This is a genomic window from Kitasatospora sp. NPDC059827 (assembly GCF_042731675.1).
In the GTDB taxonomy this organism is placed as follows: Bacteria; Actinomycetota; Actinomycetes; order Streptomycetales; family Streptomycetaceae; genus Kitasatospora.
The window spans coordinates 12,322-108,895 of sequence record NZ_JBHWIV010000024.1 but is presented as its reverse complement, the minus strand read 5'-3'; the positions used below and the strand labels follow the sequence as shown (position 1 = coordinate 108,895).

At 74.1% G+C, this 96,574-nt stretch carries 100 protein-coding genes, 3 pseudogenes and 1 riboswitch; of the genes and pseudogenes, 53 read left to right on the top strand and 50 right to left on the bottom strand.

What is annotated here, in order from left to right; translation table 11 throughout:
* Positions 1-79: 79 nt before the first annotated feature.
* The 4 genes and pseudogenes from ACFV8H_RS17775 to ACFV8H_RS17760 form a co-directional block, all read right to left on the bottom strand.
* A pseudogene (locus ACFV8H_RS17775) lies at positions 80-888 on the bottom strand (RNA-guided endonuclease InsQ/TnpB family protein); the annotation flags it as partial.
* Between the two features lie 344 nt (positions 889-1,232).
* Positions 1,233-1,691, bottom strand: a complete 459-nt coding sequence (locus ACFV8H_RS17770) for a MarR family winged helix-turn-helix transcriptional regulator (RefSeq protein WP_380400719.1) — start codon at positions 1,689-1,691, stop codon at positions 1,233-1,235.
* Positions 1,684-2,451, bottom strand: a complete 768-nt coding sequence (locus tag ACFV8H_RS17765) for an alpha/beta fold hydrolase (protein ID WP_380400717.1) — start codon at positions 2,449-2,451, stop codon at positions 1,684-1,686. Before ACFV8H_RS17765 ends, ACFV8H_RS17770 begins: the two co-directional genes overlap by 8 nt.
* 88 nt (positions 2,452-2,539) lie before the next feature.
* Positions 2,540-3,196 carry a TetR/AcrR family transcriptional regulator gene (locus ACFV8H_RS17760; RefSeq protein ID WP_380400715.1) on the bottom strand — a complete coding sequence of 219 codons (657 nt, stop codon included), beginning with the start codon at positions 3,194-3,196 and terminating at the stop codon, positions 2,540-2,542.
* 161 nt (positions 3,197-3,357) lie between these two features.
* Here ACFV8H_RS17760 and ACFV8H_RS17755 point away from each other — a divergent pair, with 161 nt between their 5' ends.
* The 4 genes from ACFV8H_RS17755 (at position 3,358) to ACFV8H_RS17740 (ending at position 7,334) form a co-directional block, all read left to right on the top strand.
* Positions 3,358-3,972, top strand: a complete 615-nt coding sequence (locus ACFV8H_RS17755) for an SRPBCC family protein (protein ID WP_380400714.1) — start codon at positions 3,358-3,360, stop codon at positions 3,970-3,972.
* Between the two features lie 139 nt (positions 3,973-4,111).
* Complete coding sequence (locus ACFV8H_RS17750; RefSeq protein WP_380400712.1) at positions 4,112-5,524, top strand: uracil-xanthine permease family protein; 1,413 nt, start codon at positions 4,112-4,114, stop codon at positions 5,522-5,524.
* A gap of 125 nt (positions 5,525-5,649) precedes the next feature.
* The gene (locus tag ACFV8H_RS17745; RefSeq protein ID WP_380400710.1) at positions 5,650-6,384 is read left to right on the top strand and encodes a heparin lyase I family protein; all 735 of its coding nucleotides are present in this window, start codon (positions 5,650-5,652) and stop codon (positions 6,382-6,384) included.
* Positions 6,385-6,557: 173 nt separating this feature from the next.
* Positions 6,558-7,334: a class I SAM-dependent methyltransferase gene (locus tag ACFV8H_RS17740; protein WP_380400708.1), complete on the top strand. Its 777-nt coding sequence runs from the start codon at positions 6,558-6,560 to the stop codon at positions 7,332-7,334.
* Positions 7,335-7,513: 179 nt separating this feature from the next.
* Here the strand turns inward: ACFV8H_RS17740 and ACFV8H_RS17735 are convergent, their stop codons facing one another.
* Positions 7,514-8,716: an MFS transporter gene (locus ACFV8H_RS17735; protein ID WP_380400706.1), complete on the bottom strand. Its 1,203-nt coding sequence runs from the start codon at positions 8,714-8,716 to the stop codon at positions 7,514-7,516.
* Positions 8,717-9,065: 349 nt separating this feature from the next.
* Here ACFV8H_RS17735 and ACFV8H_RS17730 point away from each other — a divergent pair, with 349 nt between their 5' ends.
* From ACFV8H_RS17730 to ACFV8H_RS17710, 5 genes are all read left to right on the top strand, one after another.
* A complete protein-coding gene (locus tag ACFV8H_RS17730) occupies positions 9,066-9,746 on the top strand; it encodes a hypothetical protein (RefSeq protein WP_380400705.1) in 681 nt (226 codons plus the stop codon).
* Between the two features lie 224 nt (positions 9,747-9,970).
* Entirely contained in the window at positions 9,971-11,593 is a 1,623-nt protein-coding gene (gene dacB, locus ACFV8H_RS17725) for a D-alanyl-D-alanine carboxypeptidase/D-alanyl-D-alanine-endopeptidase (protein ID WP_380400703.1), read from the top strand.
* A gap of 143 nt (positions 11,594-11,736) precedes the next feature.
* Positions 11,737-12,699, top strand: coding sequence for a quinone oxidoreductase family protein (locus ACFV8H_RS17720; protein WP_380400701.1), 963 nt, complete (start codon positions 11,737-11,739; stop codon positions 12,697-12,699).
* Positions 12,700-12,732: 33 nt separating this feature from the next.
* Complete coding sequence (locus tag ACFV8H_RS17715) at positions 12,733-13,332, top strand: TetR/AcrR family transcriptional regulator (RefSeq protein ID WP_380400730.1); 600 nt, start codon at positions 12,733-12,735, stop codon at positions 13,330-13,332.
* 335 nt (positions 13,333-13,667) lie between these two features.
* Positions 13,668-15,056 (top strand): MFS transporter, encoded by a 1,389-nt coding sequence (locus ACFV8H_RS17710; protein ID WP_380400699.1) that lies wholly within the window; start codon positions 13,668-13,670, stop codon positions 15,054-15,056.
* Positions 15,057-15,115: 59 nt separating this feature from the next.
* Here ACFV8H_RS17710 and ACFV8H_RS17705 read toward each other — a convergent pair whose 3' ends face one another.
* On the bottom strand, positions 15,116-16,060 hold the full coding sequence (locus tag ACFV8H_RS17705) for a hypothetical protein (protein WP_380400697.1): 945 nt from the start codon (positions 16,058-16,060) through the stop codon (positions 15,116-15,118).
* A 251-nt stretch (positions 16,061-16,311) separates the two neighbouring features.
* On the opposite strand from ACFV8H_RS17705, the gene ACFV8H_RS17700 reads away from it, so the two are divergent.
* The 3 genes from ACFV8H_RS17700 to ACFV8H_RS17690 all read left to right on the top strand — a co-directional run bounded on the left by ACFV8H_RS17700 (position 16,312) and on the right by ACFV8H_RS17690 (position 20,085).
* The gene (locus ACFV8H_RS17700) at positions 16,312-17,592 is read left to right on the top strand and encodes an RNA-guided endonuclease InsQ/TnpB family protein (protein ID WP_380400696.1); all 1,281 of its coding nucleotides are present in this window, start codon (positions 16,312-16,314) and stop codon (positions 17,590-17,592) included.
* A gap of 87 nt (positions 17,593-17,679) precedes the next feature.
* The gene (locus ACFV8H_RS17695) at positions 17,680-18,861 is read left to right on the top strand and encodes a tetratricopeptide repeat protein (RefSeq protein WP_380400694.1); all 1,182 of its coding nucleotides are present in this window, start codon (positions 17,680-17,682) and stop codon (positions 18,859-18,861) included.
* A gap of 120 nt (positions 18,862-18,981) precedes the next feature.
* On the top strand, positions 18,982-20,085 hold the full coding sequence (locus ACFV8H_RS17690) for an NADH:flavin oxidoreductase/NADH oxidase (RefSeq protein ID WP_380400692.1): 1,104 nt from the start codon (positions 18,982-18,984) through the stop codon (positions 20,083-20,085).
* A 100-nt stretch (positions 20,086-20,185) separates the two neighbouring features.
* Here the strand turns inward: ACFV8H_RS17690 and ACFV8H_RS17685 are convergent, their stop codons facing one another.
* Both ACFV8H_RS17685 and ACFV8H_RS17680 read right to left on the bottom strand, forming a co-directional pair.
* Positions 20,186-22,399: a DUF6571 family protein gene (locus ACFV8H_RS17685; RefSeq protein WP_380400690.1), complete on the bottom strand. Its 2,214-nt coding sequence runs from the start codon at positions 22,397-22,399 to the stop codon at positions 20,186-20,188.
* Between the two features lie 2 nt (positions 22,400-22,401).
* Positions 22,402-22,713, bottom strand: coding sequence for a hypothetical protein (locus ACFV8H_RS17680; protein WP_375897123.1), 312 nt, complete (start codon positions 22,711-22,713; stop codon positions 22,402-22,404).
* A gap of 333 nt (positions 22,714-23,046) precedes the next feature.
* Here ACFV8H_RS17680 and ACFV8H_RS17675 point away from each other — a divergent pair, with 333 nt between their 5' ends.
* Positions 23,047-24,282, top strand: coding sequence for a cytochrome P450 (locus ACFV8H_RS17675; protein WP_380400688.1), 1,236 nt, complete (start codon positions 23,047-23,049; stop codon positions 24,280-24,282).
* Positions 24,283-24,366: 84 nt separating this feature from the next.
* On the opposite strand, the gene ACFV8H_RS17670 is transcribed toward ACFV8H_RS17675, so the two are convergent.
* The 4 genes from ACFV8H_RS17670 to ACFV8H_RS17655 all read right to left on the bottom strand — a co-directional run bounded on the left by ACFV8H_RS17670 (position 24,367) and on the right by ACFV8H_RS17655 (position 28,368).
* The gene (locus tag ACFV8H_RS17670) at positions 24,367-25,470 is read right to left on the bottom strand and encodes a hypothetical protein (protein WP_380400687.1); all 1,104 of its coding nucleotides are present in this window, start codon (positions 25,468-25,470) and stop codon (positions 24,367-24,369) included.
* Complete coding sequence (locus ACFV8H_RS17665; protein ID WP_380400685.1) at positions 25,467-26,384, bottom strand: hypothetical protein; 918 nt, start codon at positions 26,382-26,384, stop codon at positions 25,467-25,469. The genes ACFV8H_RS17670 and ACFV8H_RS17665 overlap by 4 nt, the downstream gene beginning before the upstream one ends.
* Positions 26,381-27,385 (bottom strand): hypothetical protein, encoded by a 1,005-nt coding sequence (locus ACFV8H_RS17660; protein WP_380400683.1) that lies wholly within the window; start codon positions 27,383-27,385, stop codon positions 26,381-26,383. The genes ACFV8H_RS17665 and ACFV8H_RS17660 overlap by 4 nt, the downstream gene beginning before the upstream one ends.
* Positions 27,386-27,447: 62 nt before the next feature.
* A complete protein-coding gene (locus ACFV8H_RS17655; protein ID WP_380400681.1) occupies positions 27,448-28,368 on the bottom strand; it encodes a hypothetical protein in 921 nt (306 codons plus the stop codon).
* A gap of 362 nt (positions 28,369-28,730) precedes the next feature.
* Between ACFV8H_RS17655 and ACFV8H_RS17650 the strand changes: the two genes are divergently transcribed.
* From ACFV8H_RS17650 to ACFV8H_RS17635, 4 genes are all read left to right on the top strand, one after another.
* Positions 28,731-29,168: a carboxymuconolactone decarboxylase family protein gene (locus ACFV8H_RS17650; protein WP_380400679.1), complete on the top strand. Its 438-nt coding sequence runs from the start codon at positions 28,731-28,733 to the stop codon at positions 29,166-29,168.
* Positions 29,169-29,216: 48 nt separating this feature from the next.
* Positions 29,217-30,176: an ADP-ribosylglycohydrolase family protein gene (locus ACFV8H_RS17645; RefSeq protein ID WP_380400677.1), complete on the top strand. Its 960-nt coding sequence runs from the start codon at positions 29,217-29,219 to the stop codon at positions 30,174-30,176.
* 193 nt (positions 30,177-30,369) lie between these two features.
* Positions 30,370-30,987 (top strand): hypothetical protein, encoded by a 618-nt coding sequence (locus ACFV8H_RS17640; protein ID WP_380400675.1) that lies wholly within the window; start codon positions 30,370-30,372, stop codon positions 30,985-30,987.
* Between the two features lie 161 nt (positions 30,988-31,148).
* Complete coding sequence (locus ACFV8H_RS17635) at positions 31,149-33,899, top strand: M4 family metallopeptidase (protein WP_380400673.1); 2,751 nt, start codon at positions 31,149-31,151, stop codon at positions 33,897-33,899.
* A 25-nt stretch (positions 33,900-33,924) separates the two neighbouring features.
* Here the strand turns inward: ACFV8H_RS17635 and ACFV8H_RS17630 are convergent, their stop codons facing one another.
* The 3 genes from ACFV8H_RS17630 to ACFV8H_RS17620 all read right to left on the bottom strand — a co-directional run bounded on the left by ACFV8H_RS17630 (position 33,925) and on the right by ACFV8H_RS17620 (position 36,173).
* Complete coding sequence (locus ACFV8H_RS17630; protein ID WP_380400672.1) at positions 33,925-34,350, bottom strand: hypothetical protein; 426 nt, start codon at positions 34,348-34,350, stop codon at positions 33,925-33,927.
* Positions 34,347-34,868, bottom strand: coding sequence for a peptidylprolyl isomerase (locus ACFV8H_RS17625; RefSeq protein ID WP_380400670.1), 522 nt, complete (start codon positions 34,866-34,868; stop codon positions 34,347-34,349). Before ACFV8H_RS17625 ends, ACFV8H_RS17630 begins: the two co-directional genes overlap by 4 nt.
* A 90-nt stretch (positions 34,869-34,958) precedes the next feature.
* Positions 34,959-36,173 carry an RNA-guided endonuclease InsQ/TnpB family protein gene (locus ACFV8H_RS17620; protein ID WP_380400668.1) on the bottom strand — a complete coding sequence of 405 codons (1,215 nt, stop codon included), beginning with the start codon at positions 36,171-36,173 and terminating at the stop codon, positions 34,959-34,961.
* A gap of 192 nt (positions 36,174-36,365) precedes the next feature.
* Here ACFV8H_RS17620 and ACFV8H_RS17615 point away from each other — a divergent pair, with 192 nt between their 5' ends.
* Entirely contained in the window at positions 36,366-36,599 is a 234-nt protein-coding gene (locus tag ACFV8H_RS17615) for a hypothetical protein (protein WP_380400666.1), read from the top strand.
* 4 nt (positions 36,600-36,603) lie between these two features.
* Complete coding sequence (locus ACFV8H_RS17610; RefSeq protein WP_380400664.1) at positions 36,604-36,885, top strand: hypothetical protein; 282 nt, start codon at positions 36,604-36,606, stop codon at positions 36,883-36,885.
* Between the two features lie 71 nt (positions 36,886-36,956).
* Here ACFV8H_RS17610 and ACFV8H_RS17605 read toward each other — a convergent pair whose 3' ends face one another.
* Entirely contained in the window at positions 36,957-38,315 is a 1,359-nt protein-coding gene (locus ACFV8H_RS17605) for an ALF repeat-containing protein (protein ID WP_380400662.1), read from the bottom strand.
* Between the two features lie 149 nt (positions 38,316-38,464).
* On the opposite strand from ACFV8H_RS17605, the gene ACFV8H_RS17600 reads away from it, so the two are divergent.
* Together ACFV8H_RS17600 and ACFV8H_RS17595 are read left to right on the top strand one after the other, a co-directional pair.
* The gene (locus ACFV8H_RS17600; RefSeq protein WP_380400660.1) at positions 38,465-39,400 is read left to right on the top strand and encodes an NAD-dependent epimerase/dehydratase family protein; all 936 of its coding nucleotides are present in this window, start codon (positions 38,465-38,467) and stop codon (positions 39,398-39,400) included.
* 161 nt (positions 39,401-39,561) lie between these two features.
* Complete coding sequence (locus ACFV8H_RS17595; protein ID WP_380400659.1) at positions 39,562-40,380, top strand: hypothetical protein; 819 nt, start codon at positions 39,562-39,564, stop codon at positions 40,378-40,380.
* 58 nt (positions 40,381-40,438) lie between these two features.
* Here ACFV8H_RS17595 and ACFV8H_RS17590 read toward each other — a convergent pair whose 3' ends face one another.
* On the bottom strand, positions 40,439-40,768 hold the full coding sequence (locus ACFV8H_RS17590; RefSeq protein ID WP_380400657.1) for a DUF1330 domain-containing protein: 330 nt from the start codon (positions 40,766-40,768) through the stop codon (positions 40,439-40,441).
* A gap of 277 nt (positions 40,769-41,045) precedes the next feature.
* Between ACFV8H_RS17590 and ACFV8H_RS17585 the strand changes: the two genes are divergently transcribed.
* The 3 genes from ACFV8H_RS17585 to ACFV8H_RS17575 all read left to right on the top strand — a co-directional run bounded on the left by ACFV8H_RS17585 (position 41,046) and on the right by ACFV8H_RS17575 (position 44,004).
* Positions 41,046-41,996: a hypothetical protein gene (locus ACFV8H_RS17585; protein ID WP_380400655.1), complete on the top strand. Its 951-nt coding sequence runs from the start codon at positions 41,046-41,048 to the stop codon at positions 41,994-41,996.
* A 182-nt stretch (positions 41,997-42,178) separates the two neighbouring features.
* Positions 42,179-43,261, top strand: a complete 1,083-nt coding sequence (locus ACFV8H_RS17580; protein WP_380400654.1) for a LuxR C-terminal-related transcriptional regulator — start codon at positions 42,179-42,181, stop codon at positions 43,259-43,261.
* Positions 43,262-43,344: 83 nt separating this feature from the next.
* On the top strand, positions 43,345-44,004 hold the full coding sequence (locus tag ACFV8H_RS17575; protein ID WP_380400652.1) for a hypothetical protein: 660 nt from the start codon (positions 43,345-43,347) through the stop codon (positions 44,002-44,004).
* A gap of 39 nt (positions 44,005-44,043) precedes the next feature.
* Here ACFV8H_RS17575 and ACFV8H_RS17570 read toward each other — a convergent pair whose 3' ends face one another.
* The 5 genes from ACFV8H_RS17570 to ACFV8H_RS17550 all read right to left on the bottom strand — a co-directional run bounded on the left by ACFV8H_RS17570 (position 44,044) and on the right by ACFV8H_RS17550 (position 46,439).
* A complete protein-coding gene (locus ACFV8H_RS17570; RefSeq protein ID WP_380400650.1) occupies positions 44,044-44,595 on the bottom strand; it encodes an SMI1/KNR4 family protein in 552 nt (183 codons plus the stop codon).
* 17 nt (positions 44,596-44,612) lie between these two features.
* Entirely contained in the window at positions 44,613-45,413 is an 801-nt protein-coding gene (locus ACFV8H_RS17565; protein WP_380400648.1) for a DUF4253 domain-containing protein, read from the bottom strand.
* 47 nt (positions 45,414-45,460) lie between these two features.
* The gene (locus ACFV8H_RS17560) at positions 45,461-45,928 is read right to left on the bottom strand and encodes an NUDIX domain-containing protein (RefSeq protein WP_380400646.1); all 468 of its coding nucleotides are present in this window, start codon (positions 45,926-45,928) and stop codon (positions 45,461-45,463) included.
* 74 nt (positions 45,929-46,002) lie between these two features.
* Complete coding sequence (locus tag ACFV8H_RS17555) at positions 46,003-46,242, bottom strand: hypothetical protein (RefSeq protein WP_360232106.1); 240 nt, start codon at positions 46,240-46,242, stop codon at positions 46,003-46,005.
* The gene (locus ACFV8H_RS17550; RefSeq protein WP_380400644.1) at positions 46,239-46,439 is read right to left on the bottom strand and encodes a hypothetical protein; all 201 of its coding nucleotides are present in this window, start codon (positions 46,437-46,439) and stop codon (positions 46,239-46,241) included. Before ACFV8H_RS17550 ends, ACFV8H_RS17555 begins: the two co-directional genes overlap by 4 nt.
* A 153-nt stretch (positions 46,440-46,592) precedes the next feature.
* On the opposite strand from ACFV8H_RS17550, the gene ACFV8H_RS17545 reads away from it, so the two are divergent.
* The 8 genes and pseudogenes from ACFV8H_RS17545 (at position 46,593) to ACFV8H_RS17510 (ending at position 52,017) form a co-directional block, all read left to right on the top strand.
* On the top strand, positions 46,593-47,459 hold the full coding sequence (locus ACFV8H_RS17545; protein WP_380400642.1) for a Scr1 family TA system antitoxin-like transcriptional regulator: 867 nt from the start codon (positions 46,593-46,595) through the stop codon (positions 47,457-47,459).
* Positions 47,460-47,481: 22 nt separating this feature from the next.
* Entirely contained in the window at positions 47,482-47,622 is a 141-nt protein-coding gene (locus ACFV8H_RS17540) for a DUF397 domain-containing protein (RefSeq protein WP_380400640.1), read from the top strand.
* Between the two features lie 200 nt (positions 47,623-47,822).
* Complete coding sequence (locus tag ACFV8H_RS17535; protein ID WP_380400638.1) at positions 47,823-48,026, top strand: DUF397 domain-containing protein; 204 nt, start codon at positions 47,823-47,825, stop codon at positions 48,024-48,026.
* 42 nt (positions 48,027-48,068) lie between these two features.
* Positions 48,069-48,503 (top strand): annotated as a pseudogene (locus ACFV8H_RS17530) (XRE family transcriptional regulator); the annotation flags it as partial.
* A 114-nt stretch (positions 48,504-48,617) separates the two neighbouring features.
* Positions 48,618-48,956 (top strand): annotated as a pseudogene (locus tag ACFV8H_RS17525) (NUDIX hydrolase); the annotation flags it as partial.
* A gap of 74 nt (positions 48,957-49,030) precedes the next feature.
* A complete protein-coding gene (locus ACFV8H_RS17520; RefSeq protein WP_380400732.1) occupies positions 49,031-49,261 on the top strand; it encodes a hypothetical protein in 231 nt (76 codons plus the stop codon).
* Positions 49,262-49,502: 241 nt separating this feature from the next.
* Positions 49,503-50,987, top strand: a complete 1,485-nt coding sequence (locus ACFV8H_RS17515) for an NF041680 family putative transposase (RefSeq protein ID WP_380400636.1) — start codon at positions 49,503-49,505, stop codon at positions 50,985-50,987.
* A gap of 322 nt (positions 50,988-51,309) precedes the next feature.
* The gene (locus ACFV8H_RS17510) at positions 51,310-52,017 is read left to right on the top strand and encodes a hypothetical protein (protein ID WP_380400635.1); all 708 of its coding nucleotides are present in this window, start codon (positions 51,310-51,312) and stop codon (positions 52,015-52,017) included.
* An 89-nt stretch (positions 52,018-52,106) separates the two neighbouring features.
* Here ACFV8H_RS17510 and ACFV8H_RS17505 read toward each other — a convergent pair whose 3' ends face one another.
* The 10 genes from ACFV8H_RS17505 to ACFV8H_RS17460 form a co-directional block, all read right to left on the bottom strand.
* Positions 52,107-52,955 (bottom strand): IS5 family transposase, encoded by an 849-nt coding sequence (locus tag ACFV8H_RS17505; RefSeq protein ID WP_380400729.1) that lies wholly within the window; start codon positions 52,953-52,955, stop codon positions 52,107-52,109.
* A gap of 40 nt (positions 52,956-52,995) precedes the next feature.
* Positions 52,996-53,418, bottom strand: a complete 423-nt coding sequence (locus ACFV8H_RS17500) for a hypothetical protein (RefSeq protein WP_380400633.1) — start codon at positions 53,416-53,418, stop codon at positions 52,996-52,998.
* A gap of 2 nt (positions 53,419-53,420) precedes the next feature.
* On the bottom strand, positions 53,421-54,107 hold the full coding sequence (locus tag ACFV8H_RS17495) for a DUF6192 family protein (protein ID WP_380400631.1): 687 nt from the start codon (positions 54,105-54,107) through the stop codon (positions 53,421-53,423).
* Positions 54,104-54,337 carry a hypothetical protein gene (locus tag ACFV8H_RS17490; protein WP_380400629.1) on the bottom strand — a complete coding sequence of 78 codons (234 nt, stop codon included), beginning with the start codon at positions 54,335-54,337 and terminating at the stop codon, positions 54,104-54,106. Before ACFV8H_RS17490 ends, ACFV8H_RS17495 begins: the two co-directional genes overlap by 4 nt.
* A gap of 930 nt (positions 54,338-55,267) precedes the next feature.
* Positions 55,268-55,642 (bottom strand): hypothetical protein, encoded by a 375-nt coding sequence (locus tag ACFV8H_RS17485; protein WP_380400627.1) that lies wholly within the window; start codon positions 55,640-55,642, stop codon positions 55,268-55,270.
* A gap of 452 nt (positions 55,643-56,094) precedes the next feature.
* Entirely contained in the window at positions 56,095-56,958 is an 864-nt protein-coding gene (locus ACFV8H_RS17480) for an alpha/beta fold hydrolase (RefSeq protein ID WP_380400625.1), read from the bottom strand.
* Positions 56,959-57,122: 164 nt separating this feature from the next.
* A complete protein-coding gene (locus tag ACFV8H_RS17475; RefSeq protein WP_380400623.1) occupies positions 57,123-57,341 on the bottom strand; it encodes a hypothetical protein in 219 nt (72 codons plus the stop codon).
* Positions 57,342-57,439: 98 nt separating this feature from the next.
* Entirely contained in the window at positions 57,440-58,438 is a 999-nt protein-coding gene (locus ACFV8H_RS17470; RefSeq protein WP_380400621.1) for an aldo/keto reductase, read from the bottom strand.
* Between the two features lie 42 nt (positions 58,439-58,480).
* Positions 58,481-58,897 carry a hypothetical protein gene (locus ACFV8H_RS17465; RefSeq protein ID WP_380400619.1) on the bottom strand — a complete coding sequence of 139 codons (417 nt, stop codon included), beginning with the start codon at positions 58,895-58,897 and terminating at the stop codon, positions 58,481-58,483.
* A gap of 77 nt (positions 58,898-58,974) precedes the next feature.
* Positions 58,975-59,802, bottom strand: a complete 828-nt coding sequence (locus ACFV8H_RS17460; protein ID WP_380400617.1) for a hypothetical protein — start codon at positions 59,800-59,802, stop codon at positions 58,975-58,977.
* Positions 59,803-60,250: 448 nt separating this feature from the next.
* Here ACFV8H_RS17460 and ACFV8H_RS17455 point away from each other — a divergent pair, with 448 nt between their 5' ends.
* The 4 genes from ACFV8H_RS17455 to ACFV8H_RS17440 all read left to right on the top strand — a co-directional run bounded on the left by ACFV8H_RS17455 (position 60,251) and on the right by ACFV8H_RS17440 (position 63,270).
* Entirely contained in the window at positions 60,251-60,880 is a 630-nt protein-coding gene (locus ACFV8H_RS17455) for an XRE family transcriptional regulator (RefSeq protein WP_380400615.1), read from the top strand.
* A 196-nt stretch (positions 60,881-61,076) separates the two neighbouring features.
* Positions 61,077-61,670, top strand: a complete 594-nt coding sequence (locus ACFV8H_RS17450) for a ParH-like protein (protein ID WP_380400614.1) — start codon at positions 61,077-61,079, stop codon at positions 61,668-61,670.
* A complete protein-coding gene (locus tag ACFV8H_RS17445) occupies positions 61,667-63,010 on the top strand; it encodes an MAB_1171c family putative transporter (protein WP_380400612.1) in 1,344 nt (447 codons plus the stop codon). The genes ACFV8H_RS17450 and ACFV8H_RS17445 overlap by 4 nt, the downstream gene beginning before the upstream one ends.
* A 71-nt stretch (positions 63,011-63,081) precedes the next feature.
* The gene (locus ACFV8H_RS17440; protein ID WP_375896868.1) at positions 63,082-63,270 is read left to right on the top strand and encodes a hypothetical protein; all 189 of its coding nucleotides are present in this window, start codon (positions 63,082-63,084) and stop codon (positions 63,268-63,270) included.
* Between the two features lie 25 nt (positions 63,271-63,295).
* On the opposite strand, the gene ACFV8H_RS17435 is transcribed toward ACFV8H_RS17440, so the two are convergent.
* Both ACFV8H_RS17435 and ACFV8H_RS17430 read right to left on the bottom strand, forming a co-directional pair.
* Positions 63,296-63,754 (bottom strand): hypothetical protein, encoded by a 459-nt coding sequence (locus ACFV8H_RS17435; RefSeq protein ID WP_380400610.1) that lies wholly within the window; start codon positions 63,752-63,754, stop codon positions 63,296-63,298.
* A gap of 99 nt (positions 63,755-63,853) precedes the next feature.
* Entirely contained in the window at positions 63,854-64,690 is an 837-nt protein-coding gene (locus ACFV8H_RS17430; RefSeq protein WP_380400608.1) for a DUF4253 domain-containing protein, read from the bottom strand.
* A gap of 184 nt (positions 64,691-64,874) precedes the next feature.
* On the opposite strand from ACFV8H_RS17430, the gene ACFV8H_RS17425 reads away from it, so the two are divergent.
* Entirely contained in the window at positions 64,875-65,702 is an 828-nt protein-coding gene (locus ACFV8H_RS17425; RefSeq protein ID WP_380400606.1) for a hypothetical protein, read from the top strand.
* A gap of 39 nt (positions 65,703-65,741) precedes the next feature.
* Here ACFV8H_RS17425 and ACFV8H_RS17420 read toward each other — a convergent pair whose 3' ends face one another.
* The 3 genes from ACFV8H_RS17420 to ACFV8H_RS17410 are packed head-to-tail and all read right to left on the bottom strand — an operon-like array spanning position 65,742 to position 67,774.
* A complete protein-coding gene (locus ACFV8H_RS17420; RefSeq protein WP_375896856.1) occupies positions 65,742-66,053 on the bottom strand; it encodes a hypothetical protein in 312 nt (103 codons plus the stop codon).
* 30 nt (positions 66,054-66,083) lie between these two features.
* Positions 66,084-66,938 carry an ABC transporter permease gene (locus tag ACFV8H_RS17415; protein WP_380400604.1) on the bottom strand — a complete coding sequence of 285 codons (855 nt, stop codon included), beginning with the start codon at positions 66,936-66,938 and terminating at the stop codon, positions 66,084-66,086.
* A complete protein-coding gene (locus ACFV8H_RS17410; RefSeq protein ID WP_380400727.1) occupies positions 66,935-67,774 on the bottom strand; it encodes an ABC transporter ATP-binding protein in 840 nt (279 codons plus the stop codon). The genes ACFV8H_RS17415 and ACFV8H_RS17410 overlap by 4 nt, the downstream gene beginning before the upstream one ends.
* Positions 67,775-67,987: 213 nt before the next feature.
* Here ACFV8H_RS17410 and ACFV8H_RS17405 point away from each other — a divergent pair, with 213 nt between their 5' ends.
* From ACFV8H_RS17405 to ACFV8H_RS17390, 4 genes are all read left to right on the top strand, one after another.
* Positions 67,988-68,455, top strand: coding sequence for a hypothetical protein (locus ACFV8H_RS17405; RefSeq protein ID WP_380400602.1), 468 nt, complete (start codon positions 67,988-67,990; stop codon positions 68,453-68,455).
* Entirely contained in the window at positions 68,452-68,799 is a 348-nt protein-coding gene (locus ACFV8H_RS17400; protein ID WP_380400600.1) for a winged helix-turn-helix domain-containing protein, read from the top strand. The genes ACFV8H_RS17405 and ACFV8H_RS17400 overlap by 4 nt, the downstream gene beginning before the upstream one ends.
* Before the next feature lie 243 nt (positions 68,800-69,042).
* Entirely contained in the window at positions 69,043-69,462 is a 420-nt protein-coding gene (locus ACFV8H_RS17395; RefSeq protein WP_375896843.1) for a YciI family protein, read from the top strand.
* Positions 69,462-70,775, top strand: coding sequence for an RNA polymerase sigma factor (locus ACFV8H_RS17390; RefSeq protein ID WP_380400598.1), 1,314 nt, complete (start codon positions 69,462-69,464; stop codon positions 70,773-70,775). Before ACFV8H_RS17395 ends, ACFV8H_RS17390 begins: the two co-directional genes overlap by 1 nt.
* 310 nt (positions 70,776-71,085) lie before the next feature.
* Here the strand turns inward: ACFV8H_RS17390 and ACFV8H_RS17385 are convergent, their stop codons facing one another.
* Positions 71,086-71,613: a cupin domain-containing protein gene (locus tag ACFV8H_RS17385; RefSeq protein WP_380400596.1), complete on the bottom strand. Its 528-nt coding sequence runs from the start codon at positions 71,611-71,613 to the stop codon at positions 71,086-71,088.
* Positions 71,614-71,770: 157 nt separating this feature from the next.
* Between ACFV8H_RS17385 and ACFV8H_RS17380 the strand changes: the two genes are divergently transcribed.
* Positions 71,771-73,300 carry an alpha/beta fold hydrolase gene (locus ACFV8H_RS17380; protein ID WP_380400594.1) on the top strand — a complete coding sequence of 510 codons (1,530 nt, stop codon included), beginning with the start codon at positions 71,771-71,773 and terminating at the stop codon, positions 73,298-73,300.
* Positions 73,301-73,351: 51 nt separating this feature from the next.
* Here the strand turns inward: ACFV8H_RS17380 and ACFV8H_RS17375 are convergent, their stop codons facing one another.
* Entirely contained in the window at positions 73,352-73,912 is a 561-nt protein-coding gene (locus ACFV8H_RS17375) for a DinB family protein (protein WP_380400592.1), read from the bottom strand.
* Positions 73,913-73,990: 78 nt separating this feature from the next.
* A riboswitch (ZMP/ZTP riboswitch) is annotated at positions 73,991-74,075 on the top strand.
* A 47-nt stretch (positions 74,076-74,122) separates the two neighbouring features.
* On the opposite strand from ACFV8H_RS17375, the gene ACFV8H_RS17370 reads away from it, so the two are divergent.
* Positions 74,123-74,950: a bifunctional 5,10-methylenetetrahydrofolate dehydrogenase/5,10-methenyltetrahydrofolate cyclohydrolase gene (locus tag ACFV8H_RS17370; RefSeq protein WP_380400725.1), complete on the top strand. Its 828-nt coding sequence runs from the start codon at positions 74,123-74,125 to the stop codon at positions 74,948-74,950.
* Between the two features lie 67 nt (positions 74,951-75,017).
* On the opposite strand, the gene ACFV8H_RS17365 is transcribed toward ACFV8H_RS17370, so the two are convergent.
* Positions 75,018-75,926: a LysR family transcriptional regulator gene (locus ACFV8H_RS17365; RefSeq protein ID WP_380400590.1), complete on the bottom strand. Its 909-nt coding sequence runs from the start codon at positions 75,924-75,926 to the stop codon at positions 75,018-75,020.
* 65 nt (positions 75,927-75,991) lie between these two features.
* On the opposite strand from ACFV8H_RS17365, the gene ACFV8H_RS17360 reads away from it, so the two are divergent.
* The 4 genes from ACFV8H_RS17360 to ACFV8H_RS17345 all read left to right on the top strand — a co-directional run bounded on the left by ACFV8H_RS17360 (position 75,992) and on the right by ACFV8H_RS17345 (position 80,809).
* On the top strand, positions 75,992-76,777 hold the full coding sequence (locus ACFV8H_RS17360; RefSeq protein ID WP_380400588.1) for an NAD(P)-dependent oxidoreductase: 786 nt from the start codon (positions 75,992-75,994) through the stop codon (positions 76,775-76,777).
* 168 nt (positions 76,778-76,945) lie between these two features.
* Positions 76,946-78,205, top strand: a complete 1,260-nt coding sequence (locus tag ACFV8H_RS17355; RefSeq protein WP_380400586.1) for an MFS transporter — start codon at positions 76,946-76,948, stop codon at positions 78,203-78,205.
* A gap of 232 nt (positions 78,206-78,437) precedes the next feature.
* Positions 78,438-79,286, top strand: a complete 849-nt coding sequence (locus ACFV8H_RS17350; RefSeq protein ID WP_380400723.1) for a BPL-N domain-containing protein — start codon at positions 78,438-78,440, stop codon at positions 79,284-79,286.
* A 263-nt stretch (positions 79,287-79,549) separates the two neighbouring features.
* Positions 79,550-80,809 (top strand): FAD-dependent monooxygenase, encoded by a 1,260-nt coding sequence (locus ACFV8H_RS17345; protein ID WP_380400584.1) that lies wholly within the window; start codon positions 79,550-79,552, stop codon positions 80,807-80,809.
* On the opposite strand, the gene ACFV8H_RS17340 is transcribed toward ACFV8H_RS17345, so the two are convergent.
* From ACFV8H_RS17340 to ACFV8H_RS17330, 3 genes are read right to left on the bottom strand one after another with little or no spacing between them, the layout of a single operon-like run.
* Positions 80,740-82,029: an RNA-guided endonuclease InsQ/TnpB family protein gene (locus ACFV8H_RS17340; protein ID WP_380400582.1), complete on the bottom strand. Its 1,290-nt coding sequence runs from the start codon at positions 82,027-82,029 to the stop codon at positions 80,740-80,742. The two genes, ACFV8H_RS17345 and ACFV8H_RS17340, sit on opposite strands and share 70 nt — an antisense overlap.
* Positions 82,030-82,068: 39 nt before the next feature.
* Positions 82,069-82,485, bottom strand: a complete 417-nt coding sequence (locus tag ACFV8H_RS17335) for a VOC family protein (protein WP_375896776.1) — start codon at positions 82,483-82,485, stop codon at positions 82,069-82,071.
* Between the two features lie 50 nt (positions 82,486-82,535).
* Complete coding sequence (locus ACFV8H_RS17330; protein ID WP_380400721.1) at positions 82,536-82,886, bottom strand: helix-turn-helix transcriptional regulator; 351 nt, start codon at positions 82,884-82,886, stop codon at positions 82,536-82,538.
* A gap of 167 nt (positions 82,887-83,053) precedes the next feature.
* Here ACFV8H_RS17330 and ACFV8H_RS17325 point away from each other — a divergent pair, with 167 nt between their 5' ends.
* Together ACFV8H_RS17325 and ACFV8H_RS17320 are read left to right on the top strand one after the other, a co-directional pair.
* Positions 83,054-83,686: a carbonic anhydrase gene (locus ACFV8H_RS17325; protein ID WP_380400580.1), complete on the top strand. Its 633-nt coding sequence runs from the start codon at positions 83,054-83,056 to the stop codon at positions 83,684-83,686.
* A 145-nt stretch (positions 83,687-83,831) separates the two neighbouring features.
* The gene (locus ACFV8H_RS17320; protein WP_375896769.1) at positions 83,832-84,467 is read left to right on the top strand and encodes a flavin reductase family protein; all 636 of its coding nucleotides are present in this window, start codon (positions 83,832-83,834) and stop codon (positions 84,465-84,467) included.
* 42 nt (positions 84,468-84,509) lie between these two features.
* Here ACFV8H_RS17320 and ACFV8H_RS17315 read toward each other — a convergent pair whose 3' ends face one another.
* Positions 84,510-85,130: a hypothetical protein gene (locus ACFV8H_RS17315; protein ID WP_375896766.1), complete on the bottom strand. Its 621-nt coding sequence runs from the start codon at positions 85,128-85,130 to the stop codon at positions 84,510-84,512.
* A gap of 274 nt (positions 85,131-85,404) precedes the next feature.
* Positions 85,405-86,031 (bottom strand): TetR/AcrR family transcriptional regulator, encoded by a 627-nt coding sequence (locus ACFV8H_RS17310; RefSeq protein ID WP_380400578.1) that lies wholly within the window; start codon positions 86,029-86,031, stop codon positions 85,405-85,407.
* A gap of 164 nt (positions 86,032-86,195) precedes the next feature.
* On the opposite strand from ACFV8H_RS17310, the gene ACFV8H_RS17305 reads away from it, so the two are divergent.
* Positions 86,196-86,933, top strand: coding sequence for an SDR family oxidoreductase (locus tag ACFV8H_RS17305; RefSeq protein ID WP_380400576.1), 738 nt, complete (start codon positions 86,196-86,198; stop codon positions 86,931-86,933).
* Positions 86,934-87,110: 177 nt separating this feature from the next.
* Here the strand turns inward: ACFV8H_RS17305 and ACFV8H_RS17300 are convergent, their stop codons facing one another.
* On the bottom strand, positions 87,111-91,112 hold the full coding sequence (locus tag ACFV8H_RS17300; RefSeq protein ID WP_380400574.1) for a Pls/PosA family non-ribosomal peptide synthetase: 4,002 nt from the start codon (positions 91,110-91,112) through the stop codon (positions 87,111-87,113).
* Positions 91,113-91,544: 432 nt separating this feature from the next.
* Here ACFV8H_RS17300 and ACFV8H_RS17295 point away from each other — a divergent pair, with 432 nt between their 5' ends.
* Complete coding sequence (locus ACFV8H_RS17295; protein ID WP_380400572.1) at positions 91,545-92,195, top strand: histone deacetylase; 651 nt, start codon at positions 91,545-91,547, stop codon at positions 92,193-92,195.
* 19 nt (positions 92,196-92,214) lie between these two features.
* Here ACFV8H_RS17295 and ACFV8H_RS17290 read toward each other — a convergent pair whose 3' ends face one another.
* Together ACFV8H_RS17290 and ACFV8H_RS17285 are read right to left on the bottom strand one after the other, a co-directional pair.
* Positions 92,215-92,937, bottom strand: a complete 723-nt coding sequence (locus tag ACFV8H_RS17290) for a hypothetical protein (RefSeq protein ID WP_380400570.1) — start codon at positions 92,935-92,937, stop codon at positions 92,215-92,217.
* A 227-nt stretch (positions 92,938-93,164) separates the two neighbouring features.
* Entirely contained in the window at positions 93,165-93,617 is a 453-nt protein-coding gene (locus tag ACFV8H_RS17285) for a nuclear transport factor 2 family protein (RefSeq protein ID WP_380400568.1), read from the bottom strand.
* 95 nt (positions 93,618-93,712) lie between these two features.
* On the opposite strand from ACFV8H_RS17285, the gene ACFV8H_RS17280 reads away from it, so the two are divergent.
* Entirely contained in the window at positions 93,713-94,285 is a 573-nt protein-coding gene (locus ACFV8H_RS17280) for a PadR family transcriptional regulator (RefSeq protein WP_380400566.1), read from the top strand.
* A gap of 27 nt (positions 94,286-94,312) precedes the next feature.
* Here ACFV8H_RS17280 and ACFV8H_RS17275 read toward each other — a convergent pair whose 3' ends face one another.
* Together ACFV8H_RS17275 and ACFV8H_RS17270 are read right to left on the bottom strand one after the other, a co-directional pair.
* Positions 94,313-94,855 (bottom strand): GNAT family N-acetyltransferase, encoded by a 543-nt coding sequence (locus tag ACFV8H_RS17275; RefSeq protein WP_380400564.1) that lies wholly within the window; start codon positions 94,853-94,855, stop codon positions 94,313-94,315.
* 48 nt (positions 94,856-94,903) lie between these two features.
* The gene (locus tag ACFV8H_RS17270) at positions 94,904-95,269 is read right to left on the bottom strand and encodes a DoxX family protein (protein WP_380400562.1); all 366 of its coding nucleotides are present in this window, start codon (positions 95,267-95,269) and stop codon (positions 94,904-94,906) included.
* Positions 95,270-95,404: 135 nt separating this feature from the next.
* Here ACFV8H_RS17270 and sigJ point away from each other — a divergent pair, with 135 nt between their 5' ends.
* The gene (gene sigJ / locus ACFV8H_RS17265; protein WP_380400561.1) at positions 95,405-96,370 is read left to right on the top strand and encodes an RNA polymerase sigma factor SigJ; all 966 of its coding nucleotides are present in this window, start codon (positions 95,405-95,407) and stop codon (positions 96,368-96,370) included.
* Positions 96,371-96,574 lie beyond the last annotated feature (204 nt).

Below are 96,574 nucleotides of genomic sequence, written 5' to 3'. Positions count from 1 at the left end.
CGAGCGACGCGCCGATCTCCACCAGGGACTACTCGACCTCGCCTGCAGCATCATCTGCCTCCGGCGCCTTCGAAAGTCATTCTGAAACGATCAGTAAGGCGGTCTTGTGGGCGTGATCGAGACGCTGGCGACGAACCTTGCGGTGCAGGTCGGCTAGGCGCCGGACGGCCTTCTTGCGGCGGTTGCCACGCCGCTTGCATCGTGACAGGGCCTGCTGCGCGGCTTCGAGTTTCGCGGCTGCCTTGGCCCTGTGGCGGGAGTTGGGGACGAACTCACCGTTGGAGTCGGCGAGGAAGTTGGCTATGCCCATGTCGATGCCAACCACGGAGCCGGTCGCGGGCAGCGGCTCCGGTTCACCCTGTTCGGCAGTCAGCACCACGTACCAGCGCCTGCCCTCACGCTTGACCGAGAGGGTCTTGACATTCCCCGTCACCAGCCGGTGCCGATTGACTTTGACGTGTCCAACACCTTGGACCCGGACACGGGTGACCGGATCATGTGGTGTGGAATCCCAGCGGCAGCCGTCCCCGTCCCTGGGGAAGTCCACCGTGCGAACCAGTTCACCCCACGAAAGCGCGGATAGCCCGGCGTCTCACCGGACTTGACCCGGCGGAAAAATGCGGCAAACGCCTTGTCCAACCTGCGCAACGTGGCCTGCTGCGAGGAAAACGACCAGCGGCCCTGACGCTCCGGATCGAACGCCCGGATCTCCTTGAGCTGCGCCGACTGATCGCCGTACCGGATCGTGGTCTTCGACCCGTGCCCGAAGGCGTCACGCCGTTCCTGCAACGCGCCATTGTAAAGCGAACAGTGATCCCCCAACATCTGAGCAAGCGCTTGCTGCTGACCCATGGTCGGCCGCATGAGGAACTTATACGCACGGATCACCCGGCCAACCCCCTTTCGGTCAACGCGATCACCGTAATGCGCCCCACTGACACTGATAGTCGCAACTGGGTCTCCGGTGGTCGTGGCTCTGCCACTGACTGACGCTCTGCTGGGCTGTCCAACGCCAGGAATACGGTGCTTCGCGCATACCCATGCGAGATCAGGTGATGGACCGCTTCGGGGCCCGGACCCGGTTCCAGACGGGCATCCAGGCGGCACGGGCGAAGCTGCTGTGACGTCCCGTCGGCATCTCCTGCGAGCGGAGCGTGCTGTCGGTCGAGGCCGTGCTGTCGGTCGAGGCCGTGGTGCCGGTCGGCGTCGTGGCGCCGGTCGGGGTCGTGGTGTCAGTCGAGGCCGAGGCGCTTGTTGAGGGCCTCGCCCGAGGGCAGGGGGTCGATGAACCGGTGCAGGAAGGCGAGCATCGCGTCGGTGTCCAGGCCCTCGGCGGCGGCGTCCATCCCGGCGTAGAGGAACTCCTCGATCTCGGCGACGGCGGTGGCCAGGCGCACGCCCTCGGGGGTGAGGCTGAGCTGGAGGTAGCGGCGGTCCGCCTCGTCGGGGCGGCGCTCGACCAGCCCGGCCGCGACGACGCGCTCGACCAGGCGGCTGGGGTTGGTGCCGCTCTCGCACACCAGCAGCTGCCCGAGCCCGTTGAGGCTCAAGGTGCCGTGCTGCTGGAGCAGGCGCAGCACCTCGGCCTGCGACGGGGTGATGCCGTGGGGCTTGAGGGCCTGGATCAGCAGCCGGTTGCCCTCGCGCTGGGCCGCCAGGATCGCGAACCGCAGGTGTTCGGCGTTACGCACCGGCGTCCTTCCGGGTGGTGGGGTCGATGGTCGGCAGGGTGTCGAGGAAGTCGTCGACCGCAGCAGCGTAGGTGGCCGGGTGGGAGAAGCGGAACATGTGGCCGGTGCGCGGCAGCACGACCTCCCGGGCGTCGGGGATGCCCGCGAGCATGACCTTGGCGGCGTCCTCGCCGATCAGCACGTCGTGCGAGGGGCTCAGAAGCAGGGTCGGGACCTGGACCCGGCCGAGCGCGCCCACGTAGTCGGCGGTGAGGACGGCACGCAGTCGGGCGCCGAAGGAGCCGGCCGGGGTATTGACGAGGAACAGCTCACGGCTGCGCGCCTCGCTCCAGGGCACCTGCCCCTCGCCGTCGAACGGGGAGGCGAGGCGGTGGGCGTGGGCGCGCAGCGTCAGCTGCCGGTACAGCGGGCCGCGGGCCGAGCCGATCGCCCGCATCAGGGCCTTCCACGCCGTGGAGTCGACCGGGTTGGCCGCGAATCCGCCGGACAGGACCAGGGCGCGCAGGCCGCGCGGGCGGCGGGTCGCGAGCGCGAGGGCGATGTTCGCGCCGAAGGAGTCGCCGACCAGCACGTAGTCGTCCAGGTCCGCGACCGCGTTCTCGACGTGGTCGGCGTAGCGCTCGATGTCGTCGACGCCCTCGGGCAGGCGCAGCGTCCGCCGGGGCGCCTCACCGTAGGGGGCGAGCTGCTCGGCGCTCCACGGAGCACCGGAGAAGCAGGGGACGAAGACGAGGGTCGGGGTTTTCGCCGTAGTGCTCATACCGAAGACGGTACACGACATATGTCACGACACATGTGTCATGACATATGTGAGCTGGATCACATTCAAGGCCCGGTGGGGTGGGCGCTCAGGCGAGCAGGTCGTCGAGTTCGGCGGCGTAGAGCAGGGCGGGATCGAAGCCCATCCCGGCGAAGTGGCCGGCCAGCTCCAGGGACAGCACGCCGTGCAGGCGGGTCCACAGGCTCAGGAAGCGGTGCAGCGCCTCGGGCGGGGCGGGGTGGCCGAAGGCCCAGTCGCGGTGGTCGGCGAGGTGTCCGGCGAGCGCGGTGGGGGGCGACTCCCGCCCGGCGGGGGCGGCGACGCAGGCGTCCAGCAGGACCGTCATGATCTCGCCGGAGATCGCGGTGGTGTCCTCGGGGGCGTGGTAGCCGGGCACGGGGGTGCCGTAGATCAGGAAGTAGCGCTGGGGGTCCGCGAGGGCCCACAGCCGCAGGGCGTGGGCCAGCGCGCGCAGGTCGGCGCCGCCCTCGGCGCCCACCCGCAGGGTGTCGGCGAGGCTGCGGTAGGCGTCGCGGACGAGTTCGGTGATCAGCTCGTCGCGGCCGGCGAAGTAGCGGTAGAGCGCGGGCCCGCTCAGGCCCATCCGCTTGGCGATGGCGTTGAGGGAGAGCGCGGAGGCCCCGGCCGTGGCGATCTGCTCCCGGGCGTGCCGCTTGACCTCCTCGCGCACCTGGGCGCGGTAGCGCTCCCTGGGGGTCGCGGTGTCCGCCTCCGCCTCCGCCATGCTCCGCCGCCTTCCGTGCCGCGTGGGCTACATCCTCAAGTTTTGGTTAGAGGCTATCACTGGGCCTGTTGACCCCGGCCGGGCTCAGGAGTTACAACTTCTAACGAACGACAGAACACCTAACGGATCCACCAGACCTCCGTCGACCCAAGGGGACCGCCATGTCCGGCATCCGCACCGCCCTGTCCGCCGCCGCCCTGTCCGCTGCCGCCCTCGCCGTGCTCGGCACCGCCGTGCCCGCCCAGGCCGACGCCGCCCACTCCCCCGCCCCGCTCACCTGCCGCGGGCAGGGCGTCGACCCCGCCGCCCAGGTCCGCTACCGGACCGAGGCCGTGATCCACGCGCCGCTGTCCACCGTCTGGCGGCTGCAGACCGACGTCGCCCGCTGGCCGTCCTGGCAGCACGCCGTGTCGGGCGCCGAGCGCCTGGACCGCGGTCCGCTGCGGGCCGGCTCGGCGTTCCACTGGACCACCCCGCTGCCGCCCAACCCCGCCACCACCGCCCCCGCCCTGTCCATCACCTCCACCGTCCGGCAGTTGAAGCGCGGCGCCTGCATCCGCTGGACCGGCCCCGCCCTCGCCGAGGGCCTGCGCATCGACGGCGTGCACGTGTGGACCTTCACCCCGGTGCCCGGCGGCGTCCTGGTGCGCACCGAGGAGACCCACACCGGGCCGCAGGTCGACGCGGACGTCCCGGCCGCCACCGCGATCCTGCGCCAGGGCCTGGACGCCTGGCTGGGCGACCTGGCGAACGCCGCCGCCGAGGCCCGGGGCTGACGCCCCGTCGCACTCCCCCGGCCCCGGCCGCCCGCGCGAGTGCGCAGGTCAGGAGCGGGGCCGGGGGCGCGATTCGGGGCCGGGAGGCACCAGAATGGTGCGAACACCCCCCGGAAGTTGACAGAAAGTGAACCCCCACATGGATCTCGGCGTGCGCTGGAAGCTGCACGGTGACGGGCGAACGCCCGCACCGGGAGCGGTCGTCCGCCCCGACGAACGGCTCTCCTGGCCCCGCACGGCAGGGCTCGGCGCCCAGCACGTGGTCGCCATGTTCGGGGCGAGCTTCGTCGCCCCGGTGCTGATGGGGCTCGACCCCAACCTGGCGATCATGATGTCCGGCGTCTCGACCGTCATCTTCCTGCTGGCCACCCGCGGCCGGGTGCCCAGCTACCTCGGCTGCTCGCTGTCCTTCGTCGGGGTCGCCGCGGTGATCCGGGCGCAGGGCGGCACCAGCGCGACGGTGACCGGCGCGGTGCTCGTGGTGGGCGTGGTGCTGTTCCTGGTGGGCCTGGCGGTGCAGTACTTCGGGGCGCGGATCATCCACGCGACGATGCCGCCGATCGTCACCGGCGCCGTCGTCATGCTGATCGGCTTCAACCTCGCCCCGGTCACCGCCTCCACGTACTGGCCGCAGGACCAGTGGACGGCGCTGCTGGTGATGCTGTTCACCGGGCTCGCGGTGGTGTGCCTGCGCGGCTTCTGGTCGCGGGTGGCGATCTTCCTCGGGCTGGTCTTCGGGTACGGGATCTCCTGGGTCTTCGACCGGGTCTTCGGCAGGATCCACTCGGTGGGCCCGGGCGGGCAGCTGACCGACCACTGGCGCCTGGACCTCTCCGGCGTCGGCAAGGCGGACTGGATCGGCCTGCCCGCCTTCCACGGCCCCTCCTTCCAGTGGTCCGCCGTCCTGGTCGCGCTGCCCGTGGTGATCGCGCTGGTCGCCGAGAACGCCGGGCACGTCAAGGCGGTCGGAGAGATGACGGGCGAGAACCTGGACGACAAGCTGGGCACCGCGATCTCCGCGGACGGCATCGGCTCGGTGCTCTCCACCGCGCTCGGCGGCCCGCCCAACACCACCTACTCCGAGAACATCGGCGTCATGGCCGCCACCCGGGTCTACTCCACCGCCGCCTACTGGGCCGCGGCCGGCTTCGCCCTGCTGTTCGGCGTCTGCCCGAAGTTCGGCGCCGTCGTGGCGGCCATTCCGGGCGGGGTGCTCGGCGGCATCACCGTCATCCTGTACGGCATGATCGGGCTGCTCGGCGCCCAGATCTGGATCAAGTCCGGGGTCGACCTGCGCAACCCGCTGAACCTGGTGCCGGCCGCGGCGGGCATCATCATCGGCATCGGCAACGTGACCCTCAAGTTCAGCGACACGTTCAGCCTCAGCGGCATCGCCCTGGGGACGCTCGTCGTCATCACCGGCTACCACGCGCTGCGGGCGCTGGCCCCCGCTCACCTCAAGACCCAGGAGCCGCTGCTGGACGAGGGCACCTCCTCGTACGACGCGCCGTCCGGGGGCTCCGGGGGCGAGGGGCAGCGGCCCACGCCGTAGGCAGAATTGGCCGGGACATGACCGGACGGTACTTCCGCCGGTCGTTCCGCCTGGTCAGCGGGGCCGTCGGGTGGTCGAATCGCACCGAGCGATCCGACCACCCGATTCCCCCCATTGGGAGTGGCATGTCCGTTCTGCCCCACCACCGCAGGCTCACCGTCGGGGCCCTGGCCCTCGCCGTGTTCGCGATCTCCTGCGGCTCGGCCGCCGCCGGCACCGCCGCCGCCCCGGCGGGCAAGGTCCTGTGGACCCCGAGCACCAAGACCGGCCCGTCCTCCTTCCCCGGCGTGCAGTGCGCCGCCCCGAGCACCTTCGGGGTCGTCAAGGACCCGGTGAAGGGCAGCGTATGGCGGGCCTTCCAGGCCGCGGACCAGGAGCGCTGCGAGACGGTCGGCCCGGACCTGAAGAGCGGCGGCACCTTCTACCTGGGCTGGTCGTCCAAGGTGGACATCAAGGACGACCAGAGCCGGTACGTGTTCCAGCTCAAGTGCTCGCCCAGCGAGGGCACCGCCAACCACCCGATCGAGATCGACATCACCAACAGCCGGGTGCGGCTCCAGGAGTGGGACACCGAGCACGTGGCGCACCCGCTGTGGACGGCGCCGGTGAAGAACGGCGAGTGGCACGCGTACGCGCTCAAGATCCACCTGGGCCGTACCGACGGGACGATCGACTTCTGGTTCGACGGCAAGAAGCAGACGTTCAGCACCGGTGCGGGCACCTTCAAGGGCACCACCTGGGACGGCGACCGCAACTACCTCAAGTGGGGCTCCTACCACCAGAACCCGGGCGCCGCGACGAACACCTTCACCAGCCCGGTGATGGCCACCACCCTGGACCTGGCCACGGCCGGCTCGTAGGCACGCCCACGGCCCCGGCCCCGGCCCCGGCCCCGGCCCCGGCCCCGGCCCCGGCCCGCAACGGATGCGGGCGATCGCCGCAGCTGTCCCGTCGGCCCGCCCGCCGCCCGCGCGGGCGGGCCCGTTCCCGGTAGCGTCGCGACGACCGTGGGGGACGAAAGGGGCAGGCGGACATGGCGCAGGAACAGGGTGACGTACGGGTGGTGCGGACCGAAGACGAACTGCTGGAGCTGCTCGACGGGCTGTTCGCGCAGGCCCGGCGGGAACGGGCGCCGCAACACGCCGACCGGAGCCGGCCGGTGCCGGCCCCCACCGGGAAGCCGGACGAGAGCCTGGCGGACCTGCTGGACCGCGGGGTGATCGGGGCGTCCACGGGTGGACGCGGACTCGACCTCGGCTGCGGCAACGGCCGCAACACCCTCCACCTGCGGATGCACGGTTTCGCCATGGACGGGCTGGACCGCGACCGGCGGGCCCTGGACCAGGCGCGCAGCCGCCAGGAGCAGTTCGAGTACCACCTCGGCTTCGACCTGGGAGTGCGCTTCCACTGCGGGGACGCCTTCGGGCCGGTGGCGGCCGCCCTGACCGGTCCGTACGACCTGGTCTACGACTCGGGCCTCTTCCAGCACCTGCCGCCGCACCGGCGGCCCGGCTACCTGGCGCTGCTGGAGCGGCTGACGGCGCCTGGCGGACACCTGGGGCTGGTCTGCTGCGCGCCGGACGGCGACGGGGCGGGGACGCGGACCCCGGACGCGCAGCTGTACCGGGACGGCGCCCCGCACGGCGCCCCGGCCTACACCGCCGACGAACTGCGCCGGATCTTCGTCGAGGGGCCGCTGGGCCTCCAGGAGGTGGAGCTGCGGCGGATGCGCGACGAATCGGCACCGGAGGCGAGCCGGTTCGGCCGGCCCGGCCTGTGGGCGGCACTGTTCCGGCGGCCCGAGCGATGAAGCGCCCGATGCCCGGGCCGGGCGGGGGCGGGGGCGGCCCGACGGCCTGACGGGCCTTCCGGGACGGCCGTACGCCCGACCCGCCCGACCCCGGCGCCGACGACGAACCGCCCGCCGACGGCCCGGTACGGTCCCCGACGGAGCCGAGCCGAACGCGGGCGCCCCGCCGCCGGGAGGCGTCAGCGGGTCCGGGCCACCCGGGCCGCCGCCACGGCCACCAGCAGGCCCAGCCCCACGCAGGCCGCGCAGACCAGGAACATCGTCCGGTACCCGGTGGCCTCGGCGACCAGCCCGAGCGAGCCGCTGCCGGCGGCGAGGCCCACCGTGAAGCAGGCCCCGAAGGTCGACAGCGCCGTGGCACGCCCGCGTTCGTCGACCGAGCGCACCACGAACAGCCCCAGCACCGGGTAGATCTGCCACATGCCGATCCCGGTGAGCACCCCGCCGACCACGCCCAGGACGAGGCCGTTCGACAGCCCGATGAGCGCGACCCCCAGGGCCTCGACCAGGAACAGGGCGGCGAGCGCCACCGGTCGCGTGGCCTCCCAGCGGATCCAGGTGCTCGCCACCCGCAGCAGCACCACCGTCAGCGAGTAGGCGGTGACCACGGCCGCTCCCCCGGCCACCCCGAGGGCGTCGAACTTGGCGACCGCGAAGCCGGAGACGGCCGCGAAGCCGAACGCGGTGAACACCAGCGCCACACTGGACAGCACCGTACCCAGCAGCGCCCGGCCCCGCTCGATGCCGCCCGCCCCCTCCTTCGCCTTCGGCGGCACCCGCACCTCGGGTACGGACATGGCGATGGGTATGACGAGCAGGGCGAGCAGCCCGGCGATCACGAACGTGGCCGTCGTGCCCGCCAGGTGCTCGACCAGCGTGCCCAGCGGGGCGCCCAGGCCGATGGCCACGTAGATGACGGTGCCGCTCAGTCCCAGTGCCCAGCTCTGCCGGTCCTTGGCGACGAGCTGGACCGGCCAGACCCCGGTCGCGGCCAGCATCACGCCCATGCCGATGCCCACCAGCATGCGCAGGCCCACGAGTTGGGCGACCGACCCGGCGAGCGGGTAGCAGACGGTGGCGAGCGTGGTCAGGATCGCGCCGCCGATGGTCAGGGCCCGGGCGCCGAGGCGGTTCATCAGCGCGCCCGACACCGGGCGGGACAGCAGCGCGGTCAGCGCGTAACCGCCGACGACGGCGCCGACCTCGGCGGGGCCGCCGTGCAACGGGCCCGTGACGAGGCCGGGCAGGATCGGGATGGTCAGGGCGAACGGCATGTAGCCGATGCCGCTGCCCAGGGCGATCAGCAGGGCGTGCCGTACGGATCGCTTGTCGGTGGTCTCGGTCGCAGGCTGCTGCTCCAGCTGCCCGGTCTGCACACGCACAGGTTCACTCCCCCAGGTTCACGAGCCCCCTCACCTGTGCGGTGCGACGGCCCGGACCGCAGCGGCTGCGGTCCGGGCCCACTGTTTCAGACCCTGCCGGACCCGCCACCACGGACGGCCGCGACGAACGAGCGCCCCTCCCCCTTTCCTCCGCTCCCCTCCCCCCTTGCCTCCGTTCCCCTCCCCTTCCTCCGTTCCCCTGCCGAACGCCAACGCGAAGGGGGCGAACGGCCGTTGGGCCGTTCAGGCGATGCCCCCTCCTTGCCCACCAGTGCCGGGTTTGGGGTGTTCGGGGCGCCGGAAGCCTTCACCCCGGAAACATCGATCCCTGCACGAAGGGCCGTTCGCCATGAAGAGCTTCACCCGGAGGTTGTCGCTGCTTGCCGCCGTCACCGCGACGGCGGCCGCGATCGGCACGGTCCCGGTGCCCCTCGCCCAAGCCCGCACCGAGCTGTTCACCCCTCCGCAGCTCGGCATCCGGTTCAACGCCGACGGAGACCCGGGCCAGTGCGGCGGAAGAACGGGCGACCAGTGGAAGAACGACTTCGACGCGACCGAACCGATCCGCTTCGACACCGACTCCCGCCCCGGCGGCTGCCGGCTCGCGTTCGGCATCTACGACCCGGACGATCTGCTGAGGGGCTCGTCCGTCACCTACACCTTCCAGGCCACCCCCGGCGGCGATCCCGCCCAGTGCGGAAACCCCGGCACCCACCGGATGCCGATCGACGGGACGTCCCGGACCTTCGGCCCCACCATCCGGATCGACACCGACAACCGACCGGGCGGATGCGATCTCACGTTCGCCCTGTCGAGTCCCATCGGCATGAGCATCGGCGTCAACTACTCCTCGGACGGCGACCGCGCCCAGTGCGGGAACGCCGGCCCTGATCTCGGCCTGTTCAGCCCCGTGGACAACGACCGCCAGATCACCGTCCGCATCGACACCGACGACCGGCCCGGCGGATGCCGGCTCCAGCTCCGGCTGGCCAGCTTCTCGTCCGGGAGGGCGTCCCACACGAACGGCTGAGCGGGCCGCACCGGGCCCGCGGAGCCGCGGGCCCGGGCCTCACCTCGCCGTCCGGGCCCGCCGTCCCGGTCCCCGGGGCCCGCCTTCGACCGATCGGATGGTTTTCACACCCCGCGTCGTCAGCACGCCGCCGGGGGTCCCGGCGCCCGGAGTCCGCGTACCTACCATGTGCGCCTTGAGCGCCCCGCGAAACGGGGCTTCCGACTCGAGGAACGGCTGAGCGCATGAGAGCAAGGATCCGCGGCCGGCTTCGGCCCTGGGCCGTCGTCGGCGTCGCACTCGCGGTCGTGGCCGGTACGGCCGCCGCCGCGCCCGCGGGGAACCCGCAGGACGACCTCGGCCCCGACATCACGGCGATCATGAACAAGCCCGCCTACCAGCACGCCCAGTGGGGGCTGCTGGAGATCGACCCCCAGGACGGGCGGGTCCTCCACTCCCGCTACCCGGACCAGTTCTTCATGCCGGGTTCGACCGTCAAGCTGATCACCATCTCCGGCGCCTGGCACGCCCTGGGCCCCGACCACCGCTTCACCACGCCGGTGCACGCCGTCGGCCGCCTCGACGGGTCGACCCTCACCGGGAACCTGGCGCTCGTCGCCCAGGGCGACCTCACCATGGGCGGGCGCACCAAGGCGGACGGGTCGGTCGACTTCACCCCCATCGACCACACCTACGCCGACGACGTCCCGGGCGCCACCCTCACCCCGGAGGACCCGCTCGCCGGCCTGGACCAGATCGCCCGTCAGGTCCGCGACTCGGGCATCACCGCCGTCGACGGCGACGTCGTCATCGACCCGCGGCTGTTCACACCCCCCGCGATCAGCCCCCAGCCGACGCCCCTCATCATCAACGACAACGTCATCGACCTGCTGACCACGCCCTCCTCCCCCGGGCAGCCCGCGCAGCTGAGCTGGCGCCCCCAGGTCGCGCCCTACCAGGTCACCTCCACCGTCCGCACCGTCGACGCGGGCGGCACCACCGACATCCAGGTCGGCGCCTCCCCCGACGGCACGGCCATCACCCTCTCCGGCACCATCGCCGCCGACGCCCCGCCCACCTTGAAGATCTCCCAGGTCCAGGACCCCAACGCGTTCGGGCGCACCGCCCTGATCGAGGCGCTGGCCCGCGCCGGGGTCACCGTCACCGCCCCGCCCACCGGGCCCAACCCGCAGGCCGCGCTGCCCGCCTCGTACAGCGGCGATCCCCAGGTGGCCGCCTTCGTCTCCCCGCCGTACCGCGAGTACGCCAAGCTGATCCTGAACGTCAGCCACAACCTCGGCGCCAACCTGGCCCTGTGCAACATGGCCGCCGACCGCGGCAGCACCAACTGCTTCGACGGCTTCCCCGTCATCCACGACTTCCTCACCAACACCGCGAAGGTGGACCCGACCCAGTTCCAGATGGCCGACGGGCGCGGCGACGTCCCCGTCGACCGGGTCACGCCCACCGGGCTCAACCAGCTGCTCGCGTACTGGCTGCGCACCCCCGACGCGGACGCCTTCCGCACCTCGCTGCCGATCCTCGGCGTCTCCGGCACCGGCGCGCTCTACTGCAACACCGACGCCTGCCCGGCCAGGGGCAAGGTCTTCGCCAAGCCCGGCACCATCATCGGCTTCGACTGGCTCAACCAGCAGTTCGCCATCAACGCCCAGACCTACGCGGGCTACCTCCAGGCGGACGACGGCCACCTCTACACCTTCTTCGTCGGCGTCAACGGCGCGGCCGTCCCGAACATCCAGGGCTTCTTCGACGTCAACGACGACGTCGACCAGATCGCCGTCCTCCTCCAGCAGGAGGCCTGCAAGCAGGACCGCGCCGCCGGCCCGCACCGCCCGACCGCCTCCTGAACTCCGCTGCCCCGCCCGGCCGGTGGTACCGGCCGGGCGGGGCCAGTGAGTTCCCGGTTTCTGGACTTGTGGGTCCATTTTCGGGTGCCTACCGTGCTGGACGTCCCCTCCCGGGACGAACCCGCACAGGAAGGTGTCACCCCATGCACGCGATCCGCATCCAGGAGCACGGCGGCCCCGAGGTCATGCGCTGGACCGAGCTGCCCGACCCCGTGCCCGGCCCCGGCGAGGTGCTGGTGCGCCTGGGCGCGGCCGGGGTCAACTACATGGACGTCGGGGCCCGTTCGCAGGGCGCCGGGGGCTGGGCGGCCCCCGTCGTACTGGGGGCCGAGGGCATGGGGTACGTCAGCGCGCTCGGGGCGGGGGTGACGGACCTGGCGGTCGGCGACCGGGTGGCCTGGTTCTACCACCCGGGCAGCTACGCCGAGTTGCTCGCGATCCCGGCCTCCGCCCTGGTGAAGGTGCCCGAGGGCATCGACGACGCGACGGCGGCCGGCCTGCTGATGCAGGGCCTGACCGCCAACCACCTGAGCACCGAGACCTACCCGGTCGGCCCGGGCGACACCGCCGTGGTGCACGCCGCGGCCGGCGGGGTGGGCCTGCTGCTCACCCAGCTGGTCAAGGCCCGCGGCGGCCGGGTGATCGGGCTGGTGTCCCGCGCGGAGAAGGCCGCCGCGGCCGAGGAGGCCGGCGCCGACCACGTGCTGGTCCACTCCGGCGCCGGTTTCCAGGAGCGGGTACGGGAGTTGACCGGCGGCCGCGGGGCCGACGTCGTCTACGACGGCGGCGGCGCCGACACCTTCGCCTCGTCCCAGCTGGCCCTGCGCCCGCACGGCGTGCACGCCTACTACGGGCCCTTCATGGGCGTGCCCACCCTGCGGCCCACCGACCTGCCCGACAGCATCCTGCTGACCTACCCGGTGGTGCACCACCACGTCCCCACCCGCGAGGCCCTGGTACGGCGCAGCGCCGAGGTGTTCGACCTGGTGCGGGCGGGGCGGCTGATCCAGCGGATCACCGGCCGCTACCCGCTGGCCGAGGCGGCCCGGGCGCACGCGGACCTGGAGTCCCGGCGGACGACCGGCAAGCTGGTGCTGGTGCCCTGAGCGGGAAGGGCGGTGGACTCCGGGAGGTACGAGGTGGCGCTGACCCGCAAGGGCGTGGCGACCAGGGCGCGCATCGTCGAGGGCGCGGCCGGGCTGATCCGTGAGGAGGGGGTGTTCGCGCTGCGGCTGGAGGACGTGATGGCCCGCACGGCGACGAGCAAGAGCCAGTTGTTCCACTACTTCCCGGACGGGAAGGACGAGTTGCTGTTGGCCGTGGCCCACCACGAGGCGGCGCGGGTGCTGGACGACCAGCAGCCGGAGCTGGGATCGCTGGACGACTGGGCGGCATGGCAGCGCTGGCGGGACAAGGTGGTGGCCCGCTACCGCGCCCAGGGGGTGAACTGTCCGCTGCACACGGCGCTGTCCCGGCTGGGCTCGACCACGGAGGCGGCACGGGCGGTGGCGGCGCGGCTGTTGGAGCAGTGGCAGGAGCAGCTCGCGGCGGGGATCCGCCGGCTCCAGGACGGCGGCACGGTCACGGCGGAGCTGGACGCCGGCCGGGAGGCGGCGGCGCTGCTGGCCGGCATCCAGGGCGGGGTGCTGATCCTGCTGACCACGGGGTCCGTCGTCCATCTGGAGGCGGCGCTGGACGTGGGCCTGGAGCGGCTGCGCGGGGCCCGTCCGGGGGCCTGAAAGTGGCAGGTCCCACACCGCTGGGCACCGAAAGTGACGAGGGTCACCCGCGGCGGGCCGCCGGGCGGGGCGGGGGCGGCAGGGCCCGTGAGGACTGGGCGGGGCGTAAACCGGCACGGGCGAAGGGCCTGTCCGCTTCGGGACCTTGGACACGAATCCGGCCGACCTTCGCCCCGGTGGTTCACCCTCCGTACCCGGGCAACCGTGGACGGTCGCCCGGTGTGATCGGACGATGGCGCCGTCCACGGTGGGCGGCGTCGTTCCCCGCCGTCTACCCGGCGCACGGCGACGCGTGCAGAGCGCGTGGCCGTACGTCCCGGAGGACCCGCAGACCCATGTCCCAAACGATCGACAACGCCCCGTATACCGCCTTCCACCGCAGGCTGGCCCTGGCCTGTTCCGGTGGGCCGCTGCTCGACGGCTACATCCTGAGCATCGTCGGTGTCGCCCTGATCGGGATGCGCCCCGAGCTGGGACTGTCCACCGCCGAGGTCAGCCTGATCGGCGCCGCCGCCCTGGTGGGCATGTTCGTCGGCGGCGCCGTGTTCGGCGTGCTGACCGACAAGATCGGCCGGGAGGTGATGTACACCGCCGACCTGCTGGTGATGGTCGCCTGCTCGGTGCTCTCGTTCTGGGTCGACTCGGTGTGGGCGATCACCGTGCTGCGCTTCGTGCTCGGCATGGCGGTGGCCGCCGACTACCCGATCGCCACCTCCCTGCTGGCCGAGTGGCTGCCCGCCAAGCACCGCGGGCGGCTGCTCGGCCAGCAGATCGTCGCCTGGTACGCCGGCTCGGTGCTCGCCTACGTGGTGGGCTACCTGTTCCTGGAGCTGGCCGGGCCGGGCAGCTGGCGGTGGATGCTGGCCAGCTCCACCGTGCTGTGCGTGGTCTTCCTGGTGATCCGCCGCGGCTCGCCGGAGTCGCCGCGCTGGCTGGCCGCCAACGGGCGGGTCGGCGAGGCGGTGCGCGTGGTCGAGAAGCACCTGGGGGTGCGGGTCGACGGCCGCGAGCTGATGCCCGACCCGGCCGGGCGCGAGCGCGCCGCCGGCGGGCTGCGGCTGCTGATGACCCCGCCCTACCGGCGCCGCACCCTGTTCTGCGGCCTGTTCTTCCTGTGCCAGGTCGGCCCGCTGTTCGCGATGCTCACCTTCGGCCCGCAGATCCTCTCCTCCTTCGGCATGCCCGGCGGCACCGTGACGGAGACCCTGGGCACCGGGCTGATCAGCCTGGTCTTCCTGCTGGGCTGCTACCCGGCGCTGCGCCTGATCGACACCAAGGGGCGGCGCCCCGTCATCGTCTGGTCCTTCGCGCTGATGACCGTGCCGCTGGCGCTGCTGGGGGTGTGGCCCACCGCCCCGGCGGCCGTGGCGCTGACCGCGCTGTGCGCGTACGCCTTCCTGTGCGGGGGGCCGAACGTGCTCGACTGGACCTACCCCAACGAGCTGTTCCCGACCGAGATCCGGGCCACCGCCGTGGGCATGGCCACCTCGGTCAGCCGGATCGGCGCCGCGGTGGGCACCTACCTGCTGCCGCTGTCGCTGACCGGCCTGGGCACCGGCCCGACCATGCTGATCGCCGCCGGGGTGACGGCGCTGGGCCTGCTGGTGTGCGTGCTGTGGGCGGAAGAGACCCGCGGCACCGCGCTGGGCGCCTCCCCGGCCGCGCCGCGTACGGACCGGGCCCCGGGCGTCCCGGCGCAGCGGGTGGCGCACACGGTGCGCTGACGACTGGTGCGTGGCGGCGGCGCCGTCCGGGGTTCCCCGGGCGGCGCCGCCGTCGCTCCTCACCATGGCTCGTCCGCCGTGTCGGCGACGCCGTTCAGGCGGTTGAGCGCGGCCCGCAGGACCCGCCGGTCGAGGTACCCCGGGTAGCGGGGGTGGGGCGGGAGGGGGTCGTCGCGTTCGACGCCCGGGGGCAGGCCGCCGGTGGCGGGCGCGAGTTCGCGTTCGTCGCGGAAGGTGAGGGCGGCCCAGAACTCGGCGGCCAGCGGCACGGCGGCCACGCCGGGGGGTGGGGGCCAGCACTCGCCGGTGCGGGGGTGGCGCGGGACGACGGCGAGGTCGGGCAGGCGGTGGGGCAGTGGTCGGCCCGGTCCGGCCAGGGCCGCGCGCAGGGCGGGGCGGGCCGGTCCGGCCGCCGGGGGCGGCAGTTGGGCGAGGAGGGGGCGGAAGGCCTGGGCGAGCGGGCCGGCGGCGAGGTCCAGGGGCGCGCCGTCGGCGGCGTGGACCAGGTGGGCCAGGGTCACGGCGGCCTCCACGTCCCAGCGGATGCTCCGGTTGCCGTCGCCGTCCGACGGGTCGGTGGCGCACCATCGGTCGGTGACGGTGTGCCAGTCGGCGATCGGGGCGTCGGGGCCGGCCGGGACGGGGCGCACCGCGGACGGTTCCAGCCAGGTGGCCTGCCACAGCGAGCAGTCGTCGATCCTGGTGGCCACCTTGCGGCCGCAGCCGGCGCAGGTGACGTTGGGGCCGTAGCGGCCGTCGATGCCGCAGCAGGCGCCGAGTTCGCGCCGCTGGACGAGGGCGGTGCCGTGGGCGTCGCCGGGGGCGATCACGATCGGGCGGCGCTCCCGGGCCGGGTCCCCGTCGACGGCGTAGGTGCCCGATTCCATCAGGACGGGCATGTCCACGCCGTTGCCGTAGCCGAGGCCGCCGTAGAGCGGGTACGGGACCCGCGTCAGCGGCCCGGTCAGTGGGGCGCCGCACCCCTCGCACTCGAAGACCTCCACGCCCGCCCGTCGCCCCTTCCGTCCGCCCCGCCGACGGGCGAGTATCTCCGCCCTGGCGGGCCGGCGCCAGCGGATTTCCGGGGCCCGGATCTGACGGCTTGTCAGGTTCGTGTCGGAGCCGTCCGATCGGCAGTAGCCTCGGCGCTCTGCGACGACGCAACGATGCTCCGAGGGCGGCGGTGGTCGAAGGAAGGTCAGAGGCGGTGCCCGCCTGGGCGCACCGCCCAGCTGGCGGCCGCGTCTGACTGTCAGTGCCTGCCGGTAGGTTGATTCTCGTGCATCTCAGGTACTCCTTTCGTATCTATCCGACGGTGGGTCAGCGGCAGCTGCTGGCACGTACGTTCGGGTGTGCGCGGGTGGTGTACAACGATGCGCTCGCCCTGCGGAGGGCCGCATGGAAGGCGGACAGGTCGAGGATTGCGACCGGTGCTCTGGCCAAGTCGGTGATCACGGAGGCGAAGAGGACGGATGCCCGGTCGTGGCTGGGGTCGGTGTCGGTGGACGCGTTGCAGTCGTCCCTGCGCGATCTGGACACGGCCTACCGGAACTTCTTCGACTCGGTGTCTGGTAAGCGGCAGGGACGCCCGGTGGGGCTGCCGGTGTTCAAGTCGCGCAAGGACAGCCGGCAGTCGCTGCGGTTCTCCCGCAACGGATTCCGGTTGCGGGGCAACGGGAAGCTGAACCTGGCGAAGATCGGTGACGTGCGGGTGAAGTGGTCGCGGCCGCTGCCTGCTGATCCGTCGTCGGTGACGGTCGTGCTGGATGCGGCCGGGAGGTACCACGCGAGTTTCGTCGTGGATGTGGAACCGGAGCACTTGCCCGAGGTCGATGCCGAGGTCGGCATCGACCTCGGGCTGACCACCTACGCCGTCCTCTCCGACGGCAGCGTGATCGACAACCCCCGCTTTCTCCGCAAGGCCGAGAAGAAGCTCAAGGCCGCACAGCGGGAGCTGTCCCGTAAGGCCAAGGGCAGCAAGAACCGGGCCAAGGCCCGCCGAAAGGTCGCCAGGGCGCACGCCAAGGTCGCCGACACCCGCAAGGACTGGCTGCACCAGCAGACCACCAGGATCATCCGCGAGAACCAAGCGGTGTACCTGGAGGACCTGAACGTGCGCGGCCTCGCCCGAGGCCGCCTGGCCAAGTCCGTCCACGACGCCGGATGGGCCACCTTCCGGCGCCTGCTCAAGGAGAAGGCGGCCCGGTACGGACGCCATGTCGGCATCGTGCCCCGCGCGTTCCCGTCGTCCCAGCTGTGCTCGGCGTGCGGACACCGCGACGGACCCAAACCCCTGCACATCCGGGCGTGGGCCTGTGGCGCATGCGGCATGCTCCATGACCGTGACCTCAACGCCGCTCGGAACATCCTGGCCGCCGGGCAGGCGGACAGGCTAAACGCCTGCGGAGGGCCGGTGAGACCCGGCGTGGCGATCCCACGCCAGGCACGGCCCGCTGAAACAGGAACCCACCGGAACGCCGACCGCACCGGGCGCAAGCCCCGTGCCACAGGCGCGGCCGGAATCCCCGCGCTTTAGCGCGGGGAGGATGTCAAGTTCGCGGCCTTCCGGTTCGAGGACGAGGACGGCCCGGGGCGCTCGCAGCGGCTGGCGGACTTCCACCGGATGCTGGGGGCGGTCGGCCTGGCCTTCACCGCCCTCGGCGCGGACCCGACGGCCCCGGGCGCGCCGGCCGCGGGCACGACGGCCCCGAGGACCCCGGCCCCGGGCGCGACGGCCCCGGGCGGCGGCGTGTTCGAACACGACGGCCTGGCCCACGCGGTGGCCGTGCTGCGCTGCTGGGACCTGACCCTGCGCGGCGCCGACCGGGCGCGGGCGCTCGAACTGGCCGAGTCCGCGCTGCCGGGCGGCCGACTGCCCGCGAGCCTGGGCTGGACGAACACCACCTGGGGCTTCGAGCTGCCCGGGATCCTGGGCCTCAGCTACCTGTACGCCGACCGGGTCGACCGGGCGGAGGAGCTGTTCACCGAGGCGGTGCGCGCCTACGAGGTCGCCGGGTGGAGCGGCGGCCACCTCGGTTTCGCCCACCTGCTGACCGGCATGCTGCGGTTCCGCTGCGGCGCGCTCGCCGAGGCGGAGGACCACCTGCGCCGGGCGCTGCGCACCGCCGCGCGGATCGGCCCGGGCACCCCGCTGCACTGGGACGCGGTCGGGGCGCTGGCCGAGACCCTGGCCGCGCGCGGACGGCTGGACGACGCCCTGCGGCTGGCGCGCAAGCACTCCTTCGGCCCGCCGTACCCGACGGTGATGGTGCTGCCCGACGCCCGCACGCTGTACGGCCGCCTGCTGCTGGCCCGGGGCGACGCGCCGGGCGCGGCCGCGGCGCTGACCGCCGCCGGGGCGGCCCTGGACGCGCGGGGGTGGCGCAACACGGTGTGGGCGCCGTGGCTGGGGCACCTGGCGCGCGCGCTGGCGCCCGAGCGGCCGGACCGGGCCCGCGACCTCGCCGAGGAGGGCGTCCGGCGGGCCCGGGAGACCCGGACGGACTCGGCCGTCGGCACCGCCCTGCGGCTGTGCGCCGCGGTGCACGAGCCCGCGCCGGCGGCCGAACTGCTGACGGAGGCGGTCCGGCACCTGGAGCGCTCACCGGCCCGCTACGAGCACGCGATCGCCCTGGTCGACCTGGGTGAGGCGCTGGGCCGCCGGGACGGGGCGCCGCACGGCCGGTTCCAGGACCCGGGCGCCCGCAGCGCGCTGACCCGGGGCCTGGAACTGGCCTCACACTGCGGCGCCGACGGCCTGGCCGACCGGGCCCGCGCCCTGCTGTCGCCGCCGTCGGGGGGCTGAGGCCCCCCGGGCGGGCGGCCGCCGTTGAAAGTATCGTCCCGTGCAACTATTGTTTGGACATATAAAGCGCATCAGCAAGCGCCTGTGTCCTGGCGCTGCCGTTCCCACTGGGAGTCCGACATGAGCACCACCCTCTTCACCCCGTACACGCTGCGGGAGCTGACCGTTCCCAACCGGGTCTGGATGCCGCCGATGTGCCAGTACAGCGCCGCACCGGCCGGAGAGGCCGCCGGGGCCCCCACGGACTGGCACTACACCCACCAGGCGGCGCGGGCCGCCGGCGGCACCGGGCTGATCATCACGGAGGCCACGGCGGTCAGCCCCGAGGGGCGGATCAGCCCGTACGACCTCGGGCTGTGGAACGACACCCAGGTCGAGGCGTTCCGCCGGATCACCGACTTCCTCAAGGCGCAGGGCACCGTCCCGGCCGTCCAGCTCGGGCACGCCGGGCGCAAGGCCTCCACCGAGCGGACCTGGGTGGACCGCGGGCGCGCCCTGAGCCCCGACGAGGAGCACGGCTGGACCCCGGTCGCCCCCAGCGCGCTGCCCTTCTCGCCCGAGCACACCACCCCCGAGGAGCTGACGGTCGATCAGATCGGCGAGATCGTCGGGCAGTTCGCCGACGCCGCGCGGCGCGCCCTGGCGGCGGGCTTCCAGGTCGTCGAGGTCCACGGCGCCCACGGCTACCTGATCCACCAGTTCCTCTCCCCCGAGACCAACCGCCGCACCGACGCCTACGGCGGCTCCTTCGAGGGCCGCATCCGCTTCGCACTGGAGGTCGTCGACGCGGTGCGCGAGGTGTGGCCCCAGGAGCTGCCGCTGTTCTTCCGCGTCTCGGCCACCGACTGGCTCACCGAGAACCCGCAGGACGGCCGCGAGGGCTGGACCTCGCAGGACACCGTCCGCCTGGCCAAGGAGCTCCAGGCGCACGGCGTGGACCTGCTGGACGTCTCCACCGGCGGCCTGGTGCCGGACGCCGTGATCGAGGCCGGCCCCGGCTACCAGGTGCCCTTCGCCGAGGCGGTGCGCGACCAGGTCGGCCTGCCGGTGGCCACCGTCGGCCTGATCACCGAGCCGGCCCAGGCCCAGGAGATCCTCGCCGCCGGCCGCGCCGACGCCGTCCTGCTCGGCCGCGAGCTGCTGCGCAACCCCTCCTGGGCCCGCCGCGCGGCCGGCGAGCTGGGCGGCGAGGTGCACACCCCCGTCCAGTACCACCGCTCCTGAGGACGCGCTGCGGCCGCCTCCCCCAGGCCTGGGGGCGGCGGCCGCAGTGGAGTTGACGGTGTGTCAAAAATTGACGGTGCGCCAAGAGTTTGACGGTGCGTCAGGAGTTGCCGCGGCCGAGGAAGTGGCCCGCGGTGGTGGCGCTGGTGGAGCGGCGGTCGTGGGAGGCGTCCTCGACGACGTGGATCATGCTGCTGTCCGGGTCCGTGCCGCGGTCCTTGGCCCAGCCGCTGACCAGGTGGGTCATCTCGTTGTTGGCGTCCAGGTAGGTGTCGGAGATCTTGGCGTTGGCGACGCTGTTGTTGTGGTCCTTCATCTGGTTGTCCCACTCCCAGGCCCAGGTGTCGACCAGGCGCTGGGCGCTGTCGCCGACCCACGGGATGGGGGTGAGCGGGGCGCCGACCACGTGGTAGGCCACCTTGGCCTTCCAGTCGGCCTGGAGGTTGGCGTCGTCGCGCTGGCCCATGGCGACGTCGGCGCGGATCGCGTCGTAGACGCCCAGGCTCGCGGCGCCCTTGTTCATCACGTCCTGGATGTCGTTCTGCGAGGGGTTGGGCCCGATCGAGGACAGCTCCTGGGCGATCTTGGCGCTCTCGGCCTGGTGCAGGGTGGCGTAGGCGTCGGGGTTGTCGGACAGTCCGCGCATCACCCGCACCAGGCTGTCCTCGCCGACGCCCATGTGCACGGTGCCGTTCGCGTCGGTCCACACCGTGCTGCCGTGGTCCAGGTACTGGGAGTTGCGGCCGTTGAAGATCTCGTGGCTGTCGTTGGTGTAGTCGGCCAGCGCGTTGGCCAGCGGCTGGCGCAGGTTGGCGTTGACCTTGGTGCCGCCCTGGCCCTCGTCCAGGGTGGTGACGGTGTCGTGCATGATCCGGGCCTGGGCCTCGGTGTGGTGCCCGGTGTGCGGGGCGCCGGCCGGCTGGCCGGTGGTGGCGGCCTCCAGCGCCGCGCCCAGGCCGCTCTGCGCCAGCGGGTCGGGCGTCTTGAACGGGCCGGCCATCGACGTGACCCAGCCCTCGGGCCACTTGCGGTCCTTGAGCAGGTAGTGCAGGTGCTGGTTGCCGCCGCCCGCGCTCGGGTCCAGGTAGGCGGTGGCGGCGTCCGGCTCGCGGCCCATGATCGCGAGCACGTTGTCCAGCGGGTCGGCGCCCAGCGCGGTGCCGTTGTGGTTGGCCTTGTAGGCCCACGCGTCGGGGGTCTTCTTCTCCGCGGCGGTGATGTCGTCGGCCAGGTCGCCGAGCATCCCGGCCGAGTACTTCGCGTCGCCCTTGGTCATCAGCGTGGTCAGGACCTGGTACCCGTACACCGGATCGGTGTTGGAGCCGTAGTTGTGGTCCCCGTCGCAGCCGACCTTGGCCATGCCCGCGCGCCAGCGCCGGTAGAAGTCGGTGTCGGTGTCCTGGGTGGCGGAGGCCAGCGCGTGGGTGAGGCCGCCCTGGAGGTCGGTGTAGGCGGCCTTCTTGTCGCCGCCGGGGCTGCTGAGCTTCCCGGCGAGCTTGAGCATGCCGTCCGGGCCGAGCCGGTCCAACAGGCCCTGGGAGAAGGCGGGGTGGTCGGCCTTGTCCTTCATCAGGTCCTGCAGCTGGACCAGTTGCTCCGGGGTCAGGTCGTCCAGGTGGGTGGCCAGGGCGGCGGCGCGCTGGGCGTCACCGGCGTCGCCGCCGCCCACGGCCTGGCCGTTGAAGGTGGTGTCCAGCGGGTTGCCCGCCTTGGAGGCGCCGCGCAGGGCGGCGGCGATGCGCTGGTCGGCGCGGGTGGCGGCCTGGACGCCGGCCGTGATCGCCTTGGTCCACCTGTCGGCCGCGTCCTGGTAGGACTGCCGGCCCTCCGGGTCGTGGTGCAGGGCCTGGCGGGTGGCCGGGTCGAGCGTGCTCTCGTCGAACACCGCCGTGCCGGTGCCGGTCACCTTGAAGCCGTCCTTGACGGCGCCGTCGGCGGCGTCGCGGGTCTGCTTCTGCGCGGCGGCGAAGTCGGCGTGCGCCTCGTCGAGCAGCGAGGCCATCGCGTTGGCCTCGGTCTGGGCGTCGACGATCTGGCCCTTGGTGGCCAGCAGCGCCGTGTTGGCCAGGTTCGCGGTGCCGCCCGTCCACCAGGGGCCGCCGGTCAGGCCGTTGCCGCTACCCGGCAGGCCGGGGCCGCCCGGGGTGAACAGGCCGTTGCCGCCGATGCCGCCGCCGTTGCCCGCGCCGCCCAGGACGTCCTGCTCCATGGTGGTCTGCATGGTGTGGAAGCGGGTCGCCATCGCCCGCCACTGGGTGGCGGCGGCGGTCAGCGCGTCCGGGTTCGCGTTGATGACGTCTTCGTATCCGAGCATGGTCACTGCACCTGGAGGGACTGGGCGATGGACAGGTTGGTACTGCGGTAGTTGGCGCCGGTGCTCTGCATCGCGCCCGCATTGGCGTTCAGCCGCCCGGTCAGCGCCTTGACCTGCTGGTGCCACTCGTCCAGCGAGTCCTTCAACGCCCCGGCGCTGTCCCAGTTCTTGAGGCCCGTGACCGCCGTCCCGGTGGCGTCGTCGGCGACCGCGCCCGCGCCCGGGCAGTCGTGGGCCAGGTTGGTCAGCGTGGCGTGCGCCTTGTCCAGCGCGGCGTGGTTGACCCCGAACCCGCCCGGTGCCGGTGTGCTCATCCGTCGTTCCCCCATGTGTGGTGACCCGGCGGTGTGGTCACCGGGCGCCGATGATCGTAAGTCCGCGGAGCACCGGTTGACGCAAGGGAGGCATCAGAGATTTGTCACCGTTTCGTCACCGCCCGGCGCCCGGCGGACCGTTCGGGTACGGCACACCGGCCGGGCCGGGCCGGCGCAGCACCCCGGCGACCGTACGGCCACCGGGCCCGGCGACCGCACGGAGCCGTCCGGGCGGGCGCGCGGCGACCGCGCCCGTGCGCCGTTGACGCCCGACCGACCCCCCTCTACAACGGAGCTCAGACCCCGGCCCCGAGCTCCCCGAGGAGCAAGCCCATGGCTCCGGACGCCCCCCGCTGCCCCGTGCTCGACATGACCGCCCGCACCCTCCACCAGCAGAACGCGCGGCTGCGCTGCGCCGGACCGGCCGTACGGGTCGAACTCCCCGACGGCATCATCGCCTGGTCGGTGACCCGCGCCCCGGTGATCCGCGCGCTCACCGGCGACCCCCGCATCTCCCGCGACGCGCGCCGCCACTGGCCCGGCCTGGCCGCGGTGCCCGAGGGCTGGCCGATGGGCCCGATCGCCTTCCAGCAGAACTTCTTCAACCGCTACGGCGACGAACACCGCTCCGCCCGGCGCCGGATGGCGACCTCCTTCTCGCCCCGGCGGGTGTCCGCGCTGCGCCCCCGGATCGAGGCCACCACCGCCGCCCTCGTCGGCGCACTGGGCGAACTCGCCCCCGGCCAGGCCGTGGACCTGCGCCGGGCGCTGTCCCTGCCGCTGACCATGACGGTGATCTGCGACCTGTTCGGCGTCCCCGCCGGCCTGCGGCCCCCGATCGGCCGGGCGATGGACGCCCTGCTGACCACCACGGCGGCCAACGAGCAGATGACGCTCTCGCGCGCCGAGATCAACGTGGCGCTGACCGACCTGCTGGAGCTCAAACGGCGCGAACCCGGCCCCGACCTCGCCAGCGACGTCGCCGCGCTCAGCACCGGCGGCGACACCGGACGCACCGAGGAGGAGTCCCGCGACACCCTGTTCCTGATGCTCGGCGCCGGGTACGAGACCGCCGTCAACCTCATCACCAGCACCGTCCAGGCCCTCCTCACCCACCCCCGCCACCTGGCCGCCGTCCGCACCGGCGCCCTCGGCTGGGAGGACGTCATCGAGGAGACCCTGCGCCACGAGAGCCCCGTCATGCACGTCCCGCTGCGCTACCCGCTGGAGGACATCGACCTCGGCGAGGGCGTGGTCATCCGCCGCGGCGAACCGATCCTGCTCGGCTTCGGCGCGGCCGGCCGGGACCCGGACCTCCACCCGGACCGGCCCGACGAGTTCGACCCGACCCGCCCCGACAAGGAGCACCTCGCCTTCGGGCACGGCCCGCACTTCTGCCTCGGCGCGCCCCTGGCCCGCCTGGAGGCCGAGGTCGCCCTGGCCGGCCTGTTCGGCGCCCACCCCGACAGCGCCCTGGACCCCTCCCGCCCGGCACCCGCCCGGCTGGAGTCGGCGATCATCAACGGCCCGGCCGAGCTCTGGATCGTCCCGACGCCCGCCGCGCCGTGATGACCCGAGGGCCCCGCACCCGCCGGTTTCACGCGCGGGGGGTGCGGGGCCCTCGGGGGCTGCGGTGGGCGCCGGGCTCAGGGCTCAGGCGAGCAGGTCTGACTGGAGGTCGACCACCTGGCGGAAGGCCGCGGCGGGCACGCCGCGCGGGTTGGTCATGGTGATCACGGCCACCACGTCGGAGGCCGACACGAACGCCAGACGGGTCGTCGGCACGTCCTTGCCGGCGGTCTCCCTGGACTCCTTGCGGGTCACCTCGACGCCGTCCGGCAGCTCGCCGTCGGCCGAGGAGGGCGCGGTCCTCGCGTCGGGCGCGGCCTTGAGCTGGATCTCCGAGCGCGTCCGGGAGAAGGTGTCCCAGGCCTCGGCGGAGGTGCCGAAGCGCATCAGCCGGATCCGGGTGCTGGTGCCGTCGGAGGCGGTCCACTCCCGGACGGTGGCCGCGCGGCACACGTTCTGCCGCAGCAGGGTCCGCATCCGGGCCGGGTTCTGCAGGTCGCCGAGCAGCGCGTCGCAGGACACCCAGTTCGCCGGGGCCGCCCCCTCGGGGCTCGCGGTGGCCGTGCCGGAGGCGCTCGGGCCCGCCGTGGCCGAGGGGGTCCCCGACGGGGTGTCGGAGGGCGAAGCCGTGGGCGAGGCCGAGCCCGCCGGGAGCGTCGGGGCCGTCGGGGCCGGGAAGACCGGCGGGTTCACCGAGCCGCCGGCCTCCTTGGGCACGGGCAGCAGCAGGTGGCGCAGGTCCGCCAGGTGCACGGCCGCGCCCTTGTCCTTGGCCTTGTCCTTGAGGTTGGGCGCGGCCTTGCCCGAGGGCAGCGGCGGCAGGGCCAGCGGCGGGAAGGTGTAGCGGCCGTCGCCGGCGGTGGCCAGGCCGGGGATGTCGGTGCGCTCGGGCGCGGTGACGGCCAGCGCGGTGCCGGTACCGGCCAGGGCGAACACCAGGACGGCGCAGCCCCAGCGCACCGCGGCCTTGCGGCGGCGGGTGCGGTGGGCGGCCTGCTCCTCGGCGGCCTGGGCCGCGAGGGCCCGCTCCTCGGCGGTCGGTACCTCGGCGGTCGGCTCCTCGGCGGTCTGCGCCGTCGTGGGGGCCGGGTCGGCGGCGGGCTGCGGGGCGGGCCCGGACTCCGGGGCGGGCTGCGGGGTGGGCTCGGACCCGGGCCCGGGCTGCGGGGTGGCGGCGTGGTCGGTCATACGGAGGCTCCGGGGCTGGCGAGGCGGTCGAGCTGCATGGTGAAGAGGGCCACGATCCTGTCCTTGGGGAGCGGTGCCACACCCTCGGCGCTCATGATCACCAGGAGGTCGCCCTCGGCGGCCGAGCACTCCAGGTAGTCGATCGGCGCGGACGGCGCCGCGGGCATCAGGTAGCAGTGCGCCTCGGGGTGGCCGGGGACCTGCGGGCCGGAGCGGAAGATGCCGGTGTCGCCGGTGAACACCGCGGTGTACTCGTTGATCCGTTGCACCTCCTGCTGGTTGAACTGGCGCAGCCGCAGGCCGACCACCAGGTTGCCGCCGTCGTTGCGGTAGGTCCGCACGCCGCTGCCCTTGACGTGCAGGCCCTGCCAGTAGGAGCGGAGCTTGTCGCGCTTGTCCTTGGGGACCTGCTGGAGTTCGGCGTCCATCTCGTCGGAGAGCTGCCCGGCGCCGAGCTCGGTGTCGTTGCCGTAGCCGCCCTCGTCGGGGCCCGGTGCGTAGCCGGCCGGGACGGGCAGCAGCAGGTCGCGCAGCGAGCCGAAGTGGCTGCCGTTGGACTTGGCGCCGAAGGGCGTGGGGGTGGCGGCCGGGGCCGGGGTGCCGGTGGGGCCGGCGGCGGCGACCGGGGCGGGGTCGTCGTACTGGGTCTTGATGATGCCGACGCCGATGACCACGCCGACCAGGGCGGCGGCGACGGTGGCGGCGCCCGCGCGCAGCAGGCGGCGGGAGGCGGGGTTCGGGGGCGAATCCGGGGTCGGGTTCGGCGCTGCGGGCTCGCCCGCCGGGGCGAACTCGCCTGCGGGCGCGGCCGGTTCGGGGGCCTGCTCGGCCGGGGTGGCCGGGGCGTGCGGCTCGGCCGGGGCATGCGGCTCGGCCGGGGTGGCCGGCACGGCGCTCACGGAGTCGTCGGTCATGTCAGCCGCTCCCACTGCTGCTTGGCGAGGGCCTTGAGGTCCCCGGATTCCACCGGCTTGGGGCTGAAGACCTCCACGGTCATCAGCACCGTGCCGCGCTGGGCGGCGGCGTGGCCGTAGTAGTACTGCTCCTTGGTGTCGGACCACTGCCTGGGTTCCGGGTCCACCCGGTAGCCGCCGTCGGTGTCGTCGGCGAAGGTCTGCCCGTGGAAGGCCGCGGCCTCGTCGATGTGCTCGGGCGTGTACTGGGTGAGCGTGACCCGGTAGCGGGTGTCGCCCTTCATCCAGTCCACCTCGGCGGCGCGCCGGAAGCCGGACGTGGCGAGGTCCTTGAAGACGACGGCCGCGTCGCCCTTGCGTTCGGCGAGTTCGCCGATCGACATCCAGCCGGGCTTGTCCGGGTAGTCGCCCCAGGCGGTGCTGCCGTCGGGGGCGCTGACCAGCAGCTTGCGCAGGTCGCCCTCGATGGCGGGCGGCGGGGGCTGGGCGGCGGCGAGGGCGGCCGGGTCGACCGTCTCGGCCGGGTAGGCGGGCAGGGCGACCTGGAGCGGCGGCAGCGGCGTGGGCGGGCGCTGGGCCTGGATCGCGTAGCCGACGCTGCCGCCGGCCAGCACGCCCACGACCAGGGCGCAGACGGACAGCAGCACCGGGCGGGGGCGGCGCGACGGGCGCGGGGCGGTCTCGGGGCCGGCCGACAGGAAGTCGGCGTAGACGTCCACGGCCGGGGCCGCGGACTCCTGCGCGGCCGGGTCGGGCTCCGGTGCGGCCGGGGCCTGGTGCGCCGTCCGGTGTGCCATCGCCTCGCCTTCGGCCGACCAGGGGGACGGGGCCGGGACGGGGGGCACCGGCGGGGCCGGCGGGACCGGTGGTACGGGCGGTGCGGGCGGTACTGGTGGTACGGGCGGCAGCGGCGGCGTCGGCGGTTCGACCAACGCGGCCGACGCGGCTGACGCGGACGGGTCGGCGGCCGCGGCCGGCGGCTGCTCGGGTTCGGTGGTCACGGAAGCGACTCCAGAGGAGGAGGGGCGGGAGGACGTCGTGGGGCGGGCGCGCGGGCGCGGGCTCAGCCCCCGGAGGCGAGCCACTCGCGCTGGCGCTTCATCAGGTCGTTCAGCAGCGCCTTGTCCGGCGTGCCCTTGACCTCGACGTCGACGGTGTACTGGACGTCGCCCTGGCTGGAGATGCCGGTCATCGAGCCGGTGTAGGCCTCGTTCTTGGGCTTGCGGCGGAAGCCGTGGGCGTTGGGGTCGCCGTCGATGTCGATCGCTTCCTGCGACTTGACGGTGTAGCCCTGGACGAACCGGCTCGCCAGGTCGGCGGAGCCGAAGTGCAGCAGGGTGACGGTGACTTCGGCCGTGCCGTCGGCGGTGCGGTAGGTGCGGGTGGCGCCGTCGCGGTAGCCGAGGCGGCTGAGGATGGTGTCGATGTCGTCCGGCTTGCCGAACATCTCGGAGACGTCGTCGCGGGTCATCGCCATCCCGTCGGCGGGCCCGTAGGACTCGCCGCCGGCCGGGATCGGGAGCAGGAAGTAGCGCAGGTCGCCGTCGTGCTTGCCGCCGCTGACGGTGCCCTTGACGGTGCTGGCCGGGGCGGGCTCGGTCGGGACGGCCGTCGGCACCGGGACGGGTACGGCGGAGGGCGTGGCGCTCGCGGAGGCACTCGCACCGGCACTCGCCGGGGCGGTGGCGGCAGCGGTGGCACGCGGCGCGGGTGCGGCGGCCGGGCGGCCGTCCGGCTTGCCGACGGCGACGGTCACCGCGGCGCTGGCCGCCGTGACGGCGAGCAGTCCGGCGGTGGCCAGCGCGACGCCGACGGCGCGCGGCAGCCGGCGCGGGGCCGCGGTCGCCGTGGGCTCGGGCACGGCAGCCGCTTCCGGCGCGGCTGCGGGCTCGGGCACGGCGGCCGACTGCGCTACGACGGCCGGCTGCTGCGGCAGCGGCGGCGGATCGGTGAACGCGGCGCTCTCGTTCTCGGGCGCGGGCAAAGGACTCCCCCATGGGAATGATCGGAAATGTCGCACGTGGGCCACCGTCGGAAATCCGCTCCCCCGCGGCCTTCCCGGACCGGCCATCACGTCTCTCAGCAGGGATTATGAGAGTCCGATGACATTCTCGCCAACAAAAACAATCACCACACTCCCGTGCAATGCCCGATGAATCGGACACTCCGTGACCCAACCGCAACAGGCGCCCTGACGGGGTGTCGTGCGTCCGGGTGTCGTGGAGGCCGTGGTTCCGCGCCCGGCTTGAGTTGGAGCGCACTCCAAGTCCTACGGTTCCTTCCGTGGTCAGGGCCGGTCGGCCGGGGCCGCGACACGGGAACAGGCACGAGGAGAGGACGGGCGCCATGGGCGTTTCGGAGCAGGGCGTTTCGGAGCAGGGGGCCGGGCAGCGGCGGGAGCGGTTCGAGCGGGGCATGGAGGTGCTCACCCGGGTCGACGGGGAGGGCGGGCAGCGGGTGGTGGACGCGCTGGCCGACATCAGCCCGGAGCTGGCCCACCAGGTCGTCGCCTGGGGCTTCGGCGACGTCTACAGCCGCCCCGAACTCGCACCGCGCGACCGGCAGTTGGTGACGCTGGGGATGCTCACCGCGCTCGGCGGCTGCGAGCCGCAGCTGGAGGTCCACATCAACGCCTCGCTCAACGTCGGCCTCTCCCCCGTCGAGATCACCGAGGCGCTGCTGCACTCGGCGGTGTACTGCGGGTTCCCCAAGGCGCTGAACGCGACCTTCGTCGCCAAGAAGGTCTTCGGCGAGCGCGGCCTGCTCCCGGTCACGGCGAACTGACGCCGGACCACCCTGCCACCGGGGCGCGGCCGGTGCGATCATGCGGCCATGACGTATTCGGCAGCACGTGACGCGTTGGAGGGCCTGGCGCTCGGGGACGGCTTCGGCGAGCGGTGGTTCCCGCTCTTCCGGACACCGAAGGTGGCATTCGCACAGATCCGGGCCCGGCGGGTGCCGCCGGAGACCCCGTGGCACTGGACCGACGACACGGCGATGGCGCTGTCGGTGTACGGGATCCTCACCGCGTACGAGGCGGTGCACCAGGAGCGCCTGGCCGAGGCCTTCGGGGTGACGTACCTGGCCGACGCCTACCGCGGTTACGGCAACGGCATGAGCCTGCTGCTGCCCCGGCTGGCCGCGCGGCCGTCGGCGTGGCGCGAGGAGTCGCGCAAGCTGTTCGACGGGCAGGGCAGCCTGGGCAACGGTGCGGCGATGCGGGTGGCACCGCTGGGCGCCTGGTTCCACGCGGACCTGGACGAGGCCGCGGAACAGGCCGCGCTGTCGGCCGAGGTGACGCACGCCCACCCCGAGGGGATCGCCGGCGCGGTGGCCGTGGCGCTGGCGGCCGCGCTGGCCGCGCGCGGACGCGAGGGCGGCGGGGCTCCGGCTCCGGCGCCGGCCGGGGCCGCCTTCCTCGCCGAGGTGGCCGGGCGCACCCCGGCCGGCCCGGTGCGCGAGGGCCTGGCCCGGGCCGCCGAGCTCGCCCCGGACACCGAGCCCTGGCGCGCGGCAGACCTGCTCGGCAACGGGCAGCGGGTGCGGGCCGGCGACACCGCGCCCTTCGCCCTGTGGTCGGCCGCCCACCACCTCGACAGCCTGACCGACGCCCTGTGGAGCACCGCCGAGGGCCTGGGCGACGTGGACACCACCTGCGCCATCACCGGCGGCGTGGTCGCCGCCCGCACCGGCCTGGGCGGTCCGGCCGCCGGCTGGCTCGCCGGGCGCGAGCCCCTGCCGGCCTGGGTGGCGGGCGCGGAGGACGAGACCCCCGTACGCCGCACGGGCTGACGCCCCGCCGGCCGGGCCCCGGCGGTGCGGCCGTGCGGCGGTGCGGCGGTGCGGCCGTGACGATGTCGCAGCCCTGTCACCGTCGCAGGAGAAGCCTGGCCGCGGGGGCCGGGCGACCCCAGGATCGGGAGCGGTGGCGGGACTGCGGCGTCGGGGGGCGGGTGTGGCCGGGACGGGGTTCGAACGACGGTGCGTGGCGGTGACCGCGGCGGCGACGGTGACGCTGGCGCTCGCGGGCTCGGCCGCACTGTGGCCGTGGTCGCAGGACGATCCGGTGCCCGGGTGGCTGTGGTGGTTGTGCGCCGCGGCGGCGGTGGCGCTGCCGGCGGCCTGGTTCCCGGTGCGCCGCCGGGCCCCGGAGCGGGAGCGCGGGACGGGCACCCGGGCGGTGGGGTTCCTGCTGCTGGCACTGCTCACGGTGTTCCTGGCCGCGCAGGTCGCCGGCACCGTGCGGGAGCGGCTGGGCCATCCGCGCCGTACGACGGCCTGGGTGACGGGCTGCCGGGTGAGCGGCCAGGAGCCGGGCGGGGACGGCGGCGGCCTGGGTGCGAAGACCTATGCCTGCACGTTCCGTTGGAGCGTCGACGGGCGGGAGTTCAGCGCGGAGCGGCCGCAGGGGCCGTATCCGCGGGGCCACGAGATCACGGTGTGGCTGGACGACCGGGGGCGGATGAGCACCGGCCGGCCGAGCTGGCTGTCGGTGCCGCTGTTCGCCCTGCCCCTCCCGTTCACCGTCTACGGCGCGGTGTTCCTGGGCCGCTGGACGGCCGAGGACCTGCGGGAGCGGTGGCACCGGGCGGGAGGTGCGTGAACGCACCTCCCGCACGGGGACGTCGAGGGGAGCGGGGAAGCGCGCGGGACCGCACTTGATGAGCAGTCAATCGACATATGTCGCTTGACTGCATATGGTGGGTGGGCGCGACCGCACCGCCGTGCCGTCGCACCCCCGCATCCGCACGCGAGAGGACCGCTGTGCCCCAACACCCGCGCACCGCCCGTACCTTGGCCGTCGCCGCCGCCACCGTGGCGCTGGCCCTGACCGCGCCGACCGCCCTGGCCGCACCGGCACCCGCGCCGGCGTCCGCGCCGAGCGCCGGTGGCGCCGACCCGGTGCCCGCCCTGGTCGAGGGCCGGGACACCGCCGCCCCGCAGCTGGTGACCGGCCTGGCCGAACCCGCCCCCGGCGACCCGGTCCGGGCCGCCCGGGACCACCTGGCCGCCCACCCCGAGCGCTACCGCGTCGACACCGGCGAGCTGACCGAACTCGCCTCCACCCCCGGCCCCGACGGCCGGCGCACCGTCAGGTTCGAGCAGCGCCACGGCGGGATCCCCGTCCTCGGCGGCCAGTACCTGGTGCACCTCACCGGACAGGGCGACGCCCAGAAGGTCGAGTCGGTGGGCGGACGCTACTTCACCGGCCTGACCGCCCCCACCACCCCCGCTGTCCCGGCCGAGGCCCTGCGCGCCGCCGCGCTCGACGCGCTGAGCGACCCGCAGCAGCGCACCGGCGCCACCGCCGAGGACCTGGGCGCCGTCGTCCTGCCCGGCGGCCCGGGCCGCCTGACCGAGCACTACACCGTGCGCCCCGGCACCGGCGGAACCGGAGGCACCGGCGGCACCGGCGCCACTGCTCGCGAGGTGTACGTCGACGCCACCACCGGCACCGTCGCCCTCGCCCACGACGCCCGCGCGCCCCGCCCGGCGGCCGCGACCACGGCCCCCGGTGCCGCCACCGCCGACGGCCTGCGCCCCGCCACCGGCACCGCCCCCGACGCCCACGGGCGCCCCACCGCCGTCAACATCGCCCAGCGCCCCGACGGCGGCTACCAGCTCACCGACCTCACCCGCCCCGCCGCCGTCACCACCTACGACGCCGGCGGCCGCGACGAGGGCGACTTCGACCACGTCATGCCCGCCGACGCCGTCCCCGCCTCCTCCCCCACCCCCGCCTTCCCGGCCGCCACCGGGGACGACGGCGCCACCGACGCCCACGTCAACGCCGGGATCGTGTACGACTTCTACCGCGACCGCCTGGGCCGCAACGGCCTGGACGGCCAGGGCGGCCCGATCGTCTCCGTGGTCAACGTCAGCGACCACGGCGCCCCGTTCCCGAACGCCTTCTGGGACGGCAGCAAGATGGTCTACGGCGCCCTCCCGGGCCACTACCCCTTCTCCGCCGCCCTGGACGTCTCCGGCCACGAGATGACCCACGCCGTCATCGACCACACCGCCAACCTGACCTACTTCGGCCAGTCCGGCGCCATGAACGAGGCACTCGCCGACTACTTCGGCAACGCCATCGAGGTCACCGCCCGCGGCCTGGCCATGGACGACCCCACCGCCGCACTGCTCGGCGAGTCACTGTGCCGCACCGGCACCCCGCAGGAGTGCGCGAACCGCCGCCTGGACGACCACCGCACCACCGTCGACGACTACCTGGGCACCCTGGACGTCGACACCGGCGGGGTGCACCTGAACTCCACCATCTTCGGCGGCGCCCTGTGGGACGTGCGGCGCACCCTCGACCCGCTCACCGCCGACCGCGTCGTCTACCACGCCCTCGCCGACTACCTCACCCCCTCCGACGACTTCCTCGCCGGACGCGACGCCGTCCTCGCCGCCGGCCGCGACCAGGGCCTGGACAAGCGCCAACTGCGCTCCGTCGCCGCCGCGTTCGACGCCCACGGGATCCGGGCCGGCTGGCAGCAGCGGCTCGGCATGGACGCCCGCACCCTGCTGCCCGCCGCCCCCAACGGCCAGGCCACCCCCGTCGCCGCCAACGGCCACTGGGTCCTCCTGGCCGACGGCCCCGACGGCAACGGGCTGTACACCGGCACCACCGACGGCCGCGGCAAGCCCGTACGGCTCAGCCCCCAGGACGGCCGCTTCCACAGCTGGGCCGCCACCGACGGCACCACCGCCGTCTGGGAGGCCCAGGGCGGAACCGGCGGCCCCGGCAAGGAGATCCTCACCGCCCCGCTCACCGGCACCGGCCCGGTGCGCAGCCTGCTGCGCACCACCGACAGCCTCGACGGGCTCCAGGTCTCCGGCCCGGACACCGCCTACGCGCTCACCGACCACACCACCGGCCGCACCCGGGCCTACCTCGTCCACGACGGGGCCCCGGCGGTCGGGATCCCGCTGCCCGAGGGGCACGGCCTCTTCGGCCTGACCCTGCGCGACGGCCTGATCGGCTGGACCGAGACCTGGCAGGACGGCGACCGGACGGTGAACGCCCCGACCGTCTACTCCATCGCGGCGGGCAAGGTCACCGCCCAGTACACCGCGCACGCCCCGGCCGGCTCCGGCCCCAGCCGCACCTCCTCCACCCTGCTGGCGGGCGGGCGCCTGGTCTGGCTGGACACCCCCGTCGACCCGGCCGGGCGCAGCACCATCCGCTCGGGCGCGGTGGACGGCTCGGGGATCGTGGACGTGCTGCCCGCGAACTCCCCGCAGGCCCCCCGGTTCGCCACGCTGACCGCCTCCGACCAGGCCGTCAGCTACCAGCTGACGTCGGCGAAGCCGGCCGGCGGCTGGACCAACGCGGCGCTGCCCAAGCTGTGGCAGGTGCCGCTGGCGGGCGGCCCGGCGCAGCGGGTCTCCTGCGACCGCGGCGGCCAGTACGCGGTGGCCGCCGACCGGGGCACCCGGGTGGTGTGGCTGGACGCCACGGCGGGGCGCGCCGACCTGGTGACCCGGGAGCGCCCGGCCGGCGGCTGCTGAGCTCCGGCCTGGACTCCCGCCCGCGTCAACTCCCCTGCCGCCGACCGTACTTCTGCGGGCGGCGGCTCGGCCGTTCGGCGTCCAGGAGGGCGAGCACCTCGCGTACCGCCGCCCGTCCGGCCCTGCGGTACGCGTACTCGCTGGTGTCCACGTCGTGCACCGTGGTGTGGTGCACGACCAGCGCCAACGCCGTGACGGTGCCGGGCAGTTGCTCGGCCAGCTCGGCACGCACGCCCTCGGCCAGGGCGGCATGGTAGCGGTCGAGGTCTCCGGCCCCGGGGGTCCCGCGCACGGTGGCGCCGTCGGCGACCTCCAGGTGCACACCCTCCTCCCACGGCTCGAAGTCGACCGTCGCGTCGGCGACGGCGCCCGGGCAGCCGCCCTGGTGGACGTAGCGGGCGCGCACCCCGCGTACCGGGCAGGGCGGGAAGGCCGCCGGCCCCGGGCTCACGCGTGGGTGATCTCGACCTCGGTGATCACCACGTCCTGGACCGGGCGCTCGCCGTCGGTCTCGGCGGCGGCGATCGCGTCCACCACGGCCTTGGAGGCGGCGTCGGCGACCTGGCCGAAGATGGTGTGCTTGCGGTTGAGGTGGGTGGGGGTGCCCACCGTGACGAAGAACTGCGAACCGTTCGTGCCCGGGCCGGAGTTGGCCATCGCCAGCAGGTACGGCTTGGTGAAGAACAGCTCCGGGTGGAACTCGTCCGGGAAGGCGTAGCCGGGCCCGCCGGTGCCGGTGCCGGTCGGGTCGCCGCCCTGGATCATGAAGCCCTTGACCACCCGGTGGAAGGTCGTGCCGTCGTAGTACGGGCCGCTGCCCGGCTCCCCGGTGCGCGGGTCGGTGTACTCCCGGGCGCCCTCGGCGAGTTCGACGAAGTTGCGGACCGTCTTCGGCGCGTGGAACGGGAACAGTTCCAGCCGGATCGGGCCCGCCGTGGTGTGCAGGGTGGCGAACCGGGCGTTGGCCACGGGTGTCTCCTTCGTCGTCGGTCCTGTTCGGTGTTCGGATGGGCATCCTGGCACGTGACTCCTCCCCCGGCTAAAGCCGGGGGCTTCTCGCTAACCCGGGTGGGCGTCGCGACGGGCCAGCCCGGCCCGTAGAACGTTGACGGCTCCCACGGTGTCGGCGTGCGCCTGGTGGCCGCAGCTGACGCAGTGGAACTTCTCCTGTGTGGGCCGGTTCTCCTTCGCGGTGTGCCCGCAGGGCGGGCAGGTGCGGGAGGTGTTTCGGGGGTCCACGGCGATCACTTCCCGGCCGGCGCTTTCAGCCTTGCTGGTGAGGATCGCGAGGAACACCCCCCAACCGGCATCCGAGATCGAGCGGTTGAGTCCGGCCTTGGCCGCCGCGCCGTTGGGCAGGAAACCGCCCGGCCTGTCGGGGTCGGGCTTGGACGCGGGAGCCTTGACCATGTTACGGATCTTGAGGTCTTCGTGCGCGATGAAGTCATGCTCACGAACCAGGCCGAGTGCGCTCTTGTGGGCGTGGTCCAGGCGCTGGCGACGGACCTTGCCGTGCAGCTCGGCGAGCTTCTCCACTGCCCGCTGGTGGTTCTTGGTGCGCCTGTCGCAGCGCACGCGGGGGAACCGGGCAAGGGCCTGCTGGGCGGCTTGAAGCTTCGCGGCGGCAGTGCGGCCGTGGCGCGGGTTGGGCACGAACCTGCCGTTCGAGTCGGCGAGGAAGTGGGCGATGCCCATGTCGATGCCGACTGCGGACCCGGTCGCGGGAAGCGGCTCGGGCTGTTCCCGCTCAGCGGTCAGCACGACGAACCACTTGCGGCCCTCACGCTTGATGCTGATGGTCTTCACCTTGCCGACCACAGCGCGGTGCTGGTTGACCCTGACGCATCCGACGCCCTGGAACCGGACACGGGTCACCGGATCGTGCGGGGTCGCGTCCCACCGGCAGCCGTCCCCGTCCTTCGGGAACTCCACGGTGTCGAACCAGTTCACGCCCCGGAAACGCGGGTAGCCCGGTGTCCGACCGGCCTTGACCCGGCGGAAGAACGCGGCGAACGCCCTGTCCAGACGGCGCAACGTGGCCTGCTGCGACGAGAACGACCAGCGGCCCTGCCCCTCCTGGTCGAACGCCCGGATCCCCTTGAGCTGCGCGGACTGCATCCCATACTTGATCGAGGCCTTGGAGGCGTGCCGGTAGGCGTCGCGCCGTTCCTGCAACGCGCCGTTGTAGAGGGAACAGTGGTCGCGCAGCATCTCGCCGAGCGCTTGCGTTTGGCCCACAGTGGGCCGCATGAGGAACCTGTACGCACGGATCATCCGGCCCACCCCCCTTCGGTCGATGCGATCAAGCTAGTGCACGCCACTGACAACGCAGCGATCTCCGCCGCTTCGCGGCTCCGGGCCAAGGACGCATTCCCTCCCCGGCTAAAGCCGGGGATACCCTGCAAGATCAGGGATGCGAGGATTCGTGGCCGAACCGGTGGTGGGAAGAAGAGGGGTGACACCGAGATGGTCGGAGCGGTGCTGGTCGGGGTGCTGGTGCTGGTGCTCGCCGGGTGCGGGTGCGTGGTCTGGGCCTCGCGCGGCGGGCCGGGCTGGGTGCGCGCGGTGGCGGCGGTGACGCTCGGCGCGGGCGATCTGCTGCGCGGCGCGGAGCAGCGCCGGCGGCGGCGCAGGCAGCGGGAGCGGTGGCTCCTGGGCAGCGGCAACGGCAGCGGCGAGGGCGGCGGGGACGGGAGCTGAGGCGGTGCCGGACGGGCAGCGGCTGCGGCGCGTCTTCGAGGCGTCGCTGGCCGAGGCGCTGGCCGGGCGCGGGGTGGCGACCTGCCTGGGTCTGGACGACCCGACCGAGGAGGCGCTGTGGGCGGTGTACGACGCCGCGACCGGGCACCGCACCGGGCCCGGGGCGGGGACGGTCGAGGAGCTGGTGGCGGCCGCCCGCCGGGCCTTCGAGGGACAGCTGGACGGCTCCAACGCGGCGCGCTGGCGCGAGCGGCTCGCGCGCAGGTTCACCGAAGGCGGGCGCTGAGCACAGGGGCGCTGGGCACAGGGGGCCGGACGCGAGCGGGGGTCAGCCCTCGGTGTGTCAGTCCCGGTGTGTCAGCTCTCGGCGGAGCGGCGGCGCGAGAGCGCGACCAGTGCCGCGCCCGCGGCGAGGGCCGCGGCGGCGCCGCCGGCCTCCCAGCCGAGGCCCTCGGTACCGGTGGCGGCGAGCGAGCCGCTGCCGGCCGCAACGACGGTGGTGGCGCCGGTGCCCGTGGTGCCAGTGCCGGTCAGGGCGGCCGGCTGGACGGTCTGCGGCTGCTGGGCGCCCTGGTCCTGCTGCCCGGCGGGCTTGTCGGCCGGCTTCTCGGCGGGCTTGTCCGCGGGCTTGCCGGCGGCGGCCTCGTCCGCGGCGCGGGCCGTGGCCCAGCCCTCGGCGAGGAACTTGACGATGTCGTCGTAGCTGCCCTCCAGCGCCTTGCCGGCCGCCGCGCGCACGGCCGGGCCGCCGGTCTCCATGAGCTGGGAGACCTTGATGCGGTTGTCGGTGGCGCGCAGCTTGGGCAGGTCGCTCAGGAACTGGGCGACGTCGGCGGGGGTGCCGGCGAGGGCCTTCTTGGCGGCCTCGGTGGTGTGCGGGCCGGTGTTCTTGTCGGACAGTGCGACGAAGAGCGCGACGCGGTCGTCCGAGGCCTTGGCCTTGGGGTAGCCCTCCGCCAGCCACTTCGCGACGTCCGCGTCGTTGCCGTCCAGCGCCTTGTTGGCGCCCTCGCGCACCTCGCGGCCGCCGGTGGCAAGCAGCTGGGAGACCTTGACGCGGTTGTCGTCGGCGCGCTGCTTGGGGAGCTCGACGTCGAGGAAGTGCCGCAGCTCGGCGGCGCCGCCCTTGAGGGCCTTCTCCCCCGTCTCGCGCACGCCCGGGCCGGTGTTCGGGTCGGCCAGGATCTTCTGGATCTCGGCGCGGTCCGCGTCCTCGGCCTGGGCGGCCGGCAGGCCCTCCGAGAGGAACTTGAGCAGCTCCGCCTCGCTGCCCTGCAGCACCTTGCCGCCGGCCGCGCGCACGGCCGGGCCGCCGCGGTGCATGTACTGGGAGACCTTCACCCGCAGGTCGTCCAGGCGGTTCTTGGGGAAGTCGATCTCCAGGAAGTGCCGCAGCTGGGCGGCGTTGCCCTTGAGGGCCTGCTCGGCGGCCTCGCGCACACCGGGGCCGGTGTTCTTGTCGTCCAGGAGCTTCTGGATCTCGGCGCGGTCGCGCTGCTCCTGCCCCTCGGGGGCCTGGGGGCGGCTGCTGGTGCCCGGGCCGCCGTTGACGCCGTCGTCGCCGGGGGTGACGTCCGGCGTGGAGCCGGAGGCGGTGTCAGGACCGGAGAGCCCGGCCGGCTGGGGGGCGTCGGCGGCGGAGGCCGAGGAGGGGAAGAGGACGGCGGGCGCCAGGACCGCGGCGGCGACGACGGTGGACACCCGGGGCAGCTTCATGCGGGCAGACCTGTTTTTCCTGTGAAGAGATCTTGAACGCCCGACAGCATAGGTCCTTTTTTGCTATTGCCATACCAGGTATTTGCCGAGCTCTCCCGGACCGGAACAAACCGTCAGCGCCTGTCAGCGACGGCCCCTAAGGTGGGCGCGTGAGCTTTCACCTCGTCGTCGGACACGGGCCCGCCGGGGCCGCCACCACCCGCCTGCTGGCCGAACAGGGCCACGAGGTCCGGGTCGTCACCCGCACCGAGCACCCCGCCGCCCCCGCCGACGGCGTCGAGCACCTCGCCCTGGACGCGAGCGACCCGGCGCAGTTGGCCGAGGCCGCGCGCGGGGCCGTCGCGATCCACGGCTGCGCCGCGCCGCCGCTGCCGCAGTGGGCCGGGCGGTGGCCCGCGCTCGCCGCCGCGCTGTGCGCGGCCGCCGAGGACAGCGGGGCGGTCCTGGTGATGCTCGGCAACCTGTACGGCTACGGCCCGGTGGACCGGCCGATGACCGAGGACCTCCCGCTCGCCGCCACCGGCCCCAAGGGCCGGGTCCGCGCCGCGGCCTGGGAGCAGGCCCGGGCCCTGCACGAGGCCGGGCGGATCCGCGCGGTCGAGGTGCGGGCCTCCGACTTCTTCGGCCCCGGCGTCACCGAGGGCGGCCACCTCGCCTCGCGCGCCGTGCCCGCCCTGCTCAGGGGCCGCCCGGTCGCCGTCCTCGGCGACCCGGACGCCCCGCACAGCTGGACCTACCTGCCCGACGTCGCCCGCGCCATGGTCGAGGTCGCCGGCGAGGAGCGCGCCTGGGGCCGCCCCTGGCACGTCCCCACCGCCCCCGCCCTGCCCGTGCGCACCATGGTCGAGCGCCTCACCGCCGAGGCCGGCACCGACCCCGTCCCGGTGCGCCGCCTCTCCCCCGTCCTGCTCGCCGCGGGCGGCCTGGTCTCCCCGCTGCTGCGCGAACTGCGCGAGACCCGCTACCAGTTCGACCGCCCCTTCGTCGTGGACTCCACCGCCTACGAGGCCGCCTTCACCGTCCGCGCGACCCCGCTGGACGAGCAGCTCGCGGCCACCGTCGCCTGGTGGCGCGAGCGGTCGTAGCCGGGCGGGCCCCAGCGGCGAGCAGCGGCAGGGGCCCGGGGGCGGCAGGTGACGGACCGGCGTACGGGGCGGTAGCGGCGCGTGGCAGGATGACCACCGCACGTACGCGAATCGTCGTACGTCCGTGCGCAGTTCGCCTGCCCAGGATCGGGGGGATCCTTGTGTCCACGACCAGAACTCCAGTCGCCGCCGGTGCGGTGGTCGCCGTCGCCGCGGCCGTCGCCCTGACCGGGTGCGCGGCCAACAATCTCGACCTGCCCAGCCCGCTGTCGGCGGGCAGCGCCTCGCCGTCCGGGCCCGCCGTCACGGCCGCCCCGCCGGTCGGCACCACGCCGACGATCGACGCCGCCCCGCCCACCGCCCCGCCCGTCGTCAGCTCCCCGAGCCCCACGGCGAGCGGCCCGAAGCCGCTGAGCGGGCGCCAGTTGAAGCCGCTGCTGCCCACCTCGGCGACCCTGCCGGCCGGCTGGACGATGAAGGACAGCAGCGAGACCGACACCGGCGACAACTTCGAGGACGATCCGTACCCGACGCTGACGGACAACCCCTGCAACTGGCTGACCACCGCGGGCGGGAACAGCCTCGCGATGGGCTACGAGACCGCGCACGCCGAGGAACTCGTGTCCGAGGACGTCAATGAGGCCGGGATCCACCTGGGTTCCTACTTCCCCGGCACCGCCACCAAGCAGCTCGCCCTGATCCGCGCCTACGCCGACAAGTGCAAGACCTACACCGGCCAGGACTGGGACAAGAAGCCCGTCCCGCACACCGTGACGGTCACCTCGGTGCCCAACCTCGGCGACGAGGCCATCGAGGTGAAGAACTCCCCGACGGGCCCGTACGCGACCCGGGACGTGCTCGCCGTCCGGATCGGCGACAAGGTCCTCCTCCTGGACGGCGACAACATCGTGGACCGGCTGCCGCACATCAAGGACCTCGCCGTCCCCATCGTCCAGCACATTCAGCAGGTCAGTCCCTGAGACCCGGGGCCCGGCGGCGCACTCGGCGTCCTCGACACCCTCGGCGCCCTCGGCGTCCTCAGTGCGCCTGGAGGCTGTCCGCGCCCCGGTAGCCGGCCGGCACGCCCTCGATCAGGATGATGTCGGCGTTCATGTGCCGGGTGCGCAGCGGCAGGATCTCCCGGTAGGCGGGCGAGTCCCACCAGGCGCGGGCCCGCTCCAGGTCGGGGAACTCGATGACGATCGTGCCACCGGTGCCCCAACTCCCCTCCACCGTCTCGTACGTGCCGCCGTGGACGACGAAGCGGCCGCCGAAGGGGTCGAGGGTGGCGTCGATGCGCTCCAGGTACTCCACGATGTCGGGGCCGAACTCGACCGAGTGGACCTGGGCGATCGCGTAGGCGGTCATGGGGTGCTCCTGGGGGTTCGCCGTGGGTGGTTCCTGCTGACGTCCCCGACGGTAGGGCGTGGGGGGTGGCGGGCGAATCGGTCGCGTATCGGTACGTCGGTACGTCGGTAGGTCGGTAGGTCGGTAGGGGTGACGTACGTACGCCCTCTGGGGTGCCGGGCGGGTCCGAGAAAGCTCGGATACCGGCGGGTGACGGGTTCCTGACAGGGTGGGGGTCGGTCGGCCGGCCGTACCGCCCTCGCTCCCCTGCCCCCTGCCTCCTCGATCTGGAGATCCCTTGCGCTCGCTCATCCGACGCATCGTCCTCTCGGCCGCGCTCGCCCTGGGCGGCCTGGCGCTCGCCCCCGGCGCGGCCTCGGCCGACACCCCTGCGACGGTCTTGTTCAACCAGGCCTCCGAACGCTGTCCCGACGGCGCGGTGTGGGACACCCAGGACATGCACCCCTGCGCGCCCTCGAACAACCCGGGCAAGTGGGTGTTCACCCCGGTCCCGGGCTGGAACGGCGTCTACACGATCAACAACGAGGCCGACAAGCGCTCCTGCCTGACCGCCTCCGACAGCCGCCCGAGCGGCACCCAGTGCTACGCGAACGTGACCAGCCAGATGTGGAGGATCACCCCGTACACGGCGGCCGGCCAGACCGCGAAGTACGACATGGTCGGGGTGCGGATCCAGAACGTCTCCAGCTCGCTGTGCCTGGACAACACCGAGAAGAACTTCGGCGGCTGGAAGCTCTACATGTTCGGCTGCAACGACGGCGCCTACCAGCAGTGGGACATCTACCGCAGCAGCTACGAGGCCCTGTTCGGCCCGGTCGGCGCCCACAAGGGCATGACCTGGGCCAACCTGGAGCAGCGCGCCGACAACGTGGTGCACGTCGGCTACGACACGGCCAGCGACCCGTACCAGGGCGACACCCCGGCCGGCACCCAGCTGCCGGTGCTGTGCCTGCGCAAGGACGGCCGCCCCGCCCCGGCGGGCGTGCCCACCAGCGGCTTCCACAGCTGGGCCGGCGGCGAGGTGAAGGCCACCGCGCCGGTGCCCGGCACCCAGCTGAGCAGCCGGGCCACCGCCGACCAGCTGTGCGCGGCCTCGTTCGGGGCGGGCTTCCGGATGGCGGAGTTCCACGACGCGTCGGGCTGGGGCCTGTGGGCCAACGGCACCCTGCCGACCCAGACCAGGTTCTGGACCGCGATCGACGACCAACCGGCCAACCCGTGGAGCTGACCGCCACGGCGGCGCGTCACGGGTGATCGGGGGCGGGGGCGGGTGCCGAGCAGTGGCACCCGCCCCCGAATTTTCCGTCCCGAATCCTTCCGTCCCGAATTTTCGGTCACCCACGGCCTGCTCCCGGCCATTCGTTCGTACGTCCACCGCCGACGGGGGCCCGCTTCCCTAGCCTTCGGTCCGTGGCCAAACGACGTGACATCGAGCGGGAAGTGCTGGGCACCATCGGCGAACTGGCGGCCGCCCGGCTGCCCACGGCCGAGCTGTTCCGGGAACTGCACGCCCTGCTCCAGGGCCCCCTCGGCTTCGACGGCGGGTGCTGGCACGGCACCGACCCGGTCACCGGGTTCCCCACCTCCACCGTCGCCTCCGGCCTCGACCCCGCCCGCTTCGAACAGGCCGTCCGCCTGGAGCTCCAGGGCGAGGACACCACCACCTTCGAGGCCATCCGCGCCGCCGGGCACCGGGTCCAGAGCATCGGCCGCGCCACCGACGGCCACCCCGAACGCAGCCTCCGCTACCGGGAGTTGCTCCAGCCCTGCGGCTACGGCGACGAACTGCGGATCAACTTCGACCTCGGCGGCGGCCGCTGGGGCAGCGCCGCGTTCATGCGCGAGAACGGCCGCGGCCCCTACGAGCTGCCCGAACTGCGCCTGGCCGCCCGCCTGGTCACCCCCGTCGGCACCGCCCTGCGCGCCGCCCACCGCGCCTCGCTGTGCCCCACCCGCACCGCGACCGCACCGCCCGCCCCGGCCCCGGCCGTCGCCGTCCTCGACGCCCACGGCCGGCTGCGCTCCGCCGACGCGGCGGCCCGCGACCTCATCGCCCGGATGGCCGAACCCGGCGGCCTCGTCCCGGGCGTGCCCAGCGGCTTCCTCACCGTCGCCCGCCAGGCCGCCCGCACCGGCCGCCCCGCCGAGGTCCGGGTGTGCACCCCCGACGGCCAGTGGCTCGCCTTGCACGCCACCCCGCTCGACGGCCCGGCCGACGGCGTCGCCGTCATCGCCTCCCCCGTCTCCCCCGTCCAGCACCTGCCGCTCGCCGTCCTCGCCCACGGCCTGTCCCCGCGCGAACAGCAGGTCGCCCTCCACGCGGTGCGCGGCGCCAGCACCAAGGACATCGCCGCCCTCCTGCACCTGACCGTCCCCACCGTCCAGCAGCACGTGGGCGCCATCCTCGACAAGACCGGCACCCGCACCCGCCGCGAACTCGTCACCCTCCTGATGGCCGGCCACCTCCCCACCCTGGGGCTGCCGCCGCAGTGACAGGGTTGCGGTACGTACACCCTGACGGTTCGTGTAACATCCGCCCAGCTCGAACACATGATCACGCGAACGGGGTGGGCCGGATGCCGCAGGAAGACGACAACAGCGGAACGACGAAGCGGCGCCGGCAGGCCCTGGCCGTCGCGGCGGGGGCGTGCGTCCTCGGCGCGGCCGGGCTCGGCGGGGCGCTGCTGCTCACCGGCTCGCACGGCGCCACCGCCCCGGCGGCGCAGGACGCGGCGGCCACGTCGAGCCCCTCCCCCGCGGCCACGCCGTCCGGCACGCCGTCGGCCTCGGCCTCGGTCGAGGCGCCGACGACGGCCCCGGTGCCGGTGGAGACCGGGACGCCCACGGCCGTCCCCACCGTCGTCCCCACCGTCGTCCCCGCGGCCGACCAGTCCGAGGACGGGGCCGAGGCCGCGCCCGAGCCCGCCGCCACCAGGCCGGCCCCGGCCCGCCCCCGCACCACCCAGGCCCCGGCCGCCCACGCCCCGGCAGCCCCGGCGAAGAAGCAGCCCGCGGCCGAGCAGCCGCCCGCCCCCGAGCCGGCCCCGGCCCCGGCCCCGGCCCACACCGGGAACCCGATGTTCGAACCGACCGTTCCGCCCCGGCCGGTCCCGCCGGCCCCCAAGCCGGTCCGCACCGACACCCCCTGCCCACCCGGCCAGGCCATCACCTGGGACGGCTGCCGCCCGCTGCTCGGCCCGGTCATCACCCTGGGCCCGACCACCCCGCACGGCTGAGCGACCCGGGTCCGGCTGTCGGGGCGGTGGGGATCGCGGCTAGCGTGAGCGCCACAGGTCGGGGCCCATCGACCGGTCCAGGTACTCGTCGGCGTCGGGGAACTCACCCTCGATGACGGCCGCGAGGAACTCGGCCATGCCGCCGTCGAAGCGGACCATCTCACTGATGCTGAAACGCCACACCACGACCGGCCACTCGTCGGGGTCGCCGGCCGAGGTGTCCCAGCAGAAGTAGTCACAGCCGGTGTTGTTGGCCCACGCGAGCAGGCACCCCTTCGCCGGGAACGGCTCGTACGGGCGGCCGGACACCCCGTCCCAGGTGTACCACTCCGCCAGCATCTCCCCGACGTCCTTGTTGAAGTAGTAGAGGCTGTTGAAGGTCTCCTCCTCCGGGCCTCCGGGTTCGAGCACCGGCGACGCGAACCTGATGTCCCCGCCGAACTCGAGATAGCCGTACCGTTCCACGAGCTCGCGGTAGTCCGAGGGCAGCCGGACCCCGAGCCGGTCGATCGAACCCTCCCAGTCGACCTCGGCGCGCTCCCGGCCGGAATCACCCATGATCTGTACGAGCCTGTCGATGCCGCTCGTCATGTCACCCCTCACAACACTCAGTCCCACCAGAAGGTCCACTGGTGGGAGTTGACGAGCTGCTCGGCGTAGGCGGTGAGGGTGCCGGCGCCCTGGTGGACCTGGTCGGGGCAGAAGGCGGTGTGCTCGGCGGCGAGCGGGAGCGCCTCGGCGACGGTGGCGGGCGGGACGGGAACGCTCAAGTGGAGGGTGTCGAAGCCGACTTCGACGAGCCGCGCGCCGAAGCGGCGTTCCCAGTCGGCGAGGACGGCGGCGATCTTGGCGGTGTCGTTCTCGTGGTTCAGCGGCCCGCTCCAGCCGCACGCGGCCAGCGCCTCGGCGCCGCTGCGGGCGGGCACCAGGCCCAGCCGTACGTCCTTGAAGGACGCCAGGACCTCGGCCAGGCCGCGCGCCTCCGCATCGGCCACACCGGCCGGGACGGTGACGGCGGGGGCCGGCCCGGGCCAGGTCCTGCCGTAGGGGGCGAGGACCTCGGCGAGTTCCTCGTCGTCGTCGCCGTCCTCGTCCTCCTCGCTACCCGCCTCCCACCAGGTGCGCAGCAGGGCGGCCGAGTCGTGCGACTCGAGGTCGGAGACGTGCTCCGGGAACAGCTCGCCGGACAGCCAGGGGCGGAAGTCCGGGTCGCCGGCGCTCAGCGGGCTCAGCAGCAGCGGCCACAGTCCGCTGCGCGGGTGGGCGCGGTGCAGCTCGGCCCACAGGCCGGCGGGCGCGGGCCCGTCACTGATCCACAGCAGCGGCTGCGTGCCCGCCCCCTCGTCCCCGACGACGGGACGGCCGGGCGGCAGGGGGACGGGCGGGGCGGTGTCGAAAGGCCAGGTCATGCGGTGAACGGTAGAGGCGGGCACTGACAGCTGGCCGACAGTGTCGGTCAGTCGGGGCGCTGGCCGTGGAGGAGGAGGGGGAGGGCGCGGCCGGTGAGGGCTTCGGTGGTGCGGGCGGCCTGGGAGGGGGCCATGTGGTTCGGGAGTTCGCGGACGGGGACGAAGCGGGCGCCGTGCAGGCGGCTGCGCTTCTGCGGGGGGACGGTGAGGGGGTGTTCGTCGCGCAGGGTGCCGCCGTCGAAGACGAGGTTGAAGCGTTCCAGGTAGCGGTCGGAGGGGGTGTAGTCGAGGGCGACGGCGTGGGTGAGCCTGAGGATGATGCCGGTCTGGGCGTGCAGGTGGCGGGCGGCGGCGCGGTGCGGGGGCTCGTTCACCTTGCCGGGGCCGCCGGGCAGGATCATGCCGTCGAGGTAGTCGGGGTCGACGAGCAGGACGTCGCCGTGCTGGTTGCGGACCAGGACGAGGCAGCCGAGCCGGCAGATGGGGGGCTTGGCGAGGAGGCGGGGGTCGTGCACGGGGAGTTCACTTCCTGAGGACGTACAGCAGGACAGCGGAGAAACAGGCCCACCAGAGGAGGCGGGGGATGAGTTCAGTCGTCATACGTGAGGCGCTCGTAGCGCAGGCCCTTGCGCAGCAGGTCCACGATCCGCAGCAGGTCCAGCGGACGGGCCGTGAGGTGCAGCAGGTACTCGCAGGTGGAGCGGCCGGTGTCCCAGTCCACCTCCAGGGTGGGCAGGTTGACCCGGCCCAGGGCGAGGACGGTGGTGAGGTCGTCCAGCACGGCGGCGGCCTGCCGGCGCTGCTCGGCCGTGATGCGGGAGAGGGTCACAACTCCCCCGGCCGCTTGTGGACTTCGAAGAGCCGCCAGGCCGAGAACGCCTCGGTGAAGGAGGAGAAGCCGCTGCGCTCACCGTTGGGCTTGCACAGCCACGCCCCGGTGCACTCGTTGCGCACCCGGTAGCACCGGGCCTCGGTGTCCCAACGGACACCGTACCCGTGGAGCTTGGCCGGTTGAGGGGGCTTCATGACCATGACTGATCACCTTCCGTGCGGATCTGTAGTCACACGAGTCGATTCACAACCGACTTCACTTTCCGTGCCTCAAGCGTCGCTCACCGCAGCTACCCTGACCAGCGTGGACGTGTGCCACAACGCAGCTGGACACACCGGAGGAACGCCATGGCCTTCAAGCCCAACAAGTTGGACCCAGGGCGTTCGGCCCGCGACCTGTTCGGCTGGGAGATGCGCAACCACCGAGAGCTCGCCGGCTCCATGTCGCTTGATCAACTGACCGAGATTCTCGGCTGTTTCTCGAAGGGGCATCTAGCCCGGATCGAGCGGGCCGAATCGATGCCGCCACCGGAGCTGCCCGGCAAGCTCGACGCCGCTTTCGGCACCGACGGACGCTTCGGCCGCGTCTATCTGCTCGCCAAGAAGGAGAAGTTCGCCGGAAAGTACCGGCGTCCAGCCGAGCTCGAAGCCAAGGCTTCGATCATCGAGGAGTACACCACGGCAACGATTCCTGGCCTGCTGCAGACTCCTGAGACCGCACGTTGGTCACTGCAAGCTGGTTGCCCTGAGATCACAGCCCCGGAACTCGATGCTTCCGTCAAAGTTCGACTGGATCGCCAGCGGCGTTTGAACTCCGGCACACCACCGCACTGCTGGTTCATCATCGATGAGTCCGCGCTTCATCGCCCTGTTGGTGGACCGGGCGCAATGCATCGACAACTGATGGCGTTGGCCTTGGACCGACGGCCTCACGTCACCATCCAAGTACTTCCGTTTTCGGCTGGTGCCCATTCCGAGATGGGCGGATCACTCTTCATCTACACCCTTCCCGACAGTCCGGCGGTTGTTTGGGAAGAAGGAGCTCGGAGCGGTGAACTCATCGAAGATGCAGAGGGTGTTGCCGCACGCCGTAGGTCATACGATCTCCTCAGGGCCATGGCCCTGTCGCCCCGGGACACCCGGGCAACGATCAGGCGCATCTCACAGGAGTTCGGTCGTGCCAGCAAGAGATCAGGAGAGATGGCGGAAGAGTAGCCACAGCAACAACGACGGTGGCATGTGCGTTGAGGTAGACGATGCCCATCCAGGTCGCGTTCGAGACAGCAAGGACCCCGACGGCCCTCGTCTCAACTTCTCGCCAACCAGTTGGCAAGCGTTCATCATCGCCATACGGGCTGGCGAGTTCGACGCCGCCTGACCCAAGCACTGGCTCCGCCGCCCGGTCCCGAGGCGGCGGAGCCATCTCCACCACTCCGCCGGGTCCAACCCATCCGGCCACCGCGACTCCAGGGATTGATCACGAGTGATTCTGCCCAACCTCCTCCGGGCGATCTCAAGACCGGCCACGACCTGAAAGTCGGCCCCGCCGACTTCCCACTCCTCCAGGAGGGAACCGCCATGCACCCCGACTCCCCCATCACCTGGCGTAAGAGCTCGTACAGCTCCGACGGGGGCCAGTGCGTCGAGGTCGCCGACGGCGTCCGCGGCGTCGTCCCGGTCCGTGACTCCAAGGACCCCCACGGCCCAGCCCTCGTCTTCCCCATCGCCGCCTGGCAGGCCTTCGTCGCCGCCGTGCGCACCGGCGAACTCCCCACTCCCTGAAACCGGGAGGACCGACATGGCCGACGGGAGCCGGGCAACGTGAACCACTCCGGGATCTGGCGGAGCCGCTACGAGTTCCTCAGCAGCAGCCGCGACAACACCTTCACCGGGCTGCGCCACGTCGTCCTGACGCAGAACGGCAACCGCATCACCGGGCACTCGCTCCCTTCCGCTTCCTCCAACCCCGATTCCCCGCTGTCCTTCGACCTGACCGTCGACCGAAACATCGTCACCGGCACCTGGGTCGAACAGACCGCTCAGGACGGCTACTACCAGGGCGCCCGCTACCACGGCGCCATCCAACTGCTGATCGATCCGACCGGACGGCGCATGACCGGCAAGTGGGTCGGATTCGGCAAGGAATTCGACGTGAACACCGGCCCGTGGGACCTCAGGCTGCTCGACGAGTCCGCGACCGACGAAGTCCTGACCAAGTACAGCGCACCCCCCGCGGAAGACCCGCTCCCCCGCACCTGACCGGCCTGCTCACGTGCCGCTGCCCCGGCCCCCCGGGGCAGCGGCGCCCCCAACCCTCCCGCAGGTACTTCGTCTTGGCCGACGCCACCACGTCACCACTCGCCATGGTCCTTCATGCCTCCTGTCCTCCTGCGCGTGAGCAACAGCGCCAGGAAGCCCCCGTCAACGCCACTCCACTCCGTGTCAGTCGCCGGAGCGGTCGTCCGCGAGGACGGGCGGGTGCTGGCGATCCGCCGTGCCGACAACGGCACCTGGGAGCCTCCGGGCGGCGTCCTCGAACTCACCGAGACCATCGAGGACGGCCTGCGCCGCGAGATCCACGAGGAGACCGGCCTCAAGGTCGGCGTCGACCGACTGACCGGCGTCTACAAGAACTTGACGCGCGGCATCGTCGCCCTGGTCTTCCGCTGCCACCCAGAGGACGGCACCGAACGGCTCTCCCCCGAGTCCACCGTCTCACCGGCCCTGGCCACCTCGCGTAGGAAGTCGGGCCCGCCGACTTCCCAGTCCTCCGGGAGGGAACCGCCATGGGCCCCAACTCCCCCATCACCTGGCACAGGGGCACCCACGGCACCGATGGGGAACGGTGCGTCGAGGTCGCTCCTGGTTTCCCGAGCTGGCGCGGCCTCGCCACCCGCTACGAGAAGACCGCCACCGTCCACCGGGCCGGACGCCACATCGCGGGCCTCCTCGATCCGCCCCGCCCGCTGACCCGGGCAGGGCCCTCCGACGGGCGTCAGTTCCACGGGGCCCGGTAGGGGCTCTCACCCAGCAGCGTGGCCGCGGCCACGGGTCTGACCATCGACGGCCGCACCCGACCACTGGACGAGCTCACCTTGCGGGCGGCGCTCGACTGGCTAAGCTTGTGATTTATCCAGCGGCCTCGAACAGGCAGACCTGGTGATCACTCGTCCGGGTGTTCCCGGGACAGCGGAACGGCCTTCGCGTGATCCTGAACTCGACCAAGAGATACAGGATTTGACGCGAAGGCCGTAGTGAATGAGTGTGGTGGAACAGGGCGTGCAGTGCGAGCCGTTCGCGGAACTGTCACGCTTCCGGGGGGTCTTCTACGACTGCCTGACCGGACGGCGCGACGCGCTGTTCGAACTCACCGACGCGGTGCTGTGCACCGACGGACCGGTGAAGACCCTGGTCGGCCTGGCGCTCGCGCCCGAGCACCGGCGCGGCCATGGCGCCCTGTACGGCGCGCTGAACCGGGGCCGCCTGGACGTCCCCCGGCTGCGGGCCGAGCTGGCCGGCCTGCCGCTGCCCCGCGCCGCCGACGGCCGCCTGGTGCTCGCGGTGGACGTCTCGCCGTGGCTTCGGCCGGATGCCGGAACCTGCCCGGACCGCTCCTTCTGCCATACCTACGGCCGCGGCGACGCCAAGCACCAGATGATCCCCGGCTGGCCGTACTCCTTCGTGGTCGCGCTAGAGACCGGCCGCACGTCGTGGACGGCGGTCCTCGACGCGGTGCGCTTGGAGCCCGGCGCCGACCTGGCCGCCGTCACCACCGCCCAGCTCCGCGACGTCGTGGTGCGGCTGATCGCGGCGGGGCAGTGGAAGGCCGGCGATCCGGAGGTCCTGGTGGTGATGGACGCCGGCTACGACGCCCCGCGCATCGCCCACCTGCTCGGCGACCTACCGGTGCAGGTCCTCGGCCGGCTCCGCTCGGACCGGGTGATGCGCCGGCCCGCGCCGACCCGGGCCGAGTGGCACGCGGCCCACCCGGCCGGGGGCCGGCCGCCCAAGCACGGGGCTGAGTTCGTCTTCGGCGACCCCGCCACCTGGGGCGAGGAGCAGGCGGTCACCACCACCGCCACCCGCCGCTATGGCACCGCCGTGGCCAGGGCCTGGGACCGGCTCCACCCCCGGCTGACCCGCCGCGCGGCCTGGCTGGACCACGACGACGAGCTGCCGCTCCTCGAAGGCACGGTGATCCGCCTCGCCGTCGAGAAGCTGCCCAGCGGCGGGGTGAACCGCCCGGTCTGGCTCTGGTGGTCGCGCACCGGCGCCGACCCGGCCGACGTCGACCGCTGCTGGCGGGCGTTCCTCCGCCGTTTCGACATCGAGCACACGTTCCGCCTGCTCAAGCAGACTCTTGGCTGGACCCGGCCCCGTCTGCGCGACTCGGCGGCGGCCGACCGCTGGACCTGGATCGTGATCGCCGCGCACACTCAGCTCCGCCTCGCCCGCCCGCTCGTCGCCGACTTCCGCCACCCCTGGGAGAAGCCGGTGGAACCGAACAGGCTCACCCCGGCCCGCGTGCGACGCGGGTTCAGGAACCTCCACACGAAGACCCTCTCACCAGCGCAAGCGCCGAAACCCACCCACCCCGGACCGGGCCGGCCGCCCGGCCGCAGGAACAAGCAGCCTGCCGCCCGCTACGAGGTCGGAAGAGTCCTGGCCACCGGCGAGGCGCACACCCGCCCCGCCCACCACAAGGTCGGCACCAAACCCCGACGAACCGCTACAAACGGATAAATCACAAGCTAAGTGACTGTTTCTCAACCCATAAGGCCTGGTCGGCGGCGTTCTGCTTGGCGCTTCGTCCGGTTGCCGTTCGGGATGCCGTCACGGTGACGGCATCCCGAACGGCAACAAGGTGAGTTCGATCATGCTTGGTGGCCGAAGTGTGCTGGCCGGTGGAAGTGATCACGACTCGACCGGAGGACAGCTTCGCGTGCGCGGGTCGGACCGAGGGGCGCTACATTCGCGGTGCGGGTACATTCGGTCACTGATTGGATACATAACGTGTCGGACGCGCCGTCCGAGACCTCGCCCTTCCCGGTGGACGGAGATCAATATGACCGAGCACGTGCGGGTCCGGAACTCGGCCGGGAGGGCCCTGCGGCGCCGTGTCCGTACGGGTGTCGCCGGGTTCGTCGTGGCAGTGTTGCCGCTCGCGGCCCTCGCCCCGGCCAGCGCGGCCGACCAGGAACCGGAGGCCTCGACCGTCAGCGCGCTCACCAGCACCCAGGAGAGCGGCGTCGCCGACGACCTGCGGGCCATGGGGCTTGAGGTCCGCACGGTCAAGGGCCTGATCCTCGCCTGGGGCCAGGCCACGACCGTCAACCAGGCCGTAACCCGGTTCGCCGACAAGAACCCCACGGCGATGTTCACCGGGCCGGACCAGACCGGTGACGGATACCTCCTCGTCCGGGGCACCAGCATCGCCCCGTGGATCGGGTTCACCGCGGGCTCCGGGGTCGCCATCCAGTCCGTCAGCAACGAGAACGACGGAGAGACCGTCGTCTACGACCAGGCCACCGGCCACCTGAACGTCGACGAGGACCACCACACCGCGGAGAACCTTCCCGCGCCCCACCCCACAGCCGGCACCTCACGCAGGGCGGGCAACACCCACGGCGCCGTCACCTTCTCCCACCAGCCGACTCCCCTCGGCCAGCGGTATCAGATCCCCATCAACATCGAGGCCAACACATGCAGCAGCTCGATCGGTGCCATCTCCGGTCTGGATCCTGCCCTCGCCAATAACTGCATCAACGCCTGATCGCCCGGACCTGCCGCCGCTCGGCAACCCCACCGGACACCACGACTGCCACGAGAGGGCCGACCGGGACGCCCGGTCCGCCAGACCTGTCAGGCTGCCTGATCACCGGGCACCGCAGGGCCGGCGGCGGGCGGCCGACGGGTGAGACGTCGGAGCATGAGGGTGATGGCGCTCCAGGTGAGGTGGGCTTCGGCGTGCGCGGGAAGGCGCTCGTAGTCGCGGCAGTTTCGGCGGGCGCGCATGAACCAGGCCAAGGAGCGTTCGACGACCCACCTGCGGGGCAGGACGACGAAGCCTTCGGCGCCGGAAGGCCGTTTGACGATCTTGAGGGTGATGCGGAGTTCGTGTTCGGCCCAGGCGACGAGGTCGCCGGCGTAGGCGGAGTCGGCCCAGACGAGGGTGATCTCCGGGTGAAGGGCGTGCAGGCGCGCGAGGAGCCGACGGGCACCGTCGCGGTCGGGGACGTCGGCCGGGGTGACCAGCAGGTCCACGAGCAGGCCGCCGAGATCGACCGCCAGGTGTCGTTTGCGACCGGTCAGCTTCTTGGCCGGGTCGTAGCCGCTGGTGCCTCGGGGCACCGTGTTCGCGGCCTTGACGGACTGGCTGTCGACGACCAGGGCCACCGGCCACGGGCTGCGGCCCGTGCCAAGGCGGATCCGGCGCCGCAGCAGGTCGACGATCCGGGGCAGGGTGCCGTCCTTGGCCCAGCGCGCGAAGAACCCGAACACGGTCCGCCACGGGGGCGGGAAGTCGGCCGGCAGGGAGCGCCACTTCGCGCCGTTGTCGACGATGTAGAGGATCGCGTCGACGATCTCGCGGCGAGGGTGGGCCTCCGGGCGCCCGCCGCGGGCCGTTCGCCAGGCCGGCACCGGGAGGAGGGGTTCGAGCAGGGACCACTCGGCGTCGGTGGTGTCCGAGGGGTAGCGGCGCTCACGCACAACGGACACCGCCTTCCGCGGGTGGTCGGGACCGGGTCGCTCAGCGGCCGCGGCCCTCGCGGGCCAGGATGTGCAGGGAGGCACGGACGCCGCCGAGTTGCTGCAGGACCAGCTGGACGTACTCGTCGTCGGGGAACAGAGCGGCGTGCGGGGCGACGGTGGCGCTGATCAGGCGGGTGATCCGGGTCAACTCGGTGAGGAACTGGGCCTTCTCGAACGCGACCAGCTCCGCCGGCTCCTCGCTGAACTTGAAGCCGTCCCGCCGGGTCCAGATCAGGGGTGCCATGTGCTCGGCCGCGGTGATCTCGCGGACGTGGATCAGGCCCCGGCGGATCTGGCTGGGGTTCAGGCCGGTCGCCGCGATCAGCTGCTTCGTGGTCAGCCCGGCCGGGCGGGCCTCCCGCAGGGCGATCCAGACCTGGTCCGCGCAGACATTCGTGGCCAGCCGCTTGCGCCCGGGCACGGCTACTCGCCCCGCAGCAACTGCGCGAGCGCCTCGTCCAGGCCGACGTTGCCCGTGGTGACCGCGGACTCCACCCAGTCCGACGCCCCGCGCACCCGGGCCAGATTGCGCTCCACCGTGGCGCGCTCGTCCGCGGTGAAGGCGTGCCCGCGCAGCGCCGGCACGACGCGGCCGACCTGGGCGACGAACGCCGAGCACGCGCCGACCAGGTCGACGAAGTGCATGGTCGAGCGCACCTGGTCCAGGAGCGGCACCGGCGCCCGCACCGCCTCGGCGGCCTTCATGTGCGTGGTCTCCGCGATCTGCTGGGCCCGCTCGACCTGCGCGCGGTTGACCATGTGCCGGGCCGTGTCGTCCTCGGCCATCACCCGGAACGCGACCTCCGGCCGCCGCAGCAGGTCCGAGGCGATCCTCGCGGCGACCTGGTCGTCGGCGGCCAGGTCGTGGATCCGCTCGACCTTCTCCTGCACCGTGTGTGGGACGGTGACCTGCCAGCCCAGCGCCCGGCTCGCCGCGTCCCTCGTCCAACGGCGCTCCCCCGACCGCTCGTGCACCGGCGGATCCAGGATCACCGCGAAGCGGCGCTGCGGGTCCTCGATCGAGGCCAGGACCCGGTGGATGCCGTGCGACACCTTCGCCTGACGGTACTCGGCGGGCCACTTCGAGGACGTCCACCGGTAGGTCTTCACCGTGTGGAACGACAGCCGATGTCCTCGGCGAACCGCGTCAGCGAGGTCGCCACGGTGAACGCCTCGTCCACCCCCTGCCCGCCACCGCCCGCCATCCGCATCGGCTCGATCTCCAGGGCCATGTCCCCGATCCGGAACTGGCAGCGTCCCATCTGCTCCACCAGGTCGCGGCCCTCCGCGACCAGCTCGTCGTACCGCTTCAGCGAGACCGCCCCGACAAGCTCCGACACACCGACCACCCACCCCACCGGCCAAGAGCGCGGCACCGGCTGCCGACCACCAACCCCCGGCCCACCGCCAGGATCGACGTGGTCTCATCCGGTCCGGCAGGGAGCACGGAAGCGCACCCGCGCAATCCGCCGGCCACCAGAATCACCCCGGTTGCGAACAGTCCCCCGCACGCCCGGTACGAAGCCTCCACGCCCTGGTCCGGCACCGCCCCGAGCAGAACACCGCCCCCGCCGCCCGCTCCAACCCCACCGTCCACGACACCCCGCACACCGGACAGCACACCACCACCGCCGCCCGGATCGCGGCCACCTTGACACGAGAACGCCGCACCGAACGCCAATGCGCCGACCGGCACCCCGACGAACAGAACACCGCCCCCACCCGGGCACCAGCCCTCAACCGGCCACCGCACGCCGGACACGAACGCCCCACCTCGCCAGCCACCCCGGCAGCGTAGAACTCCCCGAACCAACCCGTCTTGTCGTGCCCGGCTCAGACACAGCGTCTAAGCCACCGGCGACACTGCTGGCCCAACACCGCCAACCCGCACCTGCTGATCAACAACCGAACGGCCCTGGAAACCGGCCCCGTCGGCAAGAACTCCGTCGCCACCACGGCACTTCACGGGCAGACCGCCACGATCGGGCGGCTCCGCATCGACCGGCAACACGAAGAAGCCCTCGTCCACGGCCCTGACCCGCTCCACCTCGCCGCAGTCTTCGGCCTCGATGAGAAGACCGCGATCCGCTACGCGAACTCCGCCCGCCAGCTCCTGGAGACAGCCGCTGAGCACCGGGAAAACCCCAGGTCCTGACCACCCGGATGCCGTGATCTCAAGATGCCGACCGAGTCGAGGGAGTCCAAGTCAGTGTTCACACACCGACATTGGCCTCCCTTGCTTCATGCCCGCAGGTATCCCTTGGGATTGATCATCCAGTCGGCTGCACCCGAGCGTGCAGGATCTCGTCGGTTTCGTCGTCCAGCATCTCCCAGTCGAGCCGGACGGCGATCCGTCTCGCCAGAGCCTCCTGGGCCTCGTAGTTACTCCCGAGGGACGACGAACAGATCAGCTGTACCAGGTTGATGTCCTGCGGAAGCCGGCTCGGATGAGTGGCGTAGCTACCGGTCGGACCGCAGGAGGCGATGACCAGATGGACCCAGCCGAGCAGCCCGCCCTCCGCCGTATAGCCGGACAAGTCGGTCCGGCAAAGCTCGGGTATGGAGTCCAGGTACTCGGTCAGAGCGGAAGTGGGGATGCTCTCGCCGTAACGGGAGTCCGAGCGGATCGCGAGGTACCAGGTCATCCGGCCATCCTGGCGCATGGACCGCCTTTCAGGGCCTGGATCTATTCGTCCGGCGGGCGGGTCCTCGACGAGGTGACGGAAGAACTCGCTTGGGGCAGAGAGCCGACCACCAGCAACACCGCGAGTCAGCACCGAACCCGAGGGTGCGTCCCCGAGAAGCACGAGGACGGACCCTCGGGTTCCTCCTGAGAACCCTTCAGTTTCCATGAACTCGCGGAGGTTCGAGGGTCCGGAGCGGCCAGGCCGATCCCGTCGGCCACAGCATTAGGGACGTTCCGATGACGGTGGCTACGGCTGCCGGATGAGGAATCGGCGGGCGTACGGGGTCGGGGTCACCCCCGAGGTCCCAACACGCCAGGTCCCGGGGCCGCGACTTCTGCACCGCTCCCGGTGGGCGCACGGGAAGTCGGCCCCGTCGACTTCCCGTTCCGCCCGTCGTCAACCGGTTCCGGTCAGGATCCGGTGGGCAGGTGGGCGGCGACCTCGGCCAGGACCTGGGCGGCCGGTTCCGGGGTGGCCAGCCACTTGAGGTGGCTGCCGGTGAGGGTGCGGACGGCGTAGGGGTTCCCGGGCGTCAGGGCGTCGGCCTCGCGGATCATCCGGTCCTGCATGGCGAGCGGGATGCTGGCGTCCTCGGTCAGGCGGACGTACGTCCTGGGGATCCGGCCCCAGGTGTCGGCGCCGGCCCGGTCGTCGGCGGTGCCGGCGTCGAGGTTCTCGTCGGGCTGGAGGGTGTTGAGGAGGACCAGGAACTCCTCGTCCGTCCCGTCGGCGAACAGGGCCGCCTTGAAGGCCGCGAGGGCGGCGGGGTCGGCGGTGCGGAAGTTGGAGCGCAGCAGCCCGAGTTCGGCGGGGTTGCCGACCAGCGCGGCGGCCAGCGCGGCGGGGTCGACCGCGGCCATCTCGGGCTCCGCGTAGTAGGCGCTGACGTCGAGGTCGACGGGGCACCAGGAGGAGACGTAGACGAGGTGGTCGATCAGGTCGGGCCGCCGGTTGGCGGCGACGGTGGCCGTCAGGCCGCCGCGGCTGTGCGAGACCAGGACGACGGGGCCGTTGCGCTTGGCCCGCTCCAGGACCGCGATGAGGTGCGCGGCGTTGTCGGCGAGCGTGACGCCCTTGATGACGCCGGGCGTCGCGGCGAGTTCGGTGAGGTCCTGCGGCGCCTGGTAGGCGCGCGGGTAGGTCGCGGCGAAGCCGTGTCCGGGGAGGTCGACGGCGACCGAGCGGTGCCCGAGGAGGCCGAGTTCGGCCTGGAGCGGGGCGAAGGAGAAGGAGTTGGCGAACGCTCCGTGGACCAGGACGAACGTCGGCTGCATCTGGGCTACGACTGCCTTTCCGGGGCTGCGGCGGTGTCGGCGGGGCGGGGCGGGGCGCAGCCACCGGGGTGGTGTGCGAACGGCCGCCCGCTGCCGGGGGTTCACCCTACTCGGCGAAGATCATCCGCACTAGCCCGGACCGGACCGGACCGGACGGGACGGGCTCAGCGGTGGCAGATCCAGTGGCTGTCGCCGATCGGGTACCGGAGCCGCTCGCCGGACGGGCGGGTCACCACGACCTCGGAACGGTCGTAGGAGAGCCGGTCGCCCGCCGCGACGAACAGCGGTTCGGCCGGCTTGAGCTGGAGGTCGGAGCGGAGCACGAACTCGCTGAGCAGCAGCATCCGCGGCACCGGGGTGACCCCGTCGAAGTTCACGCGCACGCACCGAGTGTTCCGGACGGGCCGGGGCCTGGGCGAGCGGTTTTCGGTGCGGGGCGGCCCACCGCCGGCAGACGGGCCGGCCGTCAGGTCCAGGGTCGTCAGGTCCAGGGCAGGGAGGAGCGGGTGTGCCAGTAGGCCTCGGCGGGTTCGGGCATGGTGGCGAGGGTGGCGAGGTCGTCCGGGGTGGGGGTGAGGTGGGCGGCGGCGAGGTTGGAGGCGAGTTGGGCGGGGGTGGCGGCGCCGGACAGGACGACGTCGGCCCAGGGCTGGGCGGCGGCGGCCGCCAGGGCGAGGGCGTCGGGGGTGGTGGCGGTGCGGGTGGCGAGGGCGCGCAGGGCGGCGGTGTCGTCCCCGGTGGCGTTGCGGCCGGCCAGGCGGCCGTTGGCCATGCCCTCCTTGACCACGACCAGCCAGCCGGCCCGGTGGGCTTCGGCGAGGGCGGGGGCGGCGGAGGTCTCCAGCAGGTTCCAGGTGGCCTGGACGGCGCTGAACAGCGGCCGGCCGTCGACGGTGACGGCCAGGGCCCGGCGGATGGCCTCGGCCTGGGCGGGGCCGCTGGTGGACAGGCCGACCCGGACGCCCTCGGCGGCGAGGGCGGCCAGGCGCCGGTGCAGGGCGGGGTCGGTGAGGGCGGGGCTGTCGGTGGTGACCGAGTGGACCAGGTAGACGTCCAGGCGGGGGCCGAGCAGGGCGCGGGTCTCGCGGATCTGCCGGTCGTACACCGCCGTGGAGTGCTCCTTGACCTCGTGGGCGGTGACGCCGGTGGTGCGCCAGTCGGCCGTGTAGGTGTAGCCCCACTTGCTGCCGACCGTCACCTCGGCGGCGGCCTCGGGGTGTTCGGTGAGCCACTGGGCGAGGAACTCCTCGGCGCGGCCGTAGGAGCGGGCGGTGTCGAAGTAGCGCACCCCGGCGGCGTAGGCGGCGTCGAGGAGGGTGTGGGTGCGCTCGCGCAGGGCCTCGACGGTGCGTTCGGCGGGCAGGTCGGCCGCGCGCCCGAGGGTGATGTAGCCGGGCCGGCCGACCGCCGCGGTGCCCAGGCCCAGCCGGGCGCGGGCCGGGGTACTGGGGGTGGGAGCGGGGGCGGGTTCGGTCGGCATGCTGGCTCTCCTCGGGTGGCGCGACGGTGCTCACCTGGGACTTTAGGGGACCGCCCGCAGGGCCGTCGGCAGCGGGGCCGGGGCCGGGTGGGGCGCGACCGGGCAGGCCGGGGGCTCGGCCGCAGCCGGGACCGTCGGCTGGTCCAGGCGCAGCACGACGTTGACGTAGTCCCGCGGTTTGCCCGGCCAGTGCCGGTCGTTGCTGGTGAGCAGCCGGCTGCGCACGCCGTCGCGTTCGGTGAGCGGTCCGGGGGTGGTGCGCAGGTTGGGTTGCCAGTCGCGGCCGCGCGGGCGGTGTTCGAGGGTGAGGGTCCAGTGCTCCCCGTCCACCTCCAGGACGGCGCCGGGGCGCCCGGGCAGCACCCGGGTGCCGTACGGGCCGCGGACGACCGCCCGTTGGGCGAAGTCGGCGTTGCAGCCGACCACGGTGATGCGCCAAGCGCCGTGGAACCTGAGCACGTTCGCCTCCCGCCCTCGCGGCGCGCCGTCGGCGACACGCCTCCGTCGGGGTCAACGGATGCGGGGCGTGCAGAGGATCAAACGGAGGGTGACCGGACGGCTGCCGGGCGTGTCGGCGGGGCGGCGTGGGCACCGCAGGTGCTGTGGGCGGTGTGGGCGGTGTGGGCGAGCGGGGGGTAGCCGTGGGCGGTGAGGACGAGGTCGGCGTAGCGCGGGTCCTCCAGCGGGACGCCGTGGCGGCGCAGCAGGTCGAACAGCTGGGCCAGGTGGCGGGGTTCGGTGCCGCGCGGCAGTCCGTCGGGGGTGGTGCCGAGGACGCCGAGGACGGGGCCGTGGACGCGGTCCGCCCGGGAGGCGGCGGTCACGGCGGCGGCGCTCGAGGAAGCGGTGGCCGTCCGGGCCGTGCGGGCGGTCCGGACGGTCCGGGCGGGGACCAGGCGCAGCAGGAGGACGAGCCGGGCGGCGCCGGAGTCGGGGTCCTCGTCGGTCTCCATGGTGAGGGCGACGATGTCCTGCCAGCGGTAGTGGCGCGGGAGGAAGGCCCGTACCAGGGTGAGGCCTTCGGTGTCGGCGCGCAGCCAGAAGCCGTAGGGGACGGGCAGGGCGACGCCGAGGACGGCGGTGCCGGAGAGCAGCAGGGCGGGGACGGCGCCGAGGCGGGCGGCGACGCCGGTCCGGGCGAGGACGATGCCCATGGCGAGGGCGAGGACGCAGCCGACGGGTGCTCCGGCGGCCCGCCACAGGAAGGCCAGTCGGACGGTCTGCGGTCGAAGTCGCGGCCGCGGCAGTGCCTGTGACTGCGGCTGCGGCTGCGGCTGCGGCTGTGCCTGCGGTAGTGCCTGTGCCTGCGGCTGCGGTAGTGACTGTGCTGGCGGTGCGGTCTGCCCGCGCGGCGTGGTGTCCACGGGTGCCCCCTTCTCGCGTCGTGCCGTCGGGGGTCGGGCCGGTCGGGCTGTCCCCGCCGGGCGGCGGTACGGCGGTGCGGCACGGCGGGCTGCGGCACGTCGGGGCGGGGTGGGCGTGGTGCGGGTGCCCGGGTCCGGTGTGTCGACGCCGTGCGGTCTCGCGGGAGTCGGCCCTTCCCGGACGGGGCGCCGAGGTCGGTCGGGCGGTCCGGTGAAGACGTCAAGTGCCGCCGGTACGTGCTGATGTGAGGATTCGTCAGCGCTGGTCGGCGGCGCCTGTGGGCCTGTTCGTCCAGGATGTCAGCCGACGCTACGCGGGTCAACTGGCGTTGACTGCGGGTATCTTCTGATCCATGCCAGCTGATGCCGTTCGGCTATCGTGACCTGGCCGGCCCTGTCCGTCCGCCGAGGTCGCGGCCGGAGGGCCCGGGCGTGAGAAAGGTGGGGCATGACGGAGTCGACGGGGGACGGCGTTCAGGCGGGACCGGAGGGCGCTCCACCGGAGCCCGCCCAGGACGGCACCGGGAACGCGGACACGGGAGCGGACGCGGGAACGAATGCGGGCACGGACCCGGACCCGGACCCGGACGCGGGCACGGACGCAGGCACGGACGCAGGCACGGACGCGGGCGCCGGCACGGAGACGGACGGCCCCGCGAGCACGGAGGCCGGCGGGCTGTCGGTCCGGATCGAGGCCCTGTTCCACACCGTGCGCCGCCCCGACCGCGAGCAGTACACCAACGAGGAGGTGGCCCGGGCCTGCCGCGAGGCGACCGGGGAGTCCTTCTCCACCACCTACCTGTGGCAGCTGCGCACCGGGCGCCGGGACAACCCGACCAAGCGCCACCTGGAGGCGCTGGCCCAGTTCTTCCAGGTCCCGCCCGCCTACTTCTTCGACGAGCAGCAGGGCGCCGAGATCGCCAAGGAGCTGGCCCTGCTCGGCGCGCTGCGCGACGCGGGCGTGCGCAGCCTGGCGCTGCGGGCGGTGGGCCTGTCCCCGGAGGGCCTGGACACCGTCAGTGAGCTGGTCGACGTGATCGCCCGCCGGGACGCGGCGCGCAAACGCCCCTCGCCCTGAGCGCGGGCCGCGCAACCCCGCAGGGCCGTCGGAGCACGGGGCGGGCAGGCCGCGGGGCGGGCGCAGGAGCGTCGGACGCCCGTGCGGAGGCGCCGACGGAGGAACCGTAGGGGTGGAGCGGTGAGGGGAGCTCGGGTTGTGGGGTGACTTGTGGGGCGGCCGGGGCTACCGGTCCACGCTGCGGCGCTGTCGCCGGATGGCCGAACAGCTGGAGCTGCCGCGCCCGTTCGACCCGGTGGTGCTGCTGGAGCAGCTGGCGGTGCGGCGCGGGCGGCCGATCGAGCTGCTGCCGGTGCCCGCCCGGCCGCACGCCCCCTGCGGGCTGCTGGTCTCCACCCTGGAGGCGGACTACATCCTGTACGCGGCGGACACCGGCGTGCTGCACCAGCGGCACATCCTGGTGCACGAGATCGCGCACCTGCTGCTCGACCACGCCGGTTCCGCGCCGCTGGCCCCGGCCGCCGCGCTGCTGCCCAACCTCTCCCCCGCGCTGGTGCAGCGGGTGCTGGGGCGCACCAGTTACGACGAGCCGCAGGAGCGGGAGGCGGAGCTGCTGGCCTCGCTGATCCTGAGCCGGGCGGAACGGGCCGACGCCGCCGACCAGTCGGGGGCCGGGCCGGCGCCGGCGGGCGGGTCGCTGGACGCGCTGGGCGTCCTGCTGGCCGCCAGGCGGCACGGCGGCCCCGCCCGGGAAGCCGAACCCGCCCGGGAGTCCGACGGCGGGCCGGGGACTGACGGGCCGAACGACGACACACCGCAGGACCACCGGCCCCAGGGGCGTCGGCCGTGAGCGAACTCGCCCTCTACCCCGTCGGGTTGTTCTTCGTCCTCAGCTCCGCCCACTTCTCCCGCAGCCGGATCGACTCCCGCGCCGCCGCCCGTTTCACCTGCTACGGCACGGCCCTGCTCGGCACCGCCCTGCTGGTGCTCGCCCCGCCGACCGTACGGGCGGTGCAGGGCACGGGGGTTCCGGTGCTGGCGGTGCTGGTGATCGTGCTGGGCGACGGGCTGCGCGACGGCGCGGCCGCGGCGATGCGGCTGCTCGTGCCGGCGCTGCGGGCGGCCGATGCCGCGAGCACGGCCGATGTCGCGAGCACGGCCGGTGCCGACGCCGCCGCCGGTACAGCCGCCGCCGAGCCCGTACGGCGGGAGGTGCGGGGCGGACTGGCCCTGCTGGCCGGGGTGCTGGGGCTGCGGCTGGCGCTGATCACCGCCGCCGCGCCGGGCCTGGCGGGCGAGGACCTGACCGTCGGCCCCGAGCTGTCCGCCCGGCTGGCGCTGGCCGGGTACACCGCCGTCGGCATGCTGCACACCGCGGTGTGCCTGACGGTGCTGCTGCGCGAGCTGGCCCGGCGTGCCCGCGCGGCCGGCCCCGGGCGGCTGGGCACCGGGCTGCGGCTGCTGGCCGGCGGGCTGGTGGCCGGGCTGCTGTGGAACGCCTGGAGCATGGACGACGTGCTGCGCGCGGCCGTCACCGGCAGCCAGGACGGCCCCGAGGACCTCCTGTGCGCGGTGCTGGGCGGGCTGTGCGCGGCGCTGATCGCGGCCGGCCTGGGCAGCACCCTGTGGCCCGCGGCGACCGGGGCGGTGCGCGGCTGGCTGCGCGCCCACCGCCGCTACCGGGCGCTCACCCCGCTCTGGCGCGACCTGCACACCGTGCTGCCGGAGATCGCCCTGGACCCGGCCCGCCGGCTGCCGCTGCCCCCGCGCGACCCCCGGTTCGCGCTCTACCGGCGGATCATCGAGATCCATGACGCCCGCCTGATCCTGCGCCAGCACCTGGACCCGCGCGCCGCGCAGTGGCTCGACCGCGCCACCCGCCGATTCCCGCCGCCCTCCGACCACGCCGCCGCCACCGCCGAGGCCGCGTCGCTGGCCGCCGCCCTGGAACTGGCCGCGGCCGGCACCCTGCCCGGGCCCGCCGCCGCACCGGAGACCACCGCACCGGAGACCACCGCAGCCGCCACGACCACGGCCACGGCCACGGCCACGGCCACGACGGACACCATGGACGGGGAGGCCGACCACCTCGCCCACCTGGCCCGGGTCTACGCCACCTGCCCGGCCGTCGCCGAGGTCCGCACCCGCGCCCGCGCCGAACGCGCCCGCGCCACGACGGCCCTGCCGTAGCCTGCCGTCCGTGGAGAGCGAGGGAGGGGAAGTGGGCGACGGGCGTAGGCTTCGCTCCCGGCGGGGGCTTCGTGAGTAGGCGTCGCTACGTGGCCAGGGGCGTACCCGGTGGATACCGCATCTGGGACAACCGGGGGCGCCGGTGGTGGGGCGACCTCTACGAGCTCTGCCCCGACGACCTCACCGCCGAACTGAACGGCGGGGCCGCCCCGGAGAGGCTCACCGCTCTCCTCAAGCGGTACCGGGCCCAGAAGCGTTAGCACCCCACCGTCAACCCCTCTCCCGTCACCGGCCCCAGCCCCACCCGAGCATTTCGAACAGCAGCCACACGAGCAGGAACGGGACCATGGCGAGCAGGCCGGGCCCGGACCCCTCCACCGGGACGGGCTCGCTTTCCTCCGCCGGGACGGGCTCGGACTCCTCCACCGGGACGGTTCCCGGGTGCCACCGGAAGTGCAGCCTGAGCTCACCCGGAGCGGTGGCCATCGAGTCCAGGCGCAGCCGCCGGTCCGCCTCGTTCGTGAAGCGCGGCGCCGCCCAGTGCATGGACACCGTGGCGATCGGAGTCTCGTTCGCCGGGGCGTCCCGGGGGGCTATCGACCAGCTGGAGCCGTCCATCTGGTACGGGTAGCCGGCGGCCTCGTCGACGAGTTCACCCAAGGTGCTCGCGCCGTCGACGGTGAAGTCCCAGTGGTGGGTTGGGTCTTCCGGGTGCACGCTGTCGCGCGTCAGGATCACTCGCATGCCCGGCACGCTAGCCCGGCGCACCAGTTATCGTCAATCTGACATAAACGTCCGAATGGAGACCCCACCAGCCACTCGGCCACGGCACCGGCCCGTGCGTCAGTCCCACCAGAAGCCCCAGTGGACGGCGTCGACCAGCTCCTCGGCGTAGCCGGCCAGGCCCTCCTCGGCCTGGAAGAGGTTGTCCGGGCAGAACGCGGCGTGCTCGGCCGCCACCAGCAGCGCCTCCTCCCGGCTCCTCGGCGGCGCCGCGACGCTCAACTCCAGTGAGGCGGCGCCCACTCCGACGAGGCGGGCGCCAAAGCGGTGCTGCCAGCTGTGCAGCACGGCGGCGATCTCTCCGGTGTCGCCGTGGCCGTTGGTGCCGTTCCAGCCGCAGGCGGCCAGCGCGTGGGCGCCGTCGTCCGCGCGGACCAGGCCGATCCGCAGCGAGGGGCGGGCGCGCAGCAGTTGGCGGGCCAGGCGGTCGGCGCACTCCTGCGGGTCGCGCCGCGGCGCCGGGGCGGGGGCGAGGCCGGGCCAGGCGTCACCGAAGGGGGCCAGCGTCTCCAGCAGGTCGGCCCGGTCCTGCGGGTCCCCGCTGGGGCACCACAGCACCGACTTCTCCCACCACCCACGCATCAGGGCCGCCACCTCGTACCGGTCCGGCCGGAACTCCCCCGGCCCGCCGGGTTCGCCGGGTTCGCCGGGTTCGAGCCCCAGGTCCGACGCCTCCAACTGCGTGGCGTCGCTGCCGGGCGCCAGCAGCAGCGGCCACAGCCCCGACTCCGCGTGCTCCCGGCGCAGCCGCTCCCACGTGCCCTCCGGCGCGGGCCCGTCGCTCACCCACAGCGACGGCACCACCTGACGCCCCGGCAGCAGTGGCGCCGTACGGCCTTCGGCACTGCGGTCGGGGAAGCGTCGGCGCAGGTCGCGGAGCAGCTGGGAATCGATCATGCGCCCACGGTAGGGGTACGCACCGACAACGTCCCCGGCAGGACCGCCCCGCCCAGCGCGCCGGTCCGGGCGCGCGGGGGGCCGGGCGCGCGGGGGGCCGGGGGGCGGTTCTAGGGTGGTGGGAGGAGTGCGGCGGCCGGTCCGTCGTGTCCCGGGGTCTCCGCTGTGCGGCTGGAGGTGGGGTGTGGGTGGCGCATCCGGTGGGCGTCGGCTGAGGGTGCTGGGGTTGGCGGTGCTGCTGGCCGCGGGCGCGGCGTTCGTCCCCGGGGCGGGGGTGGCCTCCGCCGCCGGGAGCACGCCGGTGCGGTCCTGTCCGGTGCGGGCCGGTGCGCCGGGGCCGCCACCGGGGGCCGTACCGGCCTCGGTGCCGGCGCCGGACGGGGTGGACGTGCCGGCGACGGCAGCGGTGTACGGCGCCCGCTACCCCGGCGAGGTGCACTTCCTGGTGGCGCCCGCGGGCTGGACCTGCGACGCGGTGTTCTTCGCCGGGGACGGCGGCCAGCAGGCCTACGTCCACCCCGGCGCCCCGGCCGCCGACCCGGCGAGCACCCGCTTCGACGCGGTCGTGCAGGCCGTCTTCGTCAGCGGCGGCGCGCAGACCGAGATCGACCTGGCCTGCGGGCTGCTCCCCGCGGCGGGGGCGGCGCCCGCCGCCTGCAACGCCCCGCAGCGCTCGCCCGCGACCCGGGTTCACCCGCTCCCCACCCGGGCCCCGGGCCTGCTGCTGGCGGCCGTCGGCGTCCCGGCGGACACCCGCGAGCCCAACCTGCCGGCCGCCGGCGGGCCGAACCGTACGGTCGCCCTGGTCACCTTCCAGTCGCCCGGCGGGCCCGCCCAGGAGGTCAGCTGCGCCCTTCCGGCGTCCGCCGCGCCCGTCGCCACCTGCCGGGCCGCGCTGGGCCACCTGCTGGCCACCGGGGCCGCCGCCAAGCAGCTCTCCCGCGCCGACCTGGCCGCGGCCCTGGCCGACCTGGACGCCTTCGTGGCCGGGTACCTCGCGCCGCAGCCGTAGTGGCGCGACCCCCAGCGGCCCTCAGACCCCCAGCGGCCCTCAGGAGTGCCCGACGACCAGCCGCACCAGCGCGACGGCGTCCCGGAGGCTGAGGCCGGGGTGCGCGCGGCGCAGTTCCCGGACGGCCTTGACCTCGGCCGTGCGGGGGTCGATCCCGGCGTGGGCCAGGACGTTGCGGGCCCAGTCCACCGGGGTGGGGGCGGCGGCCGGGACGAAGTCCTCGACGATCCGCAGGGCCCGGCGCAGGCCCGGCTGTTCGACCTGGTCGGCGGTGTCCAGGGCGGCGCGCAGGGCGGCCTTGAGCGGGTCGAGGCCGGCCGGCTGCGAGGGGCCGGGGAGGGGGACGAGCATGGTGGTACCTCTTTCTTCCTTCATTCGGGGTCAGTAGGCGCTCTTGGCCAGGCGCTTGCGCTCGCGTTCGGACAGGACGGAGCCGGACTCCTTGCGGGCCATCCGGCGCAGCAGGCCGGGGGCCAGCAGGAAGCCCGCCACCGCCCAGCACAGCAGCACGCCGGCGATCGGCAGGTGCTGCCAACTGCCGGACACCTCAAGGGCCTTGGCGCTGTCGGGCAGCAGGGCGGAGCGCACGCCCTGGGCGATCCAGCGCAGCGGGAAGAGCGAGCCGACGGCCTGGAGGGCGGTGGGCAGGTTGCGCAGCGGGGCGAAGGCGCCGGAGATGAACATCAGCCCGAGCATGGGCATCATGTACAGCGCGAGGGCCTCGCGGGCCGGGGGCAGCAGGGCGCCGATGGCGGCGCCCATCGGGACGACGGCGGCGGTGCCCAGCAGCAGGGTGAGGGCCAGGGTGAGCCACTGTCCGGGGGTGGCGGGCAGGTCGGCGTGCAGCAGCAGGGCGCCGCCGACCAGCAGCAGGAGGATGGAGGCGCCCATGGTCACCAGGACGAAGAGCGCCTTGGCCACCAGGTAGGCGGGCATCGCGCCGGGGACGCCGCGCAGGCGCAGCAGGGTGCCGTCCTCCCGGTCGCCGGAGAGGAACTGGGGGACGGTCATGAGGCCGAACATGAAGACGGTGGAGGCGATGCCGCCGGCCAGGCTGAGCTGGGTCAGGCTGTCTCCGGAGCCAGTGCCACCGGAACCGGAGCGCCAGTAGGAGATGGCGAGGAAGACCAGCGGGGTGGTCAGGTAGGAGTAGAAGTCCTTGCGGCTGCGCAGGAGTTGGCGCAGTTCGACGGCGCCGCGGCGCAGGCCGAGGACGTAGGGGTTCACGGGGTTCACGCGGCCTCCGCCGGGTCGCTCGAGGGGGCGTCGCCGACCATGCCGAGGTAGGTGTCCTCCAGGCTGGGGCGGCGCACTTCCAGGTCGGGGATCGGTCCGCCGAACCGCTGGTGCAGGTCCCACACCGCCTGGGAGGGGTCGGCGGTGCGCAGGCTGCGCGGGGTGCCGTCGGGGTCGCTCCAGCGCACCTCGGACTCGGCCCGGGCGGCTTCGGCGAGTTCGGCCAGGGTGCCGCAGGCGGTGAGGCGGCCGGCTTGCAGGATGCCGATCCGGTCGGCCAGTTGCTGGGCCTCGGTGAGGTCGTGGGTGGTGAGCAGGATGGTGGTGGCGCGTTCGTCGCGCAGTTCGCGCAGCAGGGCGTGGAAGTCGCGGCGGGCCTCGGGGTCGAAGCCGGCGGTGGGTTCGTCGAGGAAGAGCAGGTCGGGGCGCCCGACCAGGCCGAGGGCCACGTCCAGGCGGCGGCGCTGTCCGCCGGAGAGAGTGGCGGCGGTGCGATCGGCCTGGTCGGTGAGGCCGACCCGGGCCAGTAGTTCGGCGGGCGCGTAGGGGTCGGGGTAGTAGCGGGCCAGGTGGCCGAGCAGTTCGCCGACGCGCCAGCGGCCGTGGTCGCGGCTGGACTGCAGGACGATCCCGATCCGGGCGCGCCAGGCGGGGTCGTCGCGGGCCGGGTCCTGTCCGAGGACGGTGACCTGGCCGGCGGAGCGGCGGCGGTAGCCCTCCAGGATCTCGATGGTGGTGCTCTTGCCGGCGCCGTTGGGGCCGAGCAGGGCGAAGAGTTCGGAGCGTTCCACCCTGAGGTCGAGGCCGTCCAGGACGTCCCGGCTGCCGTAGCGCATCCGCAGTCCGGACGCGAGGATCGCCGGTTCTCCCCCGGGCCGTTCGTCTCCGGACCGGTCGGCCGCGCTCTTCTGCGGCGTCGTCGGCACGGTCATGTCTTTGCCTCCCCCTTGCACATGCCCGACACGCTAGTACTTGCCCGGTGGGAAAGTAAATGCCAGGATCTCCGGTGCTGTCAGAAGCCTTTCGGGAACGGGGAGTTGGAGCATCAGTTGAGCGTTCACGACATCGCCCCCGAGGACGCCCTCGCGTCCTTGCGCACCGCGCACCGGGCCCGGGCGGCGGCCCGGCGGCCCAATCCGCTGCCCGCCTGGTACCCGGCCACGGCCGCGGGCCTGTTCGGGGCGGGGTTCGCCGGGATCGGCGTCTCGGTCCTGCTGCCGGAGCGGCTGTGGCTCGCCACCGCACTCGTGCAGCTGGCCGCGGCGCTGCTGCTGGTCGGCCACGTGGTGGTCAGCCACCGGGTCGAGCACCGGCCGGGCATCGTCCCCACCCTGTCGTACCCGGGCGCGGCGCTCCAGCTGCTGCCGCTGGTCGCGGCCGGGGCGCTGGCCCTGCCGTTCGGCCTGCCCGGGTTCCTGCTCACCCTCGGCCTCACCGGCGGCCTGACCCACTTCCTGCTGCTGCGCCGCAAGCGGGCGGCCCGGACGGCCCGGACGGCCGGGACGGGCGCCGAGTGAGCACCGACCCGCCGCCCGCTCCGGCCTTCGACGAGCTGATCCACCAGCCCACCCGGCTCGCCGTGGTCGCCTTCCTGTCCGGCTGCGCCGAGGCGGAGTTCCGCGCCGTACGGGAGGGCTGCGGGGTCTCGGAGTCGGCGCTGAGCAAGGTGGCCGCCACCCTGGAGGCCGCCTCCTACGTCAAGCTGCGCCGCGGCTACGTCGGCAAGCGCCCCCGCACCTGGCTGCGCCTGACCCCCGAGGGCCGCCACGCCCTGGCCGCCCACCTCGCCGAACTCCAACGCATCGCCGCCTCCGCCACCGCCCTCGGCGCCGCCCTGCACCACGCCCCGGCCGAGGGCTGACCCCGGGCGGTCGTACGGAACGGCATCGGAGGGGAAGGTGAGCCCACCCCTTTGGCTCTTTCCCCGGGTGGGGTGGGTGTTCCCGGGCCCGGCGGGGTGTTTCCGGGCCCGGCGGGGCGGCCCGGGGCTGTCGGCGGGAGGGAATATCGTCCGTCTTCGTCGAGCGTGTCGATCCACGGGGGCGCCGTTCGACCTTGGGTTGGAAGGGGTCGGAAAGGCGGCCCCCGTCGAAGGAGGTTTGTGATGGCGAAGTACATGCTGATCATGCGGGGCACGGACGAGTCCATGGCCAAGATGATGGAGACGCCCTTCGAGGAGATGCTGGAGACCGTGGGGCGCTTCAACGAGGAGCTGATCCGGGCCGGCGTGCTGGTGGCCGCTGAGGGGCTGGACGACCCGTCGCAGGGCGTGGTGGTCGACTTCGACGGGGAGGCGCCGGTGGTCACCGACGGCCCGTACGGGGAGACGAAGGAGCTGTTCGGCGGCTTCTACCTGATCGACGTGGCCTCGAAGGAGGAGGCCGTGGAGTGGGCCAAGCGGCTTCCGGCCCTCCCCGGTTCCAAGTGCGAGGTGCGCCGGGTGCCGGGCATCGAGGAGTTCCCGCAGGACAACGAGTGGATCGTCAAGGAGCGGGCCTGGCGCGAGCGGACCGGCCAGCTCTGATGCCCGCAGCCACCGACGGCCCGCCGGGCACCGAGGACGCCCGGCGGGCCGTCGAGGCCGTGTGGCGGATCGAGTCCGCCCGGATCGTGGGCGCGCTGGCCCGCTACACCGGGGACTTCGCACTGGCCGAGGACGTCGCCCAGGAGGCGCTGGCCGAGGCCCTGTTCTCCTGGGCCCGCGACGGCGCCCCGGCCAACCCGGTGGGCTGGCTGCTGGCCTGCGCCCGGCGCCGGGCCATCGACGCCTTCCGCCGCGCCTCGGCCCTGGACGAGCGCTACACCGCGCTCGCCGGCGGCCTGGCCGAGGGCCAGTTCAGCACCGGCTCGGCGACCGGGCCCGAACCGGCGCCGGAGCTGCCGTTCGACCCGGACCGGGTCGACGACGACGTCCTCGCCCTGATGTTCACCGCCTGCCACCCGGTGCTCTCCCCCGAGGCCCGGGTGGCGCTCACCCTGCGGGTGGTCGGCGGCCTGTCCAGCGAGGAGATCGCCCGGGCGTTCCTGGTGCCGGTGCCCACCGTGCAGGCCCGGATCACCCGCGCCAAGAAGACCATCGCCGCCGCGCACATCCCCTTCGAGCTGCCGCCGCGGCGGGAGCGGCGTGAGCGCCTGGGCGCCGTCCTGAGCGTCCTGTACGTGGTCTTCACCGAGGGCTCGACGGCGACCGCCGGCACCGACCTGCTGCGCCCCGACCTCGCCTACGAGGCGCTGCGGCTGGCCCGGACGCTGGCCGCCCTGCTGCCCGACGAACCCAAGGTGCACGGGCAGCTCGCCCTGTTCGAGCTCACCGCCTCGCGCTTCCCGGCCCGCACCGGCCCGGACGGGGAGGCGGTGCTCCTGGAGGACCAGGACCGGCGCCGCTGGGACCACTCGGCGATCCGCCGCGGCCTGGCGGCCCTGGGCCGGGCCGCCGCCCTCGGGCGGGGCCTGGGCCCGTACGGCCTCCAGGCGGCGATCGCGGCCTGCCACGCGGCGGCGCCCGGCGTGGCCGACACCGACTGGGAACGGATCGTGCTGCTCTACGAGGCGCTCGGCCGGGTGGCGCCGTCCCCGGTGGTCGAACTCAACCGGGCGGTGGCCGTCGCGATGGCCGAGGGGCCGGGGCCCGCGCTCGCCCTGGTCGACGACCTGGCCGTCTCCGGGCGCCTGTCCGGCTCCCACCTGCTGCCGGGCGTGCGCGGCGAACTGCTGACCCGCCTGGGGCGCACCGGCGAGGCCCGGGCGGAGCTGGAACTCGCGGCCCGGCTGTGCCGCAACGCCCGCGAGCGGGCGGTGCTGCTGCGCAAGGCGGCCGCGCTCGACGGCGCGGGCTGACTCCGCAGGCGACTCCGCGGGGTGACTTCGCACAATGACTCCGCAGGGTGACCGAACGTACGGCCCGGCGTCCGAGGTGCGGACGCGGGGCCGTACGGCCCGGCCGTTCAGCCGTTCAGCACTGGGGCCGGCGGCCGTGGTTGGCCCCGCGCTTGGCCCGGGCCTTCTTCTTGCGGCGGCGCTTCGACGACATGGCGACTCCTCTCGCAACCGGCCCCCTGATCCCCCGGCCTTCCACCGTTCCACACCCGGGCCGCCCCGGCCCGTCGAAGGACCCCGGCACCCCGGGGCCGAGCGCTCAGGGACCAGGTCAGGCCTGGCCCGCCAGGGCGGCGCGCCAGGCGGGGCTGTCCACGTAGTGGTTGTCGAAGCGCTCGGCGGAGGCGGCGATCGCCCCCGGGTCGGTCTCGCCGCGCATGACGGTCCCCAGCAGGCGCAGGTAGTCGAAGCGGTCCATGCCGGGGGCGAAAACGAACAGCACGTCGGCCTCGGAGCCCGGGGCGGCGGCGAAGGCGTGCGGGGTGTGCGGGGGCACGGCCAGGAAGTCGCCCGCGTTCAGGACGGTGACCTCCTCGCCGACCAGGACCCGCAGCGAGCCGCTGATCACGAAGAACAGCTCCGTCGCCCGGGTGTGGAAGTGCGCCGGGGCCCCGACCGCGCCCCGGGCGAAGGCGGAGCGGTAGACGGTGAAGCCGCCCTCGCCGGGGGACGTCTCGGCGAGCAGGGTCATGGTGGCGCTCGGGTCGGCGCAGGTCTCGGCCTCACTGTGGCGGGCCAGGACCGGGGCGGTGGCGGGGGCGGCGGTGGGGGCGGGGGCGGTGTTCTTCGTCGTCGTCATGGGACCAGCCTAGGAGCGGAAAGACCCATGATCATGGGGCAATCGAGCACCGTTTCCATGGGTCAATTGGATACGGCAGGTGCGCCCGCGCGACGGCACGGGGGCTGTCCTCGGACCGCCAACACCCCTACGGCGCAGGGACTTTAGGGTGGGCGTCATGATGAAGCCCGCCCTGGTACTCACCGCCGCCCTGGCCCTGTCCGCGGCCGCCGTTCCCACCGCCACCGCCGCCGCACCGGCCACACCGGCCGCCACCGCCACCGCCACCGCCGCCGCCACCGATCCGCTGGAACGCTTCCAGCACCAGGCCCTCACCTGGGGCCCTTGCCAGGATCCGGAGTTGGCCGCCGCCGGCGCCGAGTGCGCCACGCTCACCGTCCCGCTGGACTACCGCGCGCCCGACGGCCGCACCCTGCCCGTCGCCGTCTCCCGGATCCGCTCCGCCGACCCCGCCGCGCGGCACGGCATCCTGCTGTCCAACCCGGGCGGCCCCGGCAACCGCGGACTGGCCCTGCCGGTCGAGCTGCGCGACCGGCTGGCCCCGGCCACGGCCGCCGCCTACGACCTGATCGGGATGGACCCGCGCGGGGTGGGTGCCAGCGGCGGCCTCGACTGCGGCCTGAACCACGGCACTTGGCTGCGCTCCGCGGGCAGCGGCGCGGCCGGCTTCCGGGAGAGCTGGCGCCTGGCGAAGGCGGACGCCGACGCCTGCCTGGGCAAGTACCCGGACCTGCTGCCGCACCTGACCACCCGCAACACCGCGCGCGACCTGGACGTGCTGCGATCCGCCCTGGGCGAGCAGCGCACCTCCTTCTTCGGCCAGTCCTACGGCGCGCTGCTGGGCGCGGTGTACGCGCAGCTGTACCCGGGCCGGGTGGACCGCCTGGTGCTGGACAGCGCGCCGGACCCGGCCCGGTACGGGGTCCGGACGCTCCAGGACATGGGGGCCGCCAACGAGCGGGCGCTGGACGACTTCGCCACCTGGGCCGCGCCCCGCGACGGCCGGTACCGGCTGGGCGCGACGGCGGCGGCGGTGCGCGCCACCGTGCAGGGCCTGGTCCGGCGCGCCGAGGCGGCGCCGATCGGCATCGACGGGTTCCACCTCGACGGCGCCCTGCTGCCGTTCCTGCTCACCGTCTGCCAGGGCGACGACCGCGACAACGCCGACTACGCGGACGTGCTGCGCCAGTTGCTGGACGCCGCCGACGGCAGGCCGGTGCAGGCGAGCCCGACCCTGCACGCGCTGCTGACGGCCGTCCTGCTGCCCGACCCGCAGGCCGGCGCCGACCTCGCCGCCGCGATCGGCTACCTGTGCGACGACGTGGCGATGCCGCGCTCGCCCGGGTGGTACGCGGCCGCCGTGGAACGCTCCCGCGCCACCCGGCCCGTCTTCGGGCCGGTGTTCAACGGGCCGACGCCGTGCGCGAGTTGGCCGACGGACCCGCAGGAGCCGTTCGTCCAGGTGCGCAACGCGGTGCCCGCCCTGCAGATCCAGTCCACCGGCGACACCCACGCCCCCTACGCCGGCGCCCTGGCCCTGCACGCCCGGCTGTCCGCCTCCCGGCTGCTGACCGTCCCCGGCCGCATCCACACCGTCCTCCTCAACGGCTACAGCCCCTGCGCCCAGCACGCCGTGGACGCCTACCTGTCCACCGGCGTGCTGCCGCCGGCCGACGCCACCTGCTGAGGCGGCGTGGCCGGGGCGGCCGGGGCGGCGGCCGCCCCGGCGGCCCTCACGTCACTGGCCCACGCGGCCGTCCACGCACTCGCGCAGCAGGTCGGCGTGGCCGCAGTGGCGGGCGTACTCCTCGATGCGGTGCACCTGGACCTCCCGGACCGAGAGCCGCTGCTTGCCGAGGCGCTCGCCGAGGTCCGGGTGGGCGGCCAACGCGGCGTCCAGGGCGGCCTGTTCGCGCTCCAGGTCGCGCCAGGCGGCCTCGACCAGGGCCGGGTCGGGGAGCGCCCCGTCGAAGTCGGCGTCGCGGGCGCCGTAGAGCTTGGGCTGCGGCTCGCCCTCGCGGATCCAGTTGTGCCAGTCGCGTTCCACCTCGGCCAGGTGGCGCACCAGGCCGAGCAGCGACATGGTCGAGGGCGGCACCGAGCGCCGGGCGAGCTGCTCGGCGTCCAGGCCCTCGCACTTCATCCGCAGGGTGAGGCGGTAGTTGGCCAGGTAGTCCTCGAGGGTGGCGGCTTCGCCGTCCGGGGCGGGGCCTTCACTGTTGCGCGGATCGTCGGCCGGGTCGGCCCACATGTCGGGGTAGACGGTGGCCTGGGTCCATCGCTCGGGTCGCTCGCTCATCCCCGCATGATCGCCCGCAACCAGCGCGCCCTTCAACCGAGTTAACGCACCACCCGGCCACCCCGCTCGGTTACCCTGGGGGCGGGCCGTGACTGGCGCTGGGGTGGGGTACCACCGGGGAGCGGCCTGACATCCGTCGATGCCGTGCGCCTGGGCGACTCGTACGAGCTCAGGAGCACCCCTGTGACCGATCTCCAGCAGGCCCGCCTCATGGACGGCACCGGTGCGGCGCGCCGGATCACCGGGACCAGCGCGGCCGCGGCCGCCGAGCTGCACCGGCGCACCGGGACGGCGCCCTGTCTGGCGACCGTCCTGGTCGGCGAGGACCCGGCCTCCGTGACGTACGTGCGCATGAAGCGCGCCGCCTGCGCCCGGGCGGGCATCGCCTCGCGGCACGTGGCCCTGCCCGCCTCGGTGAGCACCGCCGAACTGGTCGACGCGGTCGGCGGGTTGTCCGCGGACCCGCGGGTGCACGGCATCCTGGTCCAGCACCCGGTGGGCCCGCACATCGACGAGCGCGCCGCGTTCGAGGCGATCGCCCCGGAGAAGGACGTCGACGGGGTGACCACGCACTCCTTCGCGGCGATGGGCTTCGGCCTGCCGGGCTTCGTCTCCTGCACGCCCGGCGGGATCGTGCGGCTGCTGGACGAGTACGGCGTCGACCTCGCGGGCAAGCACGCGGTCGTGGTGGGCCGCAGCGCCATCCTGGGCCGACCGGCGGGCCTGCTGCTGCTCGGGCGGGACGCCACCGTGACGTACTGCCACTCGCGCACCACCGATCTGCGCTCACTGGTGCGGGCGGCGGACGTGCTGGTCGCGGCGGTGGGGCGGCCGCGGTTCATCGCGGGGGCGGACGTCAAGCCGGGCGCGGTGGTGGTCGACGCGGGCTACCACCCGGGCCCGGTGGGCGACGTGGACTTCGGGACGGCCCGGCTCCGGGCCTCCCTGATCACGCCGGTGCCGGGCGGGGTGGGACCGATGACGATCGCGGTGCTGCTGGCCCAGACGGTGGAGGCGGCGGAGCGCCAACTCCGGTGAGCATCAGCCCCGTTGGGCGCCAGCCCCGGTGGGCGTCAGCCCCGGTGGGCGTCAACTCGGGTGGGCGTCAGCCCCGGTGAGCGTCGGCTGCCGCCCGCAGGGAGCCGAGGAAGCCGGCCACCGCGGGCGGCACCCGCTGCCCCTTGCGGGTGGCGGTGCAGACGTGCCGCACGGGGGTGTCCTGGGGGTGGAGGGGGACCAGGGCGATGTCGGGGCGGGCGGCGCGGGCGGCCAGGGCGGGGATGAGGGTGGGGCCCAACCCCGCGGCGACCAGGCCGAGTTTGGCGGCCCAGGCGCCGACGGCGTACTCGATGCGGGGCTGGAAGCCGCTGCGCAGGCAGGCGGCGAGCAGGGTGGACCCGGGGTCGCGGCGGGCGGCGATCCAGGGTTCTTCGGCGAGTTCGGCCAGCCGCAGGCGGCGCCGGCCGGCGAGGCGGTGGCCGCGCGGGAGGGCGACCAGGACGGGGTCGGCGAGCAGCGGGTGCAGCTCGAACCGGTCGGTGTCGTAGGCGTCCTGGGGGTCCTCGGCGTAGGAGGCGACCACGGCGAGGTCGATGGTGGCGTCGGCGAGGCGCTCCAGCAGCTGGGCGCTGAGGCCTTCGGTGAGGGTGGTCTCGACCTGCGGGTGGGCGGTGCGGAAGGCGGCGAGGGCGGCGGGGACGAGTTCGGCGTTGGCGCTGTCGAAGGCGCCCACCCGCAGGCGTCCGGCGTCGAGTTCGGTGAGGGCGACGAGGTCGCGGCGGGTGGTGTCGAGGCGTTCCAGCAGGGCCTCGGCGTGCGGGAGCAGGGCGCGGCCGTGTTCGGTCAGCCGGACCCCGCGGGCCAGGCGGTCGAACAGCGGGGCGCCCAACTCGGCTTCCAGGGTGGCGATCTGGCGGGAGACCGCGGACTGGGTGAAGCCCAGGCGCTCGCCGGCGGCGGTGAAGGAGCCCAGGTGGGCGACGATGCGGAAGACGTCCAGCCAAGCCATGTCCATGGCGCATGAGTACCATGCGAGACATTCGTTTGTCGCCTGGCTCGGGGCTGCCTAGCGTGGGGGCCATGGAAAAGATCGCCTTTCTGGGCCTGGGCCGGATGGGGCTGCCGATGGCCCGTCGCCTGGCCGCCGCCGGCTACCCGTTGACGGTGTGGAACCGCACTCCCGGCCGCGCCGACGGCCTGACCGAGGCCGCCGACCCGGCCGGGGCGGTGGCCGGGGCCGGCATCGTCGTCACGATGCTCTCCGACCCGCAGGCCGCCGCCGAGGTCGCCGGGCGCTTCACCGCCGCGCTGGCCCCCGGCACCCTGTGGATCGACATGTCCTCGATCGGCCCGCGCGCCCTCGCCGGGCTGCGCGGGCGACTGCCGGACGGCGTGGCCCTGGTGGACGCCCCGGTGCTGGGCAGCGTCGGCCCGGCCGCCCGCGGCGAGCTGACCGTCTACGCGGGCGGCGAGGACGCCGACCTGGAGCGCGCCGAGCCGGTGCTGTCCCACCTGGGCCGGGTGCGGCGCTGCGGGGGCCCCGGTGCGGGGGCGGCGTTGAAGGTGGTGGTGATGGGCGCGATCGTCACCTCGGTCGCCGTACTGGACGAAGTGCTGTCGGTGGCGGGCGAGTTGGGCGTGCCGCAGGAGCAGGCGCTGGAGGTGCTGGCGGCCGGGCCGCTCGCGGGGGTGGTGGCCCGGGCGCGCAGCGCGGAGTCGGACTTCCCGGTGCGGCTGGCCGCCAAGGACCTCGCCCTGGCGGGCGGCGGCCCGCTGCTGGCGGCGGCCCGTCAGGCGCTGCTGGCGGACCCGTCGATCGCGGACCGGGACCTGTCGGCGGTGGTGCGGGCGCTGCGGGAGGACTGAGCCCCCGGGCGGCGCGCCGGGGACGGGCCCGCCCCGGCACTCGGAGGAACGTCCAGCTCCGACCCGTCCGCGGCGCGGGCCACTTGGTGGCCGCCGCCGATGGCCGGGCGCGCGCGCCGTCCGGTGTAGTGGGGGGCGTCCGCCGCGACCACCGATGAAGGGCGCCCCTTGTCCGCTCGCACCGCCGTGCAAGGCGTCGTCCGACTCGCCGGGCCCCGGCTGCCCCTGGTGTCCTTCCTCGCCCGGCTGCCCGCCGCGCTGTGCCCGACCGGGACGCTGCTGATGGTGACCGCGCTGGACGGGGTGGGCCGCGGCGGGGTGGTGGCGAGCCTGCTGTGGGGCGGGCAGGCGGTGGGCGGGCCGCTGCTGGGCCGGCTGGCCGACCGGCGCGGCCACCGTCCGGTGATCCTGGCGGCGTCGCTGGCCAACGCGCTGCTGACGGCCGCCCTGGTGGTGGCCTCGGTCGGCGGCCTGGCGCCGGCGGTGCAGGCCGGGTGCGCGGCGCTGGCGGGTTTCACCGTGCCGCAGATCGGGCCGCTGTCACGGACCCGCTGGATCGCGCTGGCGGGCGGGCGCCGTGACGGCCACGAACTGGTCGGCCCGGCGCTGGCCTTCGACGCGGTGGTGGACGAGACGAGTTTCGTGGCCGGCCCCGCCCTGGTCGGGGTGCTGGCCTGGGCGGTGCACCCGGCGGCGGGCCTGGTGTGCGCGGCGGTGCTGATGGCGGTGTTCGGCACGGTGTTCGCGCTGCACCCGACGGCCCCGGCGCCGGCGCCCGCGGTGGCAGCGGCGCCCGCGGCGGCGGGGCGCACGGCGGCGGCGGGGCGGGTGCTGTCCGGGCCGCTGCTGGTGCTGATCGCCGTGACGGTGCTGCAGGGCGTGGTGTTCGGCGCCGCCAACACCGGCGTGCAGTACCTGGCCCGGGGGGACGCGGGCGTCGGCGGCCTGGTCTGGTCGGCGATGGGGGTGAGCAGCGCGGCGGCCGGGGTCCTGCTGGCCTCGTTCGCGGAGCGTTTCGACCTCACCGCGCGGCTGCGCACGGCGGTGGCGGCGCAGGCGGTGCTGCTGCTGGGGCTGCTGCCGGTGGGCGGGGTGGCGGGTGCGGCGGTGGCGGTGGGGGCGGTGGGGTTCGCGGTGGCGCCGGCGCTGATCGCGGTGTTCGGCCTGGTGGAGCGGGTCGCGCCGGCGGGCCGGATGGCGGAGGCGATGACGCTGCTGGGCAGCGGGCTGATCGCGGGGCAGGGGCTGGCGGTGACGGGGGTGGGGCCGCTGGTCGGCGCGCACGGGCACCTCGCGGCGTTCGCGCTGGCCTGTGCGGCCGGGGCGCTGGCCCTGCTGCTGGTGCTGGCGCTGGTGCGGCTGCGGCGGTTCCCGCCGGCCCGGCCGGCGCCGGCCCCGGCGCTCGCGGCGGCGGCCGCGTCCTCCTGAGTCCCGGGGCCTCCTGACGCCCGAACGCCCCCGAGCTCCCCGGGCCGTCAACCGCGGGCCGTCAACCGCGGGCCGTCAACCGCGGGCCTCCCCCGATTCCACCCCGGGGCCGGTCAACCACCGTCCCCCTGTTCGCCCGTTCAGGGGGGCTGGTGTGCGGGCCGGGGGGCGTGGGCCGTAGCGTCGTGGCGGCGGACGGCAACGGCCCGGGGAGGCGGCACGCGTGCAGGTCATGAGGGCTGGGCGGGGCGCGGCGGCGCTGGCGCTGGCGGCGGTGGTGCTGGCGGCGTCGGCGTGCGGGGCCGCTCCCTCCGGGGGCGGCCCGGACGGCGCCGCCCGGGCCGGCCGGGCGCCGCGCGCGGACGCGGGCGGCGGGGCCGCGCCGGATCCGCAGGGCCGTCCGCTGGCGCTGGTCTACCGGGGCCCGGCGGCCTGCGAGGGCTGCCCGGAGGCGGCGCACGACCTGCTGGAACACGACGGCTTCGCGGTGCGCTACATCGGGCCCGAGGAGGAGGTCCGCTTCGGCCCGGACGCGCTGTCCGGCGCGGCGCTGTACGTGCAGCCGGGCGGCACCAACGGGCAGGAGGTGTCCACCGCCTGGCACCTGTTGCAGCAGGACCCGGGCTTCTCCCCCGAGCTGGTGCGCGCCTACGTGCGCGGCGGCGGGCACTACCTGGGGCTGTGCATGGGCGGCTACCTGGCCGGCCACGACCCCGGCTACGGCCTCCTGCCGGGCGACTCCGGGCAGTACATCAGCTCCGGGGGCGCCACCGTCACCGACGAGCAGGACCACCTGGTCGACGTCTCCTGGCGCGGGCAGCCGCAGCGGATGTACTTCCAGGACGGCCCGTACTTCGACCTGGAGGGCCCGGGCGCCCAGGTGCTGGCCCGCTACACCAACGACCGGGCCGCGGCCGCCATCGCCCCGTACGGCTCGGGCCGGGTGGCGGTCAGCGGCCCGCACCCGGAGGCCCCGGCCGAGTGGTACCGCGACTACGGCCTCTCCGACGAGTCCCCGGCCGGCCTGGCCCTGGGCGGGGACCTGGTGCACACCCTGCTGGGCACGGCGCCGAAGTCCTGAACCGGGCTCCGAACGGCGCCCCCACCCCGCCCCACCCTGAGCCGTCCCCGAGCCGACCCCGACCCCGTCGGCCCGGCCCTCGCGCGCACTAGTGCACCCACGGGCGCCACCGCAGGCCACCGGCCTGCGCCGAGCCCCCCTCCGGGGACGGGCAACCACCCCCGGACCGACCCCGAAGCACCCTAGTGCACTAGTGCGCCAACCCCAAACAACCGCAGAACAAAGCTTGTTGAGCACGATGCGTACGGCGTACGGTTGCGGGCATGGAGAACACCGACATCCTCGTCTCCGGCGCCGGCATCGCCGGCCCCGCCCTCGCCCACTGGCTGCGCCGCCACGGCTTCAACCCCACCGTCGTCGAGCGGGCCCCCGCCCCGCGCCCCGGCGGGCAGGCCGTCGACCTGCGCGGCGCCGGACGCACCGTCATCGAGCGGATGGGCCTGATGGAGCGCGCCCGCGCGCTGTGCGTGGAGCAGCGCGGCATCGCCCTGGTCGACACCCGCGGCCGGCACACCGCCCGGATGCCCGTCGAGCTGTTCGGGGGCGAGGGCATCGTCTCCGAGCTGGAGATCCTGCGCGGCGACCTCGCCGACCTGCTCCGGCAGGCCACCGACGGCGTCGAGTACCTGTACGACGACACGGTCACCGCCCTGGCGGAGGACGCCGACGGTGTCACCGTCCACTTCGAGAACGCCCCCACCCGCCGCTTCCACCTGGTCGTCGGCGCCGACGGGCTGCACTCGGCGGTGCGCCGCCTGGCCTTCGGCCCGGAGTCGGGGCACTACCGCCCGCTCGGCGGCCACCACTGCTGGTTCACCGTCCACGACCCGGCGCTGGAGGGCGAGTTGGACGGCTGGTTCCTGATGTACAACGCCCCCGGCGGGCTGGTCGCCGCCGCCCGGCCCGGCCGGCTGCCCGGGGAGGTCAAGGCCTCCCTGGCCTTCCGCTCCGGCCCGCTCGCCCTCGACCGTCGCGACGACGCCGCCAGGCGCCGCCTGCTCGCCGACCGCTTCGCCGGCGCCGGCTGGCGGGTGGAGCGCCTGGTCGCGGGCATGGCCGCCGCCGACGACTTCGCCTTCGACTCCTTCGGCCAGATCCACCTGGAGCGCTACAGCCGCGGCCGCGTCGCCCTGCTCGGCGACGCCGGCTACAGCCCCAGCCCGCTCACCGGCCTGGGCACCAGCCTCGCCCTGGTCGGCGCCTACCTGCTGGCCGGTGAACTCGCCGCCGCGGCGGGCGACTTCACCACCGCCTACGCCCGCTACGAGGAGCTGATGCGCCCCTACGTGACCCGCGCCCAGGAGCTGCCGCCCGGCGGCGTCGGCGGCTACGCCCCCGACAGCGCCCTGATGATCCGCCTGCGCGCCGCCTCGATGCGCTGGATGGGCCGCTGGCCGCTGCGCGCCGTCCTGGCCGCCCAGTTCGCCAAGGCCGGCGACATCGCCCTGCCCGACTACCCGCTGCCCGCCCGTGCCGGTTCCCCGACTTGCACCTCACGCGGCTTGACGTCCTCCCGGCCCTGATGGACCGGAATTCCTGCCACCCGCACGTGCGGGTCTCGGTGGGTTCCTGCTTCACCACGCTGCGCCGGAACGGGTCCGGTCTCACCTGCGCTCCACGAGGCGTTTAGCCTGTCCGCCCGTCCGGCGGCCAGGATGTTGCGGGCGGCATTGACGTCGCGGTCATGCACGCTCCCGCAGGCGCTGCACATCCACTCCCGGATGCTCAACGGTTTGGGGCCGTCCTTGACACCGCAGGCCGAGCAGACCTGCGAGGTCGGCTCGAACCGGCCGATCCTGCCGAAGCAGCGCCCATACTTCGCCGCCTTGTACTCCAGCATGGCGACGAACGCGGACCATCCCGCATCGTGGACGGACTTGGCGAGCCTGGTCCGGGCAAGCCCCTTGACCGCAAGGTCTTCGACATACACCGCTTGGGTCTCGCGGATGATCGCCGTGGAGAGCTTGTGCTGCCAGTCCCGCCGCCGGTCCGCCACACGGGCATGCTGTCGGGCGACCTTCTTCCGAGCCTTGGCCCGGTTGTTGCTGCCTTTGGCCTTGCGACTGAGGGCCTTCTGCATCCGCTTGAGCTTCTTCTCCGCGCGACGCAGGAACCTCGGGGAATCCACCTTCCTGCCGTCCGAGAGCACCGCAAAGTGGGACAGGCCGAGGTCGACACCGACCTCGGCCGTCGTTTCGGGCAAAGGCTCCGGATCGGTGTCCACCACGAACGACACCCAGTACCGGTCCGCAGCGTCCTTGGTGACCGCAACCGAGGTGGGCGCGGCCGGAAGCTGACGGGACCAGCGGACTGCCAAGTCCCCGACCTTGGCGACGTACAGGCGGCCGTTGTCGCGCAGCGTGAAGCCGTTGGAGGTGAGCCGGATCGACTGTCGACTGTCCCGCTTCGACTTGAAGCGCGGAGGCTGGACCTTCGGCCCCTTGCGCTTGCCTGTGACGGAGGCGAAGAAGTTCCGGTAGGCGGTGTGCAGATCCCGCAGCGACTGCACCAGCGCCACCGACGACACCTCACCCAGCCATGCTCGCTCCTCGGTGCGTTTGGCGGTGGTGATGATCTGCTTCTGGAGGTCGGTGTCCTTGATGTATGGCAGCCCCGCAGCGTGGGCCTCCTCGCGGGCGCGCAACCCGTCGTTGAAGACCACCCGCGCACACCCGAACGCCCGAGCCAGACTGATTGCCTGACCTGGCGTCGGGTAGGCACGGAAGTTGTAGCGAAGCTGCACAGTGGCCAACCTAGCGGAGGGCACTGACAACAAAAGCGGCTACTTGGCGCGCGGCTGGTTGAAGCGCAGCATGTTGCCCGCCGGGTCGCGGAAGGCGCAGTCGCGCACGCCGTAGGGCTGGTCCATCGGCTCCTGGAGGACCTCGGCGCCGGCGGCGCGGATGCGCTCGAAGGTGGCGTCGCAGTCGTCGGTGCGGAAGATGACGCCGCGCAGCAGCCCCTTGGCGAGGAGTTCGGCGGCGGCCCGGCGGTCGTCCTCGGAGGCGTGCGGGTCGGCCAGCGGGGGTTCCAGGACGATCTCCACCCCGGGCTGCTCGGGCGAGCCGACGGTGACCCAGCGCATGCCCTCGAAGCCGACGTCGTTGCGCACCTCGAAGCCGAGGACGTCGCGGTAGAAGGCGAGCGCCTTGTCGTGGTCGTCGACGGCGATGAAGCACTGCGCGAGTTCGATGCTCATGCACGTCAACTTACGGGAGAGGGGCCGCCCTTCGCCTCAGGTACCGCGCCTCAGGTGCGGCGCGCGGGGCGGGTGCGGATCTTGGCGATGCAGGCGGGGATCGGCTCGCCGTCGGCGTGGTCGCGGGAGCGGTAGGCGCTGGGGCTCTCGCCGACCAGTTCGGTGAAGCGGCTGCTGAACGAGCCGAGCGAGGTGCAGCCCACCGCCATGCACACGTCGGTGACGCTGAGGTCGCCGCGCCGCAGCAGCGCCTTGGCCCGTTCGATCCGGCGGGTCATCAGGTAGCTGTACGGGGTCTCCCCGTAGGCGGCGCGGAAGCTGCGCGAGAAGTGGCCGGGCGACATCAGCGCGGTGCGGGCCAGGGCCGGCACGTCCAGCGGCTGGTCGTACTCGCGGTCCATCCGGTCGCGGGCCCGGCGCAGCCGGACGAGGTCTTCGAGGGGTACGCGGGTGGGCACAGCAGCCACCGTACCGGGCCGCTCGGACACCCTCCCCCGCCCGGACGCCCGCTTGTGCGGCACCCGGCCCCCGGCTGCGGGCGCCAGCAGCGGCGATCTAGGGTGGCCGCATGATCTCCTCTCCGATATCCGGCCCGATATCCGACCCCGCCGAGGCGCTGCGGGTGCTGCTGGAGGGCAATGCCCGTTTCGTCGGCGGCAGCCCCGAGCACCCCAACCAGGACGCCGGGCGGCGGGCCGCGCTGGGGGCGGCGCAGAAGCCGTTCGCGGTGCTGTTCGGCTGTTCCGACTCCCGGCTGGCCGCCGAGATCATCTTCGACCGGGGCCTGGGTGACCTGTTCGTGGTGCGCACCGCCGGTCATGTGACCGGCGCGGAGGCGCTGGGCAGCATCGAGTACGGGGCGGCGGTGCTGGACTGCCCGCTGGTGGTGGTGCTCGGGCACGACTCGTGCGGCGCGGTGGCGGCGGCGCTGGACTCCCTGGAGCAGGGCAAGCTGCCCGGCGGCTTCGTGCGGGACGTGGTGGAGCGGGTGACGCCGAGCGTGCTGTCGGCGAAGGCGGCGGGCATCGAGGACCCGGACGCGATCGTGGACGAGCACATCCGCCAGACGGTGGACCTGCTGCTGGAGCGCTCGCAGCTGCTGGCCGCCCGGGTCGCCGAGGGGCGGGCCGCGGTGGTGGGCCTGTCGTACCGGCTGACCGACGGCCAGGCCCGTACGGTCGCCGTCCGCGGCCTGGGCTGACCCCCGGAGCCGCGAGCTGCGGGTACGGGAACGCGGTGTCCGATCCCCGCCAGCGCCGGGGCGCGGGCGGGGGCAGAGTCGGTGTCCGGTCGCGGACCGTCCGGTCCGGGCCACCGACTCACCCGATGCGAGGACGGCTCTTCCCGTGCACAAGGTCACCGATCTCAAGGTTCTCTACTTCGGCACCCCCGTGGTGCTGATCGGCTCGCGCAACGAGGACGGCAGCGCCAACCTGGCGCCGATGTCCTCGGCCTGGTGGCTGGGGCAGACCTGCGTGCTGGGGCTGGGCAACAGCTCCCAGACGTCGGTCAACCTGCGGCGCGAGGGCGAGTGCGTGCTCAACCTGCCCTCGGCCGGGCAGGTCGACGCCGTGGACGCGCTCGCGCTGCTGACCGCCAACCCGCGGATCACCGAGCACCGGCTCGCGCAGGGCTACCGGCACGAGCGGGGGAAGTTCGCCGCCGCGGGGCTGACCGAGCTGCCCGGTGAGCTGGTGCGGGCGCCGCGGGCCGCCGAGTGCCCGGTGCAGCTGGAGTGCCGGCTGGAGGAGGCCCGGCCGCTGGCGGGCAACCCGGGGTGCACCGCCTTCGAGGTCTCGGTGGTGCGCGCGCACGTGGACGAGCGGCTGATCGTGCCGGGCACCGACCACTACGTGGACCCGGTCGGCTGGGACCCGCTGATCATGAAGTTCTGCGAGTTCTTCGGCGAGGGCCGGCGGCTGACGCCCTCGCGGCTGGCGGAGGGCTGGCAGATGCCGGGGAGGATGCCGGCCGCGGTGTGACGGCGGCCGGGCCGCACCCCGGGCCGCGTACCGGGCCCCGGCTCAGGCGACGGTCGCCCCGCAGGAGTCGCACACCCGGGTCGCGGGCAGTTCCAGGAAGCAGTTGGGGCAGATCGCCGGCGGGCGCGGGGTGGTCGCGGTGGCCGCGGCGGCCGCGGGGGCGGCGGCGGCGCTCTTGCGGCGGGTCACCGTGGTCTTCAGCCGCGGGGCCAGGGCGGGGATGCCGCCGTCGGCGGGCAGGTCGGCGCCGAAGTGCCGGTAGCAGGCGAGCCGGGCGGCGGCGGCGTGCTGCTCGCGGTCCATCTCGTCCAGGACGGGCGGCTGCCCGGCGACCTCCAGCACGTCCTGGTAGCCGGCCCCGACCATGCCGTCGGTGGCGTTCACGACCAGGGCGGTCAGCGGCGGGTCGCCGCGCCGGTGGGCCTCACGCACCACCAGGGCCAGCACCTTGCCGATCCAGTGCCGCTGGTTGACGCTGGTGCGCACCCCGGAGGCCTGCTGGACGGCCTCGGCCAGCTCGGCGTAGGTGATCACCGCGTGGTAGCGGTGGGCCACGTCCACCAGGGCCGGGTAGGCCGCCCTGGTCCACACGATGTGCGCCTGGCTGACGGCGACGGCCGTGCCGTCCGCCTCCCGCCAGTAGCCGCGCTGCTGCTGCGTCATCCCGTCCGCCCCTCGTCCCGTCGCGCCTGTCGGCCCCCGCCGGGAGCGAGGCTACCCCGCGGCGGTGTCCGGTTTCCTGTCGGGGGCGCGGCCGGGGGGCTTGACTTCAAGTGCTGTTGAAGTCGTCGAATGGGTGCCGACCGCAGCCGTACGGGCTTTCCGCGGTCGATGCCCCGCCCGTACGGGAACGGACCGGGGCCGGGGCCGCCTCCCTTCGATCGTGCCGTTGGCGGCCCCGGCCCTCGTCACGGCCCTCGTCACGGTCACCGGTGCCTCACCGTCGCGCGGTGAGGCCGTCCAGGGTGAGGTCGAGCAGGCGCTCGGCCTGCTCGCGGTGCTCGGCGCCCGCCGAGGTGAGGGCGATGCCCTCCAGGGCGGCGGCGAGGTCGGTGGGCCGGATGTCGGTGCGGATCGCGCCGGCGGCCGCGCAGGCGTCCATGAGCGTGGTGACGGCGGCCCGGATCATCTCCCGGCTGCCGCCGTAGGGGTTGGCCCCGGTGGCGGCGATGGCGCGCAGGGCGTCGATCATGCCGTACTTGGCGGTGGCGTAGTCCAGGAACAGGCGTGTCCAGGTGCGCAGCGCCTGCTCGGGCGGCCGCTCGGCGATCAGGGCGGGGGCGGCTTCGCACAGCTGGGCCACCTCGTGGCGGTAGACCGCCTCGATCAGGTCCTCCCGGGTGGGGAAGTTGCGGTAGAGGGTGGCGCTGCCCACGCCCGCCTCCTTGGCGATGCGCTCCAGGTGCGCGTCCGGCCCCTGCTCCCCGAACACGCGCGCGGCGGTGGTGAGGATCTTCTCCCGGTTGCGCCGCGCGTCGGCCCGCAGCGGCCGGGGTGCCGCGTCGGTCTTCGGTGCCGCGTCGGGCTTCGGTGCCGCGCCGGCCATGGGTGCTGCGTCGGTCATCGGTGCTCGCCGTCCTCGTTCCTCGGTGGTCGTCGTCGCCCGGAAGTCTTCCCCGCTTGATAAACGGAGGCGCCTCCACTTAACTGGAGGCAAGCGGGGGCGCCTCCGTTTTCACTGTAGGCCAGGGCGCCCGCCGCGCACGCACCGGGGAGAAGGAGGAGCTCATGTCGGGCATCCAGGGCAAGGTCATCGCGATCACGGGCGCCAGCAGCGGCATCGGGGAGGCGACCGCGCACCACCTCGCCGAGCGGGGCGCCCGCCTGGTGCTCGGGGCCCGGCGCCGGGAGCGGCTGGAGGCCGTCGTGGACGCCGTCACCGCCCGGGGCGCCGACGCCACCGGCGTCGTCGTCGACGTCCGGCGCCGCGAGGACCTGCGGCGCCTGACGGACACGGCCCTGGAGCGGTACGGGCGGCTCGACGTGCTGGTCTCCAACGCGGGCACGATGGCCGTCTCGCCGTTCGACGAGCTGCGCCAGGACGACTGGGACGCCATGGTCGCCACCCACGTCACCGGCCTGCTCAACGGCATCGCGGCGGCCCTGCCCGTCTTCCGCCGCCAGGGCACCGGCCAGTTCGTCAACGTCGGCTCCACCGCGGCGTACGTCGTCAGGCCCCCGCAGGGTGTCTACGCGGCCACCAAGGCGGCGGTGAAGGTGCTCACCGAGGGCCTGCGCCAGGAGGCGGGGCCCGGCCTGCGCGTCACCCTCGTCTCCCCCGGCTTCACCCACACCGAGGGCGTCGGCAAGGGGGCCGGCCCCGAGGTCGCGGCCGCGCTGGTGCGCCGGCGCGACGAGATCGCCATGCCGCCCTCCGCCGTGGCCTCGGCCATCGGCTACGCCGTCGCGCAGCCGGACGGCGTCGACGTCAGCGAGATCGTCGTGCGCCCCACCGCCCAGGACTGACCCCCGCCGCCCAGGACCGCCCCCGCCGCCCGGCGCACCGGGGGCCGGAGCCGCCCGGCCTTCTTCACAATTGCCGTGGGCATGGCGTTCTTCTCCCAAGTCCGGGCAAAGCGCAGGCGGTGCGGCCACGGGTTCGACCGTGGCCGCACCGCCTGTGCGCGGGCCCGTGCGGGTGGGCTACATCACGGCGGCCCGGCGCCGCCCGCGGGCCGCGCGGCGCCCGGCCGGCGGGGTGGCGTCGGCGTTCCAGGCGGCGACCGGGTTGCCCAGCCAGCGGGTGGCGCCGGGGACGTTCTCCCCGCGCATCACCAGGGAGGCCGGGCCGACCGTGGTGTCGTCGCCGAGCGAGGAGTTGAGCAGCACGATCGAGTGCGGCCCGGTGGTGGAGCCGGCGCCCAGGTGGACGGGGCCCAGCCGCATCACCCGGTCGTGGAACAGGTGGGTCTGCAGCACGGTGCCGCGGTTGACGCTGGCGCCCGCCCCGACGGTGACCAGGTCGCTCTCGGGCAGCCAGTGGGTCTCGCACCAGGCCCCGCGCCCGATCCTCGCGCCGAGGCTGCGCAGCCACAGGTTGAGGTAGGGGGTGCCGGTCATGGCGCCGCCGCCGAAGGGCATGGCGAGTTCCTCGACGAAGGTGTCGTAGAGCTCGTTGCGCCAGACGAAGGAGGACCACAGCGGGTGCTCGGACACCCGGAAGCGTCCGACCAGCAGCCACTTGGCGAGGGTGGTGAGCGCCAGGGCGGCCACGGCGGCGGCCGCCAGCACCAGGCCGGCCGCGCCGGCGGCGGTGCCCAGCCCGTAGTGGTCGCGGATCGCCTGGAGGGCGGCGAAGACCAGGTCGGCCAGGATCGCGGCGACGACGACCGGCAGCAGCCGGCAGACCTCGACGCCGGCCCGGGCCCACATCAGGCGCTTGGGCGGGTTGTAGGTGCGGTCCTCGCCGCCGGCGGCGGCCACCCGGGGCAGGGCGAAGGCGGGCCGGCCCAGCCAGGAGGAGCCCTCGGGGGCCTGGGCGGGGGTGTCGGAGAGCACGCCGACCAGGGAGTTGTCGGGCAGCGAGCGGCCGGGGCCGACGATGCCGGAGTTGCCGACGAAGGAGCGGCGCCCGACGTGGGAGCGGCCCAGGTGCAGCCAGCCGTCGCGCAGCTCGTAGGGGGCGACGAGGGTGTCGTCGGCGAGGAAGGCGCCGTCGTCGACCCGCATCAGGGCGGGCAGGGCGAGCACGGTGGAGGCCTCCACCCGGCGCCCGACCCTCGCGCCGAGCAGGCGCAGCCACACCGGGGTGAAGAGGCTGGCGTAGAAGGGGAACAGGGTGCGCCGGGCGCCGTCGCTGAGGTGGGAGACCCCCCAGGCGCAGAACGCGACGCCGCCGGTGGCCGGGTGGAAGCCCGGGCGCAGCGGGAGTGAGAGCAGGCGGATCAGGAGGGCTATCAGCGCGGCGTGACAGAAGACGGTCAGGATGGCCAGCGGCACGGTCAGCGGCAGCAGCTGGAGCAGGGCGGCGAGCAGGGTGCGGTCGGTGTCGACCAGCGGGTAGACGATGAACAGCGCGGGCAGGGCGGCCAGGACGGGGACGAGGCCGAAGAGGGCGAAGGCGGCGCCGTAGGCGGGGTTCCAGGCGCGGGTGCGCTTGGCGGGGGCGGTGGGCCAGGGGGTGCGGGCCTCGGTGGAGGGGCGGGCCGGGGAGCCGTGCCAGTGCTCGCCGGGCGGGACGGTGGCGGTGACGCAGGAGCCGGGGGCGATCTGGGCGCCGGCGCCGACGCGGGCGCCGGGCATCACGGTGGCGCGGTGGCCGACGGCGGCGCCCTCGCCGATGTCGAGGTGGCCGAGCTGGAGGGTGTCGCCGTCGAGCCACCAGCCGGCGATGTCCGCCTCGGGTTCGAGGCTGGCGCCGTTGCCGATCCGGGCCAGGCCGGTGACCGGGGGCGCGGTGTGCAGCTGGACGTCGCGGCCGACGCGGCAGCCGAGCATCCGGGCGTAGCGCACGGCCCAGGGGGTGCCGGAGAGGTTGCCGGTGCCGAACATGGCGGTGTAGCGCTCGGCGGCCCACAGTCGCAGGTGGACGTGGCCGCCGCGGGGGTGGCTGCCGGGGCGGATGCCGGCGGTGATCAGGCGGGCGCCGGCGGCGGCGAGCAGGGTGCGGCCGGGGGCGGTGAAGAAGAGGAGCGCGCCGGCGGCCACGGGCCACCAGGAGCTGTGCGGGGCCCAGGGGATGTCGGTGCCCATGAGGTTGTCGGCGGCGATCAGGACGATCACCCAGCGCAGGCCGGAGAGACCGAACATGGCGAGCAGCATCAGGGTCTGCCAGAGGCCGGCGCTGCGCGGGGTGGGGCGCACCGGCTTGCGGGGCGGGGCGGTCGCGGCGGATTCCGGCCCGGCCGCGGCCGCCTGGGCCCGCGGGGCCGGGGCGAGGGAGTCGAGGTAGCCGGCGAGGTCGCCGAGTACCGGGTGGGCGTAGAGGTCGGCGACGGAGACGCCGCTGTGGCGGGTGCGCAGTTCGGAGACCAGGCGGGCGGCGGTGAGGCTGGAGCCGCCGAGGGCGAAGAAGTCGTCGGCGTTGCCGGGGGCCATGCCGAGCAGGCGCTCCCACTGGCCGGCGAGCCAGCCGGCGGTGCCGTCCAGGGGCTGGGCGGGGCCGTCGTGGCCGGTGGTGCCGGTGGTGGGCAGCGGCCAGGGCAGGGCGTGGCGGTCGACCTTGCCGGAGGTCTTGGTGGGCAGGGAGTCGACCAGGGCCAGGACGGGCACCAGGGGTTGGGGCAGGCGCTCCAGCAGGTGCTGGCGGGCGGTGGCCAGGTCGGGGGTGGTGCCGGGCTGGGCGACGAGGTAGCCGACCAGCAGGTCGGCGCCGGCGGGGGTCTTGCGGACGGCGGCGGCGGCCGCGCGGATGCCGGGCAGGGCCTGGAGGGCGGCGTCGATCTCGCCGAGTTCGATGCGGCGCCCGCCGAGTTTGATCTGGTCGTCGGCGCGGCCGAGGAAGACCAGGCCCTCGGGGTCGTTGCGGACCAGGTCGCCGCTGCGGTAGACGCGGGGGGAGGCGATCGCGGGGTGCGGGCTGTACTTCTCGGCGTCCTTGGCGGGGTCGAGGTAGCGGGCGGTGCCGATGCCGCTGATCAGCAGTTCGCCGCTCTCGTACCAGGGCACGGGGTGGCCGTCGGGGCCGACGACGGCGATCTCCCAGCCGTCCAGGGGGGCGCCGATGCGCACCGGCTCGCCGGGGAGCATCCGGGCGGCGGTGGCGACGACGGTGGTCTCGGTGGGGCCGTAGGTGTTCCAGAACTCGCGGCCGGGGACGGCCAGGCGCTCGACCAGTTCGGCCGGGCAGGCCTCGCCGCCGACGATGATCAGGCGGACCTGGTCCAGGCACTCCTGGGGCCACAGGGCGAGCAGGGTGGGGACGGTGGAGATCGCGGTGATGCGGCGCTGGACGAGCCAGGGGCCCAGGTCGGTGCCGGCCTTGACCAGGGAGCGGGGGGCGGGGACGAGGCAGGCGCCGTGGCGCCAGGCCAGCCACATCTCCTCGCAGGAGGCGTCGAAGGCCACCGACAGGCCCGCCAGGACGCGGTCTCCGGGGCCCAGCGGCTGGGGGCGCAGGAAGATCCGGGCCTCGGCGTCGACGAAGGCGGCGGCGCTGCGGTGGGTGACGGCCACGCCCTTGGGGCGGCCGGTGGTGCCGGAGGTGAAGATGATCCAGGCGTCGTCGGCGGGGGTGGGCCAGGCGGGGCGGCCCGAGGGGCGGGCGGCGGGGCCGGCGAACAGGCTGCGTCCGGCGCCGACGACGGCGCAGACCCGGGCGTCCTGCCAGATCATCTCGGCGCGCTCGTCGGGGTCGTCGGCGTCCACCGGGACGTAGGCGGCGCCGCAGCGCAGCACGGCGAGGATGGCGACGTACAGGTCGGCGGTGCCGGAGGGGATGCGTACGCCCACCCGGTCGCCGGTGCCGATGCCGTGGCCGGCCAGGACGCCGGCGAGGGCGTCGACCTCCTGCATCAGGGTTCTGTAGTCGAGGACGGCGTCGCCGGTGTCCAGGGCGGGCGCGTGCGGGTGCGCGTCGGCCGTGGCGGCGATGACGTCGAGGAGGCTTCGGGGGTGGGCGGGCTGGGCCACCGGCCAGCCGGCCGCCTGCCCCGGGTGGGGGCGGTGCAGCGTGACTGGGCCGGACGTGTCATGCCGTGCGTCCATGGGGTGGGTTCCTCGGCTCCGTTTTCCTGGGAGGGCGCGCATTGCCTGCTACGTGCGGTGACCTGGTCGTCACCTGGTGGGACGCGCCCACTCACCATGACTCCGCTGGGAGTCGGCTGGATGCAGCGAAGGTGCGGTCAAAGAGAAATCTCATCATCGATGCCGTTTCCTCAGGCATCGATACGAATCGAATGTCATTTCGGGGGGTTTCGAGCGTTTTCGATGGTGAAGGCTAATCGGCGGAAACCGGAGGGGCGTGACGACGGAGGGAAGAGTGATGAACACCATGGCGACCGGAACGGTACAGGTAGTGAGGGGTCGGCTACCGAATCGGGGGGTTTCGGTCGGATTCTCGACCTGTGCACGTCATTCTCATCTTTGTGTGGGAGGCTGCCGCCACCCTTTTCCGTGCGGATGTTTCCTGTGAATTCGGTGTGCGCCCGGACCGCCCGCCCCGGCACCACCGGCCGGGACCGACTCCTCTGGTACGCGGCGTACGGGTCCAACCTGCACGCCGCCCGCTTCTCCTGCTACCTCTGCGGCGGCCGCCCGGCGGGCGCGGCACGCACCTGCCCGGGCTGCCGCGACCGGCGCCCGCCGCGCGCCACCGCGGCCCTGACCCTGCCCGGCACGGTGTACTTCGCCGGGCACTCGGCCACCTGGGACGGCGGCACCGCCTTCTACGACCCCGCCGGGCCCGGGCGGGTGCCCTGCCGCGCCTACCTCGTCACGGCCGGCCAGTTCGGCGACGTCGCCGCCCAGGAGATACAGCGCACCCCCGCCGCCGACCTCGACCTCACCCGGGTCCTGTCCACCGGGCGCGACCGGCTCGGCCCCGGCCGCTACGAGACCCTCCTGCGCGTGGGCGCCCTCCGGGGGCGCCCGGTGCTCACCTTCACCTCCCCCACCGGCCTGGCCGGCGCCACCCCCACCGCCCCCTCCCCCGCCTACCTGCGCACCCTGGCCGCCGGCCTCGCCGAATCCCACACCTGGGGCCCCCGGCGCACCGCCGGCTACCTCGCCACCCGCCCCGGCGCCGCCGGCCACTGGCGGGTGGGAGCGGTGGCGGCCCTGCTGGACTGAACGGGGGACCACGGCCCGCTCAGCCGTCGACGTCCGCGGCGCGGCACGGCTCGGTGACGGTCGGGCACAGCTGGGGCAGGTCGTCCGCGTACGGCGGCTCCATCGTCTGCGCCCCGGGTGCCGGGGCGCCGGGGACCTGCGTGGCGAAGCCGTACTGGACGACGGTGACCGCCTTCCCGCCGCCGAGGTCGATCACCCGCTGGTGCAGCGGCCCGAACCGGTGCCGGGCATCGCCCCGCAGCACGACCTGCTTCGTGTCCACGGGGAAGAGAACGAAGAGGGACAGCCGCCGGTGGTCGCCGATCATCGTCGGCCGCTTGCGGGCCGTGAAGGCCCCGGGCGGGCCACCGGTGACATCGGTGTTCAGGCGGCCGTCGACGCGGGTGGTCGAGGCCAGGCACAGGTGGGAGCCGTCCTCCAGCCACACCACGTCCGCCCAGTCCTGGGAGCCCTCGCTCCGGTCGAGCACGACCGTGTTCTCCGGCGTCGGGACGGGGCAGTCCGGCGTGCCCTTGTGCATCGTGGCCAGCTCGTCCAGGACCCACTGCGCCGACGCCGGGGCCGGCTCGGGCAGCACCACCCGGTGCACCGCCGCAGTGGCCGTCGCCATCGCCGTCGCTGTCGCCGCGGGTTTCGCCGCGGGTTCCGGCGTGCCGCCGTCCTGCCCCGTACAGGCCGCCGCCCCCAGCGCCAGCACCGCCGCCGCGACCACCGCGCCCCCGCGCCGCGCCGTACTCCCCATCACGCCACCCCCGTCGGCCGTCCCCCTCGGAACGTTCGCCCACATCCTGCCCGCTCCGGCGGGCCGGGGGTGTCCGCGAACGGCAACAGCCGTGTCCCGAAGCGCCGTCACCCCTCCAGGCCGGCCGGGGCGGGCAGGGGTGCAACAGACCGGCACCGAAAGGGCGTTGGACCTCGGGCGGGGAGCCTCAGGCGGTGGGCGGGGCCTCGGGCGGTGGGCGGCGGGTCTCAGGCGGTGGGCGGGGCGGGGACCAGGCCGTCGGCGATCAGGCCGGCGAAGACCGCCTGGCCGAGGGCCTGGACGGCGGACTGGGGGCGGACCATCACGGTGAACTCCTTGATCCGGCCCTGCTCGTCGACGTGCACCAGGTCGATGCCGTGGATCTCCTTGCCGCCCGCCACCGCCCGGAACAGCAGCACCGCGGACGGCGCCTCGGTGCCGTCCGCGCTGGTCTGCGCGGCGCCCTCGTAGGCGCCGACGTAGCGGAAGTCCTCGAAGGTGCGCAGCAGCACCCCGAAGAGGCCGAGCACCATGGGCTTGCCCTCGAAGGGGCCGAACTTGACCGGGCTGTAGAAGCGGATGTCGTCGGTGAACAGGTCGTCCAGCGCGGTGAGGTCGCGGGCGTCGACGGCGGCGCGCAGGCGCTCGGCGGCGGTGGCGGCGGTGGTGGTGGCGGTCATGGCGGCACTCCCGGGATAGTCATGGATGTGACTAGTCAGATTGATGACTACTACCATGCGGAGCACATCCGGCAACAGGAGGGAGGGCCGACCCGATGGCCCTGCGACACGCCGTGCTGGCCGCCCTGCTGGACGGGGAGACCAGCGGCTACGACCTGGCCAAGGCCTTCGACCTCGGCGTGGCCAACTTCTGGTACGCCCAGCCGCAGCAGCTCTACGCCGAACTGACCCGGCTGGAACGGGACGGGCTGGTCGCCGGGCGCGAGGTGGTGCAGGAGGGCCGCCCCACCAAGCGGCTGTTCACCGTCACCGCGGCCGGCCTCGCCGAACTGGACGACTTCGCCGCCGCAAGCGCCAAGCCCTCCTTCGTGCGCGACGACCTGATGGTCAAGGTCCGCGCCGCCGACCACCTCGACCCCGCCGTGCTCGCCGAACAGCTCGCCGAGCGCGCCGAGTTCGCCCAGGCGAAGATCGACCTGTTCGAGCGGATGCTGCACGGCATGCGCGGCGGGCGGGACGAGGCGCGGTTCCTGCGCGAGGGCGAGCGGATCGGCCCCTACCTGACCTGCCTGCGCGGCCTGGCCTTCGAGCGGGGCAACCGGGACTGGTGCCGGGAGGCGATCGCCGTCCTGGCGCAGCGCGACCCCGCCCGGGCGCGGCGGAGTTGAACGCAGCCGGGCGGGGCCGGGGGGGTCTCAGACGCCGGGCATCGGGGGCCGGATGCCGAGCCACTGCTCGGCGTCCCAGGCCCGGAAGCGCTCCACCTCGGTGAAGCCCAGTTTCGCCGCGAGCCGCATCGAGGCGGTGTTGGCGCTCTGGGTGGTCAGCACCACCGCCTCGCCGGGCAGCGCGCCGGCAAGCCAGGCCAGTGCCGCCGTGCACGCCTCGGCGGCGTAGCCGCGCCCCCAGGCCCGGGGCAGGAAGAGGTAGCCGAGGTCGAGCCTGCCGGTGGCGGCCGGGCGGCGGTGGCCGGTCGCCCGGCGGAGCAGGACCAGGCCGATCATCGCCCCGTCGAGTTCGGCGACGAAGGTCCCGGGCCGGTCCTCGGGCGCCCCGGGCAGCTCGCGCTCGACCTCCTCGCGCGGCCGGGCCCCGCCGAGGTAGGTGTGCACCTCGGACGAGGACAACAGGTCGACGAACGCCGCCCGGTCGCGCTCCCGGCTGCCGCGCAGCACGAGGCGCTCGGTGCGGATCGGCGCGGGCGGCCAGGCCACGGTTCCCAGGTCCAGGTCTTCCATCCGCGCACCCTAGCAAGGGCCCTCCGAGGGGCAGTTGGGCGACGGGCCCTACAGGCGGCCCCAGGCGACGAAGGCGGCCAGCAGCAGGTAGAGCGCGTCCACCGCCACCAGCGGGTACTCCCGGCGCCGCAGGCGCACCGCCGCCGCGCCGGCCATCAGCAGCGTCAGGCCGAGCGCGGCCAGCGGCACCAGCGCCGGCGCGACGTGCAGCAGCGCGGGCAGCACCAGGCCGAGGGCGGCCAGGACTTCGAGGGCGCCGATCGCCCTCACCGCTCCCGCGCCGAAGTCCTCGACCCAGCGGCCGCTGCGCCCGGCGGCGGCGATCCGCTCCTTGGGCACCAGCACCTTGAAGGCGCCGCCGAGCAGGTAGGCGGCGGCCAGCAGGGCGGTGACGGTCCACAGGGCAGTGTTCATGACGGTCGCTCTCCTCGGTACGTTTGTCCGCTGCTGCCCTCTGGGACAGGGCGGCCGGGCGGCCTGTGACAACCGCCCGCGGTGACGCGCGCCACTCCGGGGCCGGGGCGGCGCCGGGGACGGGACGGGGTGGCCATGACAGGAGCGGCAGGAGCGGCGGGAGCGACGGAGGCGGCGGGGTACCGGCCGCTGCTGTTCTCCATCGCCTACGGCATGACGGGTTCGGTGGGCGACGCCGAGGACCTCGTCCAGGACACCTTCCTCAACCTGACCCGCGCCCAGCGGGCGGGCACCACCGTCGCCAACCTCAAGGCGTACCTGACCACTTCGGTCACCCGCCTGGGCATCAACCACCTCGGTTCGGCGCGGGTGCGGCGCGAGTCCTACGTCGGCGAGTGGCTGCCGGAGCCGGTGGTCGCCTTCGCCGAGCGCCCCGGCGACGCCCCGGCCGAGCACGCCGAACTGGCCGACTCGCTGTCGATGGCCCTGCTGCTGATGCTGGAGGCCCTCTCCCCCGTGGAGCGGGCGGTGTTCCTGCTGCGCGAGGCCTTCGGCTACGGCTACCCGGAGGTCGCGGAGCTGACCGGCAAGTCGGAGGCGAACTGCCGTCAGATCCTGGCCCGGGCCCGCAAACGCCTGGCCACGGGCGGCGCGGACACCACCGACGCCCCGGGCACCCCGCTCCCCACGGCCCGGCGTGCGGAGGGCGACGAACTGGCGCGCCGCTTCTTCGCGGTGGCCGCCGGCGGGGACCTCGCCCAGCTGTTCGACCTGCTCGCCCCCGACGTGGTCTTCCACGGCGACGGCGGCGGCAAGGCGCAGGCGGTCGGCAGGTCGGTCGCCGGCCGCGAGCGCGTCGCCCAGCTGCTCGCCTTCGGCTTCGGCCGCGGCCGCGAACTCGGCATCACCCTGCACCCGGCGATCGTCAACGGCCGCCCGGGCGCGGTCTCCTACGACCCGCGGGGGCGCGTCGCCTCCGTCCTGGAGCTGAACATCGTCGACGGCGCGATCCGGGCGCTGCACTCCGTGTCCAACCCCGACAAGCTCGGCCACCTGGGCGAGGTCTCCGACATCGGGCTGCGACGGGTCCGGGAACGGTAGGCATACGAATCCCGTTCGAGTGAACCACCCCGCCCCGGCGCAGCATTGGGGCCGGCCGGGGGTAACCCGTCACCGGGAGTGGGGGGGGGGCCGGGCCGGGGGGGGGGGGGGGGGCGCGCCCCCCCCCCCCCCCCCCCCCCCCCACCCCGCGCAGCCTAACCCAAACCGCCACCTCCGCGCACCCCACCCCCCGCCCCAGCCCGG

What these genes read in the sequence shown, in the direction of transcription:
- ACFV8H_RS17300 (WP_380400574.1), bottom strand. Translation starts at nt 91,112, where the DNA reads ATGGACGCACGGCATGACACGTCCGGCCCAGTCACGCTGCACCGCCCC.
- ACFV8H_RS17385 (WP_380400596.1), bottom strand. Translation starts at nt 71,613, where the DNA reads ATGACGACGACGAAGAACACCGCCCCCGCCCCCACCGCCGCCCCCGCC.
- ACFV8H_RS17535 (WP_380400638.1), top strand. Translation starts at nt 47,823, where the DNA reads ATGCACCCCGACTCCCCCATCACCTGGCGTAAGAGCTCGTACAGCTCC.
- ACFV8H_RS17455 (WP_380400615.1), top strand. Translation starts at nt 60,251, where the DNA reads ATGACGGAGTCGACGGGGGACGGCGTTCAGGCGGGACCGGAGGGCGCT.
- ACFV8H_RS17690 (WP_380400692.1), top strand. Translation starts at nt 18,982, where the DNA reads ATGAGCACCACCCTCTTCACCCCGTACACGCTGCGGGAGCTGACCGTT.
- ACFV8H_RS17485 (WP_380400627.1), bottom strand. Translation starts at nt 55,642, where the DNA reads ATGACCTGGTACCTCGCGATCCGCTCGGACTCCCGTTACGGCGAGAGC.
- ACFV8H_RS17315 (WP_375896766.1), bottom strand. Translation starts at nt 85,130, where the DNA reads ATGACGCAGCAGCAGCGCGGCTACTGGCGGGAGGCGGACGGCACGGCC.
- ACFV8H_RS17730 (WP_380400705.1), top strand. Translation starts at nt 9,066, where the DNA reads ATGAAGAGCTTCACCCGGAGGTTGTCGCTGCTTGCCGCCGTCACCGCG.
- ACFV8H_RS17280 (WP_380400566.1), top strand. Translation starts at nt 93,713, where the DNA reads ATGGCCCTGCGACACGCCGTGCTGGCCGCCCTGCTGGACGGGGAGACC.
- ACFV8H_RS17520 (WP_380400732.1), top strand. Translation starts at nt 49,031, where the DNA reads ATGGGCCCCAACTCCCCCATCACCTGGCACAGGGGCACCCACGGCACC.
- ACFV8H_RS17605 (WP_380400662.1), bottom strand. Translation starts at nt 38,315, where the DNA reads ATGAAGCTGCCCCGGGTGTCCACCGTCGTCGCCGCCGCGGTCCTGGCG.
- ACFV8H_RS17510 (WP_380400635.1), top strand. Translation starts at nt 51,310, where the DNA reads ATGACCGAGCACGTGCGGGTCCGGAACTCGGCCGGGAGGGCCCTGCGG.
- sigJ (WP_380400561.1), top strand. Translation starts at nt 95,405, where the DNA reads ATGACAGGAGCGGCAGGAGCGGCGGGAGCGACGGAGGCGGCGGGGTAC.
- ACFV8H_RS17615 (WP_380400666.1), top strand. Translation starts at nt 36,366, where the DNA reads ATGGTCGGAGCGGTGCTGGTCGGGGTGCTGGTGCTGGTGCTCGCCGGG.
- dacB (WP_380400703.1), top strand. Translation starts at nt 9,971, where the DNA reads ATGAGAGCAAGGATCCGCGGCCGGCTTCGGCCCTGGGCCGTCGTCGGC.
- ACFV8H_RS17680 (WP_375897123.1), bottom strand. Translation starts at nt 22,713, where the DNA reads ATGAGCACACCGGCACCGGGCGGGTTCGGGGTCAACCACGCCGCGCTG.
- ACFV8H_RS17650 (WP_380400679.1), top strand. Translation starts at nt 28,731, where the DNA reads ATGGGCGTTTCGGAGCAGGGCGTTTCGGAGCAGGGGGCCGGGCAGCGG.
- ACFV8H_RS17755 (WP_380400714.1), top strand. Translation starts at nt 3,358, where the DNA reads ATGTCCGGCATCCGCACCGCCCTGTCCGCCGCCGCCCTGTCCGCTGCC.
- ACFV8H_RS17765 (WP_380400717.1), bottom strand. Translation starts at nt 2,451, where the DNA reads ATGAGCACTACGGCGAAAACCCCGACCCTCGTCTTCGTCCCCTGCTTC.
- ACFV8H_RS17375 (WP_380400592.1), bottom strand. Translation starts at nt 73,912, where the DNA reads ATGAGCGAGCGACCCGAGCGATGGACCCAGGCCACCGTCTACCCCGAC.
- ACFV8H_RS17620 (WP_380400668.1), bottom strand. Translation starts at nt 36,173, where the DNA reads ATGATCCGTGCGTACAGGTTCCTCATGCGGCCCACTGTGGGCCAAACG.
- ACFV8H_RS17645 (WP_380400677.1), top strand. Translation starts at nt 29,217, where the DNA reads ATGACGTATTCGGCAGCACGTGACGCGTTGGAGGGCCTGGCGCTCGGG.
- ACFV8H_RS17470 (WP_380400621.1), bottom strand. Translation starts at nt 58,438, where the DNA reads ATGCCGACCGAACCCGCCCCCGCTCCCACCCCCAGTACCCCGGCCCGC.
- ACFV8H_RS17310 (WP_380400578.1), bottom strand. Translation starts at nt 86,031, where the DNA reads ATGACCGACGCAGCACCCATGGCCGGCGCGGCACCGAAGCCCGACGCG.
- ACFV8H_RS17695 (WP_380400694.1), top strand. Translation starts at nt 17,680, where the DNA reads ATGCTGGGGGCGGTCGGCCTGGCCTTCACCGCCCTCGGCGCGGACCCG.
- ACFV8H_RS17290 (WP_380400570.1), bottom strand. Translation starts at nt 92,937, where the DNA reads ATGGGGAGTACGGCGCGGCGCGGGGGCGCGGTGGTCGCGGCGGCGGTG.
- ACFV8H_RS17685 (WP_380400690.1), bottom strand. Translation starts at nt 22,399, where the DNA reads ATGCTCGGATACGAAGACGTCATCAACGCGAACCCGGACGCGCTGACC.
- ACFV8H_RS17380 (WP_380400594.1), top strand. Translation starts at nt 71,771, where the DNA reads ATGATGAAGCCCGCCCTGGTACTCACCGCCGCCCTGGCCCTGTCCGCG.
- ACFV8H_RS17285 (WP_380400568.1), bottom strand. Translation starts at nt 93,617, where the DNA reads ATGACCGCCACCACCACCGCCGCCACCGCCGCCGAGCGCCTGCGCGCC.
- ACFV8H_RS17305 (WP_380400576.1), top strand. Translation starts at nt 86,196, where the DNA reads ATGTCGGGCATCCAGGGCAAGGTCATCGCGATCACGGGCGCCAGCAGC.
- ACFV8H_RS17420 (WP_375896856.1), bottom strand. Translation starts at nt 66,053, where the DNA reads ATGCTCGTCCCCCTCCCCGGCCCCTCGCAGCCGGCCGGCCTCGACCCG.
- ACFV8H_RS17450 (WP_380400614.1), top strand. Translation starts at nt 61,077, where the DNA reads ATGGCCGAACAGCTGGAGCTGCCGCGCCCGTTCGACCCGGTGGTGCTG.
- ACFV8H_RS17590 (WP_380400657.1), bottom strand. Translation starts at nt 40,768, where the DNA reads ATGACCGCCTACGCGATCGCCCAGGTCCACTCGGTCGAGTTCGGCCCC.
- ACFV8H_RS17745 (WP_380400710.1), top strand. Translation starts at nt 5,650, where the DNA reads ATGTCCGTTCTGCCCCACCACCGCAGGCTCACCGTCGGGGCCCTGGCC.
- ACFV8H_RS17750 (WP_380400712.1), top strand. Translation starts at nt 4,112, where the DNA reads ATGGATCTCGGCGTGCGCTGGAAGCTGCACGGTGACGGGCGAACGCCC.
- ACFV8H_RS17710 (WP_380400699.1), top strand. Translation starts at nt 13,668, where the DNA reads ATGTCCCAAACGATCGACAACGCCCCGTATACCGCCTTCCACCGCAGG.
- ACFV8H_RS17370 (WP_380400725.1), top strand. Translation starts at nt 74,123, where the DNA reads ATGGACGGCACCGGTGCGGCGCGCCGGATCACCGGGACCAGCGCGGCC.
- ACFV8H_RS17670 (WP_380400687.1), bottom strand. Translation starts at nt 25,470, where the DNA reads ATGACCGACCACGCCGCCACCCCGCAGCCCGGGCCCGGGTCCGAGCCC.
- ACFV8H_RS17480 (WP_380400625.1), bottom strand. Translation starts at nt 56,958, where the DNA reads ATGCAGCCGACGTTCGTCCTGGTCCACGGAGCGTTCGCCAACTCCTTC.
- ACFV8H_RS17565 (WP_380400648.1), bottom strand. Translation starts at nt 45,413, where the DNA reads ATGACCTGGCCTTTCGACACCGCCCCGCCCGTCCCCCTGCCGCCCGGC.
- ACFV8H_RS17740 (WP_380400708.1), top strand. Translation starts at nt 6,558, where the DNA reads ATGGCGCAGGAACAGGGTGACGTACGGGTGGTGCGGACCGAAGACGAA.
- ACFV8H_RS17365 (WP_380400590.1), bottom strand. Translation starts at nt 75,926, where the DNA reads ATGGACATGGCTTGGCTGGACGTCTTCCGCATCGTCGCCCACCTGGGC.
- ACFV8H_RS17575 (WP_380400652.1), top strand. Translation starts at nt 43,345, where the DNA reads ATGCCGCAGGAAGACGACAACAGCGGAACGACGAAGCGGCGCCGGCAG.
- ACFV8H_RS17550 (WP_380400644.1), bottom strand. Translation starts at nt 46,439, where the DNA reads ATGAAGCCCCCTCAACCGGCCAAGCTCCACGGGTACGGTGTCCGTTGG.
- ACFV8H_RS17540 (WP_380400640.1), top strand. Translation starts at nt 47,482, where the DNA reads ATGTGCGTTGAGGTAGACGATGCCCATCCAGGTCGCGTTCGAGACAGC.
- ACFV8H_RS17675 (WP_380400688.1), top strand. Translation starts at nt 23,047, where the DNA reads ATGGCTCCGGACGCCCCCCGCTGCCCCGTGCTCGACATGACCGCCCGC.
- ACFV8H_RS17270 (WP_380400562.1), bottom strand. Translation starts at nt 95,269, where the DNA reads ATGAACACTGCCCTGTGGACCGTCACCGCCCTGCTGGCCGCCGCCTAC.
- ACFV8H_RS17335 (WP_375896776.1), bottom strand. Translation starts at nt 82,485, where the DNA reads ATGAGCATCGAACTCGCGCAGTGCTTCATCGCCGTCGACGACCACGAC.
- ACFV8H_RS17665 (WP_380400685.1), bottom strand. Translation starts at nt 26,384, where the DNA reads ATGACCGACGACTCCGTGAGCGCCGTGCCGGCCACCCCGGCCGAGCCG.
- ACFV8H_RS17330 (WP_380400721.1), bottom strand. Translation starts at nt 82,886, where the DNA reads ATGGACCGCGAGTACGACCAGCCGCTGGACGTGCCGGCCCTGGCCCGC.
- ACFV8H_RS17515 (WP_380400636.1), top strand. Translation starts at nt 49,503, where the DNA reads ATGAGTGTGGTGGAACAGGGCGTGCAGTGCGAGCCGTTCGCGGAACTG.
- ACFV8H_RS17395 (WP_375896843.1), top strand. Translation starts at nt 69,043, where the DNA reads ATGGCGAAGTACATGCTGATCATGCGGGGCACGGACGAGTCCATGGCC.
- ACFV8H_RS17720 (WP_380400701.1), top strand. Translation starts at nt 11,737, where the DNA reads ATGCACGCGATCCGCATCCAGGAGCACGGCGGCCCCGAGGTCATGCGC.
- ACFV8H_RS17390 (WP_380400598.1), top strand. Translation starts at nt 69,462, where the DNA reads ATGCCCGCAGCCACCGACGGCCCGCCGGGCACCGAGGACGCCCGGCGG.
- ACFV8H_RS17360 (WP_380400588.1), top strand. Translation starts at nt 75,992, where the DNA reads ATGGAAAAGATCGCCTTTCTGGGCCTGGGCCGGATGGGGCTGCCGATG.
- ACFV8H_RS17760 (WP_380400715.1), bottom strand. Translation starts at nt 3,196, where the DNA reads ATGGCGGAGGCGGAGGCGGACACCGCGACCCCCAGGGAGCGCTACCGC.
- ACFV8H_RS17410 (WP_380400727.1), bottom strand. Translation starts at nt 67,774, where the DNA reads ATGCGCTACGGCAGCCGGGACGTCCTGGACGGCCTCGACCTCAGGGTG.
- ACFV8H_RS17435 (WP_380400610.1), bottom strand. Translation starts at nt 63,754, where the DNA reads ATGCGAGTGATCCTGACGCGCGACAGCGTGCACCCGGAAGACCCAACC.
- ACFV8H_RS17325 (WP_380400580.1), top strand. Translation starts at nt 83,054, where the DNA reads ATGATCTCCTCTCCGATATCCGGCCCGATATCCGACCCCGCCGAGGCG.
- ACFV8H_RS17345 (WP_380400584.1), top strand. Translation starts at nt 79,550, where the DNA reads ATGGAGAACACCGACATCCTCGTCTCCGGCGCCGGCATCGCCGGCCCC.
- ACFV8H_RS17275 (WP_380400564.1), bottom strand. Translation starts at nt 94,855, where the DNA reads ATGGAAGACCTGGACCTGGGAACCGTGGCCTGGCCGCCCGCGCCGATC.
- ACFV8H_RS17570 (WP_380400650.1), bottom strand. Translation starts at nt 44,595, where the DNA reads ATGACGAGCGGCATCGACAGGCTCGTACAGATCATGGGTGATTCCGGC.
- ACFV8H_RS17350 (WP_380400723.1), top strand. Translation starts at nt 78,438, where the DNA reads ATGAGGGCTGGGCGGGGCGCGGCGGCGCTGGCGCTGGCGGCGGTGGTG.
- ACFV8H_RS17430 (WP_380400608.1), bottom strand. Translation starts at nt 64,690, where the DNA reads ATGATCGATTCCCAGCTGCTCCGCGACCTGCGCCGACGCTTCCCCGAC.
- ACFV8H_RS17545 (WP_380400642.1), top strand. Translation starts at nt 46,593, where the DNA reads ATGGCCTTCAAGCCCAACAAGTTGGACCCAGGGCGTTCGGCCCGCGAC.